We start from the raw sequence: 115,343 nt of genomic DNA on the forward strand, positions 1-115,343 counted from the left end.
GCCAAACCGGCTGCGGCGAAGAAACCGGCAGTGAAAAAACCGGCCGCGCCGAAAGCCGCTGCGCCGAAACCAGCTGCGCCAAAACCGGTGACCACACCGCAAGCACTGGCAAGCACGTCGAACTCCGCCTCGGCTCCAACCCCGGCGCCTGCTCCGACTGCTGCATCGACTCCGTCGACGCCAACCAGTCAGTCCTGATTTTCAGGGCTCAAGAAAACGCCCGGCCTGTGAAGGTCGGGCGTTTTTGTTTGGGTAAAAGCCGTCGGATTACTCGTGATCTTCGAGATACTGCAAAGCCATCCTCTCCGTCGCCACCTTCACCGGCGGCAACAGGTGCGGTGCCACCAGCATCATGATCTGGTACACCACCAGCCGCACTTCCCCTTCGCGATCAAGAATCCGCTGATAGTCCAGCGAGAACAGCAACGTCATGGTGATCTGCTCCACCAGTTGCCCCAGCGCCTGGGTGTCGCTGACCAACTGCCCCGACGCCTTCAGCCGCGCCAGCAATGATGCCAGCGTGCGCTTGAGCACGTTGAGGAACTGGCGAATGCCCTTGGCCAGTTTCGGCAGGCGTCCGGCCAGGTTCGACAGGTCCTGGAACAGGAAGCGGTACTGCGCCAGCCGTTCGACGATCAGGTGCAGGAACAGCCAGTAATCCTCCGGCGCCAGTTCGACATCGGCGGGCGGGTCGAGCAGCGGGGCGAGGTCGTTCTGGAAACGCTCGAACAGGCCGAGAATCAGCGGTTCCTTGCCGTGGAAGTGGTAGTAGAGGTTGCCGGGGCTGATCCCCATTTCATTGGCAACCTCCATGGTGGAGACGTTCGGCTCGCCCTTTTCATTGAACAACTGCAGGGCACATTCGAGGATCCGTTCGCTTGTTTTCATCCAGTCTTCTTAAAAGGGCTTTAGTCAGTCAGCGCACACGCACATAGGTGCCGGGTGCCGCTTCCATCGGTGGATAATTGGCGTTGCCGAGGGTCATCTGGGTTTCGCGCAGGGTGCCGGAGCGCTGCTGCACCCACTCCAGCCACTGCGGCCACCAGCTGCCGTCGACTTTCTTGGCGTCGTAGTACCAGGCGCGCGGATCGCCGCTGAGCTTTCCGTTCTCGACGTAATTGGCTTTCGGGTTGCCCGGCGGGTTGAGGATGCTCTGCACGTGGCCGCTGTTGGACAGCACGAAGCGCCGCTCACCGCCCAGCAACAGCGTCGAGCGATACACCGCGTCCCACGGCGTGATGTGGTCGTTCATGCCGGCCACGCTGAAGCTGTCGACCGTGACCTTCTGCAGATCGATCGGCGTGCCGCACACTTCCAGGCCACCCGGATGGGTCAACGGGTTGTGCTTGAAGAAGTCCAGAATGTCGCCATGAAACGCGGCGGGCAGGCGGGTGCTGTCGTTGTTCCAGTAGAGGATGTCGAACGCCGGCGGCTCCTTGCCCAGCAGGTAGTTATTGACGAAATAACTCCAGATCAAATCGTTGGGGCGCATCCAGGCGAACACCTTGGCCATGTCGCGACCCTCCAGCACGCCTTTCTGATAGGAGCGCCGCTTGGCCGCTTCGAGCGTTTGCTCATCGGCGAACAGGGTGGCCGGGGTGTTCATTTCACTGTCGAGCAGGCTCACCAGATAGGTGGCGCTGGACACCCGCCGCAACTGCCGCTTGGCCTGCAGATGCCCTTGCAGCGCCGCAATGGTCAGCCCGCCGGCGCAGGCACCCATCAGGTTGACCTCGCGGGCACCGGTGATCGCCCGGCAGATGTTCATCGCTTCTTCCACGGCTTCGACGTAGGTCGACAGGCCCCATTCGCGATGGCGCACATCCGGGTTGCGCCAGCTGATCATGAAGGTCTGCAAGCCGTTCTTCAGCGCAAACTGGACGAAGCTGTTGCTCGGGCTGAGGTCGAAAATGTAGTACTTGTTGATTTGCGGCGGCACCACCAGCAGCGGTTTCGAATACTGCTTCTCGCTCATCGGCCGGTACTGGATCAGCTCGAGCATTTCGTTGCGAAACACCACCGAGCCGGTGGTGGTGGCGACGGTCTTGCCGACTTCGAAAGCCTGTTTGGTCACCTGACGTGGCAGGCCGTCGTTGTGCAGCAGATCATCAAAAAGATGACTCAACCCACGCACCAGACTGTGGCCGCCAGAGTTGAAAAGCTCCTTGACGGCCAGCGGATTGAGCAGGGTGTTGGAAGGCGCCACGGCGTCGTTGAGCAGGGTAAAGGCGAAGTGCGCGCGGGCGCGGTCGTCGTCGCTCATGCTGCTCTCGTCGATCCAGCTCTTGACCTGTTTCTGCCAGGCCAGATAAGCCTGCAGGCTGCGCCGATAGAACGGGTTCAGGCTCCACGCCGGATCGGCGAAGCGGCTGTCCTGCGGATTGGTCGGGTGCAGGGTTTCGCCGAGCAGCACGCGTCCGAGCGCGCCTCCCAGCTTCAAGGCGTGTTTTGCGCTGTGGATCGGATTGCGCAGCCCGTGGGCCGCGACGTTGCGCAAGGTCGAGATCAGGTCCCGGCCGCGCAGACCGGTCATGGCACTCTGTGCATTGATGAACACGGCGGGGCTGGGCACGACGCCCGTCGCTGGTTTGTCACGCATGACTCAACACTCCTTCGTCTTCAGGCCAAAAACAAACACACCGAACCAGAACACCATAGACGCTGTTGCGGGTTGTTGCCTGCGTGGCCTCCTGCCACGCACCTGTGCGGACACGTTGCAAAACGCTGTCCAGAAATCCGTGCCGGGGCGGTTATCCGCCCAGCGGTGTCGGGTGCGGATGCATCACCGCACGCTGACGTTCCTCCTGGAGGAATTTCATGATGATCGGCGCCACCGCCTCGGCCCGGGTAATCAGGAACAGATGCCCGTCGTCGATGATGTGCAACTGCGCGTTGGGGATTCGCCAGGCGAGCATGCGCATGTTGATCAGCGGGATCAGCGGATCGTCATCACCGGCCAGCACCAGCGTCGGCTGATGGATCTTGTGCAGCCAGTGAATGCTGGTCCAGCCAAGGCCCGCGAACAGTTGCCAGTAGTAGCCGAGCTTGCCCGCCGAACGCACCTTGGCCGCATGGCTGGCGGCGAGTGTCGGGTCGCGGCGGAACGAGCCGCCGTAGATCATCGGGGCGATGCGGATCACATGGGACGGCTGGATGTAGCGCCGTGGGCTGGCCATCATCCACAGCACTTTCGGCTTGCCCGGCACCATCACCGCACCGGCAGCGGTCGCCGCCAGCACCAGCTTCTTGCAGCGCTCGGGATAGTGGTAGGCGAACTGCTGCGCCAGCGCCCCACCCCAGGACACGCCGATCACGTTGACCTGTCCGTAGTCGAGGTAATCGAGCATCCGCGCGGTGAGTTTCGCCAGCCCGGGAAAGCGATACGGTCGGCTCGGCGTCGAGGAACCACCGACACCGGGCACGTCGAAGGCGATCACTTCCAGGTCCGGATCCAGCGCCGCGACAAAAGGAAACACCAGCTCCAGGTTGGCGCCGATGCCGTTGAATATCAGCAAGGGCGTCAAGTGAGGCTTGCCGGGGCGGACCGCCGTGCGGATGGTCTGGCCATCGAGCTCGACGGTTCGAAAGATGAACGGGTGCGGCATGCTTCAAGGCCCTGTGGGTGAAATCTCTATCTCATCTTTAACTGTGGGAGCGAGCTTGCTCGCGAAAGCGGCGAATCAGTCGACTTCAATGTTGAATGTCAGTCCGCCTTCGCGAGCAAGCTCGCTCCCACAGATGTCGGTTACCGCTCGTGAACGTAAGTGCCCGGTGAAGCTTCGCCTGCCGGATACGCCTTGTTGCCCAGCTTCGTTGGCGCTTTCTTCAATTCGCCCGACCGCGCAGCCTGCCACGCCTGCCAGTACAGCCACCAGGAGTCGGCGTGCTTGGTCGAGTTTTCCTGCCAGTCATCGGCATTGGCGGTCATTTCATCGCTGGTCATGTAGCGCGATTTCGGGTTGCCCGGCGGGTTCAGGATGCTCTGGATATGCCCGCTGCTGGACAGCACGAATTCGACCTTGCCGCCAAAAAGCTGCGCCGACTTGTAGCAGGACTTCCACGGCGTGATGTGGTCGTTGGTGCCGGCCAGCGAGAAGATGTCGGCGGTCACCTGCTTGAGGTCGATCGGCGTGCCGCACACTTCCAGTGCATTGGGGCGGATCAGTGGGTTGTTTTTGAACATCTCGATCAGGTCGCCGTGGAACGCGGCCGGCAGTCGAGTCGTATCGTTGTTCCAGAACAGGATGTCGAACACCGGCGGTTCGTTGCCGAGCAGGTAGTTGTTGACCCAGTAGTTCCAGATCAGATCGTTGGGGCGCATCCAGGCGAAGACCTTGGCCATGTCTTTGCCTTCGAGCACGCCGGCCTGATAAGAATGGCGCTTGGCGGTCTCCAGGGTCTGCTCGTCGACGAAGAGCGCGACGTCGCTGTCCAGCGTTGTATCGAGCACGCTGACCAGCAGGGTCAGGGCGTTCACCTTGTTCTCGCCAATCGCCGCATAGTGGCCGAGCAGGGCGGTGCAGGTGATGCCGCCGGAGCAGGCGCCAAGCATGTTGACGTCCTTGCTGCCGGTGATCGCGGTGACCACGTCGACCGCTTCCTTCAGGGCTTCGATGTAAGTCGAGAGGCCCCACTCGCGCTGTTCCTTGGTCGGGTTGCGCCAGCTGACGATGAAGGTCTGCACATTGTTGCGCAGGCAGAAGCGCGCCAGGCTCTTGTCCGGGCTCAGGTCGAATACATAGAACTTGTTGATCTGCGGCGGCACCACCAGCAGCGGGCGTTCGTGCACTTGCTCGGTGATCGGCTTGTACTGGATCAGCTCCAGCACGTCGTTGCGAAACACCACCGCGCCTTCGGTCACGCCCAGGCTCTTGCCGACCTCGAACGCGCCCATGTTGACCTGGCTCGGCATGCCGCCGTTGTGCACCAGATCCTTGGCCAGATGCGAGAGGCCGTCGAGCAGGCTTTTGCCGCCGGTCTCGAAGAAGCGTTTGACCGCCGCCGGATTGGCCGCCGTGTTGGTCGGTGCCATGGCCTCGGTCATCAGGTTGATCACGAAGTGGCCGCGCGCGATGTCCTTGGGCGAGAGGCTGCTGTCGTCGATCCAGGCATGGAGTTCCTTGCGCCATGCCAGGTAGGTTTGCAGATAACGTTTGTACAGCGGGTTCTGACTCCACGCCGGATCGACGAAGCGACGGTCATCGCCCGCCGGTTGCAGGTCGGATTTGCCGAACAGCACGTTCTTCAGCTCAAGGCCGAACTGGGTGACGTGTTTGACACTATGGATCGGTTGTTTGATGGCCTGGGTCAGCACCATTCGAGCAGAGGCCAGCAGATCCTTTCCGCGAAGCCCAACGACAGGATTCAGCCCCAGGGTGTTCTCCGAGGCCTGGTACTTCAAATCATCGTTATTCTTGTTACTCATCTACGACGCTCCATTGTCCTGAGACGAGTACCCGGTTTTCTGCTGTGCAGTTCCACAGCCAATGCCAGGTACTACTGCTCGGGTGACCGTTGATTCTGCATAGCTGCTTTACAGTCGTAGAGCACTGCAGGGAACTTGCCAGTTCCATTGGTTACCCGAGATTGATTTTTTTCGCAAGCAGCCGATCCCGGGCCGCTTTAGCGGAGCATTCAAACAGATGAATCTAGAAAATGCCCTCTAAACAGTCCGAGGCGCGGACTAGAGCATCAGCTTGACGACGGACTGGTCCGGGTCGCGGGTTTTGCCGGCGGCTTTGAGCTCGGCCAGATAATCCGCCCAGAGTGCGTCATGACGTCGCCCCAGCTCGTACAGATAATCCCAGGTGAACAGACCGCTGTCGTGACCGTCATCGAAGGTCAGTTTCAGTGCGTACTGACCGGCCGGTTCTACCTTGGTCAGGCCGACGTTCAGCTTGCCGAATTGCAGGATCGGTTTGCCGTGGCCCTGGACCTCGGCGGAGGGGGAATGCACGCGCAGGAATTCGGCGGGCAGGGTGTATTCCTCGCCGGACGCGTATTTGAGCGACAGGGTTTTCGAGGCTTTGTGCAGTTTGATGTCGGTGGGGAGTTGGGTCATCGCCGGCGTTCCGTCAGGTGGAAAAAATTGTGGGAGCCGATGGCTCCCACAGTTTCACGACCACTGTAAGTATGGCTTACAGGATATAACGGGACAGGTCTTCGTTCTGCGCCAATTCGCCCAGGTGGCTGTTGACGTATTCGGCGTCGATCTGGATCGCTTTGTCGTCGTGGGCGCTGGCCAGGTCGCCGGCACTGAACGACACCTCTTCCAGCAGACGCTCGAGCAGCGTGTGCAGGCGACGGGCACCGATGTTCTCGGTCTTCTCGTTGACCTGCCAGGCGATCTCCGCCAGACGCTTGATGCCTTCCGGCTGGAACTGGATGTTCAGGCCTTCGGTTTTCAGCAGCGCGCAGTATTGCTCGGTGAGCGAGGCGTGCGGTTCGCTGAGGATGCGTTCGAAGTCCTGCGGGCTCAGGGCCTTGAGTTCGACGCGGATCGGCAGACGACCTTGCAGCTCCGGTACCAGATCGCTCGGCTTGCTCAGGTGGAACGCACCGGAGGCGATGAACAGGATGTGGTCGGTCTTGACCATGCCCAGCTTGGTGTTGACGGTGCAGCCTTCGATCAGCGGCAGCAGGTCACGTTGCACGCCCTCGCGGGACACATCGGCGCCGCCGACATTGCCGCGCTTGGCGACCTTGTCGATTTCGTCGATGAACACGATGCCGTGCTGCTCGACCGCTTCCAGGGCCTTGGCCTTCAACTCTTCTTCATTGACCAGGCGACCGGCTTCTTCGTCGCGTACCAGCTTCAGCGCTTCCTTGACCTTGAGCTTGCGGGCCTTCTTTTTGCCCTTGCCCATGTTGGCGAACAGGTTCTGCAACTGGTTGGTCATTTCTTCCATGCCCGGAGGCGTGGCGATCTCGATGCCGGCCATTTCGGCGACTTCGATCTCGATTTCCTTGTCGTCCAGCTGACCTTCGCGCAGGCGCTTGCGGAACAGTTGGCGAGTGTTGGAATCCTGGGTCGGCGCTTCTTCGTTGCTGAAGCCCATGCGTGCCGGTGGCAGCAGGGCGTCGAGGATACGGTCCTCGGCGGCGTCTTCGGCACGGTGACGAACGCGGGTCATTTCCTGCTCGCGCAGCATCTTGATCGCGGCATCGGCCAGATCACGGATGATCGATTCGACGTCACGGCCGACGTAGCCGACTTCGGTGAACTTGGTCGCTTCGACCTTGATGAACGGCGCGTTGGCCAGTTTGGCCAGACGACGGGCGATCTCGGTTTTACCGACACCGGTCGGGCCGATCATCAGGATGTTCTTCGGGGTCACTTCAACGCGCAGCTCTTCAGGCAGCTGCATACGGCGCCAGCGGTTGCGCAGGGCAATCGCGACGGCGCGCTTGGCATCGTCCTGGCCGATGATGTGGCGGTTGAGTTCATGGACGATTTCGCGGGGAGTCATGGACATAATAATTGACGGTCCTCAAGCAGAAACAAGCCGTGGCACAGGGGCCGCGTCAGGCTTATTCAGCGAGATCCTGCTCCTCAATGGTCTGGGTGTGGTTGGTGAATACACAGATGTCGCCGGCGATGCCGAGAGCGGTCTCGACGATTTCGCGGGCCGACAGGTCGGTCTTCTTCAGCAGGGCGCTGGCGGCGGCTTGCGCATAGGCGCCACCGGAACCCATGGCGATCAGGCCGTCTTCGGGTTCGACCACGTCACCGTTGCCGGTGATGATCAGGGATGCGTCCTTGTTGGCGACCGCGAGCATCGCTTCTAGGCGGCTCAGGGAACGGTCGGTGCGCCATTCTTTGGCGAGTTCGACGGCGGCGCGAACCAGGTGGCCCTGGTGCTTTTCAAGCTGGCCTTCGAAACGTTCGAACAGGGTAAAGGCGTCGGCTGTGGCACCGGCGAAACCGGCGATGACTTCGCCGTGGTACAGGCGACGAACTTTCTTCGCGTTGCCTTTCATCACGGTGTTGCCGAGAGAAACCTGGCCGTCGCCGCCCATGACGACTTTGCCGTGGCGGCGGACTGAAACGATGGTGGTCAAGGGAAGAGTCTCCACACTGCGGGGCGAAAATGCCTTATGCCCATTCATATGGGGGTGGTGGAGAGGATTTCAACTGCGGGGCGGGAGAGGGGACGAGCGGTGCTTTGTACATGATCGTTCCCACGCAGAACGACATGATCGTTCCCACGCTCCGCGTGGGAATGCCTCAATGGACGCTCCGCGTCCCTGCGGCAAGGGACGCGGAGCGTCCCGGGCTGCATTCCCACGCAGAGCGTGGGAACGATCGGTGGGGAGGTATCAGCGGCTCTGGCGTTGTTGTAACAACAGGTTGCTGAAGCCCGCGCCCGCCAGTTGTTTCTGGGCGGTGGTCAGCTGTTCGCGGTTGCTGAACGGGCCGACCAGTACGCGATACCAGGTTTCATCCTTGACCGTCCCGGACTCAACCGCGACCGCCTGGCCGAGCAGAATGATCTGCGCGCGCACCTTGTCGGCATCCGTCTCTTTGCGGAACGAGCCGGCCTGCAGGAAGAACTTGGTCACCGGTGCAGCCTTGGTCACCGGCGGTGCTGGCGGCGGGGTGATCCCGGCCAGTGCAGCCTGTGCACGCGCTGTGTCGATCTTCGCCGCTTCGGCCGGGGTCACCGGCGTGGTCGGGATGGCCGGCACCTGTGGCGTCGGCAGGGTTTTCTCCGGCACGGCGTCCGGCGGCACGATCACTTCCGATTCCGGCAGCAGGGTGTAGAAGTCGTACTTCGGCTTCACCGGTTGCGTCGGGCTCGGCGGGGTCTTGTTGGCCTCGGCGATCTTGGTGGCTTTCTGTTGTTGCTGTTGCTCGATCTTCTCGCGCTTGACCGTGTCGCTGCCCTTGCCCGGCTCCAGTTTCATCAGGAACACGATGAACGCGCCGACCGTCAGGCCGATGGCCATCCACAGCCAGCCCGGAATCGGCTGCTTCGCTGGAGCTTGGTAACGGCTGGCGCCACGCTTGGGTGCAGGTTTTTTCTTGGCAGCCAACTTACATGCGCTCCAGGGTTTCCAGGCCGAGCAGTTCCAGGCCTTGCTTGAGGGTACGGCCGGTCAGCGCGGCAAGGCGCAGACGGCTTTGCATTTGTGCCGGGGTCTCTGCGGCGAGGATCGGGCAGTTCTCGTAGAAGCTGGAGAACAAGCCGGCGACCTCGTACAGGTAGGTGCACAGGGTGTGTGGCGTGCCTTTTTCCGCAACGTTGTTCAGCACTTCGCCGAACTGCGCCAGTTTGGCTGCCAGGTCGTGTTCCTGCGGCGCTTCGAGGACGATCTGGCCGTCGACTTCGCTGTAATCCTTGTCCAGTTTGCGGAACACGCCGGCCACGCGGGTGTAGGCGTACAGCAGGTATGGCGCGGTGTTGCCTTCGAGGTTGAGCATCTGGTCGAAGTTGAAGCTGTAGTCGCTGGTGCGGTGCTTCGACAGGTCGGCGTACTTCACCGCGCCGATGCCGACCACTTTGGCGATCGCGCGCAGTTCGTCTTCGGCCAGTGTCGGGTTCTTTTCCTTCACCAGGCTGTAGGCACGTTCCTGCGCTTCGGTCAGCAGGTCGATCAGCTTTACGGTGCCGCCATCACGGGTCTTGAACGGACGGCCGTCGGCGCCGTTCATGGTGCCGAAGCCCATGTGCTCCATTTCCATCGGATGGGTCACGAAGCCGGCCTTGCGCGCGACGGCGAACACTTGCTGGAAGTGCAGGGCCTGACGCTGGTCGACGAAGTACAGCGCACGGTCGGCCTTCAGCTTGCCGCTGCGATAACGCACGGCCGCCAGGTCGGTGGTGGCGTACAGGTAACCGCCGTCAGCCTTGACGATGATCACCGGCAGCGGCTCGCCTTCGGCGTTCTTGAATTCGTCGAGGAACACGCACTGGGCGCCGTTGCTTTCGACCAGCATGCCGGCGGCTTTCAGGTCGTTGACCACGTTGATCAGGTCGTCGTTGTAGGCGCTTTCGCCCATCACGTCGGCCATGGTCAGTTTGACGTTGAGCAGTTCGTAGATCTTCTGGCAGTGCGACAGCGAGATGTCCTTGAACTTGGTCCACAGCGCCAGGCATTCAGCGTCGCCGGCCTGCAACTTGACCACCAGGCCACGGGCGCGGTCGGCGAATTCCGGAGATTCGTCGAAGCGTTGCTTGGCGGCGCGGTAGAAGTTTTCCAGGTCCGACAGCTCGTCGCTGGTGATCGGGTTTTCCTGCAGGTACGCCATCAGCATGCCGAACTGGGTGCCCCAGTCGCCGACGTGGTTCTGACGGATGACGGTGTCGCCGAGGAATTCGAGTACCCGCGCCACGCCGTCGCCGATGATGGTCGAGCGCAAATGGCCGACGTGCATCTCTTTGGCCAGGTTCGGTGCCGACAGGTCGACCACGGTGCGTTGCGCCGGGCCGGCCTTGCGCACGCCAACGTGAGCGTCGGCCAGTGCGGCGTCGAGGCGCGAGGCCAGCGCCTGAGTGTTCTGGAAGAAGTTGATGAAGCCTGGGCCGGCGATTTCGGCCTTGGTGACGTTCTCGTCAGCCGGCAGGGCGGCGATGATTTTTTCCGCCAGATCGCGCGGTTTCATGCCCGCAGGCTTGGCCAGCATCATCGCGATGTTGCTGGCGAAGTCGCCGTGGGTCTTGTCCCGGGCGTTTTCCACCTGGATCGCCGGCGTCAGGCCTTCAGGCAACACACCTTCGTTGACGAGTTGGGTGAGGGCTTGTTGGATCAGCTGGCGAATGGTGTCTTTCATGGTCTTCTCTTTCGACCGCAAGCGCGGCGGCGCATCGATGCGCGGGTGGAAAAACTGGGCATTATCCGTTGCGAAGACGGGCTTGCCAACCTTAGCAGGCAGGATGCGGATGTGTGGTGACAAATAGACTGCTTTCGCGAGCAGGCTCGCTCCCACCCTGGAATACATTTCCCTGTGGGAGCGAGCTTGCTCGCGAAGGCGAGCGTCAGATCAATACAAGTCGACGGGATCGACATCCAGCGACCAGCGCACCGCGCGGCCGCTTGGCATCTGCTCCAGCACCAGCAGCCAGCTCGCCAGCAATCGGTGCAGCGGCGCCCGGGCCGTGGCTTGCAACAGCAGTTGCGCGCGGAAGCGCCCGGCCCGGCGTTCCATTGGCGCCGGCACCGGTCCCAGCAGTTCAATGCCGGTCAGATTCTGTTCGGCCAGCAAGCGCTCGGCCTCGCTGCACGCCTCATCAAGAAAGCCTTCGGCCTGCCCCGGCTTGTGCGCTTCGGCGCGCAGCAGGGCGAGGTGGGAAAACGGCGGCAGTCCGGCGGCGCGGCGTTCGCTCAGGGCCTGTTCGGCGAAGGCGAAGTAACCCTGCTCGGTCAGTTGCACCAATAAAGGATGGTCGGCCAGATGCGTCTGGATGATCACCTTGCCCGGTTCTTCCGCCCGCCCGGCCCGGCCGGCGACCTGCACGATCAACTGCGCCATGCGCTCGCTGGCGCGGAAGTCGCCGGAAAACAGCCCGCCGTCGGCATCGAGGATGGATACCAGCGTCACCCGAGGGAAGTGGTGCCCCTTGGCCAACATCTGGGTGCCGACCAGAATGCACGGCTGGCCTTTCTGGATCGTGGCGAACAGCTGGTTCATCGCGTCCTTGCGCGACGTGCTGTCACGGTCGACGCGCAGCACCGGATAGTCCGGGAACAGAATCGCCAGCCGTTCCTCGGCCCGCTCGGTACCGGCGCCCACGGGGCGCAGATCGACCTTGTTGCACTTCGGGCATTGGCGGGGTACGCGCTCGACGTAACCGCAGTGGTGGCAGCGCAGTTCGCCGTAGCGCTGGTGCACGGTCATCCGCGCATCGCAGCGCTGGCACTCGGACATCCAGCCGCAATCGTGGCACAGCAGAGTCGGGGCAAACCCCCGGCGGTTGAGGAACACCAATACCTGCTGGCCGGCGGCGAGGGTCTGGCCGATGGCTTGCTGCATCGGTCCGGAAATGCCGCTGTCCAGTGGACGACTTTTCACATCCAGACGCAGGAAGCGTGGCTGTTTGGCGCCGCCGGCACGTTCGTTCAGGCGTAGGAGTCCGTACCGACCGGTGTAGGCGTTGTGCAGGCTTTCCAGTGATGGGGTCGCGGAGCCGAGCACGATCGGGATGTTTTCCTGCCGCGCGCGCACCAGCGCCAGATCCCGCGCGTGGTAGCGCAGGCCTTCCTGCTGTTTATAGGAGCCGTCGTGTTCTTCGTCGATGATGATCAGCCCCGGATTTTTCATCGGGGTGAACAGCGCCGAGCGGGTGCCGATAATAATGTCGGCCTCGCCGTCACGGGCGGCGAGCCAGGCGTCCAGACGATCACGGTCATTGACCGCCGAGTGCAGCAGGGCGATGCGCGCATTGAAGCGTTGTTCGAAGCGGGCCAGGGTCTGCGGGCCGAGGTTGATCTCCGGGATCAGCACCAGCGCCTGTTTGCCGGCCTCGAGGGTTTCGCGGATCAGCTGCAAATAGACTTCGGTCTTGCCGCTGCCGGTAACCCCGGCGAGCAGGAACGCGTGATAACTGTCGAACCCGGCGCGAATCGCCTCGTAGGCGGCGCGCTGTTCGCTGTTGAGCGGCAGCTCGGGCTGTGCCAGCCAGTGTTCATGGCGCGCGCCGGGGGCGTGGCGGCGCACTTCGACCTGCACCAGATCCTTGGCCAGCAGCAGATCGAGGCTGTCCTTGCTCAGCATCAGTTTGCTCAGCAACTGATGGGCGACGCCGTGAGGGTGCTGGGCCAGCGTCGCCAGGGCTTCACGCTGGCGCGGGGCGCGGGCGATGCGCGGGTCATCGAGGCTGGCGCCGGGAGCGGCGGACCAGAAGCGCTCCTGCCGAACCTCGGCCAATTCGCCCTGACGCAGCAGCACTGGCAACGCCCAGCTCAGCGTGTCGCCGAGGCTGTGCTGATAATACTGAGCCGTCCACAGGCACAGTTTGAACAGTGCCGGCGGCAGTGGGGCGGTAGCGTCGAGCAGCGCCAGCGCCGGTTTGAGCTTTTCCACCGGCACTTCGCTGGTGTCAGTAACTTCCACCAGAATCCCGATCATCTCCCGCCGGCCGAACGGCACCCGCAGGCGCATGCCCGGTTGCAACTGCGAACGCAGCACGCCGGCCGGGGCCCGATAGTCGAACAGGCGGCGCAGGGGCGAAGGCAGGGCGAGGCGCAGAATGGCGTCGGGCACGCGGGATCTCGATAAGAAGCTAACAAGCAGCGGGGATGAGGTTTGGGCCGGGAGCCTAGCAGACGGTCGGTCTCAGCGACAGCTTGCGTGATCGGGATTGTCTGGTAGAATCCGCGGCCTAATTACGTGCGGTATTCAACAATCGTGTTGGATGGCGGCACGCCAGCTGAGGAAAACACCATGAAAGCCGATATCCACCCGAATTACCCAGAAGTTGCAGTAACTTGCAGCTGCGGCAACAAGTTCGAAACCCGTTCGACCTTCGGCAAAGCCCTGGCGATCGACGTTTGCAACGAGTGCCACCCGTTCTACACCGGTAAGCAGAAGACTCTGGACACCGGTGGTCGCGTTCAGAAGTTCGCCGACCGTTTCGGTGCTTTCGGCGCGAAAAAGGCCTAAGGCCCTTCATTCTGGAAAACCTCAGCGGCTTTTCCGGTCTGATGAAAAAGGCGTCCCTTGCGGGCGCCTTTTTTGTGTCCGCGATTTGGCTCTCCGCCGCCCAGGCCTTCTGCCCGGCGCCGGCCGGGCTGGACAGCGCCACGGTGCAGCGGGTGGTCGACGGCGACACCCTGCGCCTGGGCGATGGGCGCAATGTGCGGATGATCGGCCTCAATACGCCCGAACTCGGCAAGCAGGGTCGCAGCGACGAGCCGTTTGCTGTGGCCGCGCGCAAGCGCCTCGAAGCCTTGGTCGCCGAGAGCGAAGGGCGGGTCGGCCTACGACTCGGCGCCGAGTCCAAGGACCGTTACGGCCGCACCCTGGCCCATGTTTTCAGCGCCAAGGGTGAGAATCTCGAAGCGCAGATGCTCGCCGATGGCCTCGGTTTCCAGGTCGCGGTGGCGCCGAATGTCGATCTGGTCGATTGCCAGCAAGCCGCTGAACGCCTCGCGCGACAGGCCGGGCTGGGCCTGTGGAAGCGCTCTCCTGTACTGAAAGCGGAGCAGATCGAGCGCTCTGGTTTTGCCGTGGTCAGCGGTCGTGTGAGCAAGGTTCAACGCAATCGCGGCGGAATCTGGATCGAGTTGCAGGACAAGGTTGTACTGCGCGTTGCACCCAATCTACTGGATCGCTTCGACGCCACGTCTCTGCAGGCGTTGAAGGGCAAGCAGATCGAGGCCCGTGGCTGGGTGGTCGACCGTTCCCGGCGCGGTGGACTGAAATCAGGTCAGGCGCGCTGGCTGTTGCCGCTGACCGATACTTCGATGCTTCAGTCGTCCCGCTGAATAAAAAGTTGTAGACATTTTTTCTGTCGATTGTGAACAGTCTAGCCCTTGTGCGCCGTGGCTCTTGGCCCAAAGTCGTAGGGCAGGGCGCTTGACAGGGGTGACCGGGCAGTCTTGTGGGGACTTTGCGAGGCGCGTATCCTCGCTGACCAGTCTGTCCAACAGTAAAAAGCGGAATGCCAAAATGTCTGATCTGAAAACTGCCGCTCTCGAATATCATGCCAATCCTCGTCCAGGAAAGCTGAGTGTCGAGCTCACCAAGGCCACTGCTACCGCCCGCGACCTGTCGCTGGCCTACAGCCCCGGCGTAGCTGAACCAGTGCGCGAGATCGCCCGCGATCCTGAACTGGCCTACAAGTACACCGGCAAGGGCAACCTGGTTGCAGTCATTTCCGATGGCACCGCGATTCTGGGTCTGGGTAACCTCGGCCCACTGGCTTCCAAGCCGGTCATGGAAGGTAAAGGCGTGCTGTTCAAGCGCTTCGCCGGCATCGACGTCTTCGACATCGAAGTCGACTCCGAAAGCCCGCAAGCCTTCATCGACACCGTAAAACGCATTTCCATCACCTTCGGTGGCATCAACCTGGAAGACATCAAGGCGCCTGAGTGCTTTGAGATCGAACGTGCTCTGATCGAGCAGTGCGACATTCCGGTATTCCACGATGACCAGCACGGCACCGCGATCGTGACCGCTGCGGGCATGATCAACGCCCTGGAAATCGCTGGCAAAACCCTGGCCGACGCCAAGATCGTCTGCCTGGGCGCTGGCGCAGCCGCCATCTCCTGCATGAAACTGCTGGTGAGCATGGGCGCCAAGGTCGAGAACATCTTCATGGTTGACCGTACTGGCGTGATCCACGCTGGCCGTGACGACCTGAACCAGTACAAGGCTGTGTTCGCTCACCCTACCGAGAAACGCACCCTGGACGACGCCATCGAAGGCGCTGACGTATTCGTCGGCCTGTCGGGCCCGAACCTGCTGAGCGCCGAGCAACTCAAGCGCATGGCGGCCAACCCGATCGTCTTCGCCTGCTCCAACCCGGATCCGGAAATCTCCCCGGAACTGGCTCACGCCACCCGTAACGACGTGATCATGGCCACCGGCCGTTCGGACTACCCGAACCAGGTCAACAACGTGCTGGGCTTCCCGTTCATCTTCCGTGGTGCCCTGGACGTTCGCGCCAAGCGCATCAACGAAGAAATGAAGATCGCTGCCGCCAACGCCCTGCGCGAACTGGCCAAGCTGCCGGTGCCTCAGGAAGTCTGCGACGCCTACGGCGGTATCTCCCTGGAATTCGGTCGTGAGTACATCATTCCGAAACCAATGGACAAGCGCCTGATCACCGTTATCTCCGACGCCGTGGCCAAGGCCGCGATCGAGACTGGTGTGGCGACGCTGCCGTATCCGAAGAACTACCCGCTGAAAAGCGTGGATGACGTGTTCAACGGCTAAGTCGTTGTAGCGCTTCAACCGAAAGCCCCGGCTCGTGAGAGTCGGGGCTTTTTTATGCCTGTTGATTTTGGGGTGATCTTAAGGGCCTCTTCGCGGGCAAGCCCGCTCCCACAGGGTTTTGTGGCGTTCACAAATGGAGCGTACACCCGGTTACTGTGGGAGCGGGCTTGCCCGCGAAGAGGCCGGCCCAGACAACACAAAAATGAACAGGTAATAAAAAGCCCCGCACTTCAATCGAAGGCGGGGCTTTTTAGCGGTTCAGGATCAGGATCAGAACAGATCGATCGGCGCCTGCTCATCCGCCGGCAGCGGGCTACCCGGTACGGTGCCATTGCCGATCTCGTTGACCGACGGCGGCGTGTCCTCAGCCTTGAACAGCTCGAAGTAGGCCCCCGGCGTGCTCGGCGATGCCGCGCGACCGCTGACCGGGTCCACCCGCAGGCTGAGGATGCCTTCCGGCTCCGGCTGGACATGCGGTGGCTTGTCCTTGAGCGCGGCGGCCATGTAGTTCATCCAGATCGGCAGTGCCACGGTGCCGCCGAACTCCCGGCGACCGAGGCTTTCCGGCTGGTCGAAACCGGTCCACACGGTGGTCACGTAATCGGCGTTGTAACCGGAGAACCACGCATCCTTGGATTCGTTGGTGGTACCGGTCTTGCCCGCGATGTCGCTGCGGCCCAGAGCCAGTGCGCGACGACCGGTGCCGAGCTTGATTACGTCCTGCAGCATGCTGTTGAGGATGTAAGTAGTACGGCCATCGACGATGCGCTCGGCAACTGCCGGTGCTTGCGGCACGGCGGCGTTGCTCGGCGCTTCACCCGGAACCGGCGCTGCATTGACGGTAAACGATTCGGTAGCGGGGGCCGCGATACCGTCGGTGGCCGCGCCGCCCTGCGGTACGGTCGGCGGATTGGCGACGAACAGCGTGTCGCCGTTGCGGCTTTCGATCTTGTCGATGATGTACGGGGTGATCTTGTAGCCGCCGTTGGCGAAGGTGCTCCAGCCGGTGGCGATCTCCATTGGCGTCAGGGTCGCGGTGCCCAGCGCCAGGGACAGGTTTGGCGGCAAGTCCTGCTTGTTGAAGCCGAAACGGGTGATGTAGTCGATGGTCTTGCCTACGCCCATCGCCTGCAACAGGCGGATCGACACCAGGTTGCGCGACTTGTACAGCGCCTCACGCAGACGGATCGGACCGAGGAAGGTGTTGGTGTCGTTCTTCGGACGCCAGACCTTGTCCAGGTACTCGTCGACGAACACGATCGGCGCGTCGTTGACCAGGCTGGCGGCGGTGTAGCCGTTGTCCAGTGCGGCGCTGTAGACGAACGGCTTGAAGCTCGAGCCCGGCTGACGCTTGGCCTGCATCGCGCGGTTGTAGTTGCTCTGCTCGAAGGCGAAGCCGCCGACCAGCGACCGGATCGCGCCGTTCTGCGGATCCAGCGACACCAGCGCGCCTTGCGCCTGTGGGATCTGGCTGAGCTTCAGCGAATTGTTTGGCTGGCGCTGCACGCGAACCAGGTCGCCGATCTGTGCCACATCCGACGGCTGACGCGGGTTGGCGCCCATGCTGTTGGTGTTGAGGAACGGGCGGGCCCATTTCATGGTGTCCCACGCCACGTGCTCTTCGCCGGTGCGGGTCAGCACTTGCAGGCCGTTCTTGTCGACCTGGGTGACGATGGCCGGCTCGAGGCTACTGATCGTGCGTTGCTTGGTCAGTTCGGTGGCCCAGGCTTCACGGGTCTTGCCCGGCAGACGTGATTCAGGGCCACGGTAGCCGTGACGCTGGTCGTAGGTCATCAGGCCTTCGTGCAGCGCGGTGTTGGCCATTTCCTGGAGGTTGCTCGGCACCGTGGTGGTGACGCGGAAACCTTCGGTATAGGCGTCGCTGCCGTAACGACCGACCATTTCCGCACGGGCCATCTCGGCGATGTACGGTGCGTTCACTTCCGGGGTCGGCACGTGATAGCTGGCGTTCAGCGGCTCGTTGATTGCGGCGGTGTAGTCGGCTTCGGTGATCTTGCCGAGCTTGTACATGCGCCCGAGGATCCAGTCGCGACGCTCCTTGCTGCGCGCCGGGTTGGCCAGCGGGTTGAAGCGCGACGGGGCTTTCGGCAGGCCGGCGATCATCGCCATCTGCGCCAGGCTGACTTCGCGGATCGACTTGCCGTAATACACCTGCGCCGCCGCCTCGATGCCGTAGGCGCGGTTGCCCAGATAGATCTTGTTCACGTACAGCTCAAGGATTTCGTCCTTGGTCAGCTGGCGTTCGATCTGCAGGGCCAGAAGGATTTCAGTGGTCTTGCGCGAGAAGCTGCGTTCGCTGGTCAGGAAGAAGTTCTTCGCCACCTGCATGGTGATGGTGCTGCCGCCGGACTGGATGTGACCGCTCTTGACCAGTTGGGTCGCGGCACGCATCAGGCTGCTCGGATCGACGCCATAGTGATTGGCGAAGTTGTCGTCTTCAGCACTTAGTAACGCATTGATGAAATTGGGGGGAATGTCGGCGAAACGGATCGGTGTGCGGCGCATTTCGCCAAATTCTGCGATCAACTTGTTGTCGCTGCTGTAGACCCGGAGCGGAATCTGCAACTGAATGCTTCTCAGCGCCTCCACAGATGGCAAACCCGGACTAAGGTAAAGAAACGCGCCGCTGAGACCTAAAAGCAGTCCGCAGAAAACGGCGACGATGGACCAACCGAAAAATTTCAGCAGACGAATCAAGGCTTTTGGACATCCACGGCAAAGAATGAATTGGGCGACAGGGTTCCGGGAAACACACAGAACGACCCGCGCCGGCAGTAAAAAGCGGAAAAAATCGCTGGGCATTATAAGCACTTTTCCGCTGGGGGCGTCATTTGCGCTTCTGTCAAGACGGGGCGAGGGAACGCAATGCGCATTACAGAGTCCGTAACTCACGGATAGTCATAGGGAATTGGTAGTGCTAGGACTCTTCAATAAAAAGGCCAATACGTTACTGGGGATCGACATCAGCTCCACATCGGTGAAGCTGCTGGAGCTGAGCCGTCAGGGTGAGCGCTACCGGGTCGAGGCGTACGCGGTGGAGCCGTTGCCGGCGAGTGCCGTGGTCGAAAAGAACATCGCCGAGCTCGAGGGCGTCGGCCAGGCCCTGTCCCGGGTGCTGGTCAAGGCGCGCACCGGGCTGAAAACCGTTGCGGTGGCAGTGGCGGGTTCGGCGGTGATCACCAAGGTCATCGAGATGGACGCCGGGCTGTCCGACGATGAACTGGAAAACCAGCTCAAGATCGAGGCCGATCAATACATTCCCTATCCGCTGGACGAGGTCGCCATCGACTTCGAAGTCCAGGGCGTTTCGCCGCGCAACCCCGAGCGGGTCAACGTACTGCTGGCCGCCTGTCGCAAGGAAAACGTCGAAGTCCGCGAAGCGGCGCTCGCCCTCGCCGGGCTGACCGCGCGGGTGGTGGATGTCGAAGCCTACGCACTGGAACGCTCGTTCGGCCTGCTGGCGACGCAACTGGCCGCGTCCCAGGACCGGCTGACAGTGGCCGTGGTCGACATCGGCGCCACCATGACCACCCTCAGCGTCCTGCACAACGGCCGGATCATCTATACCCGCGAACAGCTGTTCGGCGGTCGACAGCTGACCGAGGAAATCCAGCGCCGTTATGGCCTGACCCTTGAACAGGCGGGACTCGCCAAGAAGCAGGGCGGCCTGCCGGACGACTACGTCAGCGAGGTGCTGCAACCGTTTCGCGAGGCGCTGGTGCAGCAGGTGTCGCGCTCCCTGCAGTTCTTTTTCGCCTCCGGCCAGTACAACGCCGTCGACCACATTCTGCTGGCCGGCGGCACGGCGTCGGTGCCCGGGCTCGACCGGCTGATCGAAGAGCGCCTGAACACACCGACCCAGGTGGCCAACCCGTTTTCCGACATGGCCTTGAGCAGCAAGGTCAACGCCGGGGCCCTGGCGAGCGATGCGCCGGCCCTGATGATTGCCTGCGGGCTCGCGCTCAGGAGTTTCGACTGATGGCGCGGATCAACCTTTTACCCTGGCGCGAGGAGCGTCGCGAAGAGCGGCGCAAACGCTTCCTGCTGGCCTTGACCGGCGTGGTGGTCGGTTCGGTCGGGGCGGTGCTCATTGCCGACCAGATCATCAGCGCCGCCATCGCGCGGCAGGTCGCGCGCAATGACTACATCGGCAAGCAGATCGCCGTGGTCGACGAACGGATCAAACAGATCAGCGAACTCAAGGCCCACCGCCAGCAACTGGTGGAGCGCATGCGCATCATCCAGGACTTGCAGGGCAACCGGCAGATCAGCGGGCGGATTTTCGATCAGCTGGCGCGCACCTTGCCCGACGGGGTGTATTTCACCGATGTGAAAATGGTCGGCAAGACCCTGTCGATCAGCGGCGCGGCGGAGTCGAACAATCGGGTGTCCGACCTGATGCGCAATCTCGATGCCTCCGACTGGTTCGATGCGCCCAACCTCAATGAAGTGAAAGCCACCACCGCTGGCCAGGTGGATCAGGCCAACGTCTTTCAGCTGACCGTTCGCCAGACTCGACCCCGGATCGAGGAGGACGACCAATGAAGCCGTCCGAGTGGCTGGACAGCCTGCGCAATGTCGATTTCAACGACCTGGACACCAGCAACATCGGCTCCTGGCCGCCAGTGGTCAAAAGCCTGGCCGGCGGGCTGTTGATGGTGTTGGTTCTGGCGCTTGGCTATAACTTTTTCATCAGTGACCTGGAGAACCAGCTCGAGCTCAAGCGTGAGGAGGAGGTCACCCTCAAGGAGCAATTCGCGAGCAAGGCGCGCATGGCGGCCAATCTGGAGCTGTACACCCAGCAGATGAAAGAGATGGAAAACTCGTTCGGCGTGCTGTTGCGGCAATTGCCCAGTGACACCGAAGTGCCGGGGTTGCTGGAAGACATCACGCGCACCGGGCTGGGCAGCGGTCTTGAATTCGAAGAGATCAAGCTGCTGCCGGAGGTCACCCAACAGTTCTACATCGAACTGCCCATCCAGATCACCGTAACCGGTGCCTATCACGACCTTGCGACTTTCGTAAGCGGCGTGGCCGGACTGCCACGGATCGTCACCCTGCACGATTTCGAGCTGGCGCCGGCCAATCCCGAAGGCGGGCCGAAGTTGCGCATGAGCATTCTCGCCAAGACCTACCGCTACAACGACAAGGGGCTGCAAAAATGAGCCCGATCCGTTTTATCGCCTTATCGACATTGTTATTGGTGCTCGGTGGCTGTGGCGGCGATGACTTCAGTGACCTCGACGCCTACATGAATGAAGTGCGCCTGCGTCCGCCGGGCAAGATCGAGCCGACCCCGACCTTCCGCTCTTTCCCGACGTTCACCTACAGCGCCGCCAACCTGCGCAGTCCGTTTTCGCGTCAGTTACGGGTCGATCTGGCCGGGCAGAAACACGGCTCTCGCGACGTGAAACCCGATCCCAACCGGGTCAAGCAATACCTCGAAGGTTTCAACATCGAGCAGTTTGAAATGGTCGGCACGATTGCCAACGCCTCTGGTTCCTTCGCGTTGCTGCGGGGGGCGGGCGGGGTCCATCGGCTCAAGGTCGGCGATTACCTGGGCCGTAACGACGGGCGGATCGTTGCGATCAGCGCTTCCCAGGTCGAAGTGGTGGAAATCGTTCCGGATGGCCAGGGCGCCTGGCTTGAGCGGCCGCGCACCATTCCTTTGAAAGAGCACTCATAAGTGGAAGTCGAATAATGAACAGGATTTTTTCCACCCTCGGTTTTTCGCTATGGATGGCGCTGCTTTCACCGATGGTACAGGCAGCCAATCTGAAGGCGCTGGACGTCGCGGCACTGCCGGGCGACCGGGTCGAGCTGAAGCTGTCATTCGACGGCCCACCCCCGCAGCCCAAGGGCTATACCACCGATTCGCCGGCACGGATCGCTCTCGATCTGCCGGGTGTCGCCAGTCAGCTGGCGAGCAAGACCCGTGACCTGGGCAGTGGCAATGCCCGCACGGCCACGGTGGTCGAGGCCAATAACCGGACGCGGCTCATCATCAGCCTGACGCAACTGGCGCCTTACGACACCCGGGTCGAAGGCAATGCGGTATTCGTGGTGGTCGGGCAAGGCAGCAAAGCCGCTGCCCCGCGTCCGGCGGCTCGTGCACCGCGCGCAGCAACTGCGGCAGCGCCGGTCCGGACCTTTGCGCCAACCGCCAGAGCCATTCGCGGTGTGGATTTCCAGCGTGGCACGGCGGGCGAGGGCAACGTGGTCATCGACCTGTCCGATCCAGCCATCGCACCGGATATTCAGGAACACGACGGCAAGATCATCCTCAATTTCGCCCGTACCCAATTGCCCGAACCGCTGCGGGTGCGCCTCGACGTCAAGGATTTCGCCACCCCGGTGCAGTTCGTCAACGCTGGTGTCAGTGGTGATCGGGCGACGATCACCGTCGAACCCAACGGTACGTTCGACTATTCCACTTACCAGACCGACAACAAGCTGACCGTCAGCATCCGGCCGTTGACCGTCGATGACTTGCAAAAGCGCAACGCCGACCGCAACAGCTATAACGGCGAAAAGCTCTCTCTCAACTTCCAGGACATCGATGTGCGTTCGGTGCTGCAACTGATCGCCGACTTCACCAACCTCAATCTGGTGGCCAGCGATACGGTGCAGGGCGGAATCACCTTGCGCCTGCAGAACGTACCGTGGGATCAGGCGCTGGATCTGGTGCTCAAGACCAAAGGCCTGGACAAGCGCAAGGTCGGCAACGTGTTGCTGGTGGCGCCGGCCGATGAAATCGCCGCCCGCGAACGGCAGGAACTGGAATCGCAGAAACAGATCGCCGAACTGGCGCCGTTGCGCCGCGAGCTGCTGCAAGTGAACTACGCCAAGGCTGCGGACATCGCCAAGCTGTTTCAGTCGGTCACCAGCGCCGAGGCCAAGGTCGACGAGCGGGGTTCGATCACCGTCGATGAGCGGACCAACAACATCATTGCCTACCAGACCCAGGATCGCCTCGACGAGCTGCGGCGGATCGTGGCGCAGCTGGATATCCCGGTGCGTCAGGTGATGATCGAGGCGCGGATCGTCGAGGCCAACGTCGATTACGACAAGAGCCTGGGCGTGCGCTGGGGCGGTTCGATCCAGAACAAGGGCAACTGGAACACTTCCGGGGTCAGCAACGGTTCGTCGACCACCATTGGTACGCCGGGCAGCACCAGCACCAACTCGCCGTTCGTCGACATGGGCACGGTCAACAATACGTCCGGGATCGGCATCGCGTTCATCACCGACAACGTATTGCTCGACCTCGAGCTGACCGCGATGGAGAAGACCGGCAACGGCGAAATCGTCTCGCAGCCCAAGGTGGTCACCTCCGACAAGGAGACCGCGAAGATCCTCAAGGGCACCGAGATTCCGTACCAGGAAGCCAGCTCCAGCGGCGCTACGTCGGTGTCCTTCAAGGAGGCGTCGCTGTCGCTGGAAGTGACGCCGCAGATCACCCCGGACAACCGCATCATCATGGAGGTCAAGGTCACCAAGGACGAACCGGACTACCTGAACAAAGTGCAGGATGTACCGCCGATCAAGAAAAACGAGGTCAACGCCAAGGTGCTGGTGAACGACGGCGAGACCATCGTGATTGGGGGCGTTTTCTCAAATACTCAAAGCAAGGTTGTAGATAAGGTGCCATTTCTTGGCGATGTGCCGTATCTTGGCCGCCTTTTCCGGCGTGATGTGGTTTCGGAGAAAAAATCCGAGCTGCTGGTATTTCTCACTCCGCGTATCATGAATAACCAGGCGATTGCTGTGAGTCGTTGATTCTGTGCGAAATTTGATTCTTGTAGGACCGATGGGGGCTGGAAAAAGCACCATCGGCCGATTACTGGCCAAAGAGCTGCGCCTGCCGTTCAAGGATTCCGACAAGGAAATTGAACTGCGTACGGGCGCCAATATTCCGTGGATCTTCGACAAGGAAGGCGAGCCCGGCTTTCGTGATCGTGAGCAGGCGATGATCGCCGAGCTGTGCGCGTTCGACGGCGTGGTGCTGGCGACCGGCGGCGGCGCCGTGATGCGCGATGCCAACCGCAAGGCCCTGCACGAGGGCGGGCGGGTGGTGTATCTGCACGCCTCCGTCGAGCAGCAGGTCGGCCGCACTTCCCGCGACCGCAACCGGCCGTTGTTGCGCACCGCCAATCCGGAGAAAACCCTGCGCGATCTGCTGGCGATCCGTGATCCGCTCTATCGGGAAATCGCCGATCTGGTGGTGGAAACCGACGAGCGGCCACCGCGCATGGTCGTGCTCGATATTCTCGACCGCCTGCAGCAACTTCCGCCCCGTTAAAGCGCCGCACGAAATGCGCTATCCTCGGCGACCTGTAATGGCCGCCAAGGGTTGTGGCGGATGGCGTGCGAGTGGCGTCACACCAGCACATGCCGTGAACATTCGATAATTCCAGGCAGGACGCCTGCTTCATCTTCATCGTGGGGACACATGCAGACACTCAAGGTCGACCTAGGCGAGCGCAGCTACCCGATTCACATTGGCGAAGGATTACTGGACCAGCCTGAGCTGCTGGCCCCGCATATCCACGGGCGGCAAGTGGCAATCATCTCCAACGAGACCGTTGCGCCGCTCTATCTCGAGCGTCTGACCCGCAGCCTGGCGCAGTTCTCGGTGGTTTCCGTGGTGCTGCCCGACGGCGAAGCCTTCAAGAACTGGGAAACCCTGCAACTGATCTTCGACGGCCTGCTGACCGCTCGTCATGACCGCCGCACCACGGTGATCGCCCTCGGCGGCGGTGTGATCGGCGACATGGCCGGTTTCGCGGCCGCCTGCTACCAGCGCGGCGTCGATTTCATTCAGATCCCTACCACGCTGCTGTCCCAGGTCGATTCGTCGGTGGGCGGCAAGACCGGGATCAACCATCCGCTGGGCAAGAACATGGTCGGCGCGTTCTATCAGCCGAATGTGGTGCTGATCGATACCGCGTCCCTGAAAACCCTGCCAGCGCGCGAGCTGTCGGCCGGCCTGGCGGAAGTCATCAAATACGGTCTGATCTGCGACGAACCGTTCCTGACCTGGCTTGAGGAAAACGTCGACGCCCTGCGTGCGCTGGATCAAACGGCCCTGACCTACGCCATCGAGCGCTCCTGCGCTGCCAAGGCGGCGGTGGTCGGCGCCGACGAGAAGGAAAACGGCGTACGGGCCACCCTCAATCTCGGCCACACCTTTGGCCACGCCATCGAAACCCACATGGGCTATGGTGTCTGGTTGCATGGGGAAGCGGTCGCTGCTGGCACCGTAATGGCGCTGGAAATGTCCGCGCGCCTGGGCTGGATCAGCGAGCAGGAGCGCGATCGCGGCATCCGCCTGTTCCAGCGTGCCGGTCTGCCGGTGATCCCGCCGGAAGAGATGACCGAAGCCGATTTTCTTGAACACATGGCAATTGACAAAAAAGTGATCGACGGTCGCTTGCGCCTGGTGCTGCTGCGCCGTATGGGCGAAGCGGTGGTGACCGACGATTATCCGAAAGAGGTTCTACAGGCCACGCTGGGAGCGGATTACCGCGCTCTGGCTCAGCTTAAAGGTTAATAAGATTCCGATGACTAGTTTGCATGCCGACGAGGCGTTCCTCGGCCATTTCCAGTTAAGTCACGACCCTTTCGCGCCGCGGGTGCCGGGCTTCAAATTCTTCCCGGCCCAGCGCAAGCCGGTGCTGGGTCAGCTGCATCATCTGGCGCGTTACAGCCAGTTGCTGCTGGTGGTCACCGGCCCGCAGGGCAGCGGCAAGACCCTGCTGCGTCAGGCGCTGGTTGCCAGTACCAACAAGCAATCGGTGCAGAGCGTCGTCGTTTCCGCCCGTGGCGCCGGCGATGCAGCCGGTGTGCTGCGCCAGATCGCCCAAGCGCTGGACGTGGCCCAGGCCGAAGTCGGGGCGATCCTCGATCAGGTCGTGCAGCTGGCGCTGACCGGTCAGGAAGTCTATCTGCTGGTGGACGATGCCGAGCAGCTCGACGAGTCCGCGCTTGAAGCGCTGATGGCGCTTGGCGCCGGCGCGCCGGAAGGCCGCCCGCACGTGTTCCTGTTCGGTGAGTCGTCGCTGATCGCCCAGCTCGAGGCTTTGCACCTTGAGGAAGAGCGCTTCCACGTCATCGAATTGCAGCCGTACACCGAAGAAGAAACCCGCGAGTATCTCGACCAGCGGCTCGAAGGCGCGGGCCGGGGGGTCGAACTTTTCACCGCGGATCAGATCTCTGATATTCACGAAAGCTCCGAGGGTTGGCCCGGCAACATCAACCAGGTCGCTCGCGATGCTCTGATCGAAGTCATGATTGCCAGCCGCTCTGCGGTCAAGCGTCCAAGTATGGGGTTCAACATGCCGAAGAAACACGTATTGGCGATTTCCGCCGTCGTTGTGGTCGCGGTCGCTGCCGCCTGGCTGATGCCGGGTCGCAACAAGGCACCGACCACCGGTGCGCCGGCCAACGAGCAGGCGCAACTGCCATTGGGCCAGGGCACGCCGCAGGCGGGTGGCGCACCGTCCGTCGAATTCAACGGCAATACCCAGCCGATGCCGCTGCCGTTGGTCGGCAACTCGCAACCGGTGATGCGTGGCCCGCTGGCTGAAGCAGCGGGTGGCATCACTGAGGGCGACGACGGCGTGCCGGTCGAGGGCTCCAGCAACACGCCACCGACCGTGACCACCACCGCGCCACCGGCGGGCGTTCAGGCCGGCCCTGCACCGACCCCGGTTCCAGTTCCGGCACCGAAGCCGACCCCGGCCCCGACCCAGGTCGCTACCGCCAAGCCTGCTCCGGCCGCTCCAGCGGCCAAACCGGCTCCGGCGCCTGCCAAGCCTGTTGCCGCCGCGAAACCTGCCGAGAAGCCGGTCACCGTCGCCAAGGCCGCCGGTGGCAGCTGGTACGCCGGTCAGCCGACCAGCAACTACGTGGTGCAGATCCTCGGCACCAGCTCCGAAGCGACCGCGCAAAGCTTCGTCAAGGAGCAGGGCGGCGAGTACCGTTATTTCAAGAAAGTCCTCAACGGCAAGCCTCTCTACGTGATCACCTACGGCAACTTCGCCAATCGTGATGCAGCCGTTTCTGCCATCAAGGCCTTGCCAGCGAAGGTTCAGGCTGGTAAACCTTGGCCTCGCACTGTCGCCAGCGTCCAACAGGAACTGGCAACAACTCGCTGAAGATTCGGCGGCCTTACCCAGGCCGCCTCTCCAAGCACCTCAAAATTTCTACAAGTGCGCGCCGCCCTTACGGGCCGCGTGCCTTGTGGTGTCTGCGTCACAGTAGTCTTTGAGTCGTTGCGGTCAAAATTAAAAAAGTTTTGACTAGCACAGCAGATCGCTTTAAACCTTTCACAAATGCGACATGAATTTGCGACATTTCGTCGTCAAATTTGTGAGCCTCTGTGTCGCTGTGTACAATGACCACCCTTTTGCCCCCGCTAAGCCGGCGTACGTTCGGCGCGAGATGCAAGTGGTTGAATTGAAAAGAAATTTGCCTCGAAAAGAGGCAGCCTGGTGAGAAAGTGTCTATGAAAGCAGGTCTGTACCAACCAGATGAATTCAAGGATAACTGCGGTTTCGGCCTGATAGCCCATATGCAGGGCGAACCCAGTCATACCCTTTTGCAAACGGCCATCGAGGCCCTGACCTGCATGACCCACCGCGGTGGGATTAATGCCGACGGCAAGACCGGTGACGGTTGCGGTCTGCTGATTCAAAAGCCCGACGCGTTCCTGCGTGCCATTGCCCAGGAAACCTTCAGCGTCGAGCTGCCCAAGCAATATGCCGTGGGCATGGTCTTCTTCAATCAGGATCCGGCCAAGGCCGAAGCCGCTCGCGAGAACATGAACCGCGAGATCCTGGCCGAAGGCCTGCAACTGATCGGCTGGCGCAAAGTGCCAATCGACACCAGCGTCCTCGGCCGCCTGGCCCTTGAGCGCCTGCCACAGATCGAACAGGTGTACATCGGCGGCGAAGGCCTGAGCGATCAGGACATGGCGGTCAAGCTGTTCAGCGCCCGTCGTCGTTCGTCCGTGGCAAACGCTGCCGACACCGACCACTACATCTGCAGCTTTTCCCACAAGACCATCATCTATAAAGGCCTGATGATGCCGGCCGACCTGGCCGCGTTCTATCCGGACCTGGGTGACCAGCGCCTGCAAACCGCGATCTGCGTGTTCCACCAGCGCTTCTCCACCAACACCCTGCCGAAATGGCCGCTGGCTCAGCCATTCCGCTTCCTCGCCCACAACGGCGAGATCAACACCATCACCGGCAACCGCAACTGGGCCCAGGCCCGTCGCACCAAGTTCACCAACGATCTGATGGATCTGGAAGAGCTCGGCCCGCTGGTCAACCGTGTCGGTTCCGACTCCTCGAGCATGGACAACATGCTCGAACTGATGGTGACGGGCGGCATCGACCTGTTCCGTGGCGTGCGGATGATCATTCCGCCAGCGTGGCAGAACGTCGAAACCATGGACCCGGATCTGCGTGCGTTCTACGAGTACAACTCGATGCACATGGAGCCGTGGGACGGCCCGGCCGGCGTGGTAATGACCGACGGTCGCTACGCGGTGTGCCTGCTCGACCGTAACGGTCTGCGCCCGGCGCGCTGGGTCACCACCACCAACGGTTTCATCACCCTGGCGTCGGAAATCGGCGTGTGGGACTACAAGCCTGAAGACGTGATTGCCAAAGGCCGTGTCGGCCCGGGCCAGATCTTTGCCGTGGACACCGAAACCGGGCAGATCCTCGACACCGACGCGATCGACAACCGTCTCAAATCCCGTCATCCGTACAAGCAATGGCTGCGCAAGAATGCCCTGCGCATTCAGGCGACCATGGAAGACAACGATCACGGTTCGGCTTTCTACGACGTCGATCAGCTCAAGCAATACATGAAGATGTATCAGGTCACGTTCGAAGAGCGCGATCAGGTACTGCGTCCGCTTGGCGAACAAGGCTACGAAGCCGTTGGCTCGATGGGCGACGACACGCCGATGGCCGTGCTGTCCCAGCGCGTGCGCACGCCGTACGACTATTTCCGCCAGCAGTTCGCCCAGGTGACCAACCCGCCGATCGACCCGCTGCGTGAAGCGATCGTGATGTCGCTGGAAATCTGCCTCGGTGCCGAGCGCAACATCTTCCAGGAGTCGCCGGAACACGCCTCGCGCGTGATCCTCAGCTCGCCGGTCATTTCACCGGCCAAGTGGCGTTCGCTGATGAACCTCGACCGCCCGGGTTTCGAGCGGCAGATCATCGACCTCAACTACGACGAAAGCGTCGGCCTCGAAGCGGCGATCCGCAACGTCGCCGATCAGGCTGAAGAAGCCGTGCGTGCCGGTCGTACCCAGATCGTTCTGAGCGACCGTCATATCGCCCCGGGCAAACTGCCGATCCACGCTTCGCTCGCCACCGGCGCGGTGCACCACCGTCTGACCGAAAAAGGCCTGCGCTGCGACTCCAACATCCTGGTTGAAACCGCCACCGCACGCGATCCGCATCACTTCGCCGTGCTGATCGGCTTCGGCGCCTCGGCGGTCTATCCGTTTCTCGCGTACGAAGTGCTGGGCGACCTGATCCGTACCGGTGAAGTACTGGGCGACCTCTACGAGGTGTTCAAGAACTACCGTAAAGGCATCACCAAAGGCCTGTTGAAGATCCTGTCGAAGATGGGCATTTCGACCATCGCGTCGTATCGCGGTGCTCAGTTGTTCGAAGCCATCGGCCTGTCCGAGGAAGTTTGCGAGCTGAGCTTCCGTGGCGTGCCGAGCCGCATCAAGGGGGCGCGTTTCGTCGACATCGAAGCCGAGCAGAAAGCACTGGCCACCGAAGCCTGGAGTCCGCGCAAGCCGATCCAGCAGGGCGGTCTGCTGAAGTTCGTCCACGGTGGCGAATATCACGCGTACAACCCGGACGTGGTCAACACCCTGCAAGCCGCCGTGCAGCAGGGCGACTACGCCAAATTCAAGGAATACACCTCGCTGGTGGACAACCGTCCGGTGTCGATGATCCGCGACCTGTTCAAGGTCAAGACCCTCGATACGCCGCTGGACATCAGTGAAATCGAACCGCTGGAATCGGTGCTCAAGCGCTTCGACTCCGCCGGTATCTCGCTGGGCGCCCTGTCGCCGGAAGCTCACGAAGCCCTGGCCGAAGCCATGAACCGCCTCGGTGCGCGTTCCAACTCCGGCGAAGGCGGCGAAGACCCGGCACGCTACGGCACCATCAAGAGCTCGAAAATCAAGCAGGTTGCGACCGGCCGTTTCGGCGTGACCCCGGAATACCTGGTCAACGCCGAAGTGCTGCAAATCAAGGTCGCCCAGGGCGCCAAGCCGGGCGAGGGCGGGCAACTGCCGGGCGGTAAAGTGAACGGGTTGATCGCCAAACTGCGTTACGCAGTACCGGGCGTGACCCTGATTTCGCCACCGCCGCACCACGACATCTATTCCATCGAAGACTTGTCGCAGCTGATCTTCGACCTGAAACAGGTCAACCCGAAGGCGCTGGTCTCGGTGAAACTCGTGGCTGAAGCAGGCGTCGGCACCATCGCCGCCGGTGTGGCCAAGGCCTATGCGGACTTGATCACTATCTCCGGTTACGACGGTGGCACCGGTGCTTCGCCGCTGACCTCGATCAAATACGCGGGTGCACCGTGGGAACTCGGCCTGGCCGAAACCCACCAGACCCTGCGCGGCAACGACCTGCGCGGCAAGGTCCGGGTCCAGACCGACGGCGGTCTGAAAACCGGCCTCGACGTGATCAAGGCAGCCATCCTCGGCGCTGAAAGCTTCGGCTTCGGTACCGCGCCAATGATCGCGCTGGGCTGCAAATACCTGCGTATCTGCCACCTGAACAACTGCGCCACCGGCGTTGCGACCCAGAACGAGAAGCTGCGCAAGGATCACTACATCGGCACCGTCGACATGGTGGTGAACTTCTTCACCTACGTCGCCGAAGAAACCCGTGAGTGGCTGGCCAAGCTGGGCGTGCGTTCCCTCGAAGAGCTGATCGGCCGTACCGATCTGCTGGAAATCCTCGAAGGCCAGACCGCCAAGCAGCATCACCTGGATCTGACTCCGCTGCTGGGCAGCGACCACATCCCGGCGGACAAGCCTCAGTTCTGCGGCGTCGAGCGCAACCCGCCTTTCGACCAGGGCCTGCTGGCCGAGAAAATGGTCGAGATGGCGACGTCGGCGATCAACGACCTCAGCGGCGCCGAATTCGATCTGGATATCTGCAACTGCGACCGTTCGATCGGCGCACGGATCTCCGGCGAAATCGCGCGCAAGCACGGCAACCAGGGCATGGCCAAAGCGCCAATCACCTTCCGCTTCAAGGGCACTGCGGGTCAGAGCTTCGGCGTGTGGAACGCCGGCGGTCTGAACATGTACCTGGAAGGCGACGCCAACGACTACGTCGGCAAAGGCATGACCGGTGGCAAGCTGACCATCGTGCCGCCGAAGGGCAGCGTTTATAAGACTCAGGAAAGCGCCATCATCGGCAACACCTGCCTGTACGGCGCCACGGGCGGCAAGCTGTTCGCCGCCGGCACCGCAGGCGAGCGTTTCGCCGTGCGCAACTCCGGTGCCCACACGGTTGTGGAAGGCACTGGCGATCACTGCTGTGAGTACATGACCGGTGGTTTTGTCTGCGTTCTGGGCAAGACCGGTTACAACTTCGGCTCTGGCATGACCGGCGGTTTCGCCTACGTGCTCGACCAGGACAACACCTTCGTTGACCGGGTCAACCACGAACTGGTGGAAATCCAGCGGATCAGCGGCGAGGCGATGGAAGCCTATCGCAGCCACCTGCAGAACGTGCTGAACGAGTACGTCGCGGAAACCGACAGCGAGTGGGGTCGTGAGCTCGCCGAGAACCTCGATGACTACCTGCGTCGTTTCTGGCTGGTCAAGCCGAAGGCTGCCAACCTGAAGTCGTTGCTTTCCAGCACCCGTGCCAACCCGCAGTGATATGCGCCTGAAGAGTTTGATGAGGTTTTAACAATGGCTGAACGTCTGAATAACGACTTCCAGTTCATCGATGTCGGGCGCAAGGATCCGAAGAAGAAACTGTTGCGTCAACGCAAGAAAGAGTTCGTGGAAATCTACGAACCGTTCAAACCCCAACAGTCGGCCGACCAGGCCCACCGCTGCCTGGGTTGCGGCAACCCGTATTGCGAGTGGAAGTGCCCGGTGCACAACTTCATTCCGAACTGGCTGAAGCTGGTGGCCGAGGGCAACATCCTCCAGGCCGCCGAGCTGTCGCACCAGACCAACACCCTGCCGGAAGTCTGCGGCCGGGTGTGTCCGCAGGATCGTCTGTGCGAGGGTGCCTGCACCCTCAACGACGGCTTCGGCGCGGTGACCATCGGTTCGGTCGAGAAGTACATCACCGACACCGCGTTCGCCATGGGCTGGCGCCCGGACATGTCCAAGGTCAAACCGACCGGCAAGCGTGTCGCGATCATCGGCGCAGGCCCGGCGGGCCTCGGTTGTGCCGACGTGCTGGTGCGCGGCGGCGTGACCCCGGTGGTGTTCGACAAGAACCCGGAAATCGGTGGTCTGCTGACCTTCGGCATCCCCGAGTTCAAGCTCGAGAAGACCGTGCTGAGCAATCGCCGCGAAGTCTTCACCGGCATGGGCATCGAATTCCGTCTCAACACCGAGGTCGGCAAGGACGTGACCATGGAGCAACTGCTCGCCGAGTACGATGCCGTGTTCATGGGCATGGGCACCTACACCTACATGAAGGGCGGTTTTGCCGGTGAGGACCTGCCGGGCGTTTATGACGCGCTGGACTTCCTGATCGCCAACGTCAACCGCAACCTGGGCTTTGAAAAGTCGCCGGAAGATTTCGTCGACATGAAAGGCAAGAAGGTCGTGGTTCTTGGGGGCGGCGACACGGCGATGGACTGCAACCGCACGTCGATCCGCCAGGGCGCCAAGTCGGTGACCTGCGCCTATCGTCGTGACGAAGCGAACATGCCCGGCTCGCGCAAAGAGGTGAAGAACGCCAAGGAAGAAGGCGTGAAATTCCTCTACAACCGCCAGCCGATCGCCATCGTCGGCGAGGACAAGGTCGAAGGCGTGAAAGTGGTCGAGACCCGTCTCGGCGAGCCGGACGCCCGTGGCCGTCGCAGCCCCGAGCCGATCCCGGGCTCCGAAGAGATCATCCCGGCTGACGCCGTGGTCATCGCTTTCGGTTTCCGTCCAAGCCCGGCGCCATGGTTCGAGCAGTTCGAAATCCAGACCGACAGCCAGGGCCGCGTCGTTGCGCCCGAGCAGGGTCAGTACAAGCACCAGACCAGCAACCCGAAAATCTTCGCCGGTGGCGACATGGTGCGCGGTTCCGACCTGGTGGTGACGGCGATCTTCGAAGGCCGCAATGCGGCTGAAGGGATCCTGGATTACCTGGGCGTCTAAACCCGGATCCTGAGCCAAAAGTAATAACCCTGTGGGAGCGAGCTTGCTCGCGAAAGCGGTGGATCAGCCAACAGCAATGTTGTATGTGAAGCCCTCTTCGCGAGCAAGCTCGCTCCCACAGTTGTTTCTCAGTGTTGCTGATAGCGCATTTCCAGCGCGACAAATTGACCCGATAGACAAAAGGCTGACCTGCATCCGTGCCTTTTGCGTCGCGCTCTGAGAAAATGCCCGCACTTTTTTTCCGGATGCCGACATGACTGCCCTGAAGAACGACCGTTTCCTCCGCGCCCTGCTCAAGCAACCCGTAGACGTCACCCCTGTGTGGATGATGCGCCAGGCCGGCCGCTACCTGCCGGAATACCGCGCCAGCCGCGCCCAGGCCGGTGATTTCATGAGCCTGTGCATGAATCCGGAATTCGCCTGCGAAGTCACGCTGCAACCCCTCGACCGCTATCCGCAACTGGACGCGGCGATCCTGTTCTCCGACATCCTCACCATTCCCGATGCCATGGGCCAGGGCCTGTACTTCGAGACCGGTGAAGGTCCGCGCTTTAAGAAAGTCGTCAGCACCCTGGCCGACATCGAAGCCCTGCCGATCCCGGATCCGCACAAAGACCTCGGCTACGTGATGGACGCGGTCAGCACCATCCGCCGCGAACTGAACGGCCGTGTACCGCTGATCGGTTTCTCCGGCAGCCCGTGGACCCTCGCCACGTACATGGTCGAAGGCGGCTCGTCGAAAGACTTCCGCAAGACCAAGGCGATGCTCTACGACAACCCGCAAGCCATGCACCTGCTGCTGGACAAGCTGGCACAGTCGGTGACGTCGTACCTGAACGGCCAGATCCAGGCCGGCGCCCAAGCGGTGCAGATCTTCGATACCTGGGGCGGCAACCTGTCGGCGGCGGCGTATCAGGAGTTCTCCCTGGCCTACATGAAGAAAATCGTCAGCGGCCTGATCCGCGAGCACGACGGTCGCAAGGTGCCGGTGATCCTCTTCACAAAAAACGGCGGCCTGTGGCTGGAAAGCATCGCCGACGCTGGCGCTGACGCACTGGGCCTGGATTGGACCTGCGACATCGGCAACGCCCGCGCCCGCGTGGGTGACAAGGTTGCGCTGCAAGGCAACATGGACCCGACTGTGCTCTACGCCAAGCCGGAAGCGATCCGCACCGAAGTCGGGCGCATCCTCGCCAGCTACGGCAAAGGCAGTGGTCACGTGTTCAACCTCGGCCACGGCATCACCCCGGAAGTCGACCCGGAACACGCCGGCGCGTTCCTGCGTGCGGTGCACGAGTTGTCGGCGCAGTATCACGAGTAATCGGCGCTCAGCGCTAATGGTAGAAAACAAAAACGCCCGGCTTATGCCGGGCGTTTTTATTTGCGATGGGTTTAGCGTCCGAGGAGTTGCTCGGCGTAGCGGGCGATGATGTGGTCGAAGGGTTTTTGATTGGGAATCGCGGTATTTCTGATCGCTGTCACCAACCGCTCAAGCTCTTCTTCGCTGACTTGCATGACAAACTCATCATCGAAGAGGCGGCGGATTGTGTCCTGACGTCGATTTTTGAGATAGGCAATGTCTAACGCCAGTACCTCGATCATCTTTGTGGCGGGAAGGTCGTCAGAATTCTTTGGCTGGATTTCGCCGGTTCGCAGATATCGGAAACGCTGTTCACAATTCCCGTCGGTGGGAGAAATGTGTTGGTTTTCGTCGAACCAGTTGCCCTTCTTATGGCCGCAGTGCAACGGATTGCCGGGCTTGGTTTCTCGCAGGCAGGAGGCATGAAGGTTGTGAAACTCCAACGCCAGCTCTTCGAAATGCTCTTGAGGTCTGAAGTGCTCGATATGGCTGGTCGAGGCATCTATTTCCCGGCCGCAATAACAGCAGAAGAAGCCTTGCTCCTTAAGCAGGGCATTATGCAAATCCCGTTTTTGCGGGTTTTGTAGCGTTGGGTAAGTTGGACTCCACTCGTCGTTCGCCGAGTTTTTCCAATCTGTAAATGAAGCGGGTTCAGTTCCTTTGAGCACTCGCTTCATTTGCCGAGAATCTCCTTGCGCCTGATCAGTGCTTCGGCGCCGGCGAATTCCGGTAGGTCGGGGGCTTTCTTTTTCAGCGCCTCAAGCTGTGATTTTGCTTTTTCGAGGTCGTTGTCTTCCAACGTGGAAAAAAGCTCGGACAGCAGATCTTCGATTTCTGGTTCGCGCTGCGTAACGCCCATTACCTCTTCAAGCACGCTACTGGAATCCAGACCGTAGGTGACCCGCGGATGAGTAGGATCCCCGTCGTGCAACACGATGACCTCTTCAGGTTTCAGGCTGCCGATGATTTGTGGGGAGTGACTTGCTGCGATGAATTGGACTTTGGGAAATGCCTGTCTCAGTGCAGGCACAATGCTGCGTTGCCAGGCCGGGTGAAGGTGAATATCCAGTTCGTCGATGATCACCACGCCAGAGGTGTTCTTCAGGACGTCTTTGCCCATGTGGGGATTGAGGATGCACATGCGTCGGGCGATATCGGCGAACAACGCAACCATCCCGCGTTGACCATCGCTAAGCTCATTGAAAGGAATGGTCTTTCCATCCAGGTCGATCAACAAGCTTTGCAGTCGGAGGTCATAGCGCAAATTTTGTGCGTGGGGAATAGCGCGCTCGATCGCAGTGTTTACCCAGTAAAGTTCGTCGTCGAACTCAAGTGACTGGGTGTTTGAATCAAGGAGGTTCTGCATCCGTTCGAGCGTTCTACCGATTAACCAACTTTCAAATTCTCTGAGATCCGCAACTGCATCGAACCAGTTAACGTAGGCATCGAAGCGCGAGACGCGTTGTTTCGCGGCGAACTCAGCAGATACTCCTACCCCTTGCCAGCGGCGATTGGAGCGATAGAAAGCAAGCACAGGCAAATCGACTGGAATGGCCAGGTTGATTTTCTGTTTTAGTTTGTCTATCTCGGCGTCGAATACTGAATCTACAAGATGGGGCAAGTCTTCTGCATCTCGTTTCAGGACCCAGTCTGTAGTTCCGAAGAAACTGCCTATGCCATGTACCAGTAATGGGAACTTGCGCTCAAAGCGGCTTCTGTTTTCAAAACGATCTATGACAAAGCGAATGTCTTCATTTTTTATAGAGGTCTGACTTGGCTTCATGGCATTGCCGAGTTCGATGAACGAAACGGCAACCGCCTGCAACAACGAACTCTTCCCGCTCCCATTAACCCCCACCACCAGATTGAATCCCGGCTGAAAGTCGAACGTGGCATCTTCGTAGCAACGAAAATTCTGAATGTGGAGACGGTCCAGGCGCATTCTGGCTTCCTTTACCAAAGCAGGCGAATGCCGTCAGTGTACCTTGGCCCGTGATTACCGCTAGGGCGCAGTTGTGGCTAAACCTTTTCGCCACCACCCAGCGGCGGTAGCTTCGCCAGCTTCAACGCCACCAACAGAGCCACCAGCAACAGCGCGCCGATGAACAGGCCAATCCCGTTCCATCCTGCCATGTGCCAGAACACCCCGCCCGCCGTCCCGGCAATGCTCGAGCCAGCGTAATAGCTGAACAGGTACAGCGACGACGCCTGGCCCTTGGCCTTGAGCGCCCGGCGGCCGATCCAGCTGCTGGCCACCGAGTGTGCGCCGAAGAAGCCGAAGGTGAATATCAGCATGCCAATGATCACCAACGGCAGCGGTGTGAACATCGTCAGGGCGAGGCCAGCGAACATCAGGGCGATGGTGGCCCACAGCACTTTGCGGCGGCCCAGTTTGTCGGCCAGCGAACCGATTTTCGCCGAGCTGTAGATGCCTGACAGGTACACCACCGACAACAGCCCCACGAACACTTGATCCATGTGGTACGGCTCGGCCAGCAGGCGATAGCCGATGTAGTTGAACAGGGTGACGAATGCGCCCATCAGCACGAACGCCTCAAGGAACAGCAGCGGCAGGCCGGCATCGCGAAAGTGCATGGTGAAGCCGTCGAGCAGGCTGCGCGGATGCAGCGAGCGGGAGCGGAAGTTGCGCGACTCCGGCAGGATCTTCCAGAACACCGCCGCCGCAATCAGCGCCAGCCCGCCGATCACCATCATCGCCGTGTGCCAGCTGACGAAGTCGATCAGTACACCGGTAATCAGACGCCCGCTCATCCCGCCAATCGCGTTGCCGCCGATGTACAAACCCATCGCCAGACCGATGTGCTGCGGATGGATTTCCTCGCTCAGGTACGTCATTGCCACCGCCGCAAGACCGCTCAGCGACAACCCGATCAACGCACGCATGATCAATACGCCGTGCCAGCTCGGCATCATCGAACTGGCGATGGTGCACAGCGCCGCGGCAAACAGTGCGGCAACCATCACCGGCTTGCGCCCGACCCGATCGGAAATCGGGCCGGTGATCAGCAGACCGAACGCCAGCATGCCGGTGGCCACCGACAGGATCAGGCTGCTCTGGGCCGCGTTGATCGAATATTCGTGGGACAGCAGCGGCATCATCGGCTGCACGCAGTACAGCAGGGCAAACGTCGCGAAGCCGCCGCTGAACAGCGCGAGTACCGTGCGCATGAACGCGGGCGTGCCTTTCTCGATGTAGATCTCTTGCAGTTCGGTCAGTACATCGTCCGCCGCAGCGGGCGGGACTTCATGGGCCAGTGGAGCGACGGCGGTTTTCACATCAGACCTCGGAGGGCGCGGACAGGCAGGCAATGAAAAAATCATATAGCTGGCTAATGTTTCTATCCAATATATTGTTCGACCTGTTTGATAGCTTTCACGACCTAATGGGGTGCCCATGGAATTGCGTCATCTGCGCTACTTCATCGCCGTTGCCGAAGAATTGCACTTCGGCCGTGCTGCACAGGTGCTGGGCATCTCCCAGCCACCGCTGAGCCAGCAGATCCAGGCGCTGGAACAGGAAGTCGGCGCGCGACTGTTCGAGCGTACCAATCGTCGGGTCGAGCTCAGCGAGGCCGGCCGGTTGTTTCTGGAGGAAGCGCGGCTGGTGCTCGCGCAAGTCGATAAAGCGGCCGACGTGGCCCGTCGCGCGCAACTCGGCGAACTGGGTGAACTGAAGATCGGTTTCACCTCGTCGGCGCCGTTCAACTCGACCATTCCCCAGGCAATTTTTTCCTTCCGCCAGCGCTTCCCGGCCGTGCACCTGAACCTACGGGAAATGAGCAGCACCCAAGTAGCGGATGCGCTGGTGGACGAATCGATCGAAGTCGGCATCATGCGCCCGCTGGGCCTGCCGGATTCGCTCAGCGTGGTCGAACTGATGCGCGAGCCATTGGTCGCGGTGCTCAGCTCCAAACATCCGCTGGCACAGGGCTCTGAAGAGGGGCTGTTCCTCTCGGCGCTGGCTCTGGAGCCGTTCGTGTTCTTCCCGCGCAGCTACGGCAGTGGTCTGTATTCGCAACTGATCAGCCTGGCCCGCGACGCTGGGTTCAGCCCGCACTTCGCCCAGGAGGCCGGCGAAGCCATGACCATCATCGGTCTGGTGGCGGCAGGTCTGGGTGTGTCGGTCATGCCGGCGTCGTATCAGCGGATGCGCATCGACGGCGTGGTCTACCGGCCGCTGCTCGATCCCGAGGCCGTGACGGCGGTGTGGCTGGTGCAGCGCAAGGACCAGAAGTCACCGATGGCCAAGGCGTTTGTCGAACTGCTTACGCGCAAGATGAACGTTTAAGGCGTTGGTGTTTTCTCCGAAGCGGCCGATACGCTCTGGTTGGATCATCAAATTATGGAGAAACGGGATGTTCAAGCAGTTCAGCTTCGCCGCTTTGTTGGTAGTTGCCGCACTCAGCACAGGTTGCGCTTCGGTAAAAATGGCCGACGATACTCAAGACGCTCAGGCTAAAACCTTCCAGGTCAGCCCGGACAAGGCTCACATCTACGTTTACCGCAACGAGAGCATGGGTGCCGGCGTGAAGATGCCTGTCGCGCTCAATGGCAGGCCGGTAGGTGCAACCGTCGCCAAATCGTATCTGATGCTGTCGGTACCGGCAGGTCAGCAGACGCTGGTGTCCTCGGCAGAAAACGATTCGGAGCTGAAACTCTCGGCCGAAGCGGGCAAGAACTATTTCGTCTGGCAGGAAGTGAAGGTCGGTTTCATCAAGGCGCGCAATGCCCTGCAAGTGGTCGATGAAACGACCGGTCGCGCCGGCGTCAATGAAAGCAAACTGATCCAGGCTCAGTAAGCATTTCGCACGCCTTCACGCCCGTCGTGGAGGCGTTGCCCATCAGGGCAGCCGCACCAGATCTCCCTTCAACGCCACCCGCGTCACAAACACCCCGGCCCGACATTCATAAGTGTTCAGATCCTTGCGCACATGCTGGTCGTAGTAGCTGACGATATTGGTCACCGCATTCGCCCCGACACGCTTGGCCTCGGCCTGCAGCGCAATCAGATTCGACTGCAACACCCACTCGCAGGAGTCGTGATCGCTCTTGTTGAAGCCGTTGGTCTTCAAGTCGCTGACCACACCGCGCTGCAACATCCGTTGAGTGCCCTGAGGCCCGTTGCCGACCAGATAAAACTTCACACTGCCATCCAGCCGCCCGGCGCGCATTGCATCCGACACAACTGTTTCGAACGGCATGTACATCAGATTGGTGGCGTGGCTGGCGCTGGGGAGCAGGCTGAAAAGGGCGGCGGCGATGAGGTCTTTCGCTTGCATGGTCATCTCCTTGACGTAACGCGCAGCAAATCATGGGTATGACGAGTGTAGACGCCGTATATCGGACAGAGAGAAGTCCATGTAGAGTGCGTGTAGCTTAGCGGCTACACTTGCGGCCATGACTGAGATACTTCGAAGCTCCACATTCTCGAGCTGGCTTGTGAAGCTGGTTGATAGTCGCGCCAGGATGCGTATTCAGGTGCGAATTGATCGCATGGCTGATGGGAATTTCGGTGATGTCAAAGCCATTGGCGAAGGGATCAGCGAAGCCCGAATTGACTATGGCCCGGGATATCGGGTCTATTTCATGCAGCAAGGTCGTCAGCTGGTCATCCTCCTTTGTGGTGGAGACAAGAGCAGTCAATCTCGAGACATCAAGCAAGCCAGGCTCATCGCGGAATCCTGGCAGGAGCAAAACCCATGACCGAACAATTCACTCGTTGGGACTCAGCCGAGTACCTCAAGACAGAAGAGGACATGGCCAACTATCTGGACGCCTGCATGGAAGAGGCGGGTGACGACCCGGCTTTTATTGCCAAGGCACTTGGCACGATTGCTCGGGCGCGTGGCATGACCCAGGTCGCGCGGGATGCGGGGCTATCAAGGGAAAGTCTTTATCGCGCACTGTCAGGCGAGGTAAATCCTGAATTTGGAACGATCCTCAAAGTCATGAAAGCGCTGGGGCTGAAGTTGCATGCCAGCACATGATCTGAATAGAAAAGGGCGCCGAAAGGCGCCCTTTGTCGTTTCCGGCCGTTACTGAACCGTCGCCAGATCGCCCTTCAACGCTACGCCGGCCATGATTGCGCCCGCGTGGCATTCGTAGGTTTTCGCATCCTTGCGCTCATTGCTCTTGTAGAAGCTGACGATGTTGGTCACCGCGTTGGCGCCGGCGCTTTTCGCGGCCTGGTGCAGGCTGATGATCGCCGATTGCACGACCCACTCGCAGGCTTCCTGGTCGGTTTTGTTGAAGGCGTTGGTCTTCTTGTTGGTCACGGCGCCGGGGCTGACGACGGTGACTTTGCCGGCCGGGGCGTTGCCCGCCAGGGCGTTGCCCGCCAGATAGAACTTCACGCTGCCGTCGATCTTGCCGGTGCGGGTCGCTTCGGCGACGGCCTTGTCGAACGGCAGGTACACCGCCGTGTCACGGGCCTGGCTGACGGCCGGCAAGGCACAGATGAGCAGGGTGGCAGCGAGTTTCTTGAAGTGCATGGAGGTCTCCTTGACCTGGATTAATTCGGTTGGGGCCAGCGACGGAAAATCAGCGAGGTGTTGACCCCGCCGAAAGCGAAGTTGTTGTTCATCACGTATTCGTGGCTCATCTGGCGGAACTCGCCGCGCAGATAGTCGAGCTTGCCGCAGTGCGGATCGACCTCGTCGAGATTGAGCGTGTGCACGTACAGGTCGCGGTTGAGCATCTCGATGCTGAACCACGATTCCAGCGCCCCGCAGGCGCCGAGGGTGTGGCCCAGGAAGCTTTTTTGCGAGCTGATCGGCATGCGTTCGCCGAACAGGGCACTGGTGGCCAGGGTTTCAGCGACATCGCCCTGTTCGGTGGCGGTGCCGTGGCCGTTGACGTAGCCAATGACGTCCGGCGTCAGGCCTGCATCTTCCAGCGCCAGTTCCATTGCCCGGCGCATGGTGACTTGCTCGGGGCGGGTGGTGTGCTGGCCGTCGGCGTTGCTGCCGAAGCCGACGATCTCGGCGTGAATGTGCGCACCGCGTGCCAGGGCGTGTTCCAGTTCTTCGAGCACCAGCATGCCGCCGCCCTCGCCGATCACCAGACCATCGCGGCCCTTGTCGTACGGGCGTGGCGAGGTGTGCGGTGCATCGTTTTTCAGGCTGGTGGCGTACAGCGCGTCGAACACCATGGCCTCGGTCGGGCACAGCTCTTCGGCACCACCGGCGAGCATCAGTGGCAGACGACCGAACTTGATCGCCTCGTAGGCGTAACCGATGCCCTGGCTGCCGCTGGTGCAGGCGCTGGAGGTCGGGATCAAGCGGCCGGTGAGGCCGAAGAAGATGCTGATGTTCGCCGCCGTGGTGTGCGGCATCATCCGCACATAGGAGTTGGCGTTGAGGCCCTCGGCCACCGAGTTGAGCAGCATGTTGCCGAACGCCTTGATCTCGTCGGTGCTGCCGGTGGACGAGCCACAGGCCACGCCCATGCGCCCGTCCTTGATCGATTCGTCGCCGAGCAGGCCGGCATCGGCCAGCGCTTTTTCCGCCGCGCCGACGGCCAGCCGCGAAACACGGCCCATGCTGCGTAGCTGTTTGCGGGTCCAGTGCGCCGGCACCTGGAAATCATCAATGGGCCCGGCCAGACGGGTGTTGAGCTCGCTGAAGCGATCCCACTCGTCCATCCGGCGAATGCCGCTGCGGTTGGCGGCGAAATTGCTGGCGATGGTCTCCCAGTCGCTGCCCAGCGAGGTGATGCCGGCCATGCCGGTGACGACGACGCGCTTCATCAGCACAAGCCTCCGTTGACCGCCAGCACCTGGCGGGTGATGTACGACGCTTCCGCCGACATCAGGAAATTCACCGCACCGGCCACCTCTTCAGGCGTGCCCATGCGTTGTGCGGGGATCATTTTCAGCAGTTCTTCCACCGGCACGTTTTCATCCAGCATCGCCGTGTCGATCAGGCCCGGCGCGACGCAGTTGACCGTGATCTTGCGCTTGGCCAGTTCGATCGCCAAGGCTTTCGCGGCGCCGATCACACCGGCTTTCGACGCGCTGTAATTGACCTGGCCGCGGTTGCCGATCATCCCCGAGACCGAGGTGATGCAAACGATGCGACCAGCGGCGCGGCGGCGGATCATCGGCATCATCACCGGGTGCAGGACGTTGTAGAAACCGTCGAGGTTGGTGCGCAGCACCACGTCCCAGTCATCGTCGCTCAGGGCCGGAAAGGCGCCGTCGCGGGTCAGGCCGGCATTGAGCACCACGCCGTAGTAGGCGCCGTGGGCTTCAACGTCGGCTTCGAGGATGGCTTTGCAGGTTTCGCGGTCAGCCACGTCGAATTGCAGGATGCGCGCGTTGCGGCCGAGCGCTTCGACTTCGGCTTTCACCGCTTGGGCTTCCGTCATGCCGCTGCGGCAATGCAGGACGATATCGTGGCCGGCGCTGGCCAGGCGCAGGGCAATGGCGCGGCCGATGCCACGGCTGGAGCCGGTGACCAGTATTGATTCAGTCATCGTTCGACTCCTTGGATTGCTCTAGATAGTCCGCCGCGTGGGGCGGGCGGAACACGTTCAGCCGGGCGGTGGCCTCGATGCCGGGCGCGTTGATGTGGCATTCGAATACACCCATGCCGTTGTCGTCTTCCAGCGAGCGCAGGCCATGGATGGTCAGTTCGCTGCCAACCGGAAAGGCCGCGACATTGCATTCGAACTTGCGTGTGCCGAGCAGAAAGCCCAGCTCCACCGGGTTGCCTTTTTGCCGCGCATGGCAGCCGGCGAACGCGGCGACGCTTTGCGCCATCAACTCGACGCCGACCCACGCCGGCAGGCTGCCGTCGGGCAGGCTGAACAGGCCGCCGGGCCGGACGGTGAGGGTGGTGTGGATCTGTTCGTCGTCAAAGCTCAGGATCCGGTCGATCAGGATCATGTCGCCAGCGTGGGGCAGCAGTTCGGCGAGCGGCCAGTGGGTCATGGGGCGTCTCCGATAATCAGGCTGACGTTATTGCCACCGAAGGCAAATGAGTTGCTCATCAGGTAGCGGGGTGCAATGGACGCCAGGCGTTCGCTTGCGGTCACCCACTTCAGCGCTGGCAATGCCGGGTCGGCCTGGCCGTCCCAGATGTGCGGCGGCAAGGCGTGGTCAGGGTTGTCGGTACTCAGGCTCAACCAGCAGAACGCCGCTTCCAGTGCGCCGGCGGCGCCGAGGGTGTGGCCGGTCATCGGTTTGGTCGAGGAACACGGCACGCCTTCGGCAAACAGTGCGGCGACGGCCAGGCTTTCCATGGCGTCGTTGTGCTGGGTCGCGGTGCCGTGCAGGTTCAGGTAGCTGATGTCGCCGGCTTGCAGGTGGGCTTGATCGAGGGCTTTTTGCATCGATTGCAGTGCGCCACGGCCGCTCGGTTCCGGTGCGGAAATATGGTGCGCGTCGGAGCTGGCGCCAGCGCCGAGCAGGGCGATGCCCGGCCCTGCGCCGCGTGCTTTGCTCATCACGAACAGCACCGCCGCTTCGCCGATGTTGATGCCGTTGCGGTTGGCGGAAAACGGATTACAGCGCTCGTCGGACACCGCTTCCAGCGCACTGAAACCGTTGAGGGTCAGTTTGCACAGGCTGTCGACACCGCCGCACAGCACGGCGTCGCACAGGCCTAGATCGAGCAGGCGTCGGGCGCTCATCAGCGCGCGTGCGCTGGAGGTGCAGGCGGTGGAAATCACATAGGTCGGGCCGCTCAGTTGCAGCCAGTCGGCGAGGAAATTCGCCGGGGCGCCGAGTTCCTGTTGCCGGTAGTCGTAATCGGTCGGGAACTGGTGGTCGCGAATGTAGTGCGCCAGGCCGCGACTGGCCTCGTCGATACCGGAAGTGCTGGTGCCGAGTACCACGCCGATGCGCTCGCGCCCGTACGTCTGGATCGCCTGCTCGATGTCATCGCGAATCTGCAACGCGGCTTCCAGCAACAGTTGATTGTTGCGGCTGCGCTGGTCGGCCAGCGCCTCGGGAATCGGCGCCAGATCACCGTGCACGGCGGCCACCGGCAGTTCGCGCTCCGGCACCCAGCCGGACTCGCGGCGCATGCCCGAGCAGTCGCCGGCAAACAGGTTGCGTGCCACGGCTTGCTTGTCGCGCCCCAGGGCGCAGATCACGCCGAGGGCATTGAGGTAGGCGGTCATGACGTCGGTTCACCGAGTGGCGTTACGCGATAGTGCGGGCCTTGTGGCAGGTTCAATTCGAAGCTCAAGGGTCGGGTGTAACGGATGTCCCAGCGCGCCGGCAGGGAACGTTGGCCGCCCTGTTGCTGCGCGTCGGGATAGTTGCGCGACAGCTCGCCCGCCGGGGTCAGGGCGAACAGCAGCGCGGCGAACAGCTCCCGGGCTTCCGGGTTGGGCGGCAGCAGGCCGTCGGCCCGCCAGTGTCCGTCGATCAACTGCTGACGCGCCTGGGGAATGCCCAGCGGATCCATCATCGACCATCGGATGCCGGGGCCTTCGCGCTGGATCACCAGCAACCAGTCTTGCTGTTGTCCGGCCAGGTGACGTTCGATATGCAATTGCATCGGCAGCGGCAGGCTCGGGTTGCCGGCCGGCAGCGGCGCCTGACTGGCGCAGGCACCGAGCAGCAGGACGCAGGCGAGCAGCAGAACACGCAACATCAGACAGCCTCGTTCAAGGGTTTGCGGGCCACCACGTTGACCAGGGTTTCTTCCCGCTGGCCAAAGGGCTTGGGCTGGCGCAGACCAAAACGCTCGAGCAGACCGAAATCCTTCGACCGGCTCCACCACAGGTACGGGTACGAAACGTTCTGTTCGGCGAACTCGAAACCCCGCTGGCGAATCATCTCCAGGTACTGCGCCGCGCTCTTTTGCACGTGCATCGGATGACGGAACAGCCAGCGAATCACCCACGTATCAATGTAAGCCTCGGTGGACTCGGCGAACAGCAGATAACCGCCCGGCTTGAGCACCCGATAGAACTCGGCCAGGGCTTTTTCCTGCTCCACCAGATGATGGAAGGTCTGGTGACAGAACAGCAGATCGACGCTGGCGTCCGGCACATTGAGGGTCGCGCAGTCGCTGCCGATCAGCTCGACGTCGAAGCCCTGACGCGCCGCCTCGGCGGCGCTCAGTTCAAGGCTGTGCGGGTCGGCATCGACGCCGATCAAACGCTGTGGCGCGAAGGTCTGGCGCAGGTGGCCGAATGACTTGCCCTGGCCACAGCCGGCATCCAGCAGCACCGGACTGGCCGGCAACGATTCGCTGAACAGCCCGCGCAGATCGTTGATCGCCACGCGCAATACATGGTGCTGCCAGGTGTGGCTGCGCAGGAACCAGAAGCCGAAGCGGGTTTCCTCGACGTAGTTGTCGCTCAGGTAATTCATGTGTCGTCCCTTGCACAGAGTTCGGAGATCGTCTTCAGCCGACGGCGCGCTTCACTGACGAACGGGTTGCGTTCGTCCCAGGCGTAGCCGGCGAGGATCGAGCAGATCATGCGGCGGATTTCCGGTGAGCCTTGCTCGTGGAAAATCACGTCCTGGAAAGTGCCGGCGTACCAGCCTTCGACGTAGCAGCGGAACGTGTCGACCCCGCGTTTCAGCGGCTCGGCGAACTCCCGTTGCCAGTCCACCGTTTCGCCCTGCAACTGCCGATGCAGCACACCGGCGGCCATGCTCGCCGAACGCATGGCAATGGTCACGCCGGAGGAGAACACCGGGTCGAGAAATTCGGCCGCGTTACCCAGCAGCGCGAAGCCCGGGCCGTGCAGGGTTTTGACGTTGGCCGCATAGCCGCTGAGAGTGCGCGCCGGGGTGTCCCACACGGCGTTGTTCAGCACCTTGGCCAGGCTCGGGGTTTCGGCGATGAACCCGCGCAGGCAGGCGTCGAGGTCGGTATCGCGGCCCGCGAAATGTTCAGCGGCAGCCACCACGCCGACGGAGCAGCGACCGTTGCTGAACGGGATCGACCAGAACCAGATATCGCGGTGCTGCGGGTGAGTGGTGATGAGGATCTTCTCGCGGTCGAAACCGGGGTGATCGATATGGTCTTCAACGTGGGTGAAAACGGCCTGGCGAACCGGGAAGTTCGATGGTGCTTCCAAGTCGAGCAGACGCGACAGCACGCGGCCGTAACCGCTGGCATCGAGGACAAAGCCAGCTTCGACGCGGTACTCGCTGCCGTCTTCGCGGCGCACATTCAGCTGCGGTCGCGGGCGTTCGAAATCGACGCTGACAATCGCGTCGCCGTAGCGGATTTCCGCGCCCTGCAACGCCGCCTGATCGGCCAGCAACTTGTCGAAGTCGGCGCGTTGCACCTGTAGGGTCGTGGGCTTGCCGGCGGTGAAGGTGTCACCAAAATCGAAGGCGCTGTAGCGCTCGCCCCAGGCGAACGCCGCACCGTTCTTGCGCTGGAACCCGGCGGCATTTACCGCTTCGAGCATGCCGGCTTCTTCGACGAAATCCAGGCAATGGCAGAGCAGGCTTTCACCGATGGAGAACCTCGGGAAATGCTGGCGCTCGATCACCAGCACGTCGTGCCCCTTGCGCTTGAGCAGTGCGGCGGCAATGGCGCCGGAGGGGCCGGCGCCGATGATCACGACCTGACGGGATTCCATTTCAACGATTGGCACGCGAGCTCCTGGGTACGGCAATAGGGTTCAGTGACGCCCGGTGCAGGCCGATGAAGGCCGGCAACAGCGTCGCGATCAGACCCATCAGCATCAGCGCAAAGTACAGCGCCGGGCTGATGAGCTGTTGTTGCAACAGCAGGTTGAGAAAGACGATTTCGCTCAAGCCGCGAATGTTCAGCAGCACGCTTTCGCGCCAGCGGCTGGCGCCTGCGAACGACGCGCCGGCCCAGCCGAGACCGAGCCAGTTGCCCAGGATTTTGCTGGCGATCGGCAACAGCAGCAGCGCCGCCCATTGCACGGCGTCGAGGCTGGCGAGGGCGCTGTGCACGTCGATCTGGACGATGCCGAAAGTGAGGATCAGCGGAATCGCGACCCAGGTCTGCAAGCGGTTCATCCAGTGCGCCGGCAGCGGCAACACCAGAGGCACCTTGAGCGCGGCCATGCACAGCAGATAGCCGATGCCGAAAATCAGCGCGTTGAGTTTGTAGTGTTCGGCCAGCACCAACAGCGCAAAAAAACCGAGGCTGTAGGTCAACGGCCGGCGGATGCCGGACACCCGCAGCAGCACCGGCACGCAGGCCATCCCCAGCGGCAGCATCAGACTGCTCAGGTGCAGGCTGCCCTGAGCGAGGCCGAACAGCGTCCAGCAGGTCAGGTCGATCAGGATCGCGGTCTGCACCAGACGCCGGGTGGCGGCGGGCGGGTAATCGATGTGGCGCAGGTACAGGTACAACACCGGAATCGCGGTGATGGCGAACACCAGACCGATCGCCAGCGAGTTGATCCACGGCTGCGCCGGCAACAGCCAGTACGCCGTCGCGAGGCCGCAGGTGAACGGCACGGCGAAACTCGGCAGGGCGATCTTCACGCTCTGGCGGTCCAGGCGCAGGTCGATCACGTCGCTGAGGATGTGCCCCAGCAGCAGGGCGAAGCTCAGGCTGTAGAGGTTTTTCAGCCAGCCCGGCGCGATCAGTTCGGCGCCGTTGAGTTGCCAGCCCGGCTCGATCCAGAAGTACATCAGCAGCGGCAGGCCGAAGCTGGCCAGCAGCAATTGACTGACGATCGGGATCAGCCCGAAGTGCCGGCCGACCCGGGTGGCGACGAAGAACAGTGCCAGGGCCATCAGCCAGAAAATCACCACCATCATGCTGAAGGCTCCGTGACTGCAACCGCGTGGGCCTGACGCCCGGCCCACGGCGCGAGCATGAAGCTGAACGCCAGACCGAGGCTCACCGACAGACCGAAGTTGCTCACCGCCGGCGTGCTCGACACCGCCAGCAGGCCGAACGACAGCCAGGTGGTGGCGGCCGCGAGCAAGGTGCCGAGCAGGCTGACGGCCGCACCGCCGACCTGCTCGCGCATGAGGATCGCGTAGTCGACGCTGATCGCCGTCACCAGCAGCAGGCCGAACAGGCTGAACAGGGTCAGCGGCTGACCGAGCCAGCCCAGGCTGGCGAGGCTGCACAGCGCAGCGAGCAGCGGCAGGGCGACGATCCGCAGCGCGCCACCGAGACCGAACGGCAGCATCAGCACCAGCACGATCAACACGCAAGAGGCGAGCTTCAGTTCAGCGGCGCTGATCTGGGTCTGGGCGAACACCTTGTTCAGATCGCCGAGCCGATCCACCAGCATCACGCCCGGCAGATCCAGTGCCTGCACCCGCAGCAGCGACGGATTGTTCAGGCCTTGCAGGCTGACCATTGCCGCCACGCCATCCTCGGTCGGCCCGAGCCACAACGTGCGGTAGGGCTCGCCGAGCGGACCGGCCAGTGCTGCATCGATGTCTTCGGCGGGCAGTTCCTGTAACTGTTTCAGCTCGGTTTGCAGCGCCGCCAGCGGCACGCCGACCTCCAGCAACGGCTGCCAGAACTGCGGCAACTTGCTCAGCGCCTCACGCACTTGTTGCTGCTGAGCCGGCGGGCTGACCAGTTGATTGAGCGCCAGATAACCCTGCAACTTGTCGAGGTTGACCAGTTGATCCAGCCGCTCGCTCAGGGCCGCTTGCCGTTCCAGCAATTGCTGCTGATCGGCGGCGCGCACCAGGAAGAACTGGCTGGTCGGCTGGTAGCCGGTAATCCGCGCAATGGTCTGCGCCTCATCGGTCAGACGTTGCGGCGCGCCGACCCACTGGCGAATGTCGTTCTTGCTCTCCAGTTGCAGCAGGCCACCGACGCAGAAGGCGATCAGCAGGGCCAGCAACACCGGCGTCCTGACGTGCTCGAGCAGGGTTTCCCGCAACCGCACCAGACGCTCGGCCAGTTGCAGCGGCCATTGCGCCGGGCGCAGTTCGACGTTTTTCAGCAGCGCCGGCAGCAGGCACACCGCCGACAGGTAGGCGCCGAGCAAACCGGCGGCGGAGAACACCGCGATCTGGGTCAGCGCCGGGAAGGGCGTCCAGGCCAGTGCCAGGTAACCGATGGCGCTGGTGATCAGGCTCAACGTCAGCCCGGACAGGGTCAGGCGCAACGCCGGCCAGCTGTGCCACGGCTTGAGGCTCCAGCTCTTGGACAGGTAGTGCAGCGGGTAATCCACCGCCACGCCGATCAGGCTGGAGCCGAGCACCAGCGTCATCACGTGCATGTGCCCGAACAGCGCAACACAGGCCACCGCACCGAACAGCATGCCGACCAGCACCGGAATGAACGCCAGCAGCACCCGCCAGCGGCGGAAGGCGAGCAGCAACAGCAACAGGATGCCGATGGTGGCGCCGCCGCCGACCCAGGTCATTTCCCGGGTCGCCTGCTGCTGACCGTTGGCGGCGTACAGCAGGCCGCTGGCGGCCAGCAGTTGTACGTCGGCGCGAGCCGCTTGTTCACGGCTGTGTTGCAACAGGGCGGCGACTTGCAGCGGTTGATTCATGTCGAAGGCGCTGCCGGTGGTGCGTGCGCGCAGCAGCACCCAGCTTTTGCCGTCGGCATCGGCGATCAACGCGCCACTGCCGATGTCCAGTTGCACCGCGCCATGTTGCGGCTGGCTGTTCTGGATGCGCCCGGTCAGACCCAGCCAGTCGTCCTGGCTCGGCACCAGACTGAACCCGGTGAACGGGTCGAACAGTGCCTGCACCCGTTGCTGGATAAAGGCGTCGGGATGTTCGCTCAGCAGTTGCCGGTCATCCGCCGAGAGCATCGCCAGCCGCCCTTGCAGCAACTGCGTGCGCAGGGCCGGCAGGTCCGCTTGCAGGTTCCACTGGACTTTTTCGAACAACCCGCTGGCCTGCCATTGCTCGCCGAGGGTCTGGGCCATAGCGACGGCTTGCTGGCGATCGGCGTGGCCGACCAGCACCAGCATGTCGCGGTTGAGCGGTTCCTGCATGCGTTGTTCGGCGCGCAGTTCGAGGGCATCCGGATGGGTGCCGGGCACCAGTTCCATCAGGTTGGCCGACAGCGGCGCACCATCGCGCCACTGCCAGGCGCCCAGTGCGACGACGGCCAGCAGCAGGATCAGGAACAGCCAGGGCAGCCTGCGTTCACTCGGCAAAGTCATGTTGCTCCGCGTCGCTCAGAGGTTGGCCGGCGGTGCTGTCCTGCATGCGCAACACGGTGCTGTCGCCCTGGGTTTCCAGCAGTTCGATGGTGTTCACCAAGGTGCCGCCGCTGATGTTGATCTGATTGAACACCTGCTTGAGCAGCACCGAGCGCGGGGTCAGGGTCAGTTGCCATTTCTGCGCATCGCCGCTCAGGGTCAGTTCGAAATCCCGTTGCAGACCGCTGCTGTCGCCTTGCAGTACGGCGAGGAACAAACGGTTCTGCTCGGCCCCGGCGCTCTTGTTCGGCAGCAGTTGCCAGCCGGTGGCATCACGCCGGGCGATGCCCTTGGCGCTAATGCGGTAATCCTGTTGCAGCGGAGTTTTCAGCAGCCACAGCAGGCCGTGGTTTTTCGCCAGCACGAAGCTGCCCTTGCTGATCAGCGGCTGGGGCAGGGCGCGCAGGTGTTTTTCCTGGGTGAACTGGCCGTGGATCACGTCCGGTTTCGCCAGTTGCTCGCTCAACTGTTGCAGGTCGAAGGCATTGGCCAGCGACGACAGCGTCAGCAGCGCCAGGGCCCCAAGGGATTTCAACAACACATTCATCGCAGCATCCTTTCCACGGCATCGGTGAAGACTTTCGGCGACGCCAGTTGCATCTCGCGGCTGCTCATCTCGACGGCGACCTGCACCGAGCTGGCGCGGGTCAGGCGTTCGCCGGTCTGGGCGTCGGTGATCAGGTAGTTAATCTTCAGGCGGTTTTCCCACTCCACCAGACTGGCGCGCACGTTCAGCCTTTGGCCGAACACCGCGCCGCGCACGTAGCGCAGTTGCAGGTCGATCACCGGCCAGGCATAGCCCGAGTCGACCATCTGGTTGTAGTTGTGGCCGATCTTGTCGAGCAGTGCACAGCGCGCCACTTCCAGGTATTTCACGTAATGGCCGTGCCAGACGACGTGCATGGTGTCGACGTCAAAGAACGGCACGAGGATTTCCGTATCGGCGTGAAGCACTCCGGCACTACGCATGCAGCCTCCAGTGTTGTTCGGCGATGCGTTGCAGGCACAGGCGCAGTTCGCCTTCCAGGGCGCGGTCTTCGATCACCGGCGGGAAGTCCTGGGCCAGTTGTTCATGCATCGCGGCAAGCGATGGCGGCAGTGGTCGTGCATCTTCATCGCGGCCGCGCAGCCACACGCCTTGATTGGCCGCCAGCAGCGTGGCGGCGGCGACCTGTTCGGTCAGCTCCAGCACACGAATGGCGTCGCGGGCGGCGATGGTGCCCATGCTCACCTTGTCCTGGTTGTGGCACTCGGTGGAACGCGAGAACACGCTGGCCGGCATGGTGTTTTTCAGCGCTTCGGCGGTCCAGGCGCTGGCGCCGATCTGCACGGCCTTGAAGCCGTGGTTGAGCATCGCGCGGTCGGCGCTGGCGCCGGACAGGTTGCTCGGCAAACCGTGGTTGTAACGCTCGTCCACCAGCAGCGCGAGTTGTCGGTCGAGCAGGTCGGCGACGTTGGCCACGAGGTTTTTCAGGCTGTCCATGGCGAACGCGATGTGTCCGCCGTAGAAGTGCCCACCGTGCAGCACGCGCTCGGCTTCGGCGTCGATGATCGGGTTGTCGTTGGCGCTGTTGAGTTCGGTCTCGATGAACGAACGCAGCCAGTTCAGGCTGTCGGCCAACACGCCGAGCACGTGCGGTGCGCAGCGCAGCGAGTAGCGATCCTGCAAGCGATGCAGCGGCGCGGTCGGCGCGTCGATCGCCAGATCCTTGCGCAGCCACGCGGCGACCTGCATCTGACCCGGATGCGGCTTGGCGGCGAACAGGCGCTCGTCGAAGTGTTCCGGATTGCCTTGCAGCGCCACCACGTTCAGCGCGGTGATGCGGGTGGCCAGTTGCAGCAGGTAATCGGCGCGGGCGTAAGCCAGGCAGGCCAGACCGGTCATCACGGCGGTGCCGTTCATCAGTGCCAGCGCTTCTTTCGGGCGCAGCACCAACGGCGTCCAGCCCAGTTCGCGGTGTACGTCGGCTGCCTGGCGGCGTTCGCCACGGAACATCACTTCACGCTCGCCGGACAGGGTCGCGGCGACGTAGGACAGCGGCGTCAGGTCGCCGCTGGCGCCCACCGAACCCTCTTCAGGAATCAGCGGCAAAATGTCGTGTTCAAGGAAGGCATGCAGTCGCTCCAGCAACTCGATGCGCACCCCGGACACGCCGTGGCACAGCGACTGCAAACGCGCCGCGAGCACCGCGCGGGTGGCTTGGGCGTCGAGCAGTTTGCCCAGCCCGCAACCGTGGAACGTGTAGAGATGACGCGGCAGCGCCTCGACGTGATGCAACGGCACCGCAACCACGCAGGAATCGCCGTAACCGGTGGTTACGCCGTAGATCACGCCTTCCTTGTCCAGCAGCGAATCGAGGAACCGCGCGCCCTTGGCGATGCGTTCGCGATAAGGCGCGTCGCTCTGCAACTGCACGGGCGCCTGACGGTTGGCCAGGGCCAGCACGTCTTCGATGCGCAAAGGGCGTTCGCCGAAGGTGACCGGCTCAGGAGTTGGCGTTGTCATCGGTTTTCCAGAATGGGTAAAAGTTGAACCATTGGCACGGTGCTTCGAGGCAATAGTGACTCAGGCGTTGCGCATAGCGGGTGGCCCACTGATGAATGACCTGTTCGCGCTCGCGGCGTGACCACACCACGGCGTCGGCGAACGGTTCGAGGGTCAGGCGATAATGGCCGTCAGGCTGTTTCAGGCACATCAGCAGGTTGACCGGGCATTTCAGCAGGCCGGCCAGCAGCCACGGCCCTTGCGGGAACGGCGCCGGGTGGCCGAGAAAGTCCACGGTCACGCTGCGCCCGCCGTGCAGCGGCACGCGGTCGCCGGCAATCGCCAGCCACTCGCCGCGCTCCAGCCGTTCGTGCAGTTGCAGCATGATCACCGGATCCAGCTCGCTGACCTGGATCAGTCGCAGGTTGGTCGCCCCGGCCTCGCCCAGCAGGCGATTGAATTGCTCGGCGTGCTTGGTGTGCACGAGGACGTTCATCGTGACTTTCTCGCCCAGCTCCGCCAGCGCCCGGCACACTTCGAGGTTGCCCAGATGCGCGCCCACCAGCATTTGCCCGCGACTGCCGCGCAACTGATTGCGCAACAGCGCCGGGTCGATGATTTCGATCTGCTCGATCTTCAGCTTGCCGTTCCACACGTCGAGCTTGTCGAGCAGCGAATCGGCGAATGCCATGAACTGGCGGAATACCCGCCAGCGGGTCGGACGCAATTCGTGGCGACCGCTCCAGTCGGCGAGGCGCTGCTGATACTGCCAGGCACTGCGCCGGGCGGTGCGGCCGAACAGGAAAAAGTACAGGACGATGCCGTACAGCAACGGGCTCAGCAGGCGTCGGCCAAGAACCTTGGCGGCGAACGCGGTGAATTTCATCAGCAGGAAACTGCCGCGCTCTTCGCGGTCGGCCCAGTGCTTCTTGTCGGTCTCGACGGTCATGCGCGCCACCGTCGCCAGAGGATTACGGGCAGGCGCAGCAACATGCCGAAGAACAGGCGCGTATGCATGCTCGAGATCAGCACGTTGTCGTGGAACAGGCGAAAGTGCGACACGCCGTCCAGCGGGTAATGCACGCTGGTCTGCAACCAGCGCATCGGCTGATTGCGCCACGCCAGACGCACCAGAATGTCCGAGTCGAAATCCATGCGCTTGCCGACCCGCGCCGAGTCGATCACGCCCAGCGTCGGTTCCAGCGGGTACACCCGGAAGCCGCACATCGAATCGCGAATCTGCAGCGACAAGGTGTTGATCCACACCATCACGTGGGTCAGGTAACGCGCATACAAACGGCCTTTGGGCACGCTGGCGTCGTACAGCGGATAACCGCAGATCACCGACTTGGGGTGAGCGCGGGATTCTTCGATGAACCGCGCGACATCCTGCAAGTCGTGCTGACCGTCAGCGTCGACCTGCAAGGCATGGCTGAAGCCGAGCCGCGCTGCTTCACGCAGGCCGGTCATCACCGCGCCGCCCTTGCCCTGATTGGCAGTGAGGCGCACCAGATGAACCCGCTCGCGCTCGGCCAGCGCGTCGAGCACCGCTGCGCAGGATTTGCTGCTGGCATCGTCCACCAGAATGCACGGCAGATCCTGAGCGAGCAGAGCGTCGACCACCGTGCCGATAGCGGTTTCGTGGTTGTAGACCGGGATCACGGCGCAAGGATTATGCATCGCCAGTCCCCAGCAGAATCCGCCCGCTGGAGCAGGTGGCCGTGTCGTTGCGATAGGCGAAATACAACTTGCCGCGCTCCGGGTCGAAACGCAGGTGCAACTGGATTTCATCGCCGGGGCGCACCAGTTGCTGGAATTTCAGCACTTCCATGCCGGCGAACGCGCCGGGCAGGTTCAGCAGTTGCCGACCCAGGTTCAGTGCCCATTCGACCTGCACCACACCGGGCAGCACCGGGGCCTTGGGGAAGTGGCCGCTGAAGTAGGCCAGGTCCGGCGGAACGCTCAATTGCAGGTTCCATTCGCCCTCGGTTTCGGCCTGCTCCAGGATTTCCGGTGCTTTTGGCCGTGGGGCCAGCAGCAAGGCTTCGACGTCGGCTTGAGGCAATTTGCCCTGCGAGGTCAGCGGCAACTGTCGCAGCAGACGCCAGCGGCGGGGCAGGGCCAAGGCTTCGCAATGGTCGCCGAGATGACGGCGCAGGGTTTCGGTCAGGCTGCGCCGACCGTGTTCGCGCAGGGCAAACAGGCCGGATTCGCTGAGCACCAGCAGAGCACCGAGCGACGCACGGTTTTCCTGCACCACGCCCAGACGCGCTTCGGCGACCCAGTCGTGGGCCACCAGCGCCTGTTCGAGCATCGGCAGGGAAATACGTTTTTCTTCGAGTTTGACGATCCGGTCGAGTCGCCCGAGCAATTCAAAGCGGCCATCGGCCTGAATACGCGCCGCATCGGCGGTGTGTTCGACATGCCCGGCGGGCAGGTAAGGCGAAGCGATCAGCAAGGCGCCGTCGCTGTCCTGGTTCAACTCGACGCCGGCAAACGGCTGCCACAACGACTCACCCTGACGCCAGGCGATGCCGCCGGTTTCCGAGCTGCCGAGGATTTCCGTCGGCCACTGTCCCAGGCGTTGATGCAGGCTTTGTGCGGCGTCTGCCGGCAGTGCGCCACCGGACGAAAACACCCGGCGCACGACGCTCAGCGCCGGCCAGTCGAGGTTGTCGCCCATGCGTTTGAGCAGCGCCGGGCTGGCGACCCAGGCAAAGGCCAGGTGCTCGCGGCTGGCGCGTTGCAGGTCTTCCGGGAAAGCCAGTTGCTTGCGCAGGAACGGACGCCCGGCGCACAGCGGCCACAGCACGCGGAACAGCAAGCCGTAGATGTGCTGAGTGGCGACGCTGCCGAGGATGCAGGCCTCACCGAGATCGGCGCCCCACAGTTGTTCGAGGGCTTCGACTTCGTTGGCCAGTTGGCGCAGGGATTTGTCGATGCGCTTGGGCTCGCCGCTGGAGCCGGAGGTGCACAGGCTCAGGCGGCACTGGTCGAGATCCAGTTCGGCAGCGGGCAGGGGAGGTTGCAGCACATCGCTCAGGCGGGCGTCATCGGCCTGATCGGTCAGCCACAGATCGACGTCGTTCGACCAACGCTGGCGGGTCTGCGCTTGCAGATCCGAAGGCAGCAATACGCTGACGCCCGCGCGCCAGGCGCCGAGCAGGGCGACGGCCAGGTCGGCGGCATCTTCCAGATGCACCGCCAGACGTTGTACGCCGCGCGCTTGCAGACCTGCCGCCAGACTCAGGGCCTGTTCGCGCAGGTTTGCGTGATCGAGTGCCGGCACGACGGTGATTGCGCGCTGCGGCAGATCCTTGAGCAACAGCTGCTCAAGTTTTATCCAGTTCATGGGCGACCTCTTACCCGTTGTCGTATCAGCCATTCAATGGCAAACATCAGGCCGATCAATCCGTAGGAGATCAGGCCGGTGTACAACATCCACCAGTTCAGCGGCGCCCACAGTGTCAGCAGGGCGGCGCACAAACCGTTGCAAAAGAAAAACACGCTCCAGGCCACGGTGACCTGGCGGGTGTAACGAATCGCCTTGGGCGGCAGTTGCGGTTCACGCAGGCGAGCCAGACGCTCGACCATCGGCGGGCCGTATTTCAGGCTCAGGCTGAACAGCACCAGCATGAAGCCGCTGATCAGCACCGGGTACCAACGCAACAGCAAAGGGCTGTCGAACACCGCCAGCAGCAGGCAGAACACGATCGCCACGCAGGCCATCCACAGGCTGCCGGGCTTGCGTTCGCCGGTCAGCGCCCGGGCCAGCCACAGGCCGCCCAGCAGCAGACCGAACTGCCATGGCGCGAAGTGCTCCATGCCGAAATACACCGCAAAGGGATACAGCAGGCCTGCCAGCAGCAGGCCGAGGCCGATCAGTCGGCTCATGCGGCCGGTTGAACCAGACGGTAGACCGCCTCGACCACGTCACTGACGGTGCGTACCGACTTGAATTCCTCGGCGGCGATTTTCTTGCCGGTCTGGCGTTTGATGTGATCGATCAGGTCGACGGCGTCGATGCTGTCGATTTCCAGATCCTGATACAGGTTGGATTCCAGGCTCACGCGGGCCGGGTCCAGTTCGAACAGCTCGACCAGGGCATCGCGCAGGGTGTTGAAAATGTCGTCACGAGTTTGCATGGTCCGGTCTCAAGCTGCCTGTTTTGCCGTGACGAACGCCGCAAGGCTCGCCACGTTGGAGAAATGGTTACGGGTGTCCTTGGCGTCGGCGTCGATCTTGATGCCGTACTTTTTCTGGATCGCCAGGCCGAGCTCCAGGGCGTCGACGGAATCCAGGCCCAGGCCTTCGCCGAACAGCGTCTGGTCGTCGCCGATGTCCTCTGCGCTGATGTCTTCGAGGCCCAGGGCGTCGATGATCAGCTCTTTGATGTCACGGTTTAGATCGCTCATCTTCGGCGAGCTCCTTGATAAAGAATTGGTGCAAATAGTCGTTGAGCTTGCGCGAAGCCTGAGGCGCGGGGCCCTGCGCGGCGAAAGTCTGTGGGTCTATATCGGCCCCGACACGAAAACTGAAGTGCACGCGGCGACTGGGAATGCGATACCAGGGCTCGGCCTTGGTCAGGGTGGTCGGATTGACGTGGATCACCACCGGGGTGACGATTTTCGCACCGCGCAACGCGATGGCCGCCGCGCCCCGATGAAAGGCCGGCGCCTGACCCGGCTGGGTGCGGGTGCCTTCGGGGAAAATGATCAGGGTCTGCCCGCTCTGCAGGGCACCGGCGGCAGCGTCGAGCATGTCCATGCTGCCGTCGTTGCTGATGTATTCGGTGCTGCGCAGCGGGCCACGGGTGAAGGGGTTTTCCCACAGGCTTTTCTTCACCACGCAGTTGGCCCGGCGCACCAGACCGATCAGGAACACCACATCGATCAGCGACGGGTGGTTGGCGATGATCATCTGCCCCGGACGGCCGAGACGTTCGGCGCCCTGAATGTCATAGGTCAGCACGCCGGTACGGGCCATGAACCGGACGAAAAACCAGAACAGCCGGCTGACGGTCTGGCGCGCCCGTTCGCGATGCGCCCTGGCATCGCCCGGCAGGCAGCCGAGCAATGGAAATACCAGCAGGCGCAGGCACAGGCCACCCAGCCCGAACAGGGCGAAGCTGGTGGCGGTGGCCAGCAGACGCCAGTAATAGGCGTCGCGGTTTTTTCCGATTACAGGTTGCGTTGCCAGGTCCATAGACGAGTCTTCCAGGCATGTTGGCAATGGGGTTGCTGACCGAGCAGGGTTCGCAGCAGATTCAGCGCATGGGGCCACTGCGTTTTTGACCGTGCTTCGGGGGCGCTGTTCAGGGTCAGCCGCCAGTCGGTACCGGGGGTGAGCAACAGCCCGACCGCGTAGGGAAACGGTACGTCGTCGATCCACGTCGAATAGGCTTCGGGCGGTTGTTCCTCGGTGATCACCAGCAGCACGGCGGGGGCCCCTTCGTTCAACAACGTCGCCGCTTCGAGCATGCCGTGTTCGAGGCCGTCGCCGGCCGCGGCGAGCGCGGTCATTTCGCTGGTTTCGCCGCGCATGATCGACCACAGGCCGATGATCGCATTGTGCACCGACAGGCTGAACTGGGTCGGCGACAGCGGCTGTTCGTTGGCCAGATCGCTGAGGATTTCAAAGGTGCGCGGGGTTTCGCCGTGCCGGGAGACAAACACCAGCGGCAGATTTTCCCGACCGTCGGCCAGCGGCCAGCCGACACTGAACGCCATCCGCGCCAGACGGCTTAGACGACGGCGCTGCATGGCCGGCAGAAACGAAACATCGGGTGCGGCATCGCTGCTTTCGAGCACGACCGGTTGTCGGCTCCAGGCTTGCCAGGCTTCCACACTGTCGAGCCCGGGAGCCCAGGCGCGCCATTGGGCGATGTTGAAGTTGATCACGGACATTTATCCCGCCCCTGCGGGCTGAGTTGACGCGGTTTCGCCAACGTCGCCGCTGAGCTGATTTAGCCTGAAATGGCATGGCGCGTGGCGCCGGGTGGCGCGCATTATCCCGGTGCGACGAGTGTGTAGCAAATGCTGGTTACATTTTGAACGACGAAATGAACCGAATGGTACGCGGCAAGAGCTGTCACTTGGCCATTATCCAGATTGTCGGGTGTCTGTCTGTCAGGCGAATCGGCGATCAACGGGTCTCTTTGCGCCGTATTCATTGGGAGATTGGCGCCTGACTTTGTAGTCCGCGTCCATCGAGGTAGCGAACCGGCACCGGGCACCACTACACTCGGTCATTCTTTGATACACGGAGGTTTTGTCATGCGGCGCGTGGTGTTCAATCAGAAAGGTGGCGTGGGCAAATCCAGCATTGCCTGCAATCTGGCGGCGGTAAGCGCCAGCGAAGGTTATCGCACGCTGTTGGTCGACCTCGATGCCCAGGCCAATTCCACTCAGTATCTGACCGGGCTCACGGGTGACGACATTCCGATGGGCATTGCCGACTTCTTCAAACAGACCCTGTCTTCCGGGCCGTTCTCAAAAAGGAATCAGGCGGATATCTACGAAACGCCCTTCGACAACCTGCACATCATCACCGCCACCGCCGAACTGGCCGACTTGCAGCCCAAGCTCGAGGCCAAACACAAGATCAACAAGCTGCGAAAGCTGCTCGACGAGTTGTCGGAGGATTACGACCGGATCTATCTGGATACGCCGCCGGCGCTGAATTTCTATGCGGTCTCGGCACTGATTGCCGCCGATCGGGTACTGATTCCCTTTGACTGCGACAGCTTCTCGCGTCAGGCCCTCTACGGTCTGATCGCCGAGATCGACGAGTTGAAGGAAGACCACAACGAAGGCCTGGAAGTCGAAGGCATTGTGGTCAACCAGTTCCAGGCCCGCGCCAGCCTGCCGCAGCAGATCCTCGACGAACTGATCGCCGAGGGCCTGCCGGTACTGCCGGTCTACCTCGCCAGTTCAGTGCGCATGCGCGAATCCCATCAGGCCAACACGCCGCTGATCCACCTCGACCCACGGCACAAGCTGACGCAGCAGTTCGTCGAGCTGCATAACCTGCTCGAAGATGCCTGAAGCCTTGTCAGATGCCCTGGCTGCGCAGCCAGGCCATCAACTGCGGCAACGGGAAGGCCCCGCTCTGACGGGCCACTTCTCGGCCGTTGCGGAACAGAATCAGGCTCGGAATCGAACGAATCCCCAACTGTGCCGATAATTGCTGATTGGCCTCGCTGTCCAGCTTGGCCAGCCGGCACTTGCCCGCCAACTGCGCAGCCGCCTGCTCGAACACCGGCGCAAACGACTTGCACGGCCCGCACCAGTCCGCCCACACGTCCACCAGCAACGGCAGATCGCCCTTGATCTGACTGGCGTAATCGCCTTGCTTGAGCTCGAACGGCTTGTTCAACAGCACCTCGGACTTGCAGCGCCCGCACTTCGGGTGGTCGTTGAGGCGCTCGGCGGGGATGCGGTTGAGGCCGTTGCAGGAGGGGCAGGGGATGAGGAGTGGGTCGGTCATGATCAGCTCGGTGAATTAGGCAGTTCGTACAACAAATCTGGAGACGTGCGAGGTATTTATCAAGGCGAAATCTGACAGCAGTTACCTTCAGTAATCGAAGATGTCTCCTACATAAAGTGTCGTTTCGGCTGATTTTTCTCCTTCTGCTCACGACATAGAGTGAATCCGGGCGTCCTGGTAATTCGCTGGGAACCAACGCAAGGGGCAAAAATGAGCGGAATAGTTGAGTTGGCTATTGAGCACTGGATTCACGTCGCACCTGTTCTTAAACGGCCAGAGTCAGAGGAGGAATACAATTTTTTGGTCGAATCAGTTAAGGAACTGAGAGGCATGGCTGGAGCGGACGAGTCACACCCGCTCATGGGTTTGGTCGAAATGATAGGCCGCCATCTCGACGCTTATCGCCAGTTACATCGATCGTCTTGAGCATTTGGAAGCTGGAAACGGCCTCAAGACGAGCAACTGATCTCCAAATGCTTGCCCCACTCCGGCGGCCGTTCCGCGTAGCTCTCCATTCCAGGTTGTTCCTCGAATGGATTGCTCAGCACCGCATGCAACCGGCGCACTTCTGAATAGTCACCCTGCTCGGCAGCATCAATCGCCTTCTGCGCCAGATAATTGCGCAGGATGTACAGCGGATTCACCGCATGCATCCGCGCGCGGCGCTGTTCTTGATCGCTTGCACCATCGCGTGCGACACGGGCGACATAGCGCTCGCCCCAGGCATCGAAACCCTTGATATCGACGAAGTCATCGCGCAGGCGAGCGACGGCCTGTTCGGCTGACTCTTCGCCCAGGCGGCGGAAGAACAGCGTGTAGTCGACGCCGCTGTTCTGCATCAGTTGCAGCAGTTGCTCCAGCAGTTGCTGGTCGTCGTCCTCGGCGGTGGTGAAGCCGAAGCGGCGGCGCATCAGGTCGAGGTAATGGGCCTGGAACAGGGGCAGGTACAGGCCGAGGGTTTCGCGCAGGGCTTCGACGCTGATGAACGGCGTCAGGGCCTGCGCCAGGGCGCTGAGGTTCCATTGGCCGACGGGCACCTGATTGCTGAAGGAATAGCGGCCCTGGTCGTCGGAGTGGTTGCAGATGAAGTTCGCATCGAAATCGTCGAGGAAGGCGAACGGGCCGAAGTCGAAGGTGATGCCGAGGATCGACATGTTGTCGGTGTTCATCACGCCGTGGCAGAAGCCGTAGGCCTGCCATTTGGCGATCAGTTCGGCGTTGCGCTCGACGATCTCGCGGAACATCGCCAGATAGGGTTCCGGCTGTTCCAGGCATTCGGCGTAGTGCATCGCCAACACGTGCTCGCCGAGCTGCTTCTGCTGTTCGGGGCGCTTGGTGTAATAGAAGTATTCGAAGTGGCCGAAACGGATGTGGCTCGGCGCCAGGCGCAGCACCATCGCGGCGCGTTCCTGTTTCTCACGCCAGACCGGGGTGTCGGAGCCGATCACGCAGGCAGCGCGCGAAGACGGGATGTTCAGCGCATGCAGCGCTTCGGACGCGAGAAACTCGCGGATCGACGAACGCAGCACCGCGCGACCGTCGCCCATGCGCGAGAACGGCGTCTGCCCGGCGCCCTTCAGATGCAAGTCCCAGTGCTCGCCGGCCGCGTTGTAGACCTCGCCCAGCAACAACCCGCGGCCATCGCCCAGTTGCGGGGTGTAGCCGCCGAACTGATGCCCGGAATAGACCATCGCCCGCGGCTCGGCATCGGCCCACAACTTGTGGCCGCCGAACAGCTCGGCAAATTCCTGGGTGTCAGCCACCGCCGGGTCGAGATCCAGCAGCGCCATGGCCGCAGGGCTGGCCACGACCAGTCGCGGATTGTCGATCGGTTCGGGCAGCACGTGGGCCGAGAACGCATCGCCCAGGCGGGAAAAGCGGTTGTCGAAGGTCAGTTCGTCGAGGGCTTTCAAGGACCGGCTCCAGCAGAATGTCCGAGCATTCTGCTGGGATTAGCCGGGTTAGTCGAGTTTGGCCGGCGGCGGTTCCTGTAACGGTTTCTGGTCGTCGCTGACCGGCACGATGGTTTTGGTTTCCGGCTCGATCGGCACCATCTTGTATTCCTGACCGTGGAGGTTCTTCAGGTAAACCTCCATCTGGCGGAACGAGATGTTGATGTGCTGCTTCTTGAACTCGCGGTTGATGAAGCGGTTGACCTCATCGAGCACCGGGTTGCGGTCGCCGAGATCGCGCACATGCATGCGCAGTTCGTGGTCGAGGGTGCTTTCGCCGAAGTTGAGGAAATACACGTGCGGCTCGGGTTCCTTGAGCACGCGCGGGTTTTCCCGGGCGGCCTTGAGCAGCAGTTCCTTGACCAGATCCAGATCCGAACCGTAATCGACGCCCAGTTTCAGGGTCACCCGGGTGATGGTGTCGGTCAGCGACCAGTTGATCAGTTGCCCGGTAATGAACGTCTTGTTCGGGACAATGATGTCCTTGCGGTCGAAGTCGGTGATGGTCGTGGCGCGGATGCGGATCTTGCTCACCGTGCCCGACAGGTTGCCGATGGTGATGGTGTCGCCGATCCGCACCGGGCGCTCGAACAGGATCATGATGCCGGAGATGAAGTTCGCGAAGATCTCCTGCATGCCGAAACCGAGGCCCACCGACAGCGCCGCCACCAGCCATTGCAACTTGTCCCAGCTCACGCCGAGGGTCGACAGGGTCGAGACGAAACCGACCCCGGCGATCACGTACGACAGCAGCGTCGTGGTCGCGTAGGCACTGCCCTGGGCCAGATTGAGTTTCGACAGCACAAACACTTCAAGCAGACCCGGCAAGTTGCGGGCGAGCGCAAAGGTGATGCCGATGATGATCAGCGCGCCGAGCATGTCGCCGATGCTGATCGGCACCATGCTCATGTTGGCGCCGGTACCGCTGGTGTATTCGTAGAGGGTGATGTTGTCGAGGTACGAGAACACCGTGATCAGGTCGGCCCAGACCCAGTACAGCGCGGCGATGAAACCGCCGAGCAGCGCCAGACGGATCAGGCGCAGGGACTGTTCGTTGACCTTCTCGATGTCCAGGGTTGGCTCTTCGATCACCGCTTCGCCGTCGCCGGCTTCTTTCGCGGCCTGACGTTTGGCCAGGGCGCGCTGGTAAGCCAGACGGCGTGCTGCGACTGCCAGACCACGGACGAAAGTTGCTTCGATCACCAGCCAGAACATCAGCAGGTACAGGGTGTTGATCAAGCGGTCGCTGAGTTTCAGCGCTGTGTAGTAGTAGCCGAAGCACACGGCGACGAACAACGCGATGGGCAGCAGGGTGAACATCACGCCCACGGCCTTGCGGAACAGCGAGGCGTTTTCGTGGGTCGGGCTGCTGATCAGCAGGCGGCTGAGCAGCCACGCCATCAGGGCGTAGCAGGTCAGCACCACCGGCATGCCCAGCACATCGTCGGCCAGTGCCGCCGGTTGCAGTTCGGCAACCGCCACCACGGCCACCAGTGCCATGACTACCAGACCGAGGCGACGCACCCAGCCTTGCAGGAATTCGACTTGCGGCTTCTCCCAACGGAAGTGCAATTCAGCCACGCCGCCCGGCGCGAGGATCCGGTAGGCGGTGTAGAACACCAGCCACGCCTGGGCCATTTGCAGCAGCGCCGCGCCCATGTTGGCGTTCTGCCCGCGGGCGTCGATTTGCAACGCCAGCCCGCACAGGGCCAGGCCCAGCGCCACCGGCATCGCCAGCAGAATATTGATCAAGATCGCCTGTGGCGTGTGCCACTGGCTGTCACGCTTGAAGTGACCGATGTCCTGGTGAACCTTGTTCAAGCGCGAATACAACTGCTTGCGCCGCCACAGCAGCGCGCCGATCAGCAGCGCCAGCGGCAGGAACAACAGCGGTCGCTGGGTCAGGCCGTCGGTCAGTTCGCTGAAGCTCGAGGCCAGCGGCAGGGTGTCGATCTGACGCTTCAGGCGCTCCGGCACGCCGCGCATCCATTCGGTGTCCAGCGGCTTGTTGCTCGGAATCCAGAACATCTGCTCATCGAGGGTTGCGCGCAGGCTTTGCGCGGTGCTCAGCAGTTGCTTCTGGTTGAGTTGCAGGGTGATCGATTCGTTGAGCATCGCGCTCAGTTCGCGACTCAGCCGCTCCAGCAAGTCGACGCGGGTGTTGGCCAGCTCCAGCAGGCTCTTGCGCAGCTGTGGCGTGGCTTGCTCGGGCGGCTGGGTGGACAGCAGGTTGTCGACGTACGTCGCCGGATTGCTCAGCTGTTCGCGCTGCTGGTTGATTTCGAACTGGTACAGGCGAATGTCGGCGATCTGGTCCGCGAGGTCGCGGTCGACCTTGAGGCGCGGCAGCGCCTGTTTCTGTTTATAGAGAATCTTCGACAGCAGCAGGCTGCCCTTGAGCACGTTGATCTGCTCGTCGAGGGCCGAATCGCTCTGGGTCACGCTGTCCAGCTGCTGCTTGGTCTGCAGGTTCTGTTGGGTCAGTTCGTTGAGGCGGTCGGTGCTCTTGAGCAGGTAGTCGGAGAGCTTGAGGTTGGCCGCGCTTTCCGTGGCGAGCAGGGTGCTGCTGCCGGACTTCTGTGCCTCGATCGACTGTTGCGTCACGGTCTCCTGCGAGAGGGTCAGACGCTTCTGGTTGATCAGGGTTTGCAGTTCCTGGATCTCGCGATCCAGACGGTCGGACTTTTCCGAAAGCAGGTCATGCTGGCTGTTGCCCAGATCCTGCAATTGGTTGTTGCCGGCCAGCTCCTGACGGCGCAGCGGGATCAGCGCGTTCAAGGCGGCCAGTTCGGCGTTGAGCAGGTCGCGCTGCTCGGCGCTGACGGTCTTGCCGGCGTCCTTGCCGGTCTTGAGGATGTTGTTGATCTGCTGGATGCGCGTCTGGCTGCTGGAAATCTCGGCCTGGGCACGTTCGGGACGGGTCTGGGCGGTGATGATCAGGCTGTTGGCGTCGGCCAGGGCCTTTTGCAGATCGCTTTGCTGGGTCGAGCGCTCGGTGAGCATCTGCTCCAGCTGCTGGATGTTTTCCTTGGGGAAGCGCTGCGCCACCGGGACCACGGCGCTGGCCTTGAGGCGGGTCAGTTCGCGCGAATTCTCGATGGTCTGCTTCGGCGCAGTGGCCAGCTGCTGCTTGAGGTCGATCAGCTTCTGCTCGTAGTCACGCCGGTTGTTGAGCTGGTTCAGCGTGTTTTGCAGAACCGTCTGCAGGGCTTTCTTGTCGGCCTCGGGCAGTTTGCTGTCGGTGAGCTTGTCCAGGCTGGCCTGTACGGCGTCGCTGGACGGCGGTTCGGCGGCCTGCAACGGGCCGACAGTAAGACTCAGGCCCAGCAGGGCCGCGAGGAAAAAGGAGCGCAGGGTAGGCATAGAGACCGGTCAAGCAAGTGAGAGTGGACGCAGTTTAGAGGAAGAGCCCGGGACCCGGGCGACTTCCTTCGGGGAATCTGACGCCCACTTTGCCGATCTTGTTCCCGTCCATGACCGCAACCGTCCAGTGGGTGTTGTTCCATTCCACCTGGTCGCCAACGATCGGTGCACCGCCGACTTTCTGGGCAATGAAGTGGCCCAGGGTCATGTCCGGATCGATGCCTTCGGCGGGCAGGCCGTACAGGGCGGCAACCGCTTTGAGCTGGGCGTCTCCTTCGAGTACGAAGTCGCCGAAGAAGCGCAGATCGAGGCCGCGTTGCGGCGCCTGGCTGAACAGTTTCCCGAGGGCCGGAAGGTTGTGTTCATGGCCGATAACACACAGCAAATCATCGACTTCCAGCACCGTACTACCCGACGGATGGAGCAGTTGCTGACCGCGAAACAGGGCGGCGATACGTGTGCCTTCGGGCATTTTCAGCTCGCGCAGGGGTGAACCGATGCACCATTTTTCTGCGCCGAGCTTGTAAACGAACAGCTCCCACTCGCTGGTGACGTGCACTTCGAGCGCGGCGCGGGAGATCGGCGCCGGTTCCGGCGGCACCGTCACCTTGAGCAGCTTGGCCACCCACGGCAGGCTCGTGCCCTGCACCAGCAGCGACACCAGCACGATAAAGAAGGCGAGGTTGAAGTACAGCTGTGCATCCGGCAGCCCGGCCATCAGCGGGAACACCGCCAGAATGATTGGTACCGCGCCGCGCAGGCCAACCCAGGAAATGAAGGCCTTCTCGCGGCCATGGAAAGCCTTGAACGGCAACAACCCGACAAGCACCGACAGCGGCCGTGCGAACAGAATCATCCACAGCGCCAGACCCAGCGCAGGCAGGGCGATCGGCAGCAGATCGTGCGGAGTGACCAGCAAACCCAGCACCAGGAACATGCCGATCTGCGCCAGCCACGCCATGCCGTCGAGCATGTGCAGGATGCCGTGGCGGCTGCGCACCGGGCGGTTGCCGATCACCAAACCGCACAGGTACACGGCGAGGAAGCCGCTGCCGTGCAGGGCGTTGGTCAGGGCGAACACCACCAGACCGCCGGCGATCACCAGAATTGGATACAGGCCGGCGGCCAGATTGATCCGGTTGACCAGTTGCAGCATCAGCCAGCCACCGCCCAGGCCGATCACCCCACCGATGCCGAACTCGCGGATCAGGTGGGTCAACAGGCTCCAGTGCAGGCCGGTCTGGCCGCTGGCGAGCATGTCGATCAGGGTCACGGTGAGGAACACCGCCATCGGGTCGTTGCTGCCGGATTCGATTTCCAGGCTGGCGGTCACCCGCTCGTTCAGGCCCTTGCCGCCAAGCAGCGAGAACACCGCCGCGGCGTCCGTGGAGCCGACGATGGCGCCGATCAGCAGGCCTTGAATCAGATTGAGATCGAACAACCAGGCGGCGGCCATGCCGGTGAGGCCGGTGGTGATGAGCACTCCGACCGTGGCCAGCGACAGGGCCGGCCACAGGGCCACGCGGAAACTGGACACCCGGGTGCGCAAGCCGCCGTCGAGCAGGATCACTGCCAGCGCGAGGTTGCCGACCAGATAGGCCGTCGGGTAGTTATCGAAAATGATGCCGCCGCCATCGACCCCGGCAGTCATGCCGACCGCGAGGATGATCACCAGAATCGGGATGCCGAGACGGGAAGAAAGGGAGCTGACAAGAATGCTTGCGCCTACCAGCAACGCGCCGATCAAGAACAGGCTGTTGATGGTCGTCGCATTCAAAGGCAGTACTCCAGAAGCGGAAAGACGGGCACAAACTGACCATGCAGTCTGCGTGCCAGCGATTCTAACCTGTTGAAATGTGATGCTGTCAAAAAGCTTTTGCACCAGAGGAGGCGATCGTTCCCACGCTCCGCGTGGGAACGCCTCAATGGACGCTCTGCGTCCGCTTTTGGGACGCGGAGCGTCCCGGGCTGCATTCCCACGCGGAGCGTGGGAACGATCAACCTCTCGATGTGAGAATGATCAAAAGGGGGCTTCTATCTCAGAGGCTAAACCGCCCAACCATATTGTTCAGATCCAGCGCCAATCGCGACAGCTCGTTGCTCGCCGCACTGGTCTGATTCGCGCCGGTCGCCGACTGCACCGACAGATCGCGGATGTTCACCAGGTTGCGATCCACTTCCCGCGCCACCTGCGCCTGCTCTTCAGCAGCGCTGGCGATCACCAGGTTGCGCTCGTTGATTTCAACGATGGCCGTGTTGATCGTGTCCAGCGACAGGCCGGCGCCACGGGCGATGTTCAGGGTCGACTCGGCGCGCTCGGTGCTGTTGCGCATCGAGTCCACGGCGTGTTCGGTGCCGCTCTGGATGCTGCCGATCATGCGCTCGATTTCGCTGGTCGACTGCTGGGTGCGGTGCGCCAGGGCACGGACTTCGTCAGCCACCACGGCAAAACCACGACCGGCTTCACCGGCACGGGCCGCTTCAATCGCAGCGTTCAGTGCCAGCAGGTTGGTCTGGTCGGCCAGGCCACGGATCACGTCCAGCACCTTGCCAATGTCACGGGATTCGTTGGCCAGATCGCCGATCAGGGTCGCGGTGCTCTGCACGTCGGCGCTCATGCGTTCGATGGCGCTGACGGTTTCCTGCACCAGATCACGGCCGTCGCCGGCGGAGGTGGTGGCGTTCTTCGAGGCTTCCGAGGTGCTGACGGCGTTGCGTGCAACTTCTTCCACGGCGCTGGTCATCTCGTTGACCGCGGTGGCGGCTTGCTCGATTTCGTTGTTCTGTTGGGTCAGGCCACGGGCGCTTTCGTCGGTGACGCTGTTCAGCTCTTCGGCAGCGGAGGCCAGTTGGGTGGCCGAGCCGGAAATCCGTTGCAGGGTGTCGCGCAGCTTCGACTGCATCTTGGCCATGGCCGCCAGCAGGCGCCCGGCTTCGTCGGTGCCGTCAACGTGGATCGGTTGGGTCAGGTTGCCTTCGGCGATGGTTTCCGCCGCATCCAGTGCCTTGGCGATCGGCTTGGTGATGCTGACGGTCAGCAACCAGGCGAACAGGAAGGTCAGGCCAGTGGCGATCACCAGCAGCGTCACCACCAGATTGAAGGCCGAGGAATACTGGTCGGCGGCCTGCTGGTTGGTTTCGCTGATCTGTTGGCCGTTGATCTGCATCAGGCGGTTGAGCACGGTGTTCATTGCTTCGGAGTTGTCGAGCAACTGGGTGTTCAGCAGGTTGCGCAGCTCATCCACCTGGTTGTTGCGCGACAGGGTTTTCATCCGGTCTTCGATCTGGCGGTACTGACCCAGCAACTGCACGTACTGGTCGTAGGCCGCACGCTCTTCAGGGCTGCCGATCAACGGCTCGTAATCGGTCTGGGCCTTGCGGATCTGCTGGTTGCGCATTTCCAGCAGCTCGATGGTTTTCTGCTGAACATCCGGCTCGCGGTTCACCAGCAAACGGTACGACAGCACCCGCAGGCGCAGGGTCAGCTGAGTGAATTCGTCGAGGTTCTTGATGCTCGGCACGCTGCTGGAGGAAATGTCCTCGGCGGCGCCGCGGATCTTGCTCATCTGGTTCAGGGCGAACACGCCGAGAATCAGCATCAGGCCGCCGATCAAAGCAAAGCCGGTGAACGCCCGGGGGGCGATATTCATATTGCGAAGGGACATGGGGCGTATACCAGGAAGGGCCGCATCCATGCGGGCTGAGACTGCTGTTGGATGACTTATCGGTCATACGACTAAAGTCTTGAGTCGGTGCGCGTATTTGTCGCATCCGCACGCAAGCGACGAAGTGCAGGAACCAGATCGGCAGATGACAGTCTCTAAGACTCGCAAGAACGGTCGAGCCGCCAGGAAAATCAAGGCCTTGCGCCGGTTTAACCCTGGCGTCAACGACGACTTTTCTTTATCGTACGCGCCCTTTGAAAAAGCCCTGGAAGATCAAAATGTTGGAAGCATCCCTCAGCCAATTGGAACAGCTCGTCAGCGACCTGGTGCAACAGAACCAGACCCTGTCGGAAACCAACCAGACCCTGTCCACGGAACTGGCCCAGGCCAAGGATGAAAACGAAAGCCTGCAACTGAGCCTGATGGAACAGGAAGAAAAGCACGGCGCCACCGCCGCGCGCATCCAGGCCCTGGTTGATCGCGTCAACGCAGGCCCTGTCAGCGCATGAACCACGGCACAGCAGGGGTAAAAGTCATCTCCATCATGGGGGAGGACTATTCGATCAAGGCACCGGCCGGGGAAGAACAGACCCTGCTGGACGCCGCATTGATGCTCAAGGCCGCACTGGCCGACACCAAGCGCAAATACCCGACGCTGATCGGCGACCGCCTGCTGGTGCTGGCGGCGATGAATCTGTGCTCGCAGCAGATTGAAATGAAGAAACAGCATCAGGAAGAACTCGAGCGTTACCAAGAGCAAGTCAGCGCCACGGTCGAGACCATCGCCAAGACCATCAATCAGGGTTGATGGGGTTGCGCACAACCAAAGAATAGGATTGTCGATTGCGTTGTATACAATCGGCACGGCTGTTGCAGTGTTTCAGCCTCTTATTCTTTGGGGGTGCTCCATGCAGTTCTGGCGTCGCAGTATTCAATGGCAGCTGATCCTCAGTATGGGCACCGCCCTGCTGGTCAGCATTCTGATCGTGGTTGGCATTTATACCCTGGTGGTCAACCGCCTCGCCCAGAGCTATCTGGTCGAACAGGCGCTGCCGTCGAGCATCGAAGCGACGCGCAACGACATCGAACGAATCCTCGTTCAACCCCTCACCGCCGCCAAGGACATCGCCAGCAACACGATGGTCCGCGACTGGCTGGCCAATGGTGAAGACTCCGCCAAAACGGCGGGCTTCGCGCAGTATCTGGAAGGCATCCGCGCCGAACACAAGGCGTTTACCGCGCTGATCATCGGCGCGGAATCCAATCACTACATCACCGAAAAAGGCCTGGATCGCACCCTGAGTCGCGACAAACCGGCCGATGCGTGGTTTTACTCCTTCCTCGACAGCAATCAGCCGCGAACCCTGAACATCGACAACGACGGAGCCACCGGAGAGCTCGCGCTGTTCATCGATTTGAAGGTGGAGCAGGCCGGCAAAGTGGTCGGCGTGGCGGGGCTTGGATTGAGCATGAAAGAGCTGTCGGAGCTGATCCACAACTTCAGCTTCGGCGAGCGCGGGAAGGTCTATCTCGTGCGTTCCGACGGTTTGATCCAGGTCCATCCCGAGGCGCAGTTCAGCGGCAAGCGCACCTTGAGCGAGCAGATCGGCGGCTCGGCAGCACAAGCGGTCATGGGCCATAAAGTGGCAACCAACAGCAGCTTCCAGCGCGATGGCGAAGACTTCCTCGCCTTCAGCCTGCCTTTGCGCGACCTCGGCTGGACCCTGGTGGCCGAAGTGCCACAGTCGCAGATCTACGCCGAAGCCCGCCGGGCGATGTGGATGAGCAGCGGCATCGGTCTGGCGGTGGCACTGGTTTGCCTGGCGCTGGTGATCTGGCTGGCTCAGGGATTGGTGCGACCGATTCGTCAGGTAACAGCTGCGCTGGTAGCAATCGGTAGCGGTGGTGGAGATTTGACCCATCGGTTAGATTCCAGCCGCGCGGATGAGTTGGGCGACCTCGCTCGGGGCTTCAACCGTTTCCTTGATAGCCAGCGCGGAATGATCGGCGAAGTGCTGACCACCAGCGAGCGTCTGCGTGTTGCCGTCGGCCAGGTGGCCCGGGTTGTGGATAACACCGCCGAGCGCTCAGGTCGTCAGCAGGAAATGACCGACATGGTCGCCACCGCCGTCCATGAAATGGGCCTGACGGTGCAGGAAATCGCCCAGAACGCCGGTAATGCGGCGCTCGCCTCGCAAACGGCACGTGATGAAGCGATGCAGGCGCGAGAGGTGGTCGGGGGCTCGATTCGCCATATCGAAAGCATGTCCGATGAAATCGGCGTCGCGGCGGGCGCGGTGGGTGAGCTGGCGCATCAGGTGGCGTCGATCGATCAGGTGCTGGCGGTGATTCGCGGGGTGTCCGAGCAGACCAATCTGCTGGCGTTGAACGCGGCGATCGAAGCGGCGCGAGCCGGGGACATGGGGCGTGGTTTTGCGGTGGTGGCTGATGAAGTGCGGACATTGGCGCGACGGACTCAGGCGTCTACCGACGAGATCCAGCAGATGATCGGCAGCCTCAAGCAGGGGGCGGAGAATGCGGTTTCATCGATGCGCACCGGGCAGGCCGCGACGGGGACTGGTGTTGAATCGAGTCAGCGTACCGGGGCTTCTTTGACTGCGATTACCGGGCAGGTCGAGCGCATCAGTGACATGAACCACCAGGTGGCGACGGCGACTGAGGAACAGTCGGCGGTGACCGAGGAGATCAACCGCAACGTGCAGGGGATTTCCGATCTGGCCCGGGCGACGGCGGGGGAGGTTCGGGCTTGTCGTGAGGATTGTCAGATGTTGCAGCGGTTGGCGGATGATCTGGCGCGGCAGATGGGTGGGTTCAAACTATCTTGATTGATCGTTCCCACGCTCTGCGTGGGAATGCAGCCCCGGACGCTCCGCGTCCTCTCAAGATCGTGACGCAGAGCGTCACAGGAGGCATTCCCACGCGGAGCGTGGGAACGATCACCGTGGGATCAGAACCACGCGTCCTGCATTGCCAGGCACGTATCATCCCGCGCCTCCAGCAACGTCAGCTCATGCTGGCAACCCGGCACTTCCCACGTCAGGAAATACCGCGCCGCCTGCAACTTGCCCTTATAGAAGTCGGCATCCGCCGCATTCCCCTTGGCCAACCCTTCCTCGGCTCGAATCGCCTGCTCCAGCCAGCGCCAGCCAATCACCGCGTGCCCGAACACCTTCAGGTACAACGCCGAGTTCGCCAGGCTGCTGTTGACCTTGCCCTGAGCCAGGTCGGTCAGCAGACCAATGGTCACGCTCTGTAGGCGCGCGACAAGCTTCTCCAGCGGCTCACGCAGTGCGGTCAACGATTCGTACGCCACCGCGCGCTCGGCGGTGTCCGCGATCAGTCGAATCAGCTGCTTGAGCCCGGCGCCACCGTTCTGCGCCAGTTTGCGCCCGAGCAAGTCCAGCGACTGAATGCCGTGAGTGCCTTCGTGGATCGGGTTCAGGCGGTTGTCGCGGTAGTACTGCTCCACCGGGTATTCGCGAGTGTAACCGTGGCCACCGAGAATCTGGATCGCCAGTTCGTTGGCTTTCAGACAGAACTCCGACGGCCAGGATTTGACGATCGGCGTCAGCAAATCCAGCAGTTCATGGGCCTGTTTGCGTTCGGCCTCGGTTTCCAGCGTGGTGGTGTCATCGAACAGCCGTGCCGCATACAGACCGAGATCGAAAGCACCTTCGACGTAGGATTTCTGCGTCAGCAGCATGCGTCTGACATCGGCGTGCTGAATGATCGCCACCGGCGCCGTCGTCGGGTCCTTGCTGTCCGGCACCCGGCCCTGCGGACGTTCGCGAGCGTATTCCAGCGAGTACAGGTAACCGGCATAACCAAGCATCACCGCGCCCATGCCGACGCCGATCCGCGCCTCGTTCATCATCTGGAACATATAGCTCAAGCCGTGATGCGGCTTGCCTACCAGATAGCCGACGCACTCGCCGTTATCGCCGAAGTTCAGCGCCGTGGACGTCGTGCCGCGCCAGCCCATCTTGTGGAACAGCCCGGCCAGCAACACGTCGTTGCGCTTGCCCAGACTGCCGTCATCGTTGACCAGAAACTTCGGCACGATAAACAGCGAAATCCCCTTCACCCCGGCCGGAGCGTCCGGCAGCTTGGCCAGCACCATGTGCACGATGTTTTCCGAGAGCGGGTGATCGCCGCCGGAAATGAAGATCTTGTTGCCCTTGAGGCGGTAAGTGCCGTCGGACGCAGGCTCTGCGCGTGTACGAATATCCGACAGTGACGAGCCGGCATGGGGTTCGGTCAGGGCCATGGTGCCGAAGAAGCGGCCGTCGATCATCGGTTGCAGGAAGCGCTGCTTCTGCTCTTCGGTGCCGAAACTTTCGATCAGGTTGGCGGCGCCCATGGTCAGGAACGGGTATGAGGTCGACGCCGCGTTGGCTGACTGGAAGTGGGCGAAGCAGGCCTGGGACAACAGTGTAGGAAGTTGCATGCCGCCGGCGTCGAAACTGCGCGCCGCGTTGAGGAATCCGGCTTCGAGGAAGGCATCCACCGCCGGTTTCACCTCGGGAATCAGAATCGCCTGACCGTTCTCGTAGCGCGGCTCGTTCTCGTCGCCCTTGCGGTTGTGCGGTGCGAAGTACTTTTCGGCGATGTTGCGCGCCGTGCCGATGGCGGCATCGAAGGTTTCGCGGTTGTGCTCGGCAAACCGCTCGCGCCGGGTCAGGCCCTCGGCATCGAGGACTTCGTACAGCTCGAAAGCCAGATTGCGGGAACTGAGCAGCGTCTCGGACATGGCGGCCTACCTTTTTTTGGAATGGGCCGAGTCTAGGCGTGCGAATAAAAGCTGAACAGGAAGATTGATAACGGTGATGGAGAGGCCAAAAAAATGGGCGCCGGTGAGGGCGCCCATTTCTATGTTCCTGTGCTGATCGTTCCCACGCTCTGCGTGGGAATGCCTCAAGGGACGCTCCGCGTTCCAGCCGCGCTGCCAACTTCAAGTCTGGCACCGATGGGACGCGGAGCGTCCCGGGCTGCATTCCCACGCGGAGCGTGGGAACGATCGCGCGGGGTTTAGCCGATGGTCATCAGGCTGGCGTTACCGCCCGCTGCCGCAGTGTTGACGCTCAGCGCGCGCTCGATCACCAGGCGCTCAAGCGCAATGTTGGTCTCGCCCTGGGACAGGCCCTGAACTCCAACGATGGCGCCGGCACGCTTGGCGATCTGCTGGCAGACCGCACGCAACTGGTCGGAATGGCCGTGATGCAGAACCGCATCGAACACCACATCGTCCTTGTTCCAGTCGGAAACCAGCTTGATCCGCGCCTGAATCTCCTTCGGCAGGCGTGCGAACAATGCCTTGCTGGTGTCGGATTCCGGCCAGACCGCCGAACCGCCCACCGCCAATACCGCCGCGAGCTGGGTCAGCAGATCACCTTCGATGTCCGCCAGGCACAGCACGTGCTCGCGCGGCAGGATCGCGTAGCTGTTCTTCTCGCCGGTCGGGCCGGCCAGTACGCGGGTGATACCGCTTTGCGACTGCGCTGCGTACTGCACGCACAGGGTGCTCAGGTCGGCGAACTTGTTGCTGTCGGCCCAGGCTTTCAGGGCGGTGAGCGGTTTGCTCATGGCGTCGCGCAGACGAACGTCCGGTGCCACGGCAGCATCACCGCGAGCGAAGGATTGTTCGATGGCATCGGTAGGACGCGTCGACAGCAGACGGTACAGGTACAGCGGGCCACCGGCCTTCGGACCGGTACCCGACAGGCCTTCGCCACCGAACGGCTGGACGCCGACCACGGCACCCACGATGTTGCGGTTGACGTAGACGTTACCGGCGTTGACGTTGTCGATCACCTTGGCGATGGTCTCGTCGATGCGGGTGTGCACGCCGAGGGTCAGGCCGTAACCGGAGGCGTTGATCTGGGCGATCAACTGGTCGATCTCTTTACGCTTGTAGCGCACCACGTGCAGCACCGGACCGAAGATCTCGCGTTGCAGCTCATCGAAGCTTTCCAGTTCGATCAGGGTCGGCATGACGAAGGTGCCGCGTTTGACTTCCTCGGTATCGGCGATGGCCACCTGGTACACGTTGCGACCTTTGTCGCGCATGCCCTGGATGTGCTTCTCGATACCGGCCTTGGCTTCGGCGTCGATCACCGGGCCGATGTCCACGGACAGGCGCTCCGGGTTGCCGAGACGGCTTTCAGCCATCGCGCCTTTGAGCATTTCGATGACGCGATCTGCGGAATCTTCCTGCAAGCACAGGACGCGCAGCGCAGAGCAGCGCTGGCCGGCGCTGTCGAAGGCCGACGACACCACGTCGATCACCACCTGTTCGGTCAGTGCCGAAGAGTCGACGATCATCGCGTTCTGGCCGCCGGTTTCGGCGATCAGCGGAATCGGACGGCCCTGGTTGTCGAGGCGACCGGCGATGTTGCGTTGCAGCAGACGGGCGACTTCGGTGGAACCGGTGAACATCACGCCTTTGACGCGCTCATCGCCCACCAGACCGGCGCCGACGGTTTCACCGCGACCCGGCAGCAGTTGCAACACGCCTTCCGGAATCCCGGCTTCGAGCAGCAGACGCACGGCTTGTGCGGCGACCAGCGGAGTCTGTTCGGCCGGTTTGGCCAGCACCGGGTTACCGGCGGCCAGTGCGGCGGCGACCTGACCGCTGAAGATCGCCAGCGGGAAGTTCCACGGGCTGATGCAGACCACCGGGCCCAGTGGGCGGTGGGCGTCGTTGCTGAAATCGTTGCGCGCCTGCACTGCGTAATAACGCAGGAAGTCGACGGCTTCGCGGACTTCGGCGATGGCGTTGGCGAAAGTCTTGCCGGCCTCGCGGGCCAGCAGGCCCATCAGCGGCTGGATCTCGCCTTCCATCAAATCAGCGGCACGTTCCAGAATCGCGGCACGTTCGGCGGGCGGGGTGGCCTGCCAGATCGGAGCGGCGTTCAGGGCGCATTGAATGGCGTTGTCGACGTCTTCGACAGTGGCTTCCTGCACGTGGCCGACCACGTCACGCAGATCGGACGGGTTCAGCACCGGTGCCGGCGCTTCGTTGCTGGAGGCGCAACCGAGTATCGGCGCGGCTTTCCAGTTGTTGTGCGCGGTGGCCAGCAGGGCGCAGGACAGCGAGGCCAGACGATGTTCGTTGGCCATGTCGATGCCGCTGGAGTTGGCGCGCTCGGATCCATACAGATCACGCGGCAGCGGAATGCGCGGGTGCGGCAGGCCGAAACCACCTTCCACGGTCGCCATCTGCTCGATCTGCGCAACTGGATCAGCCACCAGTTCCTGGATCGAAATCGACTGGTCGGCGATGCGGTTGACGAACGAAGTGTTAGCGCCGTTTTCCAGCAGACGACGTACGAGGTACGCCAGCAGGGTTTCGTGGGTGCCGACCGGAGCGTACACACGGCACGGACGGTTCAGCTTGCCTTCGGAGACCTTGCCTACAACCTGCTCGTACAAAGGTTCGCCCATGCCGTGCAGGCACTGGAATTCGTACTGGCCCGGGTAATAGTTCTGACCGGCAATGTGATAAATCGCCGACAGGGTGTGGGCGTTGTGCGTGGCGAACTGCGGGTAGATGACTTCCGGCACCGACAACAGTTTGCGGGCGCAGGCGATGTAGGAAACGTCGGTGTACACCTTGCGGGTGTAGACCGGATAGCCTTCCAGGCCTTCGACCTGGGCGCGCTTGATTTCGCTGTCCCAGTACGCGCCTTTCACCAGGCGGATCATCAGGCGATGACGGCTGCGGCGAGCCAGGTCGATCACGTAGTCGATCACGTACGGGCAACGCTTCTGGTAAGCCTGGATCACGAAACCGATGCCGTTCCAGCCAGTCAGTTGCGGTTCGAAGCACAGGCGCTCGAGCAGATCCAGCGACAGCTCCAGGCGGTCGGCTTCTTCGGCGTCGATGTTCAGGCCGATGTCGTATTGCTTGGCCAGCAGGGTCAGCGACAGCAGACGCGGGTACAGCTCATCCATCACGCGCTCGTACTGGGCGCGGCTATAACGCGGGTGCAGGGCCGACAGTTTGATCGAGATGCCCGGGCCTTCATAAATCCCACGGCCGTGGGAGGCTTTGCCGATCGAGTGAATGGCTTGTTCGTACGAGGCCAGGTACTTCTGGGCGTCGTGTTCGGTCAGCGCCGCTTCACCAAGCATGTCGTAGGAATAACGGAAGCCCTTGGCTTCGAACTTGCTCGCGTTGGCCAGGGCTTCGGCGATGGTTTCGCCGGTCACGAACTGCTCGCCCATCAAGCGCATGGCCATGTCGACGCCCTTGCGGATCATCGGCTCGCCACTCTTGCCGATGATGCGGCTCAGGGACGAAGTCAGGCCGGCTTCGTTGTGGGTGGAGACCAGTTTGCCGGTCAGCAGCAGGCCCCAGGTCGCCGCGTTGACGAACAGCGACGGGCTGTTGCCCAGGTGCGGCTGCCAGTTGCCGGTGCTGATCTTGTCGCGGATCAGTGCATCGCGAGTGCCCTTGTCCGGGATACGCAGCAGCGCTTCGGCCAGGCACATCAGTGCCACGCCTTCCTGGGACGACAGGGAAAATTCCTGCAGCAGGCCCTGAACAATGCCTGCACGACCGCCGGCACTCTTCTGGTTACGCAGTTTTTCCGCGATGGTTGCGGCGAGTTTGTTGGTGGCTTCGGCCATCGGCGCCGGCAGGCGAGCCTGCTCGATCAGCATCGGCACGACTTCCGGCTCAGGGCGACGGTAAGCAGCGGTGATCGAGGCGCGCAGAACCGATTGCGGCAGGATGCTTTCGGCGAATTCAAGGAAGCATTGGTGAGCGTGATCGGTGTGGACTTCGCCCGCGTCGTCGGCGTCCTTGGCGGTCAAACCGTTCAGCTCGGTCAGGGTTGCACCACCCTCGAGTTTTTCCAGGTAATTGAAAATTGCCTGCTTGATCAGCCAGTGCGGTGTGCGATCAATCGAGGTCGCGGCGGCCTTCAGGCGCTCGCGGGTCGGGTCGTCAAGTTTGACCCCAAGGGTGGTGGTAGCCATATTTTTATCCTCATAGGTGCCGCAGTTGCGCGACAACAGCTGGCGGCAAGATTAGCCGCGAGCCGAAAGAGGTGCAACCGGGTGCAACCCTTTTTTGTCGGAATATTCGGCAACTCGTCAGGAAATAATTTCTGGTACGAAAGTGCCGCTCCTGCTTGGTGCTTTTGCTTCTAGCAAAGGCCCCTGACTGCGCTAAAAGGGAGCAAAAAACCGCCTTTTCGGGATAATTCCGATTAGGTGCAACTAATTCTCAAGAAACTGGTTGCACCTGTTTTAGTTTGTTGAATAGGATTCGCGCCCAAGGTGCAACCGGGGAAAACCCGGTGTACCGGCCAATGGCTTTCCTGGGGAAACATTGGTCATAAATGCGCGGCCGTGCGAATCGTCTGTCAGACCTCGGTCTGCAAACGGTGCAACCGCCGCCGCTACATAAAAACAAAGCCAGGGCACGTACGTAATGAGCGCAAGCAATCCAACCCTGATCACGTTCGTGATCTACATCGCAGCAATGGTGCTGATCGGCTTCATGGCCTATCGCTCCACCAACAACCTTTCCGACTATATTCTGGGCGGCCGCAGCCTGGGCAGCGTGGTGACCGCATTGTCCGCCGGCGCCTCCGACATGAGCGGCTGGTTGCTGATGGGCCTGCCGGGCGCCATCTACATGTCCGGCCTGTCCGAAAGCTGGATCGCCATCGGCCTGATCGTCGGTGCCTACCTGAACTGGCTGTTCGTCGCCGGTCGTCTGCGGGTTCAAACCGAACACAACGGCGATGCCCTGACCCTGCCGGACTACTTCGCCAGCCGTTTTGAAGACAAAAGCGGCCTGCTGCGCATCATTTCGGCGGTAGTGATTCTGGTGTTCTTCACCATCTACTGCGCTTCCGGCATCGTTGCCGGTGCCCGTCTGTTCGAAAGCACCTTCGGCATGTCCTACGAGACCGCGCTGTGGGCCGGTGCTGCGGCGACGATTGCCTACACCTTCGTCGGCGGTTTCCTCGCGGTGAGCTGGACCGACACCGTACAAGCCACCCTGATGATCTTCGCCCTGCTGCTGACGCCGATCATCGTGCTGCTGGCCACCGGTGGCGTCGATACCACGTTCCTGGCCATCGAAGCGCAAGATCCAAGCAACTTCGACATGCTGAAAAACACCACCTTCATCGGCATCATCTCGCTGATGGGCTGGGGCCTGGGCTACTTCGGCCAGCCGCACATTCTGGCGCGCTTCATGGCCGCTGACTCGGTGAAATCCATCGCCAACGCCCGTCGCATTTCCATGACCTGGATGATCCTGTGCCTGGGCGGCACTGTGGCCGTGGGCTTCTTCGGTATCGCTTACTTCTCGGCGCACCCGGAAGTCGCGGGTCCAGTGACCGAGAACCACGAGCGTGTGTTCATCGAACTGGCCAAGCTGCTGTTCAACCCGTGGATCGCCGGTGTGCTGCTGTCGGCCATTCTGGCTGCTGTCATGAGCACCCTGAGCTGCCAGTTGCTGGTGTGCTCGAGCGCCCTGACCGAAGACTTCTACAAGACTTTCCTGCGTAAATCCGCCTCGCAAGTCGAGCTGGTGTGGGTCGGTCGCGCCATGGTGCTGCTGGTTGCACTGATCGCCATCGCGATGGCCGCCAACCCGGACAACCGCGTGCTGGGTCTGGTGTCCTACGCCTGGGCCGGTTTCGGTGCAGCCTTCGGTCCGGTCGTGCTGATCTCGGTGATCTGGAAGAAGATGACCCGTGACGGCGCACTGGCCGGCATCCTGGTCGGCGCGATCACCGTGATCGTGTGGAAGCACTTCGAGCTGCTGGGTCTGTACGAAATCATCCCGGGCTTCATCTTCGCCAGCCTGGCGATCTACTTCGTCAGCCTGATGGGCCAGCCGAGCGCCGGCATGGTTCAGCGCTTTGAAGCGGCCGAGAAGGATTTCCATCTGAACAAGTGATGGAAATGAGCTGAGGCTCACAAGAAAACGGCCCGTTTCCTACCAGGAAGCGGGCCGTTTTTTATTGCCTGCGATTTTTCTGAAGGCAAAGTCTGTAGTCGAATGCGCCAATTCTTGAAGGGGAGATCGAAGTTTCAAGTAGGGGAAATCTGATTTTTCAGTCACCCAACCTGCACCCCTTGCCCCTCATGCAGAATCGCCCGCCCTCAATCTGCAGAGAGACATCGGATGTTCGCGCCTGCCAATCAACCGCGTTTCACGTTGACCGTCGAAGGCGCCCAGTTTGACCTCAAAGTCCTTGAGTTCACGGGCAAGGAAGCCATCAGCCAACCCTTTCGCTTTGACCTGGAGCTGGTCAGTGAACGGCCGGATCTGGATCTTGAAAGCCTGCTGCACTGTCAGGCGTTTCTGAGTTTTGATGAAGACGGTTCCGGTATCCACGGTCAGATCTATCGGGTCGGGCAGGGGGATTCCGGCAAGCGTCTGACTCGCTATCACGTCAGCCTCGTTCCGCGTCTGGCCTACCTTGGTCATCGGATCAACCAGCGAATTTTCCAGCACCAAAGCGTTCCGCAGATCGTGACGCAGATCCTCAAGGATCACGCGATCCTGCGCGACGCCTTCGAATTTCGCCTCGGCAGCGATTACCCGCCGCGTGAATACTGCGTGCAGTACGCCGAGAGCGATCTGGCGTTCATCCAGCGGCTGTGTGCCGAAGTCGGCATTCACTTCCACTTTCAGCACAGCCCGGACGGGCATCTGTTGGTGTTCGGTGACGATCAAACGGTGTTCCCGCGTCTGGCCGAGCCGACGCTGTACCTGCCGGGCAGCGGCATGGCTGCGGCGGCACCGGCGATCAAGCGCTTCACCGTTCGGGTGGAAACCCGCACCAGCGTGGTCACCCGACGTGATTACGACTTCAGCAAACCCCGGCTGGCGCTGCAAAGTCGCGCCGAAAGCGAACAGCGCCCGGTGCTGGAGGATTACCACTTTCCCGGCCAGTTCACCGAGCGCGAAACCGGCAAGCAACTGGCCCAGCGCACGCTTGAACGGCATGTCGCCGACTACCGTCAGGCCGAGGGGCGCAGCGATCAATCTGCTTTGGTCAGCGGACATTTCCTGCAACTGGCTGAGCATCCGCGCCAGGATTTGAATGACCTCTGGCTGCTTACGTCTATCGAGCACCATGGCCGACAGCCGCAAGTGCTGGAGGAATCGGTGACCAGCGATGGCGACGAATTCCGGGGTTACCGTAATACCTTTCTCGCCACGCCGTGGGACGTGTTCTTCCGCCCGCCGATGGGCCCGGAAAAACCACGGATGCTCGGTTATCAACCGGCCGTGGTTACCGGCCCGCAAGACAGTGAAATCCATTGCGACGAGTACGGCCGGGTCAAGGTGCAACTGGCCTGGGATCGCGACGGCGAACTCAACGAGCATTCCAGTTGCTGGCTGCGGGTCGCCAGCGGTTGGGCTCATGATCGTTATGGCAGCGTGCTGATTCCACGGGTCGGCATGGAAGTGCTGGTGGGGTTTATCGATTCGGATGCCGACAAACCTCTGGTCATGGGGTGCCTGCCGAACGCGGCGACGCCGGTGCCGCTGGACCTGCCGGCCGACAAGACCCGCAGTATTTTCCGCAGCCAGAGTAGTCCCGGCGGTGGGGGCTACAACGAATTGCGGATCGAAGATCGCAAAGGCGCCGAGGAAATCTACCTGCGGGCCCAGCGAAACTGGACGCAGCATGTGTTGAATGATCAGCAAGTTCAGGTCGACAACCAGCGCAGCGTCGTTGTCACGGGCCTCGCCAAGCATGAGCTGAAGGCCGATGAGCAGCACATCACCCACGGTCAGCGTCAGACCGAAGTGAAGCAGGACGACCACCTTACGGTGACCGGCGACCGGCACATCCGCGTAAGCAATCAGGCGATCAACGCCAGTGCTCAATTCCACGTCAGCGCCGGCCAGCAAGTGGTGATCGACGGCGGGGCGAGCGCGACGATTCAGGCGGGCGGGCAGTGGATCAACATTGGCCCCGGCGGGATCTTCAGCAGCGTGCCGATTGTGGTGGGTGGCGCGCCGATGGCGGCGATGAGCGCGGCGCCGACCGTGCCGGGGTTGCCGGAGAAACTGGTGGCTGCACCGGCTGCGATTCTGACTGCCGCGCAAATCATGAGCCTTAAAGGAGACGCACCGTTCTGCGAAGAATGCGAGCGCTGCAAGGACGGTGTCTGTGCAGCCTGAACAATGGTTGAAGGATGTGCCGCTGAAGCCGTCGGAGCAGGTGTTCGCGATTTTCAGTAGCGCCAGTGCGGTGGATCCGCTGAAGGTTTGGCCTCTGAGTGCGCAGTTGCCGAGTCCGGTCTGGGCGGAAACGATCTATGCCGAGTGGGATGCGGTGATGCCCTACGTGGGAATCGTCGACGCGGACAGTGAGTTTCTGGATTGGGTGGCGACCACGGAGTCTCGCGACTGGGGTTGGCTGGCGGTTTCTTCGGCGGGGCTTGAGGCGGTGGTCGAGCACTTTCGCAGTTTGACCCAGGTGCTGATGCCGGACGGGAAAGCGGTGTTCTTCCGGTTTTGGGATGGGCGGTTTTTGTTGCCGATCCTTGAGTCGCCCGAGGTGGATGCCGGTCAATTGCTGCCGGTCCTCACGCGAGGCTTGATCAACGGTCAGGCCGTCGAGATCGGGGGAAGGGCGCGGGTCTCGAATCGGGAATTTCCTTGGTGGTCGGTGCCGGAAAAGCTGCTGGCGCAGTTCGGCGGTGATGCCCGGATCAACAACGCCTTGCAGTGGTTGAGCGAGGAGCAGCCGGCGTTGTTCGAGGCATTTCCCGCCGATGTCTTGCGGTGCAAGGTTGTCAGGTTTTTTGCGGTTTCAGCGTCGGACGAATCGTCGGCTTCGGCGTTGCTGGACTACTTGCGGGACGAGTCAGAGTGAAATTTCCGGGCAAAGGCTTCGGACGTTTCCTGCGAGTTGCGGCGGTTTGCGTGAACTGGTGGGCGCGGTGGTGCGGGGATAGTCTTTGGCTGTCTCCGCAAGTGTGGAGACAGGGCGTAGGAGCCCTGATTTCAGAGCAGTGCATAAGCGTCGTTGCCAGATTTGCGGCAGTTTTCACGCGACCGTAAGATCCTTTGCGGCGGTTATGCGCGGGCACGCTTCGGCGTGGCTGAGTGCTCTGGTCTCAGTCCTCCTACCCCGCGCATGGCTGCCACCCAATCCTGTAGGAGGGAAATGGTGTGCGCCTCTTTCACTGCCAGAGGATTAAACAATGAGCACGCTTCATCCAGATCCACCCTACGAACCATTCATCCCTCACCCCAACAACCGCCTCATGGCGCTGACCAGCAACTGCAACGATATGCCCACGTTGTTCATCGACACCCATGCCCCACTCGACATCCTGATGGACGCCGCCAACTACCGCATCCGCGCCGTGATCCAGGTCCTGGAAAACATGTGCATGCGCGGTTCGGTCGAGTGCGACTCGGTCATCCTCAGCGACTTCGCCCAGCTCTGCGTGATTCCGCTGCGTGACGGCTGTGATGTCTTGGATGTGATTGGCAAGCGCCTACACGCCATACCGTCCTGACTCGATCGTTCCCACGCTCTGCGTGGGAATGCAGCCCGTGACGCTCAGCGTCACATGGGGTATCAGCCACAACTGCGGTGGACGCCTGGAACGCGGAGCGTCCCTGTAGGTATTCCCACGCGGAGCGTGGGAACGATCATTAGCAAGACCTCACTCTCAGCCCTTTCCAGAGATTCTTCCAGCATCGGTTTGAAAGGATCATTTAGTCAGGCGAGAAGATTTCAGTTTTGCAGATACTGATCCTGCGACTTGATGAAAGCGTCAAACTCTGGGGAGTTATAAATTTCCAGACAAGAATAGAACACTATGTTTTTACCAGTCTGTTTACTGGTTGAGGACGTTTTGAGGTATGCACCTGCCATGTATTTCTCAGTCTCAGCATACGGATCATGCGTGACCTCCAGCGTATCTTCATTCTGCAGTATCACGTGTTGCCCCTTACCCATGGCCGAGTAGGCGCCAATAGCGAGTCCAAGATCCGATTTTATGTCGGACTCAGACTTGAATTGATTCGATATGCAGTTGGCGAGACCGTAATTCTTCAGTGAGACTCTTGCACTGTTTACTGCAGCCTCACCTGAAAGGGCGCTTCCGGAAATACCCAGAATGCCTATTGCGACGAGTAGCTGGAATTTCATCCCTTTAACTCCCAGAAGTTGATTTTTTCCAGCTTTACGTCTGGCCGGTCATAGGTATGGCTATCGGGACGATGGTAGTCGCTGTTGTCTCCAGTGGCGCTACCATTCCATAAAGTCGCATGGCCCGTCGCATCGCTCCATCCCGTGATCTCCATGATAATGACGCCCTTCTTGCCATTGATGAAGTCTGCGTTGCTCAGCGTCAACTCGTGATCGGGAGCCCCCCAATTGTGTTTCAGGAAAGCCAGAAAGTCCGCGACTTTCATGATGTAGGGGAGCTGATCAGCGCCGGCCAGACGATAGATGGATTTGCTGGGAATGATCGTTCCTTTCGGGATTTTGTAACCGCCGTAGTTGAATCCTCTGCTTATCCTCAAAGCACAGGCGTTTGCATAGGCGTCCGGTTTTTCTGCTCTGGCAGCCTCGACATTGCCCCCGACAAGCGCATAAACATCTATTGAGCTTTTAAGGCCGACCTCTGCGTAGGCAGTCCACAGCGTGCTGAATTTTGGCCTTTTGACGACGATGTTGGAGCTCACGCCGCCTGAACTGATATTGACCTGGGCCATTAGATCTCTCCTTCCATATCAAATGCTTCCCCTTGAAAAGCATTCGGGATGATCGCGATTCCTTTCGCTCCGACAGTGCCCGACAACGTCTTTTCTGTCGCGCCACTGATCGTGACAGTTACCGTTTCACCGGGTGAATAGCCGGATGTTTTTACGTGAATATTGAGGTCGGTATAGAAACGCGACACAGAGTCCACGGGAGTTTGGCTTTCCCCGTACGAGAAGGTTATTCGTTGTATGGTTTTGGGCTTTGGAATAAGGCTGCTTATCGCAGAGAAGCTCGCAGCACTATGTTCACCGCCACCATAAACAGACGATTGACCGAACAAGAGCGTGTTGGATTTTGGTGGACAGCCGCAGGCGATGTAATCACCTTCGAGTGCGACCGGTCCGGCGGGTAATGTAACTGTTCGAGGGCCGACTGCCACAATAGGGCCTTTGCCTGCACTGCATGCCGGACAGCTGGCCATGTGGCCGATGGAGGATGTGCTTACGGCGTAATCAATGTTGATTCCGGCGTTCCCTTCCAGCACTGCGCCACCGGTTGAGGTCGGAGCGCCGATTCCGATCACCTTTCTTCCCATGTAAATGTCCCTCTTTACAGGTTTTAAGTGCGACCGATCTTCGCATTCCCTTTGTTCAAGAGATGAAGAGTATCTATGGCGAGTTGTTTCTTGATGTTGCTTTTGCCTTAGATCCCATCTATCTCAGGGGGCTCTCACGGATGTACCCGACAGCAAGACCACCCACTCAGCCCCCAACCCCTGACTTGCCGCCCGGTAAAAGGTAAACTTCACGGCCCTCGCAGGAGCAGCCATGAATTATCGTCACGCCTTCCATGCCGGCAATCACGCCGATGTGTTCAAACACCTGACCTTGACCCGCCTCATCGCCCTGATGTCGCGCAAGGAGCAGCCGTTTGCCTATCTCGACAGCCACGCCGGCATCGGTCTGTATGACCTGCAGGGCGATCAGGCGAATCGTACCGGCGAGTACCTGGAAGGCATCGCGCGCTTGTGGGATCAGCCGGATCTGCCCGCGCTGACCGCGGACTACATGAAAGTGCTGCACGAGATGAACCCGGATGGCCAGTTGCGCTATTACCCGGGCTCGCCGGAGCTGGCGCGGCGTCTGACCCGGCCGCAGGATCGGGTGATGCTCAACGAAAAGCACCCCGAAGACGGCGTCCTGCTCAAGGACAACATGGCCGGTGATCGTCGGGTGAAAGTGCATCTGGGCGAGGGCTGGCATGTCGCCCGCGCGATGTTGCCGGTGCAGGAGAAACGCGCGGTGATGCTGATTGATCCCCCGTTCGAACAGCTCGATGAAATGCAGCGCTGTGCGGCGTCGATGAAAGAGGCCATCGGCCGGATGCGTCAGACCGTGGCGGCGATCTGGTATCCGGTGAAGGATCAGCGTGCGCTGCGTCGTTTCTATCAGGATCTGGCCGGCACCGGTGCGCCGAAGTTGCTGCGGGTCGAGCTGCTGGTGCATCCGCTGGACACGCCGAACAGCCTGAACGGCTCGGGCCTGGCGATTGCCAATCCGCCGTGGGGGCTGGAGGAAGAATTGCGTGAGCTGCTGCCGTGGCTGTCCAAGAAGTTGGGTCAGACCCAGGGTGGATGGCAGATGGATTGGTTGATCGCCGAGAGCTGATCAACCGTCAATGATCGTTCCCACGTCGAGGCGTCGAACCGTCCGTGTGGGAATGCCTCAATGGACGCTCTGCGTCCGCTGTTGGGACGCGGAGCGTCCCGGGCTGCATTCCCACGCGGAGCGTGGGAACGATCAGTGGTCGCGGTCAGACGACGCGGTCAGTTACCCGCCAGGCTTGGTGGCATGCAAACACCCGTGCCGCCAATCCCGCAGTAGCCTTCCGGATTTTTCGCCAGATACTGCTGGTGATAAGTCTCGGCGAAGTAAACGGTCGGTGCCTGTTCGATTTCGGTACTGATTTCACCCAGACCCGCCTTCGACAGCTCAGCCTGATAAACGGCTTTGCTCTTCAGCGCCGCATCCAGTTGCTCCGGATGGGTCGCGTAGATCACCGAACGGTACTGAGTGCCGATGTCATTGCCCTGGCGCATGCCCTGCGTCGGGTTGTGCAGTTCCCAGAACATCGCCAGCAGCTCTTCGTAGCTGACCTTGGCCTTGTCATACACCACCAGCACCACTTCAGCGTGGCCGGTCAGGCCCGAGCAGACTTCTTCGTAGGTCGGGTTCGGCGTGTAACCGCCAGCGTAGCCGACCACGGTGCTGACCACGCCTTCGCGCTGCCAGAAGCGGCGTTCTGCCCCCCAGAAGCAGCCCAGGCCGAAGATCGCGAAATCGACGTCTTCGAAAAACGGGCCGAGCAGCGGCGTGTCTTCGAACACGAAGTGCTTTTCAGGCAGGGTCATTGCGGTTTCGCGGCCAGGCAGAGCTTGTTCTTTAGTCGGTAGCACGTTTTTGTTCACCAGAATTTCCGAGCGCAGAACCATGATCGTTCCTCTCAGTCAGGATGGGATGTAAAAAGTCTGACCGCCAGTGTGCCCAATGATGCCCGGTTAATCACTAGGCAAAATGTGCGGGTACTGTCTTGGGATTTACAGGCAGAGCGGGCCGCGCGGGTAGCGCTTGAGCGCCTGGATCAGCTCGCCGCCCGGAATTGGCCGGTCGAACAGGTAGCCCTGGCCGACGTCGCAGCGGTGTCGGCGCAGGAACGCCAGCTGCTCGGCGGTCTCGATGCCTTCGGCCACGACCTTGAGTTTCAGGTTGTGGGCCATGGCGATCACGGCGGAGGTGATTTCCATGTCGTCCTGGTTGTCCGGGATTTCATGGATGAAGCTGCGATCGATCTTGATGATGTCGATCGGGAATTTCTTCAGATAGCTGAGCGACGAGTAACCGGTGCCGAAGTCGTCCATGGCCAGGGTCAGGCCCAGACGCTTGAGCTGGTCGAGCTGCAAGTGGGTGTCTTCGGTCGCTTCCAGCAGCAGGCCTTCGGTCAGCTCCAGTTCCAGCAAATTGGCCGGCAGCGCTTCTTCCTTGAGGATGTTGGCGATCGAGGCCACCAGATCCGGGTCGGAGAACTGCTTGGGCGACAGGTTGATCGCCACTTGCAGATTGCCCATGCCGGCGGCGGTCAGCGCCTTGCTCATGCGGCAGGCCTGGCGGGCGATCCACTTGCCGATCGGAATGATCAGGCCGGTTTCCTCGGCGACGCTGATGAACTGATCCGGGCGGATCATGCCGCGCTCCGGGTGGTTCCAGCGCAGCAGCGCTTCCATGCCGAGCAGGCGACCGCTGCGCAGGCACAGCTTCGGCTGGTAGAACACATCCAGTTCGTTCTGGGTCAGGGCGCGGCGCAGGTTGTTCTCGACGAACAGTTTGTAGCTGGCCTCGGCGTTCAGCGCTTCGGTGAACACCTGGACCTGATGTTTGCCGTTGGCCTTGGCCTTGTGCAGGGCCAGACCGGCGTTGCGCATCAAAGTCTGCGGGTCGCGGCCGTGCAGCGGCGCGCAGGCCAGGCCCACGGAGCCGGTGACGCTGATCAACTGGTTGTCGACGAACATCGGTTTGTCGAGGGTCATCAGCAGCTGGCTGGCGATCTGTTGGCCTGCTTCGAGGTCGGTGTTGTCGAGCAACACCGCGAATTCATTACTGGCGAACCGCGCCAGGCTGCCGCTCGGGCTCAGGCTGTTGCGCAGACGCCGGGCCAGGCTGATCAACAGTTTGTCGCCGGTCTGGTGGCCGAGGCTGTCGTTGATCCGCTTGAAGTTGTCGATGTCCACCAGCAGCAGGCTGATCGGGGTATCGCTATCTCGGGCGAAGCGTTCATCCAGGTTGCGGATAAATGCAGGCCGGTTGCCGAGGTTGGTCAGGTTGTCGGTGTACGCCAGGCGCTCGATGCGCTGCTGCGCCAGTTTGGTCTGGGTGATGTCTTCGTAGATGCCGATGTAATGCGTCAGCTCACGGTTGTCACCGTAGACCTTGGAGATCGACAACTGACCCCAGTAGGGTTCGAGGTTCTTGCGGCGGCTCTTGAACTCGCCCTGCCAGCTGTTGCTTTTGGCCAGCGCCGAGGGCGCGTCGAACAGCAGCTCGCTGAGGTTTTCCAGGGCCGGCAGTTCCGACAGGCGCTGGCCGTGGACTTCCTCGGTGGTGTACTGGGTGATCGCGGTGAAGCTCGGGTTGACGTACTCGACCACGCCGTCGCAATTGACCAGCAAAAAGGCGTTGGCGCTTTGCTCGACCGCACGCTGGAACAGGTGCAGGGCGCTCGTGGCGGTGCGGCGGTTGTGGTTGTTGATGACTTGGGCGAACTGGTCGGCCAGTTCACCGGCAAAAGCGATTTCGTCGGACTGCCAGGCGCGGGTGACGCCGGTCTGCTCCAGGCACAACACGCCGACCACCTGGCCGTCGACGCGGATGCTGGCGTCGAGCATGGCGTTGACGTCACGCGGGCGCAGGGCTTCGGCCATTTCCCGGGTACGCGGGTCGCGCATCGCATTGTGCGCGTCGATGGCGCGGCTGCCGTGCAGGGCTTCCATGTAATCGGGGAAGCCGCTGACGTCGATCACGTCCGGCAGGATGTATTCCTGGGTGGCGCGGTGGTAGGCCGAGATCGGCACCAGTTTCTGGCCTTCGAGATTCCACAGGCTGGCGCAGTCGATTTCATAGATATCGCAGGCGCAACGGGTAATCAGTTCGGCGGCTTCTTGCAGGGAGTTCTGGCTGCTGTAGCGCTGGCGGGCCAGCAGCAGGATCAGGTCCTGCTGGGCGCGCACCCGCTCCAGATGCTGCAGTTGTTCCTGCTGGGCACGCTGATTGAGCTCAAGGGCGATTTGCAGGCGTGAATTCTGGGTTTCCAGGTCGACTGACGGCAGCGTCGGTGCTTCGTCGAACACGTTGTCGACCGCCAGCAGGTAACCGCGCAGCAAGTGGCGGTTGTGCTGTCTGTAGGCTTCGCCGAGTTCAAGAATGCTCAGCGCGCCGGCGGCGGTGTGCAGGGTGTAGCGCACCAGATAATGCGGGCTTTCGCCGAGTTGTTGCTGGATCGCGTCGTGCAGCTGATAGCGCGCTTCGGGCTCCATCAGGCTGGCGTAGGGCGAGCCGACCAAAGCGCAGAGTTCGACGGCAGGCTGGCCGAACTGGCGTTCACAGTTGGGATCGAGAAACAGCATCGCCCAGCTGGCTTCATTCAGGCGCTCGAAACGCAGCATGCCGAGCCGCGAGGGCACAGGCAACTGCGTCACTACCTCGGCCACCATACGGCTGGCGGCATCGGGTTGGCTCTTCATGAAGGGAACTCGCTTGGAAATTTGCTGAACGCGCCGGGCTCTCGCCCTCTTTACTGTTGCCTGCGGCAAGGTTGCATCATTGCGGCACCGACTGACAAGAGACATGAAGGCCAAGTGCTATAAGAATATGTCGGCTGCAGTGAACATTTCTCCAGCACTTGCCGGAAACTAATGCTATCAACCGTGGAGATGGCCGTTCCAGAGCCTTCGGGCATCCGGAACGGTCGTGCCGCTGGATTCATCGCAACGGAATATCGATGGATTGCAGGTGCCTGCCATCCCGGTCGTGATAGTTGACCTGGATCCGCCCGGCCTCGACCACCATGTGCGCAAAGTTGTCCTGGCTGATGACCTGGCTGGTCAGCGCGTGCCGGTATTCGCCTGCCTCGGTCTGCGCCAGCGGTTGATCTAGCGTGAAGGTCGCGGCGGTGGCGTAGGGCAGCAGTTTGCTGTTGCTCAGCGGTGAAGACACGACGGTGTGTACTTCAAAGTCCGGGTCTTCGCTGTGGCTCAGGCGACTGGTCAGCGAACCATGCACATCGCCGGAAATGAACACGACGTTCCTGAGCCGATGTTGGCGAATGGTTTCCAGCAAGCGCAGGCGCTGTTCGGGGAAGCCCGCCCAGGCATCATCGCCGTTCATTTTGCGGTCGGGGTAGAACATGACGCTGGTGACCACGAACTTGACCCGTGCCGTGCTTTCGACCAGCCACGTGCACAAGGCCTGTTCCTGTTGTTCATCGAGGATGCGACGGTTGTTGTTCGACAAGTCGCGGCGAGTTCGACTGTCCGTCACAAACCATTCGATATCGCCGTCGCTGAATTGATACCAGTAGTGCTTCAGTGAAGTGCGGTCGATTGTGCCGTTAGTTGTTGATGAATAAGCAGGGCTATGACTGGCTTGATAAAGTTCGTAAGCCTTCATCGCATTGCTAAACAGTGTTTCATCGGACTCGTGGGCGTTCATTGGCCAGTTATCTTCTATTTCATGATCATCAAGAATCATGTAAGTCGAAGTCTCCGACATCAGTCGTCGGATATTGGGCAGGGAAAACGCCGCACGGTACTTTGCAATGAAGTCGTCATAGTCGCGGTCCGGGGCGAACAGGTTCAAATCGTCCGCGTAGATCTGATCGCCACACATCATGATGGCGCTGATCGCCGGTTGTGCGCCTTCGATCAGTTGGCTGATGGACGCGAAGATCCGGTCGCCCAGGTGCGGGAGCACCGGGATGCCGGAGGTCATGCGCAGGTAGCGACAGGAACCAAGGATGTAGGCGCGCGGCTGCAAAAGCTGGCTGCTGCGGGTGCGCAGGAGATAGGTCTCCCGTGGCCATTGCAGCGGCAGCTCCGCCACGCTGTGGATAGTGTGGACGGGACTCATCGGGCTGAACCAGCCGGTCTGGTATTCGTACTCGGTGTCGGCTTGCAAATGATCGAGCACCAGCACTTCAGTCATGTCGCGGGTTGAATCCAGTTTTACAAACTGGCCCGTCTGCCATTGTTGCGAATCCAATATCCGGTAACGGATGCCGGCAAATACGGCAGCGTTATGTTGCAGTCCGCCACGAATGAAAATTCGCGCCTGATTAGTTGTTGTGTGGCCAACGATCGGGCCGACAGTAGGTTTCAGCATGTTCGAATCCATTCGAATAAGTGTTGGTGATTGATAAAGTTGCCTGGCTTTTCGGTGCAACTTTGATGCGCCAAGGTTAGTTGCCTGTCGCTGAAAAATATCGATTTGAAGTGGACTAAAGTCGTGGCCTATATCAGCGCAAGTTGTGGGAAAAGTGCAGGCGAACGTTATTTCAGGCAAAAAAAAGCCCCGCCAAACTGACGGGGTTGAGGTACGAGCGTGTGGCGCTCGAAAACGTGGAACACGGTCGGCCCTCCGTTGCCGGAGGGCCGAGCGCTTTACAGCAGGATGGTGCGGATGTCCGCCAGCAGGTCGCTCAGACGCTTGGTGAAGCGTGCAGCAGCGGCGCCGTTGATCACACGGTGATCGTAGGACAGCGACAGAGGCAGCATCAGTTTCGGCTGGAAGGCTTTGCCGTCCCAGACTGGCTGGATGGTTGCCTTGGAAACACCGAGGATCGCCACTTCCGGCGCGTTGACGATCGGCGTGAAGCCGGTACCGCCAATGTGGCCGAGGCTGGAAATGGTGAAGCAGGCGCCTTGCATCTCGTCCGACGAGAGCTTCTTGGTCCGGGCTTTTTCAGCCAGGGAAGCGGCCTCGGCGGCCAGTTGCAGCAGGCTCTTCTGGTCGACGTTCTTGATGACCGGTACGAGCAGGCCATCCGGGGTGTCGACGGCGAAGCCGATGTTCACGTATTTCTTGCGGATGATCGCCTTGCCGCTTGGTGCCAGCGAGCTGTTGAAGTCCGGCAGTTCCTTGAGCAGGTGTGCGCAGGACTTGAGCAGCAGCGGCAGGATGGTCAGCTTCACGCCGGCCTTCTCTGCGACGGCTTTCTGTGCGGTGCGGAACGCTTCCAGCTCGGTGATATCGGCCGAGTCGAATTGCGTTACGTGCGGCACGTTCAGCCAGCTGCGATGCAGGTTGGCAGCGCCGACCTGCATCAGGCGGGTCATCGGCACTTCTTCGATTTCGCCGAAACGGCTGAAGTCGACGACCGGAATCGGCGGGATGCCCGCGCCACCGGTTGCGCCAGCAGCAGCGGCCGGTGCTTCCTTGGCCTTCTGCATCATGGCTTTGACGTAAACCTGCACGTCTTCTTTCAGGATGCGACCGTGCGGACCGCTGGCGCCGACAGCGCTCAGCTCGACGCCGAACTCGCGAGCCAGTTGACGCACGGCAGGGCCGGCGTGAACTTTCGCACCAGGCTTGGCTGGCGCAGCAACTGGAGCGGCCGGAGCGGCAGCAGGTGCAGCGGCAGCCGGAGCAGCAGCGGCCGGTGCCGGAGCGCTCGGAGCAGCAGCGGCAGCTGGAGCCGGGGCAGCAGCGGGAGCGGCGCCTTTGACTTTCAGCTTGAGGATCAGGTCGCCGGTGCCGACTTCGTCGTCCAGCTTGATGGAAACGCTTTCCACCACGCCAGCGGCAGGCGACGGGATTTCCATGCTCGCCTTGTCGGATTCCAGAGTGATCAGCGACTGGTCGGCTTCGACGCTGTCGCCAGCCTTGACCAGCACTTCGATGATCTTGGCCTTGCCGGCCGAACCGATGTCCGGAACGTGGATGTCCTGAACGCTGTCGGCAACCGGTGCGGCTGGAGCGGCGGCAGGCGCCGGTGCAGCGGCAGCGGCCGGAGCAGCAGCCTGGGCCGGAGCGGCAGCAGCAGGGGCCGCAGCACCCGCCACTTCCAGATCCAGGATCAGGTCGCCAGTGCCGACTTCGTCGTTCAACTTGACGCTGATGGCCTTGACCACGCCAGCGGCAGGCGACGGGATTTCCATGCTCGCCTTGTCGGATTCCAGGGTGATCAGCGACTGATCAGCCTCGACGGTGTCGCCGACCTTGACCTGGATCTCGATGATCTGGGCCTTGCCCGACGAACCGATGTCCGGCACGTGCACTTGCTGAACCGAAGCGGCAGCAGGGGCAGCAGCTGGTGCAGCCGGTGCAGGAGCGGCAGCCGGTGCAGCTTCGGCCTTGGCGGCAGGAGCAGCAGCCGGAGCAGGGGCCGCAGCTGCGGCGCCCTCGACTTCCAGTTCCAGCAGTTCGTCGCCTTCTTTCAGGCGATCGCCCAGCTTCACTTTCAGGCTCTTGATGACGCCGGCTTTCGGGGCCGGCACTTCCATGCTGGCCTTGTCCGATTCCAGAGTCAGGATGCTCTGGTCGGCTTCGATACGGTCGCCGACCTTCACAAACAGTTCGATTACTTCACCTTCACCGCTGCCGATGTCAGGTACGCGAATGAGTTCGCTCACAGAGTTTCTCCTCAGCAGTCCAGTGGGTTGCGTTTTTCCGGGTCGATGCCGAACTTGGTAATGGCCTCGGCCACGACTTTAGGTTCGATATCACCACGGTCAGCCAGTGCTTCCAGGGCTGCCAACACCACGAAATGACGGTCGACTTCGAAGAAATGACGCAGTTTCTTGCGGCTGTCGCTGCGGCCGAAACCGTCGGTGCCCAGGACTTTGAATTCCTTGGACGGTACCCACTGACGGATCTGCTCGGCGAACAGTTTCATGTAGTCGGTAGAGGCGATGACCGGACCTTTACGGCCGCTCAGGCATTCTTCGACGTAGCTGCGCTGAGGCTTCTGGCCAGGTTTCAGACGGTTGCTGCGCTCTACGGCCAGGCCGTCGCGACGCAGTTCGTTGAAGCTGGTGACGCTCCATACATCGGCGCCGATGTTGAACTCTTCACGCAGGATCTTCGCCGCTTCACGGACTTCACGCAGGATGGTGCCGGAGCCCATCAGCTGTACGTGGTGCGCCGCATCGCGGGTGTCTTCTTCCAGCAGGTACATGCCTTTCTTGATGCCTTCTTCGGCACCGGCCGGCATCGCTGGCTGCTGGTAGGACTCGTTCATCACGGTGATGTAATAGAAGATGTCCTGTTGCTCTTCGGTCATCTTCTTCATGCCGTCCTGAATGATCACCGCCAGCTCGTAGCCGTAGGTCGGATCGTAGGTGCGGCAGTTCGGGATGGTGGCAGCCAGCAGGTGGCTGTGACCGTCTTCGTGCTGCAGGCCTTCACCGTTCAGGGTGGTACGGCCGGCGGTGCCGCCGATCAGGAAGCCACGGGTGCGGCTGTCGCCAGCGGCCCAGGCCAGATCGCCGATACGCTGGAAGCCGAACATCGAGTAGAAGATGTAGAACGGCAGCATTGGCTGGTTGTGGCTGGAGTACGAAGTACCGGCAGCGATGAAGGAGCTCATGGCGCCTGCTTCGTTGATGCCTTCTTCAAGGATCTGACCTTTCTGGTCTTCCTTGTAGAACATCACCTGGTCTTTATCGACTGGCTCGTAGAGCTGGCCGACGGACGAGTAGATGCCCAGCTGACGGAACATGCCTTCCATACCGAAGGTACGGGCTTCGTCCGGGATGATCGGAACGATGCGCGGGCCGATTTCCTTGTCCTTGACCAGTTGCGCGAGGATTCGCACGAACGCCATGGTGGTGGAAATTTCACGGTCGCCGGAACCGTCAAGGATCGCCTTGAGGGTGTCCAGATCCGGAGTCGGTACGCTGAAGCTCTGTGCGCGACGCTGAGGTACGAAACCGCCCAGTGCAGAGCGGCGCTCGGCCAGGTAACGGGCTTCGGCGCTGTTTGGCTCCGGCTTGAAGAACGGCAGGTTTTCCAGCTCTTCGTCTTTCACCGGGATGTCGAAGCGGTCGCGGAACAGCTTCAGGCTGTCGACGTCGACTTTCTTGGTGTTGTGCGCGGTGTTCTTCGCTTCGCCCGCACCGGTACCGTAACCCTTGATGGTCTTGGCCAGGATGACGGTCGGTTGTTCTTTGTGGTTGACCGCTTCGTGGTACGCCGCGTAGACCTTGTACGGGTCGTGGCCGCCACGGTTGAGTTTCCAGATCTCGTCGTCGGACAGATCAGCAACCATCGCCTTGAGTTCTGGCGTGTTGAAGAAGTGTTCACGCACGAACGCGCCGTCTTTGGCTTTGTAGTTCTGGTACTCGCCGTCGATGACTTCGTCCATGCGACGTTGCAGGATGCCGTCGACGTCTTTGGCCAGCAGTGGGTCCCAGAAACGGCCCCAGATGACTTTGGTCACGTTCCACTGAGCACCGCGGAATACGCCTTCGAGTTCCTGGATGATCTTGCCGTTGCCGCGAACCGGGCCGTCGAGGCGCTGCAGGTTGCAGTTGATGACGAAGATCAGGTTGTCCAGCTTCTCGCGGCCGGCCAGGGAGATGGCGCCCAGGGATTCCGGCTCGTCGCACTCGCCGTCGCCCAGGAAGCACCAGACTTTCTGTTTGCCTGGCTGGATGAAACCGCGGTGTTCCAGGTACTTCATGAAGCGAGCCTGGTAGATCGCCTGGATCGGGCCCAGACCCATCGAAACGGTCGGGAACTGCCAGAAGTCAGGCATCAGCCAAGGGTGCGGGTAGGACGACAGGCCCTGACCGTCGACTTCCTGGCGGAAGTTGTTCATCTGGTCTTCGGTGATGCGGCCTTCCATGAATGCACGGGCGTAAACGCCTGGCGAGGTGTGGCCCTGGAAGTAGATCAGGTCGCCGCCGTGTTCGTCGGTCGGGGCCTGGAAGAAGTAGTTGAAGCCGATGTCGTACAGGGTCGCACTGGAAGCGAAGCTGGAGATGTGACCACCCAGGTCAGAATCTTTCAGGTTCGTACGCATTACCATGGCCATCGCGTTCCAGCGTACCAGCGAGCGAATGCGGCGTTCCATGAACAGGTCGCCAGGCATGCGTGCTTCGTGGGTAACGGGGATCGTGTTGCGGTAAGGCGTGGTGATGGCGTAAGGGAGCTGCGAACCGCTGCGGGTCGCCAGTTCACCCATACGGGTCATCAGATAGTGAGCACGGTCTTCGCCTTCTTTGTCGAGAACCGATTCCAGGGCGTCCAGCCATTCCTGGGTTTCGACGGGATCGAGGTCTTGCATGGCTTGCTCCAGGGCGGAAAGGCTTCCAGAATCGGTTGCCTGAGTTTGCGACTGGCCTTGTGGGCAGACGATTTAAAATTCTTGGATTGCCGACAGGTTGTTCCGGCGGCGTGTAGTTTTACTACAAATCATCCGGCATTTCAGCCTTTCGAATGTATAGACGAGTAGTAAAACTACAGATGAAAGGCTTGTGGCCTCCGACTGCGTTGTGAGAATAATCGTTAAGGTTGGTCTTTAGCCATCCGAAAAAGGTGAAAGTTTGATGCTGGCTGCCAAAGAAAAAGAAATTTCAGCTATTTCTCACTTTTGTTCGACAGTCCTTCGCGTAGCGGTTTTTCGATCATCACTACAAGCGGCCATTTACACGCCGATCAAGGATAGACCATGACCCTGCCCGCGCTTGCCGAACTGCCCGCCATTCTCCTGCCGTTGGTCAGCCGATCGGAGCAGTCGTTCCGTGCGGCCGTCGGTCAACTGGAAGACGATCACGGCTTCTCGTCCTGGACGCCGGAACGCTGGGCGCAGTTCGCCCGCGTCAGCGCCGCCAGCGATTTCGTCATTGAACAGAGCGTTCGTGACCCTTTGATGTTGTTGTCGCTGGTGCAGTCCGGCGAACTGGACCGGCCGTTCGCCAAAGGTGAGTTGTGCGGGCAGATCGCCGCCGCCGTCAGCCTCGCCCAGACCGAAGATGAACTGGGCCGGGCCCTGCGTCGTCAGCGCACCCGGCATCAGGTTCGCATCATCTGGCGCGACCTCAACCGCCAGGCCGATCTGGTGCAGACCTGCCGCGATCTCTCGGACATGGCCGACGCCAGCATCGATCAGGCCTATCAATGGTTGTACCGTCGCCATTGCGACCAGTTCGGCACGCCGACCGGCCGGCGCAGCGGCGAACCGCAGCAAATGGTCATCCTCGGCATGGGCAAGCTCGGCGCGGTCGAGCTGAACCTCTCTTCGGACATCGACCTGATCTTCGCCTACCCCGAGGGCGGCGAAACCGTCGGCGTGAAGCGCCCGCTGGATAACCAGGAATTCTTCATCCGCCTCGGCCAGCGCCTGATCAAGGCCCTCGACCCTATCACCGTCGACGGCTTCGTGTTCCGCGTCGACATGCGCCTGCGCCCGTACGGCTCGTCCGGCGCGCTGGTGCTGAGCTTCAATGCGCTGGAGCAGTATTACCAGGATCAGGGCCGCGACTGGGAACGCTACGCGATGATCAAATCGCGGGTGGTGGCCGGCGATCAGGTGGCGGGCGAGCAGTTGCAGGAAATGCTGCGGCCGTTCGTTTACCGGCGCTATCTGGACTTCTCGGCGATCGAAGCACTGCGCACCATGAAGCAGTTGATCCAGCAGGAAGTGCGACGCAAAGGCATGGCCGACAACATCAAGCTGGGCTCGGGCGGTATCCGCGAAGTCGAGTTCATCGCCCAAGCCTTTCAACTGATTCACGGCGGTCGCGACCTGAGTCTGCAACAGCGCCCTCTATTAAAGGTGTTGAGCACGCTCGAAGGGCAGGGCTATCTGCCGCCGGCGGTGATCAGCGAACTGCGCGAAGGTTACGAGTTCCTGCGTTACACCGAACACGCGATTCAGGCGATTGCCGACCGCCAGACCCAGATGCTGCCGGACAGCGCTCAGGATCAGGCGCGTATCGCATTCATGCTCGGTTTCCACGACTGGGAGGCATTCCACGAGAAGCTGATGTTCTGGCGCGGCCGGGTGGCGTGGCACTTTGCGCAAGTGATCGCCGATCCCGATGAGGACGAAGGCGTCGAGAGCGAAGTGGTGGTCGGCGGTGAATGGCTGCCGCTGTGGGAAGAGGCTCAGGACGAGGAAGCGGCCTGTCGCCAGTTGGAAGAGGGCGGTTTCGCTGACGCGACCAAGGCCTTGAAGGCACTGGCGAGCCTGCGTGCCAGCCCGCAGTTGCGGGCGATGCAGCGTCTGGGGCGCGAGCGTCTCGATGCCTTTATTCCGCGTCTGCTCGCCCAGGCGGTGGAGCATGAAAATCCCGATCTGGTGCTTGAGCGGGTGTTGCCGCTGGTCGAAGCGGTAGCCCGGCGCTCGGCTTATTTGGTGCTGCTGACGGAAAACCCCGGCGCGCTGCGGCGTTTGCTGACGCTGTGCGCCGCCAGTCCGTGGATCGCCGAGCAGATCACCCGTTTCCCGCTGCTGCTCGATGAACTGCTCAACGAAGGCCGGTTGTTCAAGCCGCCGCTGGCGCCGGAACTGGCCGCCGAGTTGCGCGAGCGCCTGACGCGGATCCCGGAAGACGACCTCGAACAACAGATGGAAGCGCTGCGCCATTTCAAACTGGCGCATCGCTTGCGCGTCGCCGCCTCGGAAATCGCTGGCAGCCTGCCATTGATGAAAGTCAGCGATTACCTGACCTGGCTGGCCGAAGCGATTCTGGAACAAGTGCTGGCCCTGGCCTGGCGCCAGACCGTGGCCAAGTACGGCACGCCGCTGCGCACCGATGGCACGCTGTGCGATCCCGGCTTCATCATTGTCGGTTATGGGAAAGTCGGCGGGATCGAGTTGGGGCATGGTTCGGATCTGGACCTGGTGTTCATCCACGATGGCGACCAGCAGGCCGAAACCGATGGCCCGAAACCGATCGATGGCACGCAGTTCTTCACCCGGCTCGGCCAGCGGATCATTCACTTGCTGACCGCGCAGACCAACTCCGGTCAGCTGTACGAAGTGGACATGCGCCTGCGTCCGTCCGGGGCGTCCGGGCTGTTGGTCAGTTCGCTCGGCGCGTTTGCGCGCTATCAGGAAAATGAAGCCTGGACCTGGGAACATCAGGCGCTGGTGCGGGCGCGGGTGCTGGTGGGCAGCAAGGATGTCGGCCAGGCGTTCGAGAACGTCCGGGCCCAGGTGCTGGGCAAGGCGCGGGATCTGGCGAAACTGCAACAGGAAGTGAGTGAGATGCGCGCCAAGATGCGCGACAACCTCGGCAGCAAGAGCACCGCCGCCGGTACCGGGGCGAATGCCTTCGAGGCCACGGCGCCGTTCGACCTCAAGCAGGACGCCGGAGGTATCGTCGATATTGAATTTATGGTGCAATACGCGGCTCTGGCGTGGTCGCAAACCCACCCGCCGTTGCTGCGCTGGACGGACAATATCCGCATTCTGGAAGAGCTGGAGCACGAAGGGCTGATGCCTGCCGAAGACGCCAGCCTGTTGCGTGAGGCCTACAAGGCCTATCGTTCCGCCGCCCACCGGCAGGCCTTGCAGAAGGACGCCGGGGTGATACCGGGCGATCAGTTCGCAGACGAACGGCGGCAGGTGATGCGGATCTGGCGTGAGCTGGGGCTAAGCTGATTCTCGAGACGGGGAGGCGTAAAGCCTCCCCGGTTCGTTTATGGAAACCACATGAATATTCTGATCGTTGGGCCCAGTTGGGTCGGTGACATGGTGATGGCGCAGACACTGTTTCAGTGTCTCAAGCAGCGCCACCCGCAGTGCGAAATCGACGTGCTGGCCCCCGAGTGGAGCCGGCCGATCCTCGAACGCATGCCCGAAGTGCGCAAGGCCTTGAGCTTCCCGCTCGGCCACGGCGCGCTGGAGCTGGCGACCCGTCGGCGGATCGGCAAATCCCTGGCCGGCCAGTACGACCAGGCGATCCTGCTGCCGAACTCGCTGAAGTCGGCGCTGGTGCCGTTCTTCGCCGGCATCCCGAAACGCACCGGCTGGCGCGGCGAATTCCGCTACGGCCTGCTCAATGACGTGCGCACGCTGGATAAAGAACGTTATCCACTGATGATCGAGCGTTTCATGGCGTTGGCCTACGAGCCGAACGCCGAGCTGCCGAAACCTTATCCGCGCCCGAGTCTGCAAATCGATCCGGTGACCCGCGAGGCCGCATTGGCCAAGTTCGGTCTGACCCTCGACCGTCCGGTGCTGGTGTTGTGCCCCGGCGCCGAATTCGGTGAAGCCAAACGCTGGCCGTCCGAGCATTACGCCAAGGTCGCCGAGGCGCGTATCCGCGAAGGCTGGCAGGTCTGGCTGTTCGGCTCGAAGAACGATCACGCGGTCGGCGAAGACATTCGCGCGCGGCTGATTCCGGGCCTGCGCGAAGAGTCAGTGAACCTCAGCGGCGGCACTTCGCTGGCCGAGGCCATCGACCTGATGTCCTGCGCCGACTCGGTGGTCTCCAACGATTCCGGCCTGATGCACGTGGCCGCCGCGCTGAATCGTCCGTTGGTGGCGGTCTACGGTTCGACCTCGCCGGGTTTCACCCCGCCGCTGGCCGAGCATGTGGAAATCGTCCGTCTGGGCCTCGATTGCAGCCCTTGCTTCGACCGCACTTGCCGTTTCGGCCATTACAACTGTCTGCGCCAGCTGATGCCGGACGCGGTCAACGATGCCTTGCAGCGTTTGCAGGGCTCTGTGGTCGAGGTTCATTAACTTGCGGGTATTGCTGATCAAGACTTCATCGCTGGGCGACGTGATTCACGCGTTGCCGGCGCTGACCGACGCCGCCCGGGCGATTCCCGGGATCAAGTTCGACTGGGTGGTGGAAGAAGGTTTCGCCGAGATTCCGACCTGGCACCCGGCCGTAGGCAAAGTGATTCCGGTGGCGATCCGCCGCTGGCGCAAAAACATCTGGAAAACCATCACCAGCGGCGAATGGAAGCGCTTCAAGCAATCCGTTCGGGCGAATAAATATGATCTGGTGATCGACGCTCAGGGCCTGCTGAAAAGCGCCTGGCTGACCCGCTACGTCAAAGCCCCGGTGGCCGGTCTCGACAAGGGCTCGGCCCGCGAGCCGATCGCCGCGCGCTTTTATGACCGCAAACTGGCGGTGGCCCGAGGTCAGCATGCTGTCGAGCGTGTGCGCCAATTGTTCGCTATCGCCTTGGGTTATGACTTGCCCAAAGGCCTGGGCGATTACGGCCTCAACGTCGAGCGTCTGGTCGAACTGCCGCGCAAAAATGCCTACGTGGTGTTCCTCCACGGCACCACCTGGGACACCAAGCACTGGCCGGAAGCCTACTGGCGCGAGCTGACCGAGCGGGTCGGCTACCTCGGCGTCGGGATCAAGCTGCCGTGGGGCAGCCCGCTGGAGAAGGCCCGGGCCGAGCGCATCGCCGCCGGTTTCAAACACGCCGAAGTGCTGCCGAAGCTGAACCTGGCCGGGGTCGGCAAGGTGCTCGCCGGCGCCCAGGCCTGCGTCGCGGTGGACACCGGCCTCGGTCACCTTGCCGCCGCTTTGGATGTGCCGACGATTTCCCTGTTCGGCCCGACCAATCCGGGCCTGACCGGCGCCTACGGCAAGCTGCAGATTCACCTCGGCAGCGATTTCCCGTGCGCGCCGTGCCTGCAAAAGAAATGTACGTATCAACCGACCGCGCAGGATGCCCGTCAGTTTGACCTGAAACGCGAGTGGCCCCTGTGCTTCACGCGTCTGAATCCCGAGCGTGTTGCCAGCCGACTGAGCACGTTGTTGATGGCTGAGGAGCTGCGCTGATGCAATTGGCTTTTGTCCTGTACAAATATTTCCCGTTCGGTGGCTTGCAGCGCGATTTCATGCGCATCGCCCTCGAATGCCAGAAGCGCGGGCACCAGATCCGCGTCTACACCCTGATCTGGGAAGGCGACGTGCCACCCGGTTTCGAAGTGCTGGTGGCGCCGGTCAAGGCGTTCTTCAATCACCGGCGCAACGAAAAGCTCAGCGCGTGGATGGAAGCGGACCTGGCCAAGCGCCCGGTGGACCGCCTGATCGGCTTCAACAAGATGCCGGGGCTGGACGTCTACTACGCCGCCGACGGTTGCTTCGAAGACAAGGCGCAGAACCTGCGCAATTCGCTGTATCGCCGCTGGGGCCGTTACCGCCACTTCGCCGAGTACGAGCGCGCAGTGTTCGCCAAAGACGCGAAGACCGAAGTGCTGATGATTTCCGAAGTGCAGCAGCCGCTGTTCATCAAGCATTACGACACGCCGCTGGAACGCTTCCACCTGCTGCCGCCGGGCATCGCCCAGGACCGTCGCCGCCCTGCGGATGCCGACCAGATTCGCGCCGGTTTCCGCGCCGAATTCAATCTCAAGGACGACGAACTGCTGCTGGTGCAGATCGGTTCCGGGTTCAAGACAAAGGGTGTTGATCGCAGCCTGAAAGCGCTGGCCGCATTGCCTGCCGAGCTGAAGAAACGCACCCGGCTGTTTGTAATCGGCCAGGATGACCCCAAATTGTTCCAGATGCAGAGTGCGACGCTGGGCCTGGGCGACAACGTGACGTTCCTCAAGGGGCGCAGCGATATCCCGCGTTTCCTGCTCGGCGCCGATCTGTTGATCCACCCGGCGTACAACGAAAACACCGGTACGGTGCTGCTTGAAGCGCTGGTCGCCGGGTTGCCGGTGCTGGTCAGCGCGGTCTGCGGTTACGCCCATTACATCGCCGAGGCCGACGCCGGGCGAGTGCTGGACGAACCGTTCGATCAGGCGCAACTGACGCAATACCTGACTGACATGTTGAACGACGACGCTGCACGGGCGGCCTGGAGCCGCAACGGTCTGGCCTTCGCCGAGACGGCCGACCTCTACAGCATGCCGCAGCACGCGGCCGATGTGATTCTGGCGGAGCACGCTTAAATGAAGTTGATGCTGGCTGAACCGTTCAAGAGCCTGTGGGCTGGCCGCGATGCATTCGTGGAAGTCGAGGGCTTGCAGGGCGAGGTGTACCGCGAGCTGGAAGCCCGCCGGACGTTGCGCACGGAAGTCGACGGCAATGGCTTTTTCGTCAAGATTCACCGGGGCATCGGTTGGGGCGAGATCTTCAAGAACCTGCTGACCGCCAAACTGCCGGTGCTCGGCGCGGGTCAGGAATGGAAAGCCATCCAGCGTTTGCAGGAAGTCGGCGTGCCGACCATGACCGCCGTCGCTTACGGCGAGAAGGGCAGCAACCCGGCGGATCAGCATTCGTTCATCGTCACCGAAGAGCTGGCGCCGACCATCAGTCTCGAAGACTTCAGCATCGACTGGGTCAAGCAACCGCCGCAGCCGAAACTCAAGCGGGCGCTGATCGCCGAGGTCGCGCGCATGACCGGCATGATGCATCGCGCCGGGGTCAATCACCGCGACTGCTACATCTGCCACTTCCTGCTGCACACCGACAAACCGGTCACGCCCGAAGATTTCAAACTCTCGGTGATCGACCTGCACCGCGCCCAGACCCGTCCGGCGATCACTCAGCGCTGGCGCAACAAGGATCTGGCGGCGCTGTACTTTTCCGCACTGGACATCGGCCTGACCCGCCGCGACAAGCTGCGCTTCCTCAAAGGTTACTTCCAGCAACCGCTGCGCCAGATCCTGGCTGAAGAAGCGCCGTTGCTGAGCTGGCTCGAAGGCAAGGCCAACAAGCTCTACGCGCGCAAGCAACGGTACGGGGATGCGCTCTGATGGCGGGTTGGAATCTGGAGCCTGAGTACAGTGAACTTGCGCAGTATTTCGGTAGCCTCGAAGCGGTATTTGCCCTTCAGGGCGAGCGCCTGACTCGCGATCCATTGTCCGAAGTCATTCGCGTGCAACTCAACGGCGTCAACTATTACGTCAAGCGCTACACCGGTGCCGGCAAGGGCCTGCGGCGTTATCTGGGCAAGCCCCGGGTGAAGATGGAATGGCAGAACCTCAAACGCTTCGCCAAGTGGGGCATTCCCACCGCCGAAGTGGTGGCGTGGGGGCTGGAGCGCAACGGCATGGCCTACGATCGCGGGGCGATGATCACCCGTGAACTGCCGCGCACCGAAGACTTGTCGGCGCTGGCCGAACGCAACGATCCCAAGCTCAAGGATCGTGCCTGGGTCGACGGCGTCAGTCGGCAGCTGGCTGCTTATACGCGTGTCATGCACGACCACCGCTTCACCCATAACGATCTGAAGTGGCGCAATTTGCTGATCGACGATCAGGCGCAGCTGTTTCTGATCGACTGCCCGAACGGCGATTTCTGGCGCGGTTTCTGGCTCAAGTATCGGATCACCAAGGATCTGGCCTGCCTCGACAAGGTGGCCAAGTATCACCTGTCGAACACCCAGCGCCTGCGCTTTTACCTGCAATACCGTGGACGTGATCGGCTGAATGCCGCCGACAAGCAACGGATTCGCCACGTGGTGAGATTTTTCGAGGGACGCGAATGACTGATTTTCTGGCCGCTGAAGACCGTGCGCTGCTGGAGCGCCACGGTCTCGGCACGTTCGATGCGCTGTGGTCCAAGCAGCTCGACGCCGTGGATGAGCCCAACACCGATGGCGGCGGCTGGAGCAGCGTGTTTCGTCTGGATCTGGAAGGGCATGGCTATTACCTCAAGCGCCAGTGCAATTACCTGACCCGCACCCTGCACGCGCCCTTCGGCGAGCCGACGTTCGCCCGGGAATTTCGCAACATCAGTCGTTACAACAAGCTCGGCATTCCGGCGTTGCAGGCGGCGTTCTTCGGTGAGCGCAAGGTCAACGGCGAAGTCCGTGCGATCCTGCTGACCCGGGCGCTGGACGGCTGGGACGATCTCGATTCGCTGTTGCAGCGCTGGTCGGACCTCGATGCCGCGCAGCAATCGGCGATTCTCAAGTCCTGCGGCCTGTTGGCGCGCCATCTCCACGGCATGCGTCAGGTGCATGGCTGCTTCTATCCAAAACACATTTTCCTGCGTGCCGAGGGCGACGGCTATCAGGCCCAGTTGATCGACCTGGAGAAGACTCGGCCGTTGCTGTTCGGTATGCGTGACCGGGTCAAGGATCTGGAGCCGCTGCTGCGCCGTGCGCCGGAGTGGAGCGAAGCGCAATTGCGTGAGCTGCTGGCGGCGTATCTCGATCAATCGACGGACAGTTCGCTGGTCGATAGCTGGGTCACGCGGCTGACCGCGCGGCGCAGTCGCAAGGAGACCCGCTGATGCAGCTGTCCGACCTGAAAAATGCCGGGCGTACGCCGAGTCTGCCGCTGACGGTTTCGCTGGCCGATGCGGCGGGCGCTGCCGATTTGCAGTTGCTCAGCCTGTTGCGGGTGTTGCCGGGGCAGCGTTACGTCGGTGCCGGTGTGTGGCGCGGGCGTCCGGTGCTGGCCAAATTGCTGGTCGGCAGCAAGGCAGCGCGGCATTTTCAGCGTGAACTGGAGGGCGTGAAACTGCTCGCCGCCCAGGGCATGACCACGCCGTTGCTGCTGGCCGATGGCTTGAAGGACGGCGAGGGTGGCTGGCTGCTGTTCGAGTTCCTCGAAGGCGCCGAGAGCCTGGGCGATGCCTGGAGCAAGGTCGAATCCTTGCCGGTGCTGGCCGACGAACAATCGGCGGTGCTGGCCGAAGCGCTTGGTGCCATCGGTCAGTTGCACGGCAAAGGCCTGTGGCAGGAAGACCTGCATCTGGACAACCTGCTGCGCCACGGTGGTCAGCTGTATCTGATCGATGGCGCCGGTATCTGTGCAGAAAATGCCGGCCAGCCGTTGTCCCGGCACAAAGTGCTGGAAAACCTCGGGGTGTTCTTCGCCCAGTTGCCCAAATCGCTCGAGCCGTTCACCGAAGAATTGCTGGTGTATTACCTGCTGAGCAACAGCGAACACGCGCTGCCGCTGGAAGCCCTGCAAAAGCAGATCGACAAGGTGCGCGCCTGGCGCTTGAAGGATTACCTGATCAAGGTCGGTCGTGAATGCACGCTGTTCAGCGTCAAGCGCGGCGCGTTCGGTCTGCGGTCGATCCGCCGCGAGGAAGAGCCCGCGATGCTGCCGGTGCTGGAACAGGCCGATGCCTTGCTCGATCAGGGCCATTTGTACAAGACCGGCGGCGCGGCCAGTGTCGGCAAGGTCGAGGTTGCCGGGCGTCCTCTGGTGATCAAGCGTTACAACATCAAGAATTTTGCCCATTGGCTGAAGCGCTTCTGGCGTCCAAGCCGCGCCTGGCATTCCTGGCGCGAAGGCAATCGCCTGGCGTTTCTCGGCATTGCCACACCAAAACCGCTGGCAGTACTGGAAACCCGGTTTTTCTGGCTGCGCAGCAAGGCCTATCTGATCACCGAACACTTGGCGGGGCCGGACATCATCGAGCGCTTTGCGCCATATGTTGAAAGCGGTGAAGCGCCTGAAAGCGAATTGCAGGCACTGGATCAGCTGTTTGCACGGTTGGTCGCCGAACGCATCAGCCATGGCGACTTCAAGGGTCATAACCTGTTCTGGCAAGAAGACCGCTGGGCGCTGATCGATCTGGACTCGATGTGCCAGCACGGCTCGGTGGGCAGCTTCGCCCCGGCCTATGCCCGGGATCGCGCGCGGTTCATGCGCAACTGGCCTGAGAGCAGTGCGCTGTATCATGTGATCGATCAGCGATTGCCCAAGGATGTAGTGGGCACTGCATGATTGTTTTCGCCAGCGCGTAAGACATTTCTGCAGTTGAATTCGGGTAAGGCATGTGGCGACAAATCCTTGTGACTTGTCCTACGGTCTTCCCGGAACCCATGAACTGCCCCTCGCAAAACCCCGATGCTAGTTTGCCCCGACGTTCCCGGAGGGCAAACCTTGAGCATCAAAAACGCTATCACGATCGGCGCATTTTCCCTGGTACTGTCCGGCTGCGGCACCGCCGTCACGGTGTTGCAGGACGATGAAGGCGCCACGCGCGGCCTGCGCAAACAGAAGACCTACTGTCAGTCGATTCCGCGCATCTACAGCGGGCTCGCCCACGATTTCTGCCTGCTGCACGCGCCGCCCGATCCTACTGGCATTCTGGTGCCGGTCGTCCTGCTCGACCTGACCCTGTCCGGGGTGTTCGACACGGCGTTTCTGCCTTACACGATCTATCGCCAGGCAGTGGACGGGAATATCAGTGTTTATTGGCGACCAAGCCGTGGATAGGCCCATGGACAAGGGTTCTGTGGGTTGAACGACATGGGGCAATTCGCACAGGGTCATTCCCGCCACGTTTACGCTATAATCCCGCCCTTTAGCTGTCTCTCGCCCGGTGCGAGGGCACATCATTTTTCAAGGCGCATCGCGCCTGAATGCAGACTAAAGAGGCTAGACCCCTGTGGCATTGACGATTCTTGGCCTGTCCGGCGCCCTTAGCCATGATCCTTCAGCAGCCTTGTACATCGACGGCAAGCTGGTCGCGGCGGCTGAGGAAGAGCGCTTCGTACGCGATAAACATGCAAAGAACCGCATGCCCTACGAATCGGCGAAGTTCTGCCTGGAGCAGGCAGGCATCAAGCCGTCCGACGTTGACGTGGTCGCGATTCCGTTCGCCCCGATCAGCATTTTCGGCAAGGCTCGCTGGCAGTACGCCAAGCGTTACTGGTACGCCCCGGACCGCGCACTCGACGCGATCCTGATGGGCAACCGTCGCTACAAGCGCTATCGCAACAAGATCGTCTGGTGCCTGGAGCAACTGGGCTTCGATCCGAAGAAAATCAAGATCGAGCCGGTTGAACACCACCTGGCCCACGCTTCCAGCGCCTATCACTGCTCGGGTTTCAAAGAGAAAACCGCGATCCTCGGCATCGACGGCAAGGGCGAGTACGCCACGACCTTCTTCGGTTATGGCGAAAACGGCAAGATCCACAAGATCAAGGAATTCTTCGATCCGGACTCCCTCGGTGGCCTGTACGGCGCGATCACCGAGTTCCTCGGTTTCGACATGCTGGACGGCGAGTTCAAGGTCATGGGCATGGCGCCGTACGGCGACGCCAGCAAATACGATTTCTCGCGTCTGGCCTCGTTCGAGAACGGCGAACTGGTGATCAACACCGACTACGCCAACGTGATCGGCCTGCGTCGCTATAAAGAGAAGGGCAAGGGTTACTACTTCTCGCCGAAGCTGATCGAGTGGCTGGGTCCGAAGCGCGAAGGCGACATCGCCGACGAGCCGTACATCCACTACGCCGCCAGCATTCAGGCGCTGTTCGAAAAAATCGCGCTGCAGATGATCGACTACTACCTGGGCGACGTGCTCAAGGAAACCGGCAAGCTGGCCTATGCCGGTGGCTGTGCGTTGAACGTCAAGCTCAACCAGAAAATCATCGCCCGCGACGACGTCAAGGAGCTGTTCGTACAGCCTGCTTCCGGCGATGCCGGCACGGCGGTCGGCGCAGCAGCTTACGTGTCCAACGCCCGTGGCGTACCGGTCGAGAAGATGGAACACGTCTACCTCGGCCCGTCGTACAGCAACGAAGACGTGATCGCCGCATGCGCCCGTCACGAGAACAAGCCGACCTGGCGCAAGCTCGACAACATGCCGGAGCAGATCGCCAAGATCATGGTCGATGGCAACCCGGTGGCCTGGTTCCAGGGCCGCATGGAGTTCGGTCCGCGTGCACTGGGCGGTCGTTCGATCATCGGCTGCCCGAGCGTGGCTGGCGTGGCTGACCGGATCAACCACCAGATCAAGTTCCGCGAGCGCTGGAGGCCTTTCTGCCCGTCGATGCTCGACACCGTTGCGCCACAGATGATCAAGATCGATCACCCGGCGCCGTTCATGACCTTCACCTTCGAAGTGGCTGAAGAGTGGAAGACCCGCGTGCCGGAAGTCGTCCACGAAGACGGTACTTCCCGGGCCCAGGTGCTCAAGCGCGAATACAACCCGCGCTACTACGACATGATGAAGGCGCTCGAAGTGCTGACCGGCAACGGCGTGTCCCTGAACACCTCGCTCAACCGCCGTGGTGAACCGATGATCTGCTCGCCGACCGACGCCCTGAACATGTTCTTCGGCTCGGATCTGCAGTACCTGATCATGGAAGACATCCTGGTGGTCAAAGAAGGCGCAAACGCTTATGACACGCTCGGCTGAACGCCATGTGCTGCAGTTCTGTCACGGCTATGACGGGCCGTTCCTCGACTGCGCGCGGCAGTACGCCAGCCTGTTCGCGGGCACCGGTTATCGGGTCACCACGGTCTTTCTGACCGGGGCTGCCGATAGCGAGGTGGCCGCGGCCTGCGCCTCCGATGAAGTGTTGTTCATGGAATACAGCTCCAAGGCCATTCGTGGCCTGAAGCTGGGCGCCATCGGCGATCTGCGCAAGATCGCCGCTTCACGCAATTTCAGTTTCTGCATCGCCCATCGCTTCAAGCCGATCTACATCGCCTTGCTCGGCACTTCGCTGCCGGTGATTGGCGTGCACCACGCGTTTGGCGATTACAAACGCGGCTCGCGCAAACTCTTTGCGCAGATTTTCCGCAAGCGTCTGAGCCTGCTCGGCGTGTCCGATGCGGTGCGCGACGACATGCGCCACTGTCTGCCGAAATGGCCGGCGGCGCGTATCCAGACCCTTTACAACCGCATCGATGTCTCGGCGTTGCAGATGAGTCAGGTGTCCGCCCGTGAAGCCCGCGAGACCCTCGGTCTGTCGGCGGATGCGTTCATTGTCGGCAACGTCGGTCGTCTGCACCCGGACAAGGATCAGGCCACGCTGCTGCACGGTTTTGCCGCGGCATTGCCCGGTCTGCCGGCCAACAGCCAACTGGTGATTCTCGGCAAGGGTCGTCTTGAGGACGAACTCAAGGCGCAGGCCCGTGAGCTGGGCGTTGGTGATCGCGTGCTGTTCCTCGGTCAGGTGCCGGATGCGCGCAATTACTTCCGCGCGTTCGATGTGTTTGCCTTGAGCTCCGACCACGAACCGTTTGGCATGGTGCTGCTGGAGGCCATGGCCGCCGGCGTGCCGTTGCTGGCCACGGCGTGTGGCGGGGCGAAGGAAGTGGTCGAAGGCGTGGGCATTCTGTTCCCGCTGGGTGACGCAGAACATCTGGCCCAGGGCCTGAAACATCTGGCCGGTATGGACGAGCAGCAGCGTCGCCAATGCGCGGAGATGATGTTCGAACGCCTGCGCGAGCGCTTCTCCGACCGCGCCGTACGCGACACCTTCTGGCATTTGCCGCAAGTTACCGATCTGGCACCGAGGGGCTGATGCTCAACCGATTTCAAGGCTGGCGCGAACGTGGCTGGTCGCCCGTTGACGCCTCAACTTATGCACAGGCCTGGCAACGTTTCGGCGGCAGCGTCGCGACTCATCCCATGGTCGTTGAGCGTCTGGCGAATCTGGCCGGCATCCCGGTGCGCTATCTGGCCTGGGAACAGCAGGGCGAAATCAAAGCCGCGATCCCGACCTGGGGCCGCGACCTGGCCTTGTCCAAGGACGTGCTCAAACGCAACGGCAAGAAAGGCCTGTTCGACCTCGGCAACGCCGAGCTGATCCTGCCGGCCGCCGCCGATGCCCAGGCCCCGCTGCGCCATCGCGGGCGCTACCTGTCGGCGCTCAACGAAAACCGCTTCAGCGGCCTCAAGTTGCAGACCGAACAACTGGCCATGGCCCGCACTCCCGAAGAGCTGTCGAAGAAGTTTCGCTACAACCAGCGCCGCGAACTGCGCCTGCTGGAAGAGGCGGGCGGGGTGGTGCGGCCGGTCAGCGATTTTTCCAGTGCCGAACTGGCAGCCATTTATTGCGACCTGTTCCAGCGTCGCTGGGGTTTCCCGGCCACTGGCGCGGCACGCATGGCCGAAGTCATCGAGCTGTTGCGCGAGCTGTTGATCGGCTCGGTGATCTTCCTCAACGATGCGCCGATCGCCATTCAACTGGTGTACCGCGTCGAAGCCCCGGAGTGGATCAGCGTCGAGTACATCAACGGTGGCGTCGATCCTGAAACCCGCGAATTCAGCCCTGGCAGCGTCCTGAGTTTCCTCAATACGCAATCTGCCTGGGAGCACGCTCGGGCACTGGACAAGCCGCTGCGCTTTTCCTTCGGTCGCGCCGACCGTGAATACAAGGATCGCTGGTGCAATCCTGTGCCGGTCTTCACCGTATGAGTCAGCCCATGAGCCGCAAACAGCAACTGCTCAAGCGTCACCGGCGCAATAAGCGCATCGGCCTGTTGATCGCACTGATCGTGTTGATCGCCCTCGGCGTGCTGGTGGCCTGGTGGTTGCCGCTGGTGCTGGCGGTGATTGGCTGGATCGCCCACGAAGCCTGGTTCGCCGATCACCTGTTCTATTCGCCGAAAGACGATTACCAATACAGCTTTCCGCCGTTCACACCGCAGCCAAAAGTGCATTTGAACGGCGAGCAATTGCGCCTCGACGAGGGTGTGATGCTGGTGGACGACGCCACGCTGATCCTCGCCGTGAAGGTCAGAAGCAGCTTTCTGGGACGCTTCTTCGATCCTCGGGTCGAGTTGGCTGGTGGCACCCATCCCGATGCGCAGACGTTCGAACGCGGCGTCAATGGCCTGCGTTATCTGAACCTCAGCGGTCAGGCGCAGGCCTTGTCACAAGGCCAGTTGCGTCTGCGCGGGCGCTTTTGCCGGGTGTCCGGTGAGCCGGTGCTGTGGGCGCTGGAGCAACCGGACTACCGCCAGCAGCGGGTGATGGTCATCGCCCCTCACGCCGACGATGCCGAACTGGCCGCCTACGGTCTGTACAGCCAGGCCAAAGAAGCCTGGATCGTGACCCTGACTGCCGGCGAGATCGAAGCCGAACACTATCAACAGATGGGCCTGAACAAGGTCGAGGCGGCGCGGCTCAAGGGCCGCTTGCGTGCCTGGGACAGTCTTGCCGTACCGCGCTGGGCTGGCGTGCCGCAGGAACATTGCGTGCAGCTCGGTTATTTCTGCCTGCAACTGGCGGCGATGCAGGCTGCGCCCAATCAACCGATTGGCTCGCGGGAAGCCGATCTGAACGACACGCGGATGTTTCGTCAGCTGAATCCGTTTGCCTTGCCCGGCGATGCCGACGGCGCGCCGACCTGGAACAACCTGCTGGCCGACCTGCGTGACGTACTGGCCCGCGCGCGCCCGGATGTGATCGTGTTGCCGCACCCGACGCTGGATCCGCATCCCGACCATATCTGCGCTCAAGAGGCAGTGCTGGAAGCCTTGCGCAGCCTCGATTACCAACCGACCCTGCTCGGTTACGCCAATCACTTGCACGACAATGACCGCTGGCCGATGGGCGACAGTGGGCAGGGCATTGCCTTGCCGCCGGCGTTCGACGCAGGCGTGGCGATGCAGCCGCTGTGCCTGCCGCTGTCGATCGAATTGCAACGGGACAAGGCCATGGCGCTGGGCATGATGCATGACCTGCAGCCACCGGCCCCGTTCAAGCGTCGCCTGCGCCGGCTGTTTCAGCGACTGCTGGCCGGTCGGATGCCGTCGGTCTACGGCGAGAACGAATTTTTCAGAAAAGCGGTCAGGCGCCAGGAGCTGTTCTGGCTACTCAAACAGGGCGAAACGGGCGTCAACCGGGGAGATTTATGAGTCAACGGTCAAAGGTGTTGCAGCTGCAGCCCGACTACAACGTCAAATCCCATGATTTCGCCGACCTCGCCGAGCAAATCGTCAAGGCGCTGCCGACCGATCGTTACGAAGTGACCGCCGCTTTCCTGCGCGGCAAGCCAGGGCCGGGCGAAGCCGTCAGCCGGGCCGACCGTTCGGTGTATTTCGAGTTTTCCGACAAGTCCCTGAAGGGCATGCGCCTGCGGGCGATGTGGCAGCTGTACAAGTTCTGCCGCCGGGAAAAGTTCGATGTGGTGATCTGCAACCGCTTCAAACCGGTGAACATGATGCTGACGCTGAACCGCTGGTTGAAAGTGCCGCTGTGCATCGGCATTTCCCACGGTTTCGGCGAGTACGACCGCTTCTACCGTCGTCGCCAGACTCAGCGCCTGATCGATCGGCACTGGCGCTTCGTCGGCGTGTCGCCGGCGGTCAAACAGTATTTGCTGGATTGCGATTGCGGTTTCACTGACCAGAATACCTACGCGATCACCAACGCCATCGACATCGAGCAGGCCGAGGGTTTGCAGCACAGCCGCGAACGCGCGCGCGAAATGCTGGGCATCGACCCGAATGTGCGGCTGATCGGGGCGCTGGGGCGACTGGTATCGGTCAAGGGCCACACTTATCTGTTGCAGGCTTTCGCCCAACTCAAAGACAAATACCCGAACACTCAACTGGCCATCATCGGTGCCGGACGCCTGCAGGCGCCGCTGGCCACCGAGATCGAACAGTTGGGCCTGAGCGGCCGGGCGCACCTGCTGGGCTTCAAGGAAAACGCCCTGCAGTACGTGCGCGCGTTCGATATCTGGACCATGCCGTCGCTGGCCGAAGGCCTGGGCCTGGCCTTGCTGGAAGGCATGAGCGGGCATCTGCCGGTGATCGCCTCGAACGTGCCGGCCATGCTGCCGCTGATCGAAGGTGCCGGTGGCTTGTCGATCACGCCCAGGGACGTACCGAGCCTGGTTGCGGCGCTGGACACCTACCTCGCGCTGTCGGATGACGAGCTCAAGGCCAAGGGCGAGCAGGCCTATCGTTATTTGCAGGAGCAGCACGACATCGAGGTGTTCCGCCAGGAATACCTGAACCTGATCGACTCCGGCCTGGAGCAGGCCCGCAAGGAACAGCCGTGAGCGAAGAAAGAGCCATGAGCGAAGAAAGAGCCATCAGCGAGTCCGCAGCCGTGAGCGGTGAGCAACCTCTCGTCACCGTCATCATCGCCTCCTATAACCATGGCCCTTACATCGAGGAAAGCATCCTCAGCGTCATCAATCAGAGTTACCAGAACATCGAGCTGCTGGTGGTCGACGACGGCTCGAAGGACGACAGCGTCGAGCGCATCCAGGCCTTGCAGGAAAAGCACGGTTTCGATTTCCGGGTGCAGCAGAACCAGGGCCTGACCAATACGCTCAACGGCGCGATCGCGCGGGCCAACGGCAGCCTGATCGTGCCGTTCGGCTCCGACGACATCATGTACCCCGACCGGATCGCCACTCAGGTCGCTTACATGGACGGCAAACCGGAAGTGGGCATCTGCGCCGGCAACATCGAGCTGATGGACGCCGACGGCAATCTCTACCCGGAAAAGCGTCAGCGCCGGGACGTGCCGTTCCGTCGCGCGGATTTCGATGACATGTTCCTGGAACGCAAGCCGTATCCGCCGGCACCGACCCTGATGATCCGTCGTGAGGCTCTGGACAAGGTGGGCGGGTTCGACCCGACGATTCGTCTTGAGGATCTGTACATCGAGCTGAAAATCACCCGCGCCGGGTACTTCATCGATGGCCTGAACGTGGTGATGGCG

General features: G+C 61.7%; 93 protein-coding genes and 1 pseudogene (1 of these 94 cut by a window edge). 43 read left to right on the forward strand and 51 right to left on the reverse strand.

Annotated features, from left to right (window positions below):
- A pseudogene (locus K5E37_RS29405) lies at positions 1-198 on the forward strand (poly(3-hydroxyalkanoate) granule-associated protein PhaF); the annotation flags it as partial.
- Positions 199-267: 69 nt separating this feature from the next.
- On the opposite strand, the gene K5E37_RS09295 reads toward K5E37_RS29405, so the two are convergent.
- From K5E37_RS09295 to K5E37_RS09340, 10 genes are all read right to left on the reverse strand, one after another.
- A complete protein-coding gene (locus K5E37_RS09295) occupies positions 268-888 on the reverse strand; it encodes a TetR/AcrR family transcriptional regulator (protein ID WP_007952414.1) in 621 nt (206 codons plus the stop codon).
- A gap of 28 nt (positions 889-916) precedes the next feature.
- On the reverse strand, positions 917-2,599 hold the full coding sequence (gene phaC, locus K5E37_RS09300) for a class II poly(R)-hydroxyalkanoic acid synthase (protein WP_221533648.1): 1,683 nt from the start codon (positions 2,597-2,599) through the stop codon (positions 917-919).
- A gap of 151 nt (positions 2,600-2,750) precedes the next feature.
- Positions 2,751-3,605, reverse strand: a complete 855-nt coding sequence (phaZ, locus tag K5E37_RS09305; protein ID WP_221533649.1) for a poly(3-hydroxyalkanoate) depolymerase — start codon at positions 3,603-3,605, stop codon at positions 2,751-2,753.
- 140 nt (positions 3,606-3,745) lie between these two features.
- Complete coding sequence (gene phaC, locus K5E37_RS09310; protein ID WP_039772445.1) at positions 3,746-5,425, reverse strand: class II poly(R)-hydroxyalkanoic acid synthase; 1,680 nt, start codon at positions 5,423-5,425, stop codon at positions 3,746-3,748.
- Between the two features lie 258 nt (positions 5,426-5,683).
- Entirely contained in the window at positions 5,684-6,061 is a 378-nt protein-coding gene (locus K5E37_RS09315) for a gamma-butyrobetaine hydroxylase-like domain-containing protein (RefSeq protein ID WP_221533650.1), read from the reverse strand.
- Positions 6,062-6,137: 76 nt separating this feature from the next.
- Positions 6,138-7,475, reverse strand: coding sequence for an ATP-dependent protease ATPase subunit HslU (hslU, locus tag K5E37_RS09320; RefSeq protein WP_007952406.1), 1,338 nt, complete (start codon positions 7,473-7,475; stop codon positions 6,138-6,140).
- Positions 7,476-7,530: 55 nt separating this feature from the next.
- The gene (gene hslV, locus K5E37_RS09325) at positions 7,531-8,061 is read right to left on the reverse strand and encodes an ATP-dependent protease subunit HslV (RefSeq protein WP_003196958.1); all 531 of its coding nucleotides are present in this window, start codon (positions 8,059-8,061) and stop codon (positions 7,531-7,533) included.
- Positions 8,062-8,319: 258 nt separating this feature from the next.
- Entirely contained in the window at positions 8,320-9,036 is a 717-nt protein-coding gene (locus K5E37_RS09330) for an SPOR domain-containing protein (protein WP_011332070.1), read from the reverse strand.
- A 1-nt stretch (position 9,037) separates the two neighbouring features.
- Positions 9,038-10,774, reverse strand: a complete 1,737-nt coding sequence (gene argS / locus K5E37_RS09335) for an arginine--tRNA ligase (protein WP_007952402.1) — start codon at positions 10,772-10,774, stop codon at positions 9,038-9,040.
- Positions 10,775-10,984: 210 nt separating this feature from the next.
- On the reverse strand, positions 10,985-13,204 hold the full coding sequence (locus K5E37_RS09340; RefSeq protein WP_192563210.1) for a primosomal protein N': 2,220 nt from the start codon (positions 13,202-13,204) through the stop codon (positions 10,985-10,987).
- Between the two features lie 180 nt (positions 13,205-13,384).
- Here K5E37_RS09340 and rpmE point away from each other — a divergent pair, with 180 nt between their 5' ends.
- The 3 genes from rpmE to K5E37_RS09355 all read left to right on the forward strand — a co-directional run bounded on the left by rpmE (position 13,385) and on the right by K5E37_RS09355 (position 15,880).
- On the forward strand, positions 13,385-13,603 hold the full coding sequence (rpmE, locus tag K5E37_RS09345) for a 50S ribosomal protein L31 (RefSeq protein WP_007952398.1): 219 nt from the start codon (positions 13,385-13,387) through the stop codon (positions 13,601-13,603).
- Positions 13,604-13,644: 41 nt separating this feature from the next.
- Positions 13,645-14,427: a thermonuclease family protein gene (locus K5E37_RS09350; protein ID WP_221533651.1), complete on the forward strand. Its 783-nt coding sequence runs from the start codon at positions 13,645-13,647 to the stop codon at positions 14,425-14,427.
- 184 nt (positions 14,428-14,611) lie between these two features.
- The gene (locus K5E37_RS09355) at positions 14,612-15,880 is read left to right on the forward strand and encodes a malic enzyme-like NAD(P)-binding protein (RefSeq protein ID WP_007952395.1); all 1,269 of its coding nucleotides are present in this window, start codon (positions 14,612-14,614) and stop codon (positions 15,878-15,880) included.
- A gap of 270 nt (positions 15,881-16,150) precedes the next feature.
- On the opposite strand, the gene K5E37_RS09360 is transcribed toward K5E37_RS09355, so the two are convergent.
- A complete protein-coding gene (locus K5E37_RS09360; RefSeq protein WP_409348062.1) occupies positions 16,151-18,595 on the reverse strand; it encodes a penicillin-binding protein 1A in 2,445 nt (814 codons plus the stop codon).
- Between the two features lie 220 nt (positions 18,596-18,815).
- Here K5E37_RS09360 and K5E37_RS09365 point away from each other — a divergent pair, with 220 nt between their 5' ends.
- The 11 genes from K5E37_RS09365 (at position 18,816) to hemE (ending at position 34,629) form a co-directional block, all read left to right on the forward strand.
- Positions 18,816-19,880: a pilus assembly protein PilM gene (locus K5E37_RS09365; RefSeq protein WP_007952389.1), complete on the forward strand. Its 1,065-nt coding sequence runs from the start codon at positions 18,816-18,818 to the stop codon at positions 19,878-19,880.
- Entirely contained in the window at positions 19,880-20,446 is a 567-nt protein-coding gene (locus K5E37_RS09370; protein ID WP_007952387.1) for a PilN domain-containing protein, read from the forward strand. Before K5E37_RS09365 ends, K5E37_RS09370 begins: the two co-directional genes overlap by 1 nt.
- Positions 20,443-21,066 (forward strand): type 4a pilus biogenesis protein PilO, encoded by a 624-nt coding sequence (gene pilO / locus K5E37_RS09375; RefSeq protein ID WP_085608413.1) that lies wholly within the window; start codon positions 20,443-20,445, stop codon positions 21,064-21,066. Before K5E37_RS09370 ends, pilO begins: the two co-directional genes overlap by 4 nt.
- The gene (locus K5E37_RS09380) at positions 21,063-21,587 is read left to right on the forward strand and encodes a pilus assembly protein PilP (RefSeq protein WP_085648015.1); all 525 of its coding nucleotides are present in this window, start codon (positions 21,063-21,065) and stop codon (positions 21,585-21,587) included. The genes pilO and K5E37_RS09380 overlap by 4 nt, the downstream gene beginning before the upstream one ends.
- A 14-nt stretch (positions 21,588-21,601) precedes the next feature.
- Positions 21,602-23,680 carry a type IV pilus secretin PilQ gene (gene pilQ, locus K5E37_RS09385; RefSeq protein ID WP_221533653.1) on the forward strand — a complete coding sequence of 693 codons (2,079 nt, stop codon included), beginning with the start codon at positions 21,602-21,604 and terminating at the stop codon, positions 23,678-23,680.
- Between the two features lie 4 nt (positions 23,681-23,684).
- Positions 23,685-24,203: a shikimate kinase AroK gene (gene aroK / locus K5E37_RS09390; RefSeq protein ID WP_045121685.1), complete on the forward strand. Its 519-nt coding sequence runs from the start codon at positions 23,685-23,687 to the stop codon at positions 24,201-24,203.
- Between the two features lie 150 nt (positions 24,204-24,353).
- A complete protein-coding gene (gene aroB, locus K5E37_RS09395; protein WP_221533654.1) occupies positions 24,354-25,454 on the forward strand; it encodes a 3-dehydroquinate synthase in 1,101 nt (366 codons plus the stop codon).
- 10 nt (positions 25,455-25,464) lie between these two features.
- Positions 25,465-27,060, forward strand: a complete 1,596-nt coding sequence (locus K5E37_RS09400; protein ID WP_007952374.1) for an AAA family ATPase — start codon at positions 25,465-25,467, stop codon at positions 27,058-27,060.
- 350 nt (positions 27,061-27,410) lie between these two features.
- Positions 27,411-31,856, forward strand: a complete 4,446-nt coding sequence (gene gltB, locus K5E37_RS09405) for a glutamate synthase large subunit (protein WP_085608418.1) — start codon at positions 27,411-27,413, stop codon at positions 31,854-31,856.
- 33 nt (positions 31,857-31,889) lie between these two features.
- Complete coding sequence (locus K5E37_RS09410) at positions 31,890-33,308, forward strand: FAD-dependent oxidoreductase (protein ID WP_007909438.1); 1,419 nt, start codon at positions 31,890-31,892, stop codon at positions 33,306-33,308.
- Between the two features lie 253 nt (positions 33,309-33,561).
- Positions 33,562-34,629: a uroporphyrinogen decarboxylase gene (gene hemE / locus K5E37_RS09415; protein WP_007952372.1), complete on the forward strand. Its 1,068-nt coding sequence runs from the start codon at positions 33,562-33,564 to the stop codon at positions 34,627-34,629.
- 71 nt (positions 34,630-34,700) lie between these two features.
- Here hemE and K5E37_RS09420 read toward each other — a convergent pair whose 3' ends face one another.
- The 3 genes from K5E37_RS09420 to K5E37_RS09430 all read right to left on the reverse strand — a co-directional run bounded on the left by K5E37_RS09420 (position 34,701) and on the right by K5E37_RS09430 (position 37,965).
- A complete protein-coding gene (locus tag K5E37_RS09420; RefSeq protein WP_221533655.1) occupies positions 34,701-35,345 on the reverse strand; it encodes a retron system putative HNH endonuclease in 645 nt (214 codons plus the stop codon).
- Positions 35,342-36,610 (reverse strand): AAA family ATPase, encoded by a 1,269-nt coding sequence (locus K5E37_RS09425; RefSeq protein ID WP_221533656.1) that lies wholly within the window; start codon positions 36,608-36,610, stop codon positions 35,342-35,344. The genes K5E37_RS09420 and K5E37_RS09425 overlap by 4 nt, the downstream gene beginning before the upstream one ends.
- Positions 36,611-36,687: 77 nt before the next feature.
- Positions 36,688-37,965 (reverse strand): MFS transporter, encoded by a 1,278-nt coding sequence (locus tag K5E37_RS09430; protein ID WP_085611129.1) that lies wholly within the window; start codon positions 37,963-37,965, stop codon positions 36,688-36,690.
- A 118-nt stretch (positions 37,966-38,083) separates the two neighbouring features.
- Between K5E37_RS09430 and K5E37_RS09435 the strand changes: the two genes are divergently transcribed.
- Both K5E37_RS09435 and K5E37_RS09440 read left to right on the forward strand, forming a co-directional pair.
- On the forward strand, positions 38,084-38,977 hold the full coding sequence (locus tag K5E37_RS09435) for a LysR family transcriptional regulator (protein ID WP_221533657.1): 894 nt from the start codon (positions 38,084-38,086) through the stop codon (positions 38,975-38,977).
- A 67-nt stretch (positions 38,978-39,044) separates the two neighbouring features.
- Positions 39,045-39,488 carry a DUF2846 domain-containing protein gene (locus tag K5E37_RS09440; protein WP_221533658.1) on the forward strand — a complete coding sequence of 148 codons (444 nt, stop codon included), beginning with the start codon at positions 39,045-39,047 and terminating at the stop codon, positions 39,486-39,488.
- Positions 39,489-39,530: 42 nt separating this feature from the next.
- On the opposite strand, the gene K5E37_RS09445 is transcribed toward K5E37_RS09440, so the two are convergent.
- Positions 39,531-39,968 carry an excinuclease gene (locus K5E37_RS09445; RefSeq protein WP_221533659.1) on the reverse strand — a complete coding sequence of 146 codons (438 nt, stop codon included), beginning with the start codon at positions 39,966-39,968 and terminating at the stop codon, positions 39,531-39,533.
- A 118-nt stretch (positions 39,969-40,086) separates the two neighbouring features.
- Here K5E37_RS09445 and K5E37_RS09450 point away from each other — a divergent pair, with 118 nt between their 5' ends.
- Together K5E37_RS09450 and K5E37_RS09455 are read left to right on the forward strand one after the other, a co-directional pair.
- Positions 40,087-40,392, forward strand: a complete 306-nt coding sequence (locus K5E37_RS09450) for a type II toxin-antitoxin system RelE/ParE family toxin (RefSeq protein WP_221533660.1) — start codon at positions 40,087-40,089, stop codon at positions 40,390-40,392.
- Positions 40,389-40,676, forward strand: coding sequence for an addiction module antidote protein (locus K5E37_RS09455; protein ID WP_011332089.1), 288 nt, complete (start codon positions 40,389-40,391; stop codon positions 40,674-40,676). Before K5E37_RS09450 ends, K5E37_RS09455 begins: the two co-directional genes overlap by 4 nt.
- A gap of 48 nt (positions 40,677-40,724) precedes the next feature.
- Here K5E37_RS09455 and K5E37_RS09460 read toward each other — a convergent pair whose 3' ends face one another.
- Genes K5E37_RS09460 through K5E37_RS09560 form a run of 21 tightly spaced genes read right to left on the reverse strand, consistent with a single transcriptional unit; the run spans position 40,725 to position 59,175 of the window.
- Positions 40,725-41,180, reverse strand: coding sequence for an excinuclease (locus K5E37_RS09460; protein WP_221533661.1), 456 nt, complete (start codon positions 41,178-41,180; stop codon positions 40,725-40,727).
- A 20-nt stretch (positions 41,181-41,200) separates the two neighbouring features.
- Entirely contained in the window at positions 41,201-42,436 is a 1,236-nt protein-coding gene (locus K5E37_RS09465; protein ID WP_221533662.1) for a beta-ketoacyl-ACP synthase, read from the reverse strand.
- Positions 42,436-43,164, reverse strand: coding sequence for a 3-ketoacyl-ACP reductase FabG2 (locus K5E37_RS09470; RefSeq protein ID WP_221533663.1), 729 nt, complete (start codon positions 43,162-43,164; stop codon positions 42,436-42,438). The genes K5E37_RS09465 and K5E37_RS09470 overlap by 1 nt, the downstream gene beginning before the upstream one ends.
- Positions 43,157-43,621, reverse strand: a complete 465-nt coding sequence (locus tag K5E37_RS09475) for a hotdog family protein (protein ID WP_221533664.1) — start codon at positions 43,619-43,621, stop codon at positions 43,157-43,159. Before K5E37_RS09475 ends, K5E37_RS09470 begins: the two co-directional genes overlap by 8 nt.
- Positions 43,618-44,814: a beta-ketoacyl-[acyl-carrier-protein] synthase family protein gene (locus K5E37_RS09480; protein ID WP_221533665.1), complete on the reverse strand. Its 1,197-nt coding sequence runs from the start codon at positions 44,812-44,814 to the stop codon at positions 43,618-43,620. Before K5E37_RS09480 ends, K5E37_RS09475 begins: the two co-directional genes overlap by 4 nt.
- The gene (locus tag K5E37_RS09485) at positions 44,811-45,293 is read right to left on the reverse strand and encodes a hypothetical protein (RefSeq protein ID WP_221533666.1); all 483 of its coding nucleotides are present in this window, start codon (positions 45,291-45,293) and stop codon (positions 44,811-44,813) included. Before K5E37_RS09485 ends, K5E37_RS09480 begins: the two co-directional genes overlap by 4 nt.
- Positions 45,293-46,018, reverse strand: a complete 726-nt coding sequence (locus K5E37_RS09490; protein ID WP_221533667.1) for a class I SAM-dependent methyltransferase — start codon at positions 46,016-46,018, stop codon at positions 45,293-45,295. Before K5E37_RS09490 ends, K5E37_RS09485 begins: the two co-directional genes overlap by 1 nt.
- Positions 46,015-47,262, reverse strand: coding sequence for an NAD(P)/FAD-dependent oxidoreductase (locus K5E37_RS09495; RefSeq protein WP_221533668.1), 1,248 nt, complete (start codon positions 47,260-47,262; stop codon positions 46,015-46,017). Before K5E37_RS09495 ends, K5E37_RS09490 begins: the two co-directional genes overlap by 4 nt.
- Positions 47,249-48,409 (reverse strand): sodium:proton antiporter, encoded by a 1,161-nt coding sequence (locus K5E37_RS09500; protein WP_221533669.1) that lies wholly within the window; start codon positions 48,407-48,409, stop codon positions 47,249-47,251. The genes K5E37_RS09495 and K5E37_RS09500 overlap by 14 nt, the downstream gene beginning before the upstream one ends.
- Positions 48,406-50,745: an MMPL family transporter gene (locus K5E37_RS09505; RefSeq protein ID WP_221533670.1), complete on the reverse strand. Its 2,340-nt coding sequence runs from the start codon at positions 50,743-50,745 to the stop codon at positions 48,406-48,408. Before K5E37_RS09505 ends, K5E37_RS09500 begins: the two co-directional genes overlap by 4 nt.
- A complete protein-coding gene (locus tag K5E37_RS09510) occupies positions 50,729-51,331 on the reverse strand; it encodes an outer membrane lipoprotein carrier protein LolA (protein ID WP_221533671.1) in 603 nt (200 codons plus the stop codon). The genes K5E37_RS09505 and K5E37_RS09510 overlap by 17 nt, the downstream gene beginning before the upstream one ends.
- Positions 51,328-51,753, reverse strand: a complete 426-nt coding sequence (locus tag K5E37_RS09515; RefSeq protein WP_085608436.1) for a thioesterase family protein — start codon at positions 51,751-51,753, stop codon at positions 51,328-51,330. Before K5E37_RS09515 ends, K5E37_RS09510 begins: the two co-directional genes overlap by 4 nt.
- Complete coding sequence (gene hutH / locus K5E37_RS09520) at positions 51,746-53,290, reverse strand: histidine ammonia-lyase (protein ID WP_011332101.1); 1,545 nt, start codon at positions 53,288-53,290, stop codon at positions 51,746-51,748. Before hutH ends, K5E37_RS09515 begins: the two co-directional genes overlap by 8 nt.
- The gene (locus tag K5E37_RS09525) at positions 53,271-54,218 is read right to left on the reverse strand and encodes a glycosyl transferase (RefSeq protein WP_039766474.1); all 948 of its coding nucleotides are present in this window, start codon (positions 54,216-54,218) and stop codon (positions 53,271-53,273) included. Before K5E37_RS09525 ends, hutH begins: the two co-directional genes overlap by 20 nt.
- Positions 54,215-54,949 carry a glycosyltransferase family 2 protein gene (locus K5E37_RS09530; RefSeq protein WP_221533672.1) on the reverse strand — a complete coding sequence of 245 codons (735 nt, stop codon included), beginning with the start codon at positions 54,947-54,949 and terminating at the stop codon, positions 54,215-54,217. Before K5E37_RS09530 ends, K5E37_RS09525 begins: the two co-directional genes overlap by 4 nt.
- Positions 54,942-56,621, reverse strand: coding sequence for an acyl-CoA synthetase family protein (locus K5E37_RS09535; RefSeq protein ID WP_221533673.1), 1,680 nt, complete (start codon positions 56,619-56,621; stop codon positions 54,942-54,944). Before K5E37_RS09535 ends, K5E37_RS09530 begins: the two co-directional genes overlap by 8 nt.
- Positions 56,618-57,163, reverse strand: a complete 546-nt coding sequence (locus K5E37_RS09540) for a hypothetical protein (RefSeq protein WP_007952346.1) — start codon at positions 57,161-57,163, stop codon at positions 56,618-56,620. Before K5E37_RS09540 ends, K5E37_RS09535 begins: the two co-directional genes overlap by 4 nt.
- Positions 57,160-57,414, reverse strand: a complete 255-nt coding sequence (locus K5E37_RS09545; protein WP_007947135.1) for an acyl carrier protein — start codon at positions 57,412-57,414, stop codon at positions 57,160-57,162. The genes K5E37_RS09540 and K5E37_RS09545 overlap by 4 nt, the downstream gene beginning before the upstream one ends.
- A 9-nt stretch (positions 57,415-57,423) precedes the next feature.
- On the reverse strand, positions 57,424-57,684 hold the full coding sequence (locus K5E37_RS09550; RefSeq protein ID WP_007952344.1) for a phosphopantetheine-binding protein: 261 nt from the start codon (positions 57,682-57,684) through the stop codon (positions 57,424-57,426).
- Positions 57,665-58,474, reverse strand: a complete 810-nt coding sequence (locus tag K5E37_RS09555) for a 1-acyl-sn-glycerol-3-phosphate acyltransferase (protein WP_221533674.1) — start codon at positions 58,472-58,474, stop codon at positions 57,665-57,667. The genes K5E37_RS09550 and K5E37_RS09555 overlap by 20 nt, the downstream gene beginning before the upstream one ends.
- Positions 58,450-59,175 carry a beta-ketoacyl synthase chain length factor gene (locus K5E37_RS09560; RefSeq protein ID WP_085608441.1) on the reverse strand — a complete coding sequence of 242 codons (726 nt, stop codon included), beginning with the start codon at positions 59,173-59,175 and terminating at the stop codon, positions 58,450-58,452. The genes K5E37_RS09555 and K5E37_RS09560 overlap by 25 nt, the downstream gene beginning before the upstream one ends.
- Before the next feature lie 369 nt (positions 59,176-59,544).
- Here K5E37_RS09560 and K5E37_RS09565 point away from each other — a divergent pair, with 369 nt between their 5' ends.
- Positions 59,545-60,315 (forward strand): ParA family protein, encoded by a 771-nt coding sequence (locus K5E37_RS09565; RefSeq protein ID WP_085608442.1) that lies wholly within the window; start codon positions 59,545-59,547, stop codon positions 60,313-60,315.
- 7 nt (positions 60,316-60,322) lie between these two features.
- On the opposite strand, the gene trxC is transcribed toward K5E37_RS09565, so the two are convergent.
- The 5 genes from trxC to K5E37_RS09590 form a co-directional block, all read right to left on the reverse strand.
- Positions 60,323-60,757, reverse strand: coding sequence for a thioredoxin TrxC (trxC, locus tag K5E37_RS09570; RefSeq protein WP_064592954.1), 435 nt, complete (start codon positions 60,755-60,757; stop codon positions 60,323-60,325).
- 449 nt (positions 60,758-61,206) lie between these two features.
- Entirely contained in the window at positions 61,207-62,670 is a 1,464-nt protein-coding gene (selO, locus tag K5E37_RS09575; RefSeq protein ID WP_221533675.1) for a protein adenylyltransferase SelO, read from the reverse strand.
- 48 nt (positions 62,671-62,718) lie between these two features.
- Complete coding sequence (gene mscK, locus K5E37_RS09580) at positions 62,719-66,072, reverse strand: mechanosensitive channel MscK (RefSeq protein WP_221533676.1); 3,354 nt, start codon at positions 66,070-66,072, stop codon at positions 62,719-62,721.
- 34 nt (positions 66,073-66,106) lie between these two features.
- Complete coding sequence (locus K5E37_RS09585) at positions 66,107-67,849, reverse strand: potassium/proton antiporter (RefSeq protein ID WP_221533677.1); 1,743 nt, start codon at positions 67,847-67,849, stop codon at positions 66,107-66,109.
- A 262-nt stretch (positions 67,850-68,111) separates the two neighbouring features.
- Complete coding sequence (locus K5E37_RS09590) at positions 68,112-69,737, reverse strand: methyl-accepting chemotaxis protein (protein ID WP_221533678.1); 1,626 nt, start codon at positions 69,735-69,737, stop codon at positions 68,112-68,114.
- A 278-nt stretch (positions 69,738-70,015) separates the two neighbouring features.
- Here K5E37_RS09590 and K5E37_RS09595 point away from each other — a divergent pair, with 278 nt between their 5' ends.
- The 3 genes from K5E37_RS09595 (at position 70,016) to K5E37_RS09605 (ending at position 72,583) form a co-directional block, all read left to right on the forward strand.
- Complete coding sequence (locus K5E37_RS09595) at positions 70,016-70,246, forward strand: hypothetical protein (protein ID WP_007952320.1); 231 nt, start codon at positions 70,016-70,018, stop codon at positions 70,244-70,246.
- Entirely contained in the window at positions 70,243-70,545 is a 303-nt protein-coding gene (locus K5E37_RS09600) for a cell division protein ZapA (RefSeq protein WP_007952314.1), read from the forward strand. Before K5E37_RS09595 ends, K5E37_RS09600 begins: the two co-directional genes overlap by 4 nt.
- Before the next feature lie 100 nt (positions 70,546-70,645).
- Complete coding sequence (locus tag K5E37_RS09605) at positions 70,646-72,583, forward strand: methyl-accepting chemotaxis protein (RefSeq protein WP_221533679.1); 1,938 nt, start codon at positions 70,646-70,648, stop codon at positions 72,581-72,583.
- A 122-nt stretch (positions 72,584-72,705) separates the two neighbouring features.
- Here the strand turns inward: K5E37_RS09605 and K5E37_RS09610 are convergent, their stop codons facing one another.
- Entirely contained in the window at positions 72,706-74,508 is a 1,803-nt protein-coding gene (locus K5E37_RS09610) for an acyl-CoA dehydrogenase (RefSeq protein ID WP_221533680.1), read from the reverse strand.
- Positions 74,509-74,786: 278 nt separating this feature from the next.
- Entirely contained in the window at positions 74,787-78,740 is a 3,954-nt protein-coding gene (gene putA / locus K5E37_RS09615; protein WP_221533681.1) for a trifunctional transcriptional regulator/proline dehydrogenase/L-glutamate gamma-semialdehyde dehydrogenase, read from the reverse strand.
- A 457-nt stretch (positions 78,741-79,197) separates the two neighbouring features.
- On the opposite strand from putA, the gene putP reads away from it, so the two are divergent.
- The 4 genes from putP to K5E37_RS09635 all read left to right on the forward strand — a co-directional run bounded on the left by putP (position 79,198) and on the right by K5E37_RS09635 (position 84,275).
- Positions 79,198-80,682, forward strand: coding sequence for a sodium/proline symporter PutP (gene putP / locus K5E37_RS09620; protein ID WP_007952308.1), 1,485 nt, complete (start codon positions 79,198-79,200; stop codon positions 80,680-80,682).
- A gap of 228 nt (positions 80,683-80,910) precedes the next feature.
- The gene (locus K5E37_RS09625) at positions 80,911-82,926 is read left to right on the forward strand and encodes a type VI secretion system tip protein VgrG (RefSeq protein WP_221533682.1); all 2,016 of its coding nucleotides are present in this window, start codon (positions 80,911-80,913) and stop codon (positions 82,924-82,926) included.
- A complete protein-coding gene (locus K5E37_RS09630) occupies positions 82,916-83,623 on the forward strand; it encodes a DUF4123 domain-containing protein (protein ID WP_221533683.1) in 708 nt (235 codons plus the stop codon). Before K5E37_RS09625 ends, K5E37_RS09630 begins: the two co-directional genes overlap by 11 nt.
- Before the next feature lie 331 nt (positions 83,624-83,954).
- The gene (locus tag K5E37_RS09635; protein ID WP_085608455.1) at positions 83,955-84,275 is read left to right on the forward strand and encodes a hypothetical protein; all 321 of its coding nucleotides are present in this window, start codon (positions 83,955-83,957) and stop codon (positions 84,273-84,275) included.
- A gap of 221 nt (positions 84,276-84,496) precedes the next feature.
- Here K5E37_RS09635 and K5E37_RS09640 read toward each other — a convergent pair whose 3' ends face one another.
- The 3 genes from K5E37_RS09640 to K5E37_RS09650 are packed head-to-tail and all read right to left on the reverse strand — an operon-like array spanning position 84,497 to position 86,066.
- Positions 84,497-84,913: a hypothetical protein gene (locus K5E37_RS09640; protein ID WP_127796709.1), complete on the reverse strand. Its 417-nt coding sequence runs from the start codon at positions 84,911-84,913 to the stop codon at positions 84,497-84,499.
- Positions 84,910-85,482, reverse strand: a complete 573-nt coding sequence (locus K5E37_RS09645) for a type VI secretion system amidase effector protein Tae4 (RefSeq protein WP_127796710.1) — start codon at positions 85,480-85,482, stop codon at positions 84,910-84,912. Before K5E37_RS09645 ends, K5E37_RS09640 begins: the two co-directional genes overlap by 4 nt.
- Positions 85,482-86,066 carry a PAAR domain-containing protein gene (locus tag K5E37_RS09650; protein WP_127796711.1) on the reverse strand — a complete coding sequence of 195 codons (585 nt, stop codon included), beginning with the start codon at positions 86,064-86,066 and terminating at the stop codon, positions 85,482-85,484. The genes K5E37_RS09645 and K5E37_RS09650 overlap by 1 nt, the downstream gene beginning before the upstream one ends.
- Before the next feature lie 232 nt (positions 86,067-86,298).
- On the opposite strand from K5E37_RS09650, the gene K5E37_RS09655 reads away from it, so the two are divergent.
- Entirely contained in the window at positions 86,299-87,138 is an 840-nt protein-coding gene (locus K5E37_RS09655; protein ID WP_007952304.1) for a 23S rRNA (adenine(2030)-N(6))-methyltransferase RlmJ, read from the forward strand.
- Positions 87,139-87,296: 158 nt separating this feature from the next.
- On the opposite strand, the gene msrA is transcribed toward K5E37_RS09655, so the two are convergent.
- The 5 genes from msrA to aceE all read right to left on the reverse strand — a co-directional run bounded on the left by msrA (position 87,297) and on the right by aceE (position 97,306).
- Entirely contained in the window at positions 87,297-87,962 is a 666-nt protein-coding gene (gene msrA, locus K5E37_RS09660; protein ID WP_007952303.1) for a peptide-methionine (S)-S-oxide reductase MsrA, read from the reverse strand.
- Between the two features lie 105 nt (positions 87,963-88,067).
- A complete protein-coding gene (locus K5E37_RS09665; RefSeq protein ID WP_085608456.1) occupies positions 88,068-90,764 on the reverse strand; it encodes a bifunctional diguanylate cyclase/phosphodiesterase in 2,697 nt (898 codons plus the stop codon).
- Positions 90,765-91,002: 238 nt separating this feature from the next.
- Positions 91,003-92,400 (reverse strand): alkaline phosphatase D family protein, encoded by a 1,398-nt coding sequence (locus K5E37_RS09670; RefSeq protein WP_221533694.1) that lies wholly within the window; start codon positions 92,398-92,400, stop codon positions 91,003-91,005.
- 278 nt (positions 92,401-92,678) lie between these two features.
- Positions 92,679-94,649: a dihydrolipoyllysine-residue acetyltransferase gene (gene aceF / locus K5E37_RS09675; RefSeq protein WP_221533684.1), complete on the reverse strand. Its 1,971-nt coding sequence runs from the start codon at positions 94,647-94,649 to the stop codon at positions 92,679-92,681.
- A gap of 11 nt (positions 94,650-94,660) precedes the next feature.
- Entirely contained in the window at positions 94,661-97,306 is a 2,646-nt protein-coding gene (aceE, locus tag K5E37_RS09680) for a pyruvate dehydrogenase (acetyl-transferring), homodimeric type (protein ID WP_007952295.1), read from the reverse strand.
- 384 nt (positions 97,307-97,690) lie between these two features.
- Between aceE and glnE the strand changes: the two genes are divergently transcribed.
- The 15 genes from glnE to K5E37_RS09755 all read left to right on the forward strand — a co-directional run.
- Positions 97,691-100,630: a bifunctional [glutamate--ammonia ligase]-adenylyl-L-tyrosine phosphorylase/[glutamate--ammonia-ligase] adenylyltransferase gene (gene glnE / locus K5E37_RS09685; protein WP_085608459.1), complete on the forward strand. Its 2,940-nt coding sequence runs from the start codon at positions 97,691-97,693 to the stop codon at positions 100,628-100,630.
- A gap of 51 nt (positions 100,631-100,681) precedes the next feature.
- Positions 100,682-101,716: a lipopolysaccharide heptosyltransferase II gene (gene waaF / locus K5E37_RS09690; protein WP_039766536.1), complete on the forward strand. Its 1,035-nt coding sequence runs from the start codon at positions 100,682-100,684 to the stop codon at positions 101,714-101,716.
- 1 nt (position 101,717) lies between these two features.
- A complete protein-coding gene (waaC, locus tag K5E37_RS09695) occupies positions 101,718-102,779 on the forward strand; it encodes a lipopolysaccharide heptosyltransferase I (RefSeq protein ID WP_221533685.1) in 1,062 nt (353 codons plus the stop codon).
- A complete protein-coding gene (locus K5E37_RS09700) occupies positions 102,779-103,900 on the forward strand; it encodes a glycosyltransferase family 4 protein (protein WP_085685321.1) in 1,122 nt (373 codons plus the stop codon). The genes waaC and K5E37_RS09700 overlap by 1 nt, the downstream gene beginning before the upstream one ends.
- Entirely contained in the window at positions 103,901-104,707 is an 807-nt protein-coding gene (rfaP, locus tag K5E37_RS09705; RefSeq protein ID WP_085608461.1) for a lipopolysaccharide core heptose(I) kinase RfaP, read from the forward strand.
- Positions 104,707-105,441 (forward strand): lipopolysaccharide kinase InaA family protein, encoded by a 735-nt coding sequence (locus tag K5E37_RS09710; protein ID WP_007952281.1) that lies wholly within the window; start codon positions 104,707-104,709, stop codon positions 105,439-105,441. The genes rfaP and K5E37_RS09710 overlap by 1 nt, the downstream gene beginning before the upstream one ends.
- Entirely contained in the window at positions 105,438-106,190 is a 753-nt protein-coding gene (locus K5E37_RS09715; RefSeq protein ID WP_007952279.1) for a lipopolysaccharide kinase InaA family protein, read from the forward strand. The genes K5E37_RS09710 and K5E37_RS09715 overlap by 4 nt, the downstream gene beginning before the upstream one ends.
- Positions 106,190-107,641, forward strand: a complete 1,452-nt coding sequence (locus tag K5E37_RS09720; RefSeq protein ID WP_221533686.1) for a lipopolysaccharide kinase InaA family protein — start codon at positions 106,190-106,192, stop codon at positions 107,639-107,641. The genes K5E37_RS09715 and K5E37_RS09720 overlap by 1 nt, the downstream gene beginning before the upstream one ends.
- 159 nt (positions 107,642-107,800) lie before the next feature.
- Complete coding sequence (locus tag K5E37_RS09725; protein ID WP_221533687.1) at positions 107,801-108,136, forward strand: YceK/YidQ family lipoprotein; 336 nt, start codon at positions 107,801-107,803, stop codon at positions 108,134-108,136.
- A gap of 172 nt (positions 108,137-108,308) precedes the next feature.
- On the forward strand, positions 108,309-110,066 hold the full coding sequence (locus K5E37_RS09730; RefSeq protein WP_007952261.1) for a carbamoyltransferase: 1,758 nt from the start codon (positions 108,309-108,311) through the stop codon (positions 110,064-110,066).
- Positions 110,050-111,180 (forward strand): glycosyltransferase, encoded by a 1,131-nt coding sequence (locus tag K5E37_RS09735; protein WP_221533688.1) that lies wholly within the window; start codon positions 110,050-110,052, stop codon positions 111,178-111,180. The genes K5E37_RS09730 and K5E37_RS09735 overlap by 17 nt, the downstream gene beginning before the upstream one ends.
- On the forward strand, positions 111,180-112,076 hold the full coding sequence (locus tag K5E37_RS09740; RefSeq protein WP_007952259.1) for an antimicrobial resistance protein Mig-14: 897 nt from the start codon (positions 111,180-111,182) through the stop codon (positions 112,074-112,076). The genes K5E37_RS09735 and K5E37_RS09740 overlap by 1 nt, the downstream gene beginning before the upstream one ends.
- A gap of 8 nt (positions 112,077-112,084) precedes the next feature.
- The gene (locus tag K5E37_RS09745) at positions 112,085-113,521 is read left to right on the forward strand and encodes a PIG-L family deacetylase (RefSeq protein WP_221533689.1); all 1,437 of its coding nucleotides are present in this window, start codon (positions 112,085-112,087) and stop codon (positions 113,519-113,521) included.
- Entirely contained in the window at positions 113,518-114,672 is a 1,155-nt protein-coding gene (locus tag K5E37_RS09750) for a glycosyltransferase (protein WP_221533690.1), read from the forward strand. Before K5E37_RS09745 ends, K5E37_RS09750 begins: the two co-directional genes overlap by 4 nt.
- 14 nt (positions 114,673-114,686) lie before the next feature.
- Positions 114,687-115,343, forward strand: partial view of a glycosyltransferase gene (locus K5E37_RS09755; RefSeq protein WP_218191707.1) — the 5' portion only. Its footprint extends 264 nt past the window's final position; only the first 657 of its 921 coding nucleotides appear in the window; it begins with the start codon at positions 114,687-114,689; its stop codon lies off the right edge, out of view.

The sequence above is a fragment of the Pseudomonas sp. RIT778 genome, assembly GCF_019718735.1.
Lineage (GTDB): Bacteria > Pseudomonadota > Gammaproteobacteria > Pseudomonadales > Pseudomonadaceae > Aquipseudomonas > Aquipseudomonas aphyarum.

Excerpts from the sequence above, each read along its gene's own strand:
- K5E37_RS09610 (WP_221533680.1), bottom strand. The coding sequence starts at position 74,508 with ATGTCCGAGACGCTGCTCAGTTCCCGCAATCTGGCTTTCGAGCTGTAC.
- rfaP (WP_085608461.1), top strand. The coding sequence starts at position 103,901 with ATGAAGTTGATGCTGGCTGAACCGTTCAAGAGCCTGTGGGCTGGCCGC.
- putP (WP_007952308.1), top strand. The coding sequence starts at position 79,198 with ATGAGCGCAAGCAATCCAACCCTGATCACGTTCGTGATCTACATCGCA.
- K5E37_RS09505 (WP_221533670.1), bottom strand. The coding sequence starts at position 50,745 with ATGACTTTGCCGAGTGAACGCAGGCTGCCCTGGCTGTTCCTGATCCTG.
- K5E37_RS09350 (WP_221533651.1), top strand. The coding sequence starts at position 13,645 with ATGAAAAAGGCGTCCCTTGCGGGCGCCTTTTTTGTGTCCGCGATTTGG.
- K5E37_RS09475 (WP_221533664.1), bottom strand. The coding sequence starts at position 43,621 with ATGACCCACTGGCCGCTCGCCGAACTGCTGCCCCACGCTGGCGACATG.
- K5E37_RS09555 (WP_221533674.1), bottom strand. The coding sequence starts at position 58,474 with ATGGACCTGGCAACGCAACCTGTAATCGGAAAAAACCGCGACGCCTAT.
- glnE (WP_085608459.1), top strand. The coding sequence starts at position 97,691 with ATGACCCTGCCCGCGCTTGCCGAACTGCCCGCCATTCTCCTGCCGTTG.
- K5E37_RS09480 (WP_221533665.1), bottom strand. The coding sequence starts at position 44,814 with ATGACCGCCTACCTCAATGCCCTCGGCGTGATCTGCGCCCTGGGGCGC.
- K5E37_RS09650 (WP_127796711.1), bottom strand. The coding sequence starts at position 86,066 with ATGGGAAGAAAGGTGATCGGAATCGGCGCTCCGACCTCAACCGGTGGC.
- K5E37_RS09640 (WP_127796709.1), bottom strand. The coding sequence starts at position 84,913 with ATGAAATTCCAGCTACTCGTCGCAATAGGCATTCTGGGTATTTCCGGA.
- K5E37_RS09490 (WP_221533667.1), bottom strand. The coding sequence starts at position 46,018 with ATGAATTACCTGAGCGACAACTACGTCGAGGAAACCCGCTTCGGCTTC.
- K5E37_RS09735 (WP_221533688.1), top strand. The coding sequence starts at position 110,050 with ATGACACGCTCGGCTGAACGCCATGTGCTGCAGTTCTGTCACGGCTAT.
- K5E37_RS09750 (WP_221533690.1), top strand. The coding sequence starts at position 113,518 with ATGAGTCAACGGTCAAAGGTGTTGCAGCTGCAGCCCGACTACAACGTC.
- K5E37_RS09370 (WP_007952387.1), top strand. The coding sequence starts at position 19,880 with ATGGCGCGGATCAACCTTTTACCCTGGCGCGAGGAGCGTCGCGAAGAG.
- K5E37_RS09635 (WP_085608455.1), top strand. The coding sequence starts at position 83,955 with ATGAGCACGCTTCATCCAGATCCACCCTACGAACCATTCATCCCTCAC.
- rpmE (WP_007952398.1), top strand. The coding sequence starts at position 13,385 with ATGAAAGCCGATATCCACCCGAATTACCCAGAAGTTGCAGTAACTTGC.
- K5E37_RS09625 (WP_221533682.1), top strand. The coding sequence starts at position 80,911 with ATGTTCGCGCCTGCCAATCAACCGCGTTTCACGTTGACCGTCGAAGGC.
- K5E37_RS09530 (WP_221533672.1), bottom strand. The coding sequence starts at position 54,949 with ATGCATAATCCTTGCGCCGTGATCCCGGTCTACAACCACGAAACCGCT.
- K5E37_RS09440 (WP_221533658.1), top strand. The coding sequence starts at position 39,045 with ATGTTCAAGCAGTTCAGCTTCGCCGCTTTGTTGGTAGTTGCCGCACTC.
- K5E37_RS09665 (WP_085608456.1), bottom strand. The coding sequence starts at position 90,764 with ATGAAGAGCCAACCCGATGCCGCCAGCCGTATGGTGGCCGAGGTAGTG.
- trxC (WP_064592954.1), bottom strand. The coding sequence starts at position 60,757 with ATGACCGACCCACTCCTCATCCCCTGCCCCTCCTGCAACGGCCTCAAC.
- K5E37_RS09645 (WP_127796710.1), bottom strand. The coding sequence starts at position 85,482 with ATGGCCCAGGTCAATATCAGTTCAGGCGGCGTGAGCTCCAACATCGTC.
- K5E37_RS09455 (WP_011332089.1), top strand. The coding sequence starts at position 40,389 with ATGACCGAACAATTCACTCGTTGGGACTCAGCCGAGTACCTCAAGACA.
- K5E37_RS09460 (WP_221533661.1), bottom strand. The coding sequence starts at position 41,180 with ATGCACTTCAAGAAACTCGCTGCCACCCTGCTCATCTGTGCCTTGCCG.
- K5E37_RS09510 (WP_221533671.1), bottom strand. The coding sequence starts at position 51,331 with ATGAATGTGTTGTTGAAATCCCTTGGGGCCCTGGCGCTGCTGACGCTG.
- K5E37_RS09525 (WP_039766474.1), bottom strand. The coding sequence starts at position 54,218 with ATGACCGTCGAGACCGACAAGAAGCACTGGGCCGACCGCGAAGAGCGC.
- K5E37_RS09670 (WP_221533694.1), bottom strand. The coding sequence starts at position 92,400 with ATGCTGAAACCTACTGTCGGCCCGATCGTTGGCCACACAACAACTAAT.
- K5E37_RS09465 (WP_221533662.1), bottom strand. The coding sequence starts at position 42,436 with ATGAAGCGCGTCGTCGTCACCGGCATGGCCGGCATCACCTCGCTGGGC.
- K5E37_RS09500 (WP_221533669.1), bottom strand. The coding sequence starts at position 48,409 with ATGATGGTGGTGATTTTCTGGCTGATGGCCCTGGCACTGTTCTTCGTC.
- K5E37_RS09745 (WP_221533689.1), top strand. The coding sequence starts at position 112,085 with ATGAGCCGCAAACAGCAACTGCTCAAGCGTCACCGGCGCAATAAGCGC.
- K5E37_RS09535 (WP_221533673.1), bottom strand. The coding sequence starts at position 56,621 with ATGAACTGGATAAAACTTGAGCAGCTGTTGCTCAAGGATCTGCCGCAG.
- K5E37_RS09715 (WP_007952279.1), top strand. The coding sequence starts at position 105,438 with ATGACTGATTTTCTGGCCGCTGAAGACCGTGCGCTGCTGGAGCGCCAC.
- K5E37_RS09420 (WP_221533655.1), bottom strand. The coding sequence starts at position 35,345 with ATGAAGCGAGTGCTCAAAGGAACTGAACCCGCTTCATTTACAGATTGG.
- K5E37_RS09545 (WP_007947135.1), bottom strand. The coding sequence starts at position 57,414 with ATGCAAACTCGTGACGACATTTTCAACACCCTGCGCGATGCCCTGGTC.
- K5E37_RS09560 (WP_085608441.1), bottom strand. The coding sequence starts at position 59,175 with ATGTCCGTGATCAACTTCAACATCGCCCAATGGCGCGCCTGGGCTCCC.
- K5E37_RS09355 (WP_007952395.1), top strand. The coding sequence starts at position 14,612 with ATGTCTGATCTGAAAACTGCCGCTCTCGAATATCATGCCAATCCTCGT.
- aroB (WP_221533654.1), top strand. The coding sequence starts at position 24,354 with ATGCAGACACTCAAGGTCGACCTAGGCGAGCGCAGCTACCCGATTCAC.
- K5E37_RS09485 (WP_221533666.1), bottom strand. The coding sequence starts at position 45,293 with ATGTTGCGTGTTCTGCTGCTCGCCTGCGTCCTGCTGCTCGGTGCCTGC.
- msrA (WP_007952303.1), bottom strand. The coding sequence starts at position 87,962 with ATGGTTCTGCGCTCGGAAATTCTGGTGAACAAAAACGTGCTACCGACT.
- K5E37_RS09445 (WP_221533659.1), bottom strand. The coding sequence starts at position 39,968 with ATGCAAGCGAAAGACCTCATCGCCGCCGCCCTTTTCAGCCTGCTCCCC.
- hslU (WP_007952406.1), bottom strand. The coding sequence starts at position 7,475 with ATGTCCATGACTCCCCGCGAAATCGTCCATGAACTCAACCGCCACATC.
- K5E37_RS09435 (WP_221533657.1), top strand. The coding sequence starts at position 38,084 with ATGGAATTGCGTCATCTGCGCTACTTCATCGCCGTTGCCGAAGAATTG.
- argS (WP_007952402.1), bottom strand. The coding sequence starts at position 10,774 with ATGAAAGACACCATTCGCCAGCTGATCCAACAAGCCCTCACCCAACTC.
- gltB (WP_085608418.1), top strand. The coding sequence starts at position 27,411 with ATGAAAGCAGGTCTGTACCAACCAGATGAATTCAAGGATAACTGCGGT.
- mscK (WP_221533676.1), bottom strand. The coding sequence starts at position 66,072 with ATGCCTACCCTGCGCTCCTTTTTCCTCGCGGCCCTGCTGGGCCTGAGT.
- waaF (WP_039766536.1), top strand. The coding sequence starts at position 100,682 with ATGAATATTCTGATCGTTGGGCCCAGTTGGGTCGGTGACATGGTGATG.
- phaC (WP_221533648.1), bottom strand. The coding sequence starts at position 2,599 with ATGCGTGACAAACCAGCGACGGGCGTCGTGCCCAGCCCCGCCGTGTTC.
- putA (WP_221533681.1), bottom strand. The coding sequence starts at position 78,740 with ATGGCTACCACCACCCTTGGGGTCAAACTTGACGACCCGACCCGCGAG.
- K5E37_RS09605 (WP_221533679.1), top strand. The coding sequence starts at position 70,646 with ATGCAGTTCTGGCGTCGCAGTATTCAATGGCAGCTGATCCTCAGTATG.
- hemE (WP_007952372.1), top strand. The coding sequence starts at position 33,562 with ATGACTGCCCTGAAGAACGACCGTTTCCTCCGCGCCCTGCTCAAGCAA.
- K5E37_RS09410 (WP_007909438.1), top strand. The coding sequence starts at position 31,890 with ATGGCTGAACGTCTGAATAACGACTTCCAGTTCATCGATGTCGGGCGC.
- phaC (WP_039772445.1), bottom strand. The coding sequence starts at position 5,425 with ATGAGTAACAAGAATAACGATGATTTGAAGTACCAGGCCTCGGAGAAC.
- K5E37_RS09295 (WP_007952414.1), bottom strand. The coding sequence starts at position 888 with ATGAAAACAAGCGAACGGATCCTCGAATGTGCCCTGCAGTTGTTCAAT.
- K5E37_RS09740 (WP_007952259.1), top strand. The coding sequence starts at position 111,180 with ATGCTCAACCGATTTCAAGGCTGGCGCGAACGTGGCTGGTCGCCCGTT.
- K5E37_RS09380 (WP_085648015.1), top strand. The coding sequence starts at position 21,063 with ATGAGCCCGATCCGTTTTATCGCCTTATCGACATTGTTATTGGTGCTC.
- K5E37_RS09425 (WP_221533656.1), bottom strand. The coding sequence starts at position 36,610 with ATGCGCCTGGACCGTCTCCACATTCAGAATTTTCGTTGCTACGAAGAT.
- pilQ (WP_221533653.1), top strand. The coding sequence starts at position 21,602 with ATGAACAGGATTTTTTCCACCCTCGGTTTTTCGCTATGGATGGCGCTG.
- K5E37_RS09655 (WP_007952304.1), top strand. The coding sequence starts at position 86,299 with ATGAATTATCGTCACGCCTTCCATGCCGGCAATCACGCCGATGTGTTC.
- hutH (WP_011332101.1), bottom strand. The coding sequence starts at position 53,290 with ATGACAACGCCAACTCCTGAGCCGGTCACCTTCGGCGAACGCCCTTTG.
- K5E37_RS09540 (WP_007952346.1), bottom strand. The coding sequence starts at position 57,163 with ATGAGCCGACTGATCGGCCTCGGCCTGCTGCTGGCAGGCCTGCTGTAT.
- K5E37_RS09595 (WP_007952320.1), top strand. The coding sequence starts at position 70,016 with ATGTTGGAAGCATCCCTCAGCCAATTGGAACAGCTCGTCAGCGACCTG.
- K5E37_RS09470 (WP_221533663.1), bottom strand. The coding sequence starts at position 43,164 with ATGACTGAATCAATACTGGTCACCGGCTCCAGCCGTGGCATCGGCCGC.
- K5E37_RS09515 (WP_085608436.1), bottom strand. The coding sequence starts at position 51,753 with ATGCGTAGTGCCGGAGTGCTTCACGCCGATACGGAAATCCTCGTGCCG.
- K5E37_RS09315 (WP_221533650.1), bottom strand. The coding sequence starts at position 6,061 with ATGACCCAACTCCCCACCGACATCAAACTGCACAAAGCCTCGAAAACC.
- pilO (WP_085608413.1), top strand. The coding sequence starts at position 20,443 with ATGAAGCCGTCCGAGTGGCTGGACAGCCTGCGCAATGTCGATTTCAAC.
- K5E37_RS09450 (WP_221533660.1), top strand. The coding sequence starts at position 40,087 with ATGACTGAGATACTTCGAAGCTCCACATTCTCGAGCTGGCTTGTGAAG.
- aceE (WP_007952295.1), bottom strand. The coding sequence starts at position 97,306 with ATGCAAGACCTCGATCCCGTCGAAACCCAGGAATGGCTGGACGCCCTG.
- K5E37_RS09720 (WP_221533686.1), top strand. The coding sequence starts at position 106,190 with ATGCAGCTGTCCGACCTGAAAAATGCCGGGCGTACGCCGAGTCTGCCG.
- phaZ (WP_221533649.1), bottom strand. The coding sequence starts at position 3,605 with ATGCCGCACCCGTTCATCTTTCGAACCGTCGAGCTCGATGGCCAGACC.
- K5E37_RS09400 (WP_007952374.1), top strand. The coding sequence starts at position 25,465 with ATGACTAGTTTGCATGCCGACGAGGCGTTCCTCGGCCATTTCCAGTTA.
- K5E37_RS09700 (WP_085685321.1), top strand. The coding sequence starts at position 102,779 with ATGCAATTGGCTTTTGTCCTGTACAAATATTTCCCGTTCGGTGGCTTG.
- K5E37_RS09600 (WP_007952314.1), top strand. The coding sequence starts at position 70,243 with ATGAACCACGGCACAGCAGGGGTAAAAGTCATCTCCATCATGGGGGAG.
- K5E37_RS09710 (WP_007952281.1), top strand. The coding sequence starts at position 104,707 with ATGGCGGGTTGGAATCTGGAGCCTGAGTACAGTGAACTTGCGCAGTAT.
- K5E37_RS09590 (WP_221533678.1), bottom strand. The coding sequence starts at position 69,737 with ATGTCCCTTCGCAATATGAATATCGCCCCCCGGGCGTTCACCGGCTTT.
- K5E37_RS09565 (WP_085608442.1), top strand. The coding sequence starts at position 59,545 with ATGCGGCGCGTGGTGTTCAATCAGAAAGGTGGCGTGGGCAAATCCAGC.
- K5E37_RS09550 (WP_007952344.1), bottom strand. The coding sequence starts at position 57,684 with ATGAGCGATCTAAACCGTGACATCAAAGAGCTGATCATCGACGCCCTG.